The organism is Allobosea sp. BE125, assembly GCF_031456075.1.
Lineage (GTDB): Bacteria > Pseudomonadota > Alphaproteobacteria > Rhizobiales > Beijerinckiaceae > Allobosea.
This window is the reverse complement of sequence record NZ_JAVDTY010000002.1, coordinates 392,714-506,093: the sequence shown is the minus strand read 5'-3', so window position 1 is coordinate 506,093 and position 113,380 is coordinate 392,714. Positions and strand designations below refer to the sequence as shown.

General features: G+C 65.9%; 104 protein-coding genes and 3 tRNA genes (1 of these 107 only partly in view). 57 read left to right on the top strand and 50 right to left on the bottom strand.

Translation table 11 applies throughout. The features are described from left to right. Positions 1-184 carry the final stretch of an MFS transporter gene (locus J2Y55_RS07705; protein WP_310150148.1) on the top strand. The gene continues 1,256 nt to the left of window position 1, outside the view, so only the last 184 of its 1,440 coding nucleotides appear in the window; its start codon lies off the left edge, out of view; the stop codon is at positions 182-184. 41 nt (positions 185-225) lie between these two features. On the opposite strand, the gene J2Y55_RS07700 is transcribed toward J2Y55_RS07705, so the two are convergent. Together J2Y55_RS07700 and J2Y55_RS07695 are read right to left on the bottom strand one after the other, a co-directional pair. Then, complete coding sequence (locus J2Y55_RS07700; protein ID WP_310150145.1) at positions 226-1,140, bottom strand: DMT family transporter; 915 nt, start codon at positions 1,138-1,140, stop codon at positions 226-228. Positions 1,141-1,259: 119 nt separating this feature from the next. Continuing rightward, positions 1,260-1,991 carry a pyridoxamine 5'-phosphate oxidase family protein gene (locus J2Y55_RS07695; protein WP_310150142.1) on the bottom strand — a complete coding sequence of 244 codons (732 nt, stop codon included), beginning with the start codon at positions 1,989-1,991 and terminating at the stop codon, positions 1,260-1,262. 70 nt (positions 1,992-2,061) lie between these two features. Here J2Y55_RS07695 and pdxR point away from each other — a divergent pair, with 70 nt between their 5' ends. Next, the gene (pdxR, locus tag J2Y55_RS07690; protein WP_404978842.1) at positions 2,062-3,474 is read left to right on the top strand and encodes a MocR-like pyridoxine biosynthesis transcription factor PdxR; all 1,413 of its coding nucleotides are present in this window, start codon (positions 2,062-2,064) and stop codon (positions 3,472-3,474) included. A gap of 32 nt (positions 3,475-3,506) precedes the next feature. Here pdxR and J2Y55_RS07685 read toward each other — a convergent pair whose 3' ends face one another. From J2Y55_RS07685 to J2Y55_RS07675, 3 genes are read right to left on the bottom strand one after another with little or no spacing between them, the layout of a single operon-like run. Continuing rightward, complete coding sequence (locus J2Y55_RS07685) at positions 3,507-4,466, bottom strand: aminoglycoside phosphotransferase family protein (protein WP_310150136.1); 960 nt, start codon at positions 4,464-4,466, stop codon at positions 3,507-3,509. Position 4,467: 1 nt separating this feature from the next. Continuing rightward, positions 4,468-5,202 (bottom strand): RlmE family RNA methyltransferase, encoded by a 735-nt coding sequence (locus J2Y55_RS07680; RefSeq protein WP_310150134.1) that lies wholly within the window; start codon positions 5,200-5,202, stop codon positions 4,468-4,470. A 58-nt stretch (positions 5,203-5,260) separates the two neighbouring features. Then, the gene (locus tag J2Y55_RS07675; RefSeq protein ID WP_404978861.1) at positions 5,261-6,298 is read right to left on the bottom strand and encodes a Ppx/GppA phosphatase family protein; all 1,038 of its coding nucleotides are present in this window, start codon (positions 6,296-6,298) and stop codon (positions 5,261-5,263) included. Positions 6,299-6,634: 336 nt separating this feature from the next. On the opposite strand from J2Y55_RS07675, the gene glpK reads away from it, so the two are divergent. Then, positions 6,635-8,137, top strand: coding sequence for a glycerol kinase GlpK (glpK, locus tag J2Y55_RS07670; RefSeq protein WP_310150128.1), 1,503 nt, complete (start codon positions 6,635-6,637; stop codon positions 8,135-8,137). 9 nt (positions 8,138-8,146) lie between these two features. On the opposite strand, the gene J2Y55_RS07665 is transcribed toward glpK, so the two are convergent. After that, on the bottom strand, positions 8,147-8,818 hold the full coding sequence (locus J2Y55_RS07665) for a helix-turn-helix domain-containing protein (RefSeq protein ID WP_310150126.1): 672 nt from the start codon (positions 8,816-8,818) through the stop codon (positions 8,147-8,149). A gap of 962 nt (positions 8,819-9,780) precedes the next feature. Here J2Y55_RS07665 and J2Y55_RS07660 point away from each other — a divergent pair. Then, positions 9,781-10,674, top strand: a complete 894-nt coding sequence (locus J2Y55_RS07660) for an energy transducer TonB family protein (RefSeq protein WP_310150123.1) — start codon at positions 9,781-9,783, stop codon at positions 10,672-10,674. Positions 10,675-10,686: 12 nt separating this feature from the next. Here J2Y55_RS07660 and J2Y55_RS07655 read toward each other — a convergent pair whose 3' ends face one another. From J2Y55_RS07655 to J2Y55_RS07640, 4 genes are all read right to left on the bottom strand, one after another. Beyond that, entirely contained in the window at positions 10,687-11,646 is a 960-nt protein-coding gene (locus J2Y55_RS07655; RefSeq protein WP_310150119.1) for a DMT family transporter, read from the bottom strand. Further along, entirely contained in the window at positions 11,643-12,368 is a 726-nt protein-coding gene (locus J2Y55_RS07650; protein WP_310150116.1) for an alanyl-tRNA editing protein, read from the bottom strand. Before J2Y55_RS07650 ends, J2Y55_RS07655 begins: the two co-directional genes overlap by 4 nt. Positions 12,369-12,492: 124 nt before the next feature. Next, positions 12,493-13,323 carry an AraC family transcriptional regulator gene (locus J2Y55_RS07645; RefSeq protein ID WP_310150113.1) on the bottom strand — a complete coding sequence of 277 codons (831 nt, stop codon included), beginning with the start codon at positions 13,321-13,323 and terminating at the stop codon, positions 12,493-12,495. A gap of 70 nt (positions 13,324-13,393) precedes the next feature. After that, the gene (locus tag J2Y55_RS07640; protein WP_310150107.1) at positions 13,394-15,067 is read right to left on the bottom strand and encodes an acyl-CoA dehydrogenase family protein; all 1,674 of its coding nucleotides are present in this window, start codon (positions 15,065-15,067) and stop codon (positions 13,394-13,396) included. A 504-nt stretch (positions 15,068-15,571) separates the two neighbouring features. Here J2Y55_RS07640 and J2Y55_RS07635 point away from each other — a divergent pair. Further along, on the top strand, positions 15,572-15,814 hold the full coding sequence (locus tag J2Y55_RS07635; RefSeq protein WP_146055850.1) for a hypothetical protein: 243 nt from the start codon (positions 15,572-15,574) through the stop codon (positions 15,812-15,814). A 43-nt stretch (positions 15,815-15,857) separates the two neighbouring features. Here the strand turns inward: J2Y55_RS07635 and J2Y55_RS07630 are convergent, their stop codons facing one another. Further along, entirely contained in the window at positions 15,858-17,072 is a 1,215-nt protein-coding gene (locus tag J2Y55_RS07630) for a glycosyltransferase (protein ID WP_310150101.1), read from the bottom strand. Next, positions 17,021-17,542 (bottom strand): MarR family transcriptional regulator, encoded by a 522-nt coding sequence (locus J2Y55_RS07625; RefSeq protein WP_069691928.1) that lies wholly within the window; start codon positions 17,540-17,542, stop codon positions 17,021-17,023. The genes J2Y55_RS07630 and J2Y55_RS07625 overlap by 52 nt, the downstream gene beginning before the upstream one ends. A 426-nt stretch (positions 17,543-17,968) precedes the next feature. On the opposite strand from J2Y55_RS07625, the gene J2Y55_RS07620 reads away from it, so the two are divergent. The 13 genes from J2Y55_RS07620 (at position 17,969) to J2Y55_RS07560 (ending at position 36,021) form a co-directional block, all read left to right on the top strand. Beyond that, a complete protein-coding gene (locus J2Y55_RS07620; RefSeq protein ID WP_310150090.1) occupies positions 17,969-19,720 on the top strand; it encodes a type I secretion system permease/ATPase in 1,752 nt (583 codons plus the stop codon). Continuing rightward, positions 19,717-21,075: an HlyD family type I secretion periplasmic adaptor subunit gene (locus J2Y55_RS07615; RefSeq protein ID WP_310150087.1), complete on the top strand. Its 1,359-nt coding sequence runs from the start codon at positions 19,717-19,719 to the stop codon at positions 21,073-21,075. The genes J2Y55_RS07620 and J2Y55_RS07615 overlap by 4 nt, the downstream gene beginning before the upstream one ends. Positions 21,076-21,402: 327 nt before the next feature. Next, on the top strand, positions 21,403-22,224 hold the full coding sequence (locus tag J2Y55_RS07610; protein ID WP_310150083.1) for a calcium-binding protein: 822 nt from the start codon (positions 21,403-21,405) through the stop codon (positions 22,222-22,224). 61 nt (positions 22,225-22,285) lie between these two features. Next, entirely contained in the window at positions 22,286-24,568 is a 2,283-nt protein-coding gene (locus J2Y55_RS07605) for a glycosyltransferase (RefSeq protein WP_310150080.1), read from the top strand. Beyond that, positions 24,565-25,422: a class I SAM-dependent methyltransferase gene (locus J2Y55_RS07600; RefSeq protein WP_310150078.1), complete on the top strand. Its 858-nt coding sequence runs from the start codon at positions 24,565-24,567 to the stop codon at positions 25,420-25,422. The genes J2Y55_RS07605 and J2Y55_RS07600 overlap by 4 nt, the downstream gene beginning before the upstream one ends. Beyond that, on the top strand, positions 25,419-26,672 hold the full coding sequence (locus J2Y55_RS07595; RefSeq protein ID WP_310150076.1) for a glycosyltransferase family 4 protein: 1,254 nt from the start codon (positions 25,419-25,421) through the stop codon (positions 26,670-26,672). Before J2Y55_RS07600 ends, J2Y55_RS07595 begins: the two co-directional genes overlap by 4 nt. Continuing rightward, the gene (locus tag J2Y55_RS07590) at positions 26,669-27,421 is read left to right on the top strand and encodes a hypothetical protein (protein WP_310150074.1); all 753 of its coding nucleotides are present in this window, start codon (positions 26,669-26,671) and stop codon (positions 27,419-27,421) included. Before J2Y55_RS07595 ends, J2Y55_RS07590 begins: the two co-directional genes overlap by 4 nt. A 5-nt stretch (positions 27,422-27,426) precedes the next feature. Continuing rightward, complete coding sequence (locus tag J2Y55_RS07585; protein WP_310150071.1) at positions 27,427-29,610, top strand: glycosyltransferase family 2 protein; 2,184 nt, start codon at positions 27,427-27,429, stop codon at positions 29,608-29,610. Further along, positions 29,607-30,917, top strand: a complete 1,311-nt coding sequence (locus J2Y55_RS07580) for a glycosyltransferase family 4 protein (RefSeq protein ID WP_310150068.1) — start codon at positions 29,607-29,609, stop codon at positions 30,915-30,917. Before J2Y55_RS07585 ends, J2Y55_RS07580 begins: the two co-directional genes overlap by 4 nt. Before the next feature lie 32 nt (positions 30,918-30,949). Then, positions 30,950-32,137: a polysaccharide pyruvyl transferase family protein gene (locus J2Y55_RS07575; RefSeq protein WP_310150066.1), complete on the top strand. Its 1,188-nt coding sequence runs from the start codon at positions 30,950-30,952 to the stop codon at positions 32,135-32,137. Further along, entirely contained in the window at positions 32,134-33,321 is a 1,188-nt protein-coding gene (locus J2Y55_RS07570; RefSeq protein WP_310150063.1) for a hypothetical protein, read from the top strand. Before J2Y55_RS07575 ends, J2Y55_RS07570 begins: the two co-directional genes overlap by 4 nt. Then, the gene (locus tag J2Y55_RS07565) at positions 33,318-34,778 is read left to right on the top strand and encodes a polysaccharide pyruvyl transferase family protein (protein ID WP_310150059.1); all 1,461 of its coding nucleotides are present in this window, start codon (positions 33,318-33,320) and stop codon (positions 34,776-34,778) included. The genes J2Y55_RS07570 and J2Y55_RS07565 overlap by 4 nt, the downstream gene beginning before the upstream one ends. Before the next feature lie 205 nt (positions 34,779-34,983). Next, positions 34,984-36,021, top strand: coding sequence for a GSCFA domain-containing protein (locus J2Y55_RS07560; RefSeq protein ID WP_310150056.1), 1,038 nt, complete (start codon positions 34,984-34,986; stop codon positions 36,019-36,021). Positions 36,022-36,130: 109 nt separating this feature from the next. On the opposite strand, the gene J2Y55_RS07555 is transcribed toward J2Y55_RS07560, so the two are convergent. Further along, positions 36,131-36,526 (bottom strand): hypothetical protein, encoded by a 396-nt coding sequence (locus J2Y55_RS07555; protein WP_310150053.1) that lies wholly within the window; start codon positions 36,524-36,526, stop codon positions 36,131-36,133. A gap of 264 nt (positions 36,527-36,790) precedes the next feature. Between J2Y55_RS07555 and J2Y55_RS07550 the strand changes: the two genes are divergently transcribed. Together J2Y55_RS07550 and J2Y55_RS07545 are read left to right on the top strand one after the other, a co-directional pair. Then, positions 36,791-38,248, top strand: a complete 1,458-nt coding sequence (locus J2Y55_RS07550; protein ID WP_310150050.1) for a trypsin-like peptidase domain-containing protein — start codon at positions 36,791-36,793, stop codon at positions 38,246-38,248. Positions 38,249-38,333: 85 nt separating this feature from the next. After that, entirely contained in the window at positions 38,334-38,639 is a 306-nt protein-coding gene (locus J2Y55_RS07545) for a hypothetical protein (RefSeq protein WP_310150048.1), read from the top strand. A gap of 21 nt (positions 38,640-38,660) precedes the next feature. Here J2Y55_RS07545 and J2Y55_RS07540 read toward each other — a convergent pair whose 3' ends face one another. Together J2Y55_RS07540 and J2Y55_RS07535 are read right to left on the bottom strand one after the other, a co-directional pair. After that, on the bottom strand, positions 38,661-39,245 hold the full coding sequence (locus J2Y55_RS07540; RefSeq protein ID WP_310150046.1) for a hypothetical protein: 585 nt from the start codon (positions 39,243-39,245) through the stop codon (positions 38,661-38,663). Positions 39,246-39,396: 151 nt separating this feature from the next. Continuing rightward, positions 39,397-39,470, bottom strand: a tRNA-Gln gene (locus tag J2Y55_RS07535). A 623-nt stretch (positions 39,471-40,093) separates the two neighbouring features. Between J2Y55_RS07535 and J2Y55_RS07530 the strand changes: the two genes are divergently transcribed. The 5 genes from J2Y55_RS07530 (at position 40,094) to J2Y55_RS07510 (ending at position 46,844) form a co-directional block, all read left to right on the top strand. After that, complete coding sequence (locus J2Y55_RS07530) at positions 40,094-41,836, top strand: ABC transporter ATP-binding protein (RefSeq protein ID WP_310150045.1); 1,743 nt, start codon at positions 40,094-40,096, stop codon at positions 41,834-41,836. Between the two features lie 220 nt (positions 41,837-42,056). Beyond that, positions 42,057-43,274 carry an ABC transporter substrate-binding protein gene (locus J2Y55_RS07525; protein WP_404978840.1) on the top strand — a complete coding sequence of 406 codons (1,218 nt, stop codon included), beginning with the start codon at positions 42,057-42,059 and terminating at the stop codon, positions 43,272-43,274. A gap of 168 nt (positions 43,275-43,442) precedes the next feature. Then, positions 43,443-45,329 carry an ABC transporter permease gene (locus J2Y55_RS07520; protein WP_404978860.1) on the top strand — a complete coding sequence of 629 codons (1,887 nt, stop codon included), beginning with the start codon at positions 43,443-43,445 and terminating at the stop codon, positions 45,327-45,329. Beyond that, complete coding sequence (locus J2Y55_RS07515) at positions 45,326-46,132, top strand: ABC transporter ATP-binding protein (protein WP_310150039.1); 807 nt, start codon at positions 45,326-45,328, stop codon at positions 46,130-46,132. Before J2Y55_RS07520 ends, J2Y55_RS07515 begins: the two co-directional genes overlap by 4 nt. Before the next feature lies 1 nt (position 46,133). Beyond that, positions 46,134-46,844, top strand: coding sequence for an ABC transporter ATP-binding protein (locus tag J2Y55_RS07510; protein WP_310150036.1), 711 nt, complete (start codon positions 46,134-46,136; stop codon positions 46,842-46,844). 213 nt (positions 46,845-47,057) lie between these two features. On the opposite strand, the gene J2Y55_RS07505 is transcribed toward J2Y55_RS07510, so the two are convergent. The 7 genes from J2Y55_RS07505 to J2Y55_RS07475 form a co-directional block, all read right to left on the bottom strand. After that, a complete protein-coding gene (locus tag J2Y55_RS07505) occupies positions 47,058-47,981 on the bottom strand; it encodes a UPF0280 family protein (RefSeq protein ID WP_310150032.1) in 924 nt (307 codons plus the stop codon). A 194-nt stretch (positions 47,982-48,175) separates the two neighbouring features. Next, complete coding sequence (locus J2Y55_RS07500; RefSeq protein ID WP_310150029.1) at positions 48,176-49,708, bottom strand: 6-hydroxynicotinate reductase; 1,533 nt, start codon at positions 49,706-49,708, stop codon at positions 48,176-48,178. After that, positions 49,705-52,521: a molybdopterin-dependent oxidoreductase gene (locus J2Y55_RS07495; RefSeq protein ID WP_310150026.1), complete on the bottom strand. Its 2,817-nt coding sequence runs from the start codon at positions 52,519-52,521 to the stop codon at positions 49,705-49,707. Before J2Y55_RS07495 ends, J2Y55_RS07500 begins: the two co-directional genes overlap by 4 nt. After that, entirely contained in the window at positions 52,518-53,393 is an 876-nt protein-coding gene (locus J2Y55_RS07490) for an FAD binding domain-containing protein (protein ID WP_310150023.1), read from the bottom strand. Before J2Y55_RS07490 ends, J2Y55_RS07495 begins: the two co-directional genes overlap by 4 nt. Before the next feature lie 29 nt (positions 53,394-53,422). Then, entirely contained in the window at positions 53,423-53,737 is a 315-nt protein-coding gene (locus J2Y55_RS07485; RefSeq protein WP_310150020.1) for a 2Fe-2S iron-sulfur cluster-binding protein, read from the bottom strand. Then, complete coding sequence (locus tag J2Y55_RS07480) at positions 53,737-54,780, bottom strand: NAD(P)/FAD-dependent oxidoreductase (RefSeq protein WP_310150679.1); 1,044 nt, start codon at positions 54,778-54,780, stop codon at positions 53,737-53,739. Before J2Y55_RS07480 ends, J2Y55_RS07485 begins: the two co-directional genes overlap by 1 nt. Before the next feature lie 171 nt (positions 54,781-54,951). Next, on the bottom strand, positions 54,952-55,452 hold the full coding sequence (locus tag J2Y55_RS07475) for a MarR family winged helix-turn-helix transcriptional regulator (protein ID WP_310150016.1): 501 nt from the start codon (positions 55,450-55,452) through the stop codon (positions 54,952-54,954). 157 nt (positions 55,453-55,609) lie between these two features. Here J2Y55_RS07475 and J2Y55_RS07470 point away from each other — a divergent pair, with 157 nt between their 5' ends. The 3 genes from J2Y55_RS07470 (at position 55,610) to J2Y55_RS07460 (ending at position 58,199) form a co-directional block, all read left to right on the top strand. Next, on the top strand, positions 55,610-56,806 hold the full coding sequence (locus J2Y55_RS07470; RefSeq protein ID WP_310150013.1) for an amidohydrolase family protein: 1,197 nt from the start codon (positions 55,610-55,612) through the stop codon (positions 56,804-56,806). An 8-nt stretch (positions 56,807-56,814) separates the two neighbouring features. Continuing rightward, entirely contained in the window at positions 56,815-57,402 is a 588-nt protein-coding gene (locus J2Y55_RS07465; protein WP_310150010.1) for an amino acid synthesis family protein, read from the top strand. Between the two features lie 212 nt (positions 57,403-57,614). Next, positions 57,615-58,199, top strand: coding sequence for an amino acid synthesis family protein (locus J2Y55_RS07460; protein ID WP_310150007.1), 585 nt, complete (start codon positions 57,615-57,617; stop codon positions 58,197-58,199). A 246-nt stretch (positions 58,200-58,445) separates the two neighbouring features. Here J2Y55_RS07460 and J2Y55_RS07455 read toward each other — a convergent pair whose 3' ends face one another. The 4 genes from J2Y55_RS07455 to J2Y55_RS07440 form a co-directional block, all read right to left on the bottom strand. After that, positions 58,446-59,741 carry an NAD(P)/FAD-dependent oxidoreductase gene (locus tag J2Y55_RS07455; RefSeq protein WP_310150003.1) on the bottom strand — a complete coding sequence of 432 codons (1,296 nt, stop codon included), beginning with the start codon at positions 59,739-59,741 and terminating at the stop codon, positions 58,446-58,448. Between the two features lie 11 nt (positions 59,742-59,752). Further along, positions 59,753-60,484: an amino acid ABC transporter ATP-binding protein gene (locus J2Y55_RS07450; protein WP_310150676.1), complete on the bottom strand. Its 732-nt coding sequence runs from the start codon at positions 60,482-60,484 to the stop codon at positions 59,753-59,755. Positions 60,485-60,492: 8 nt separating this feature from the next. Beyond that, entirely contained in the window at positions 60,493-61,155 is a 663-nt protein-coding gene (locus J2Y55_RS07445) for an amino acid ABC transporter permease (RefSeq protein WP_310149999.1), read from the bottom strand. Between the two features lie 266 nt (positions 61,156-61,421). Further along, positions 61,422-62,168: an ABC transporter substrate-binding protein gene (locus tag J2Y55_RS07440; RefSeq protein WP_404978859.1), complete on the bottom strand. Its 747-nt coding sequence runs from the start codon at positions 62,166-62,168 to the stop codon at positions 61,422-61,424. A gap of 161 nt (positions 62,169-62,329) precedes the next feature. On the opposite strand from J2Y55_RS07440, the gene J2Y55_RS07435 reads away from it, so the two are divergent. Both J2Y55_RS07435 and J2Y55_RS07430 read left to right on the top strand, forming a co-directional pair. Next, positions 62,330-62,917, top strand: coding sequence for a helix-turn-helix domain-containing protein (locus J2Y55_RS07435; protein ID WP_310149996.1), 588 nt, complete (start codon positions 62,330-62,332; stop codon positions 62,915-62,917). Positions 62,918-62,987: 70 nt separating this feature from the next. After that, a complete protein-coding gene (locus J2Y55_RS07430) occupies positions 62,988-63,188 on the top strand; it encodes a hypothetical protein (RefSeq protein WP_310149993.1) in 201 nt (66 codons plus the stop codon). A gap of 268 nt (positions 63,189-63,456) precedes the next feature. On the opposite strand, the gene J2Y55_RS07425 is transcribed toward J2Y55_RS07430, so the two are convergent. The 4 genes from J2Y55_RS07425 to J2Y55_RS07410 all read right to left on the bottom strand — a co-directional run bounded on the left by J2Y55_RS07425 (position 63,457) and on the right by J2Y55_RS07410 (position 67,386). Then, entirely contained in the window at positions 63,457-64,878 is a 1,422-nt protein-coding gene (locus J2Y55_RS07425) for a M20 family metallopeptidase (RefSeq protein ID WP_310149991.1), read from the bottom strand. A 224-nt stretch (positions 64,879-65,102) separates the two neighbouring features. Then, complete coding sequence (locus J2Y55_RS07420) at positions 65,103-65,636, bottom strand: cupin domain-containing protein (RefSeq protein WP_310149988.1); 534 nt, start codon at positions 65,634-65,636, stop codon at positions 65,103-65,105. 4 nt (positions 65,637-65,640) lie between these two features. Then, positions 65,641-66,498, bottom strand: coding sequence for a 3-mercaptopyruvate sulfurtransferase (gene sseA / locus J2Y55_RS07415; protein WP_310149985.1), 858 nt, complete (start codon positions 66,496-66,498; stop codon positions 65,641-65,643). Positions 66,499-66,657: 159 nt separating this feature from the next. Beyond that, a complete protein-coding gene (locus J2Y55_RS07410; RefSeq protein WP_310149980.1) occupies positions 66,658-67,386 on the bottom strand; it encodes an alanyl-tRNA editing protein in 729 nt (242 codons plus the stop codon). A 380-nt stretch (positions 67,387-67,766) separates the two neighbouring features. On the opposite strand from J2Y55_RS07410, the gene J2Y55_RS07405 reads away from it, so the two are divergent. Together J2Y55_RS07405 and J2Y55_RS07400 are read left to right on the top strand one after the other, a co-directional pair. Then, complete coding sequence (locus J2Y55_RS07405; protein ID WP_310149975.1) at positions 67,767-68,573, top strand: SDR family NAD(P)-dependent oxidoreductase; 807 nt, start codon at positions 67,767-67,769, stop codon at positions 68,571-68,573. 167 nt (positions 68,574-68,740) lie between these two features. Beyond that, the gene (locus J2Y55_RS07400; protein ID WP_310149972.1) at positions 68,741-70,114 is read left to right on the top strand and encodes a methyl-accepting chemotaxis protein; all 1,374 of its coding nucleotides are present in this window, start codon (positions 68,741-68,743) and stop codon (positions 70,112-70,114) included. Positions 70,115-70,222: 108 nt separating this feature from the next. On the opposite strand, the gene J2Y55_RS07395 is transcribed toward J2Y55_RS07400, so the two are convergent. The 3 genes from J2Y55_RS07395 to J2Y55_RS07385 form a co-directional block, all read right to left on the bottom strand. Further along, a complete protein-coding gene (locus tag J2Y55_RS07395) occupies positions 70,223-70,504 on the bottom strand; it encodes a hypothetical protein (RefSeq protein WP_310149970.1) in 282 nt (93 codons plus the stop codon). A 350-nt stretch (positions 70,505-70,854) separates the two neighbouring features. Then, a complete protein-coding gene (locus tag J2Y55_RS07390) occupies positions 70,855-71,211 on the bottom strand; it encodes a hypothetical protein (RefSeq protein ID WP_310149967.1) in 357 nt (118 codons plus the stop codon). Between the two features lie 224 nt (positions 71,212-71,435). Then, positions 71,436-71,510 (bottom strand) — tRNA-Asn (locus J2Y55_RS07385). A gap of 187 nt (positions 71,511-71,697) precedes the next feature. Here J2Y55_RS07385 and J2Y55_RS07380 point away from each other — a divergent pair. The 4 genes from J2Y55_RS07380 to J2Y55_RS07365 all read left to right on the top strand — a co-directional run bounded on the left by J2Y55_RS07380 (position 71,698) and on the right by J2Y55_RS07365 (position 75,033). Next, positions 71,698-71,771: transfer RNA gene (locus J2Y55_RS07380), tRNA-Cys, on the top strand. A gap of 273 nt (positions 71,772-72,044) precedes the next feature. Next, on the top strand, positions 72,045-72,686 hold the full coding sequence (locus tag J2Y55_RS07375; protein WP_310149964.1) for a protein-L-isoaspartate O-methyltransferase family protein: 642 nt from the start codon (positions 72,045-72,047) through the stop codon (positions 72,684-72,686). A 162-nt stretch (positions 72,687-72,848) separates the two neighbouring features. After that, positions 72,849-74,270, top strand: coding sequence for a TolC family outer membrane protein (locus J2Y55_RS07370; RefSeq protein WP_310149961.1), 1,422 nt, complete (start codon positions 72,849-72,851; stop codon positions 74,268-74,270). Positions 74,271-74,409: 139 nt separating this feature from the next. After that, positions 74,410-75,033, top strand: coding sequence for a PopZ family protein (locus J2Y55_RS07365; protein WP_310149959.1), 624 nt, complete (start codon positions 74,410-74,412; stop codon positions 75,031-75,033). A gap of 369 nt (positions 75,034-75,402) precedes the next feature. Here J2Y55_RS07365 and J2Y55_RS07360 read toward each other — a convergent pair whose 3' ends face one another. Next, complete coding sequence (locus J2Y55_RS07360) at positions 75,403-75,630, bottom strand: hypothetical protein (protein ID WP_310149956.1); 228 nt, start codon at positions 75,628-75,630, stop codon at positions 75,403-75,405. Positions 75,631-75,666: 36 nt separating this feature from the next. Further along, complete coding sequence (locus J2Y55_RS07355) at positions 75,667-76,152, bottom strand: pyridoxamine 5'-phosphate oxidase family protein (RefSeq protein WP_310149951.1); 486 nt, start codon at positions 76,150-76,152, stop codon at positions 75,667-75,669. A gap of 222 nt (positions 76,153-76,374) precedes the next feature. Here J2Y55_RS07355 and dps point away from each other — a divergent pair, with 222 nt between their 5' ends. The 7 genes from dps to J2Y55_RS07320 all read left to right on the top strand — a co-directional run bounded on the left by dps (position 76,375) and on the right by J2Y55_RS07320 (position 85,691). Then, positions 76,375-76,857, top strand: coding sequence for a DNA starvation/stationary phase protection protein Dps (gene dps, locus J2Y55_RS07350; RefSeq protein WP_310149948.1), 483 nt, complete (start codon positions 76,375-76,377; stop codon positions 76,855-76,857). Between the two features lie 149 nt (positions 76,858-77,006). Next, the gene (locus J2Y55_RS07345; protein WP_310149944.1) at positions 77,007-79,826 is read left to right on the top strand and encodes a valine--tRNA ligase; all 2,820 of its coding nucleotides are present in this window, start codon (positions 77,007-77,009) and stop codon (positions 79,824-79,826) included. Between the two features lie 51 nt (positions 79,827-79,877). Then, positions 79,878-81,509 carry an alkaline phosphatase D family protein gene (locus J2Y55_RS07340; RefSeq protein ID WP_310149942.1) on the top strand — a complete coding sequence of 544 codons (1,632 nt, stop codon included), beginning with the start codon at positions 79,878-79,880 and terminating at the stop codon, positions 81,507-81,509. A 161-nt stretch (positions 81,510-81,670) separates the two neighbouring features. Then, complete coding sequence (locus tag J2Y55_RS07335) at positions 81,671-82,252, top strand: YqaA family protein (protein ID WP_310149938.1); 582 nt, start codon at positions 81,671-81,673, stop codon at positions 82,250-82,252. Positions 82,253-82,590: 338 nt separating this feature from the next. Beyond that, positions 82,591-84,321: a dihydroxy-acid dehydratase gene (ilvD, locus tag J2Y55_RS07330; protein ID WP_310149936.1), complete on the top strand. Its 1,731-nt coding sequence runs from the start codon at positions 82,591-82,593 to the stop codon at positions 84,319-84,321. Continuing rightward, entirely contained in the window at positions 84,308-85,261 is a 954-nt protein-coding gene (locus tag J2Y55_RS07325; protein ID WP_310149934.1) for a tetratricopeptide repeat protein, read from the top strand. Before ilvD ends, J2Y55_RS07325 begins: the two co-directional genes overlap by 14 nt. Positions 85,262-85,328: 67 nt before the next feature. Beyond that, positions 85,329-85,691, top strand: coding sequence for a hypothetical protein (locus J2Y55_RS07320; protein ID WP_310149931.1), 363 nt, complete (start codon positions 85,329-85,331; stop codon positions 85,689-85,691). A gap of 63 nt (positions 85,692-85,754) precedes the next feature. Here J2Y55_RS07320 and xth read toward each other — a convergent pair whose 3' ends face one another. The 3 genes from xth to J2Y55_RS07305 form a co-directional block, all read right to left on the bottom strand. Continuing rightward, positions 85,755-86,534: an exodeoxyribonuclease III gene (gene xth, locus J2Y55_RS07315; RefSeq protein WP_310149928.1), complete on the bottom strand. Its 780-nt coding sequence runs from the start codon at positions 86,532-86,534 to the stop codon at positions 85,755-85,757. 91 nt (positions 86,535-86,625) lie between these two features. Beyond that, positions 86,626-87,060: a hypothetical protein gene (locus J2Y55_RS07310; protein WP_310149925.1), complete on the bottom strand. Its 435-nt coding sequence runs from the start codon at positions 87,058-87,060 to the stop codon at positions 86,626-86,628. 64 nt (positions 87,061-87,124) lie between these two features. After that, positions 87,125-87,589, bottom strand: coding sequence for a BA14K family protein (locus J2Y55_RS07305; RefSeq protein WP_310149920.1), 465 nt, complete (start codon positions 87,587-87,589; stop codon positions 87,125-87,127). 254 nt (positions 87,590-87,843) lie between these two features. Between J2Y55_RS07305 and J2Y55_RS07300 the strand changes: the two genes are divergently transcribed. Then, entirely contained in the window at positions 87,844-88,407 is a 564-nt protein-coding gene (locus tag J2Y55_RS07300; RefSeq protein WP_310149916.1) for a TIGR00645 family protein, read from the top strand. 149 nt (positions 88,408-88,556) lie between these two features. Here J2Y55_RS07300 and J2Y55_RS07295 read toward each other — a convergent pair whose 3' ends face one another. The 3 genes from J2Y55_RS07295 to J2Y55_RS07285 all read right to left on the bottom strand — a co-directional run bounded on the left by J2Y55_RS07295 (position 88,557) and on the right by J2Y55_RS07285 (position 91,779). Further along, positions 88,557-90,068 carry a helicase HerA domain-containing protein gene (locus tag J2Y55_RS07295; RefSeq protein WP_310149913.1) on the bottom strand — a complete coding sequence of 504 codons (1,512 nt, stop codon included), beginning with the start codon at positions 90,066-90,068 and terminating at the stop codon, positions 88,557-88,559. A 114-nt stretch (positions 90,069-90,182) separates the two neighbouring features. Continuing rightward, complete coding sequence (locus J2Y55_RS07290; protein ID WP_404978838.1) at positions 90,183-90,464, bottom strand: YARHG domain-containing protein; 282 nt, start codon at positions 90,462-90,464, stop codon at positions 90,183-90,185. 16 nt (positions 90,465-90,480) lie between these two features. Beyond that, entirely contained in the window at positions 90,481-91,779 is a 1,299-nt protein-coding gene (locus J2Y55_RS07285; RefSeq protein WP_310149910.1) for a GGDEF domain-containing protein, read from the bottom strand. Positions 91,780-92,000: 221 nt separating this feature from the next. Here J2Y55_RS07285 and J2Y55_RS07280 point away from each other — a divergent pair, with 221 nt between their 5' ends. Next, on the top strand, positions 92,001-92,642 hold the full coding sequence (locus J2Y55_RS07280) for a ceramidase domain-containing protein (RefSeq protein ID WP_310149908.1): 642 nt from the start codon (positions 92,001-92,003) through the stop codon (positions 92,640-92,642). Positions 92,643-92,712: 70 nt separating this feature from the next. Here the strand turns inward: J2Y55_RS07280 and J2Y55_RS07275 are convergent, their stop codons facing one another. The 4 genes from J2Y55_RS07275 to J2Y55_RS07260 form a co-directional block, all read right to left on the bottom strand. Beyond that, positions 92,713-93,015 carry a hypothetical protein gene (locus J2Y55_RS07275; RefSeq protein ID WP_310149905.1) on the bottom strand — a complete coding sequence of 101 codons (303 nt, stop codon included), beginning with the start codon at positions 93,013-93,015 and terminating at the stop codon, positions 92,713-92,715. 205 nt (positions 93,016-93,220) lie between these two features. Further along, positions 93,221-94,297, bottom strand: coding sequence for an OmpA family protein (locus J2Y55_RS07270; protein ID WP_310149902.1), 1,077 nt, complete (start codon positions 94,295-94,297; stop codon positions 93,221-93,223). Between the two features lie 157 nt (positions 94,298-94,454). Next, on the bottom strand, positions 94,455-95,426 hold the full coding sequence (locus J2Y55_RS07265) for a Gfo/Idh/MocA family protein (RefSeq protein WP_310149898.1): 972 nt from the start codon (positions 95,424-95,426) through the stop codon (positions 94,455-94,457). A gap of 60 nt (positions 95,427-95,486) precedes the next feature. Further along, positions 95,487-95,996, bottom strand: a complete 510-nt coding sequence (locus tag J2Y55_RS07260; RefSeq protein WP_310149895.1) for a MarR family winged helix-turn-helix transcriptional regulator — start codon at positions 95,994-95,996, stop codon at positions 95,487-95,489. Between the two features lie 44 nt (positions 95,997-96,040). Here J2Y55_RS07260 and J2Y55_RS07255 point away from each other — a divergent pair, with 44 nt between their 5' ends. Continuing rightward, positions 96,041-97,561 (top strand): FAD-dependent oxidoreductase, encoded by a 1,521-nt coding sequence (locus J2Y55_RS07255; protein ID WP_310149892.1) that lies wholly within the window; start codon positions 96,041-96,043, stop codon positions 97,559-97,561. On the opposite strand, the gene J2Y55_RS07250 is transcribed toward J2Y55_RS07255, so the two are convergent. The 4 genes from J2Y55_RS07250 to J2Y55_RS07235 all read right to left on the bottom strand — a co-directional run bounded on the left by J2Y55_RS07250 (position 97,558) and on the right by J2Y55_RS07235 (position 101,109). After that, positions 97,558-98,619, bottom strand: a complete 1,062-nt coding sequence (locus J2Y55_RS07250; RefSeq protein ID WP_310149889.1) for a LacI family DNA-binding transcriptional regulator — start codon at positions 98,617-98,619, stop codon at positions 97,558-97,560. The two genes, J2Y55_RS07255 and J2Y55_RS07250, sit on opposite strands and share 4 nt — an antisense overlap. 68 nt (positions 98,620-98,687) lie before the next feature. Continuing rightward, positions 98,688-99,851, bottom strand: a complete 1,164-nt coding sequence (locus J2Y55_RS07245) for a dihydrodipicolinate synthase family protein (RefSeq protein WP_310149886.1) — start codon at positions 99,849-99,851, stop codon at positions 98,688-98,690. Beyond that, positions 99,851-100,330, bottom strand: coding sequence for a MaoC family dehydratase (locus J2Y55_RS07240; protein ID WP_310149883.1), 480 nt, complete (start codon positions 100,328-100,330; stop codon positions 99,851-99,853). The genes J2Y55_RS07245 and J2Y55_RS07240 overlap by 1 nt, the downstream gene beginning before the upstream one ends. A gap of 5 nt (positions 100,331-100,335) precedes the next feature. Beyond that, complete coding sequence (locus tag J2Y55_RS07235) at positions 100,336-101,109, bottom strand: 3-ketoacyl-ACP reductase (protein ID WP_310149878.1); 774 nt, start codon at positions 101,107-101,109, stop codon at positions 100,336-100,338. A 210-nt stretch (positions 101,110-101,319) separates the two neighbouring features. On the opposite strand from J2Y55_RS07235, the gene J2Y55_RS07230 reads away from it, so the two are divergent. The 11 genes from J2Y55_RS07230 to J2Y55_RS07180 all read left to right on the top strand — a co-directional run bounded on the left by J2Y55_RS07230 (position 101,320) and on the right by J2Y55_RS07180 (position 111,704). Beyond that, positions 101,320-102,942, top strand: a complete 1,623-nt coding sequence (locus tag J2Y55_RS07230; RefSeq protein ID WP_310149876.1) for an acyl CoA:acetate/3-ketoacid CoA transferase — start codon at positions 101,320-101,322, stop codon at positions 102,940-102,942. 10 nt (positions 102,943-102,952) lie between these two features. Beyond that, the gene (locus J2Y55_RS07225; protein WP_310149873.1) at positions 102,953-103,738 is read left to right on the top strand and encodes an enoyl-CoA hydratase/isomerase family protein; all 786 of its coding nucleotides are present in this window, start codon (positions 102,953-102,955) and stop codon (positions 103,736-103,738) included. A 271-nt stretch (positions 103,739-104,009) separates the two neighbouring features. Then, positions 104,010-104,843, top strand: coding sequence for a sugar phosphate isomerase/epimerase family protein (locus J2Y55_RS07220; protein ID WP_310150668.1), 834 nt, complete (start codon positions 104,010-104,012; stop codon positions 104,841-104,843). Positions 104,844-104,923: 80 nt separating this feature from the next. Further along, positions 104,924-105,283 carry a TfoX/Sxy family protein gene (locus J2Y55_RS07215; RefSeq protein WP_310149870.1) on the top strand — a complete coding sequence of 120 codons (360 nt, stop codon included), beginning with the start codon at positions 104,924-104,926 and terminating at the stop codon, positions 105,281-105,283. Positions 105,284-105,470: 187 nt separating this feature from the next. Then, complete coding sequence (locus tag J2Y55_RS07210) at positions 105,471-106,688, top strand: MFS transporter (RefSeq protein WP_310149867.1); 1,218 nt, start codon at positions 105,471-105,473, stop codon at positions 106,686-106,688. Between the two features lie 191 nt (positions 106,689-106,879). Next, entirely contained in the window at positions 106,880-107,599 is a 720-nt protein-coding gene (locus J2Y55_RS07205; RefSeq protein WP_310149864.1) for an amino acid ABC transporter permease, read from the top strand. Next, positions 107,596-108,252, top strand: a complete 657-nt coding sequence (locus tag J2Y55_RS07200; protein ID WP_310149861.1) for an amino acid ABC transporter permease — start codon at positions 107,596-107,598, stop codon at positions 108,250-108,252. The genes J2Y55_RS07205 and J2Y55_RS07200 overlap by 4 nt, the downstream gene beginning before the upstream one ends. Next, complete coding sequence (locus tag J2Y55_RS07195) at positions 108,249-108,977, top strand: amino acid ABC transporter ATP-binding protein (RefSeq protein WP_310149857.1); 729 nt, start codon at positions 108,249-108,251, stop codon at positions 108,975-108,977. Before J2Y55_RS07200 ends, J2Y55_RS07195 begins: the two co-directional genes overlap by 4 nt. A 10-nt stretch (positions 108,978-108,987) precedes the next feature. After that, positions 108,988-109,581: a helix-turn-helix domain-containing protein gene (locus tag J2Y55_RS07190; protein WP_310149853.1), complete on the top strand. Its 594-nt coding sequence runs from the start codon at positions 108,988-108,990 to the stop codon at positions 109,579-109,581. 121 nt (positions 109,582-109,702) lie between these two features. Continuing rightward, complete coding sequence (locus J2Y55_RS07185; RefSeq protein WP_310149850.1) at positions 109,703-110,773, top strand: NAD/NADP octopine/nopaline dehydrogenase family protein; 1,071 nt, start codon at positions 109,703-109,705, stop codon at positions 110,771-110,773. A gap of 61 nt (positions 110,774-110,834) precedes the next feature. Next, the gene (locus J2Y55_RS07180; RefSeq protein ID WP_310149848.1) at positions 110,835-111,704 is read left to right on the top strand and encodes an amino acid ABC transporter substrate-binding protein; all 870 of its coding nucleotides are present in this window, start codon (positions 110,835-110,837) and stop codon (positions 111,702-111,704) included. Positions 111,705-111,935: 231 nt separating this feature from the next. Here the strand turns inward: J2Y55_RS07180 and J2Y55_RS07175 are convergent, their stop codons facing one another. Continuing rightward, positions 111,936-113,171, bottom strand: a complete 1,236-nt coding sequence (locus J2Y55_RS07175) for an MFS transporter (protein WP_310149845.1) — start codon at positions 113,169-113,171, stop codon at positions 111,936-111,938. Between the last annotated feature and the right edge of the window lie 209 nt (positions 113,172-113,380).

Genomic DNA, 113,380 nt, shown 5'->3' with positions numbered 1-113,380 from the left:
CAAAGCGCTGGGAGCGGGCGATTTCTGGCCGGCCTTCGCGCTGGTCGGGCTAGTCTCCGCCTCGTCGGTGTTCTGGATGGTGCGGCTCGCGCCCGACGCCGGTGCGGAGGTCTCGGGCCACGCCCCGTTCAGCGCACGCAGGGCGACGGCGGAGGCGATCGCGGATCAGAAGCCGCTGGAGTGAGCGGTTTTAAAAGGCCGGTGCTGCTGTCCAAGCCGGGCGGATCACTGCGAAAGCCGTGGTGAGGGAAGCGCCTGTTCGCCATCTCGAGCAGGATCCCGCTTTCGCGTCGATTTGACGAGAACATCGACGATGACGGCGGCCATGACGATGCTGCCCCCGATCCAGGCGGACAAGGACGGCCGCTCGCTGAAGGCCAGCCAAACCCATAGCGGTGCGAGCGGGTTTTCCATGCTGCCGATCAGTGCGGACCGTGTTGCTGAAATCAGGCGCGTGCCGGTCGTCATGAGCAGCAGGCCCAAGCCGAATTGGACGGTGCCGAACAAGAACAGGTCGAACAGGCTTGTCGCCGTGACGTGAGCGGGACTTGCGAAGGGCAAGGCGACCAATGTGCAGAGGAAGGCCGACAGGCAGGCCGCCGGCAGCATGGAGACATGCCGGTTCTTACGGATGACCACCATCACCGCGGCGTATGACAGCGCCATCCCCATCGCGAAGGCGTAGCCCGTGAGATGACCGGCCGATGCCTGAGGGTTCACGATGATCGCAACCCCGGCAAGCGCTGCAATGCTCGCCGCCCACGTCGTCCAATCCTCCTTCTCGCCGGCGATGACGAGTGCAAGAACGGCTGTCATGAAGGGGATCGCGGCGTGGATCGTCATGACATCGGCAACTGGAGTCAGCCGCAGAGCATTGATGAAGCAGATCGTGGCGGTGGCCGACAGGAGCATGACCCACAGCCCGGGCCATCCCATCGCACGGACGGAACCCAGCAAATCACGCCGGTGACGCCATGCGATATAGGCGCCCAAGAACACGCCGCCGAAGATTCCGCGCCAGAACAATATGGTCCAGACATTGTGTTCGACCAGGCGCGTGAAATAGCCCGACAAGCTGTAGGCGATCGCCGAAGCCACGATCAGCAGCGTGCCGAGCCATTTATCCTTGTCCTGATGCATCGCCTTCCCCCTGCCTGGGAAAGTTCTAGCAGGCTCCTGGCGCCGTTCTGTCAGGGGGGTTCGAGGCGGCGAACACTGCGTCGCGCCGACTGCATGCCTCAGGAAATTACAGCCATACGCTAATGCTCGGGTTCGCGCTCATAGAGACGCTGGGTCTCCCTGAGCGCTTCATCCAGCCGCGCGCCTTCGCGGTAGGCTGACAGGCTCTCCGGCCGCGCGAGGCCCGGCAGCAATCGCGGGCAGGGCTCTTCGGCGCCGATGACTGTTTTGACCGGGATCACGCCTGCCCAGACGGGGTGACCATAGTCCTCCTCATCGTCGCCGACGCCCTTGGCTCGGGCCTTGGCGGAGGCCTCCTCGATCCGCATCCCGATGACCATCGTGGCCTTGGTCTCCTGCGTGCTGGTCTGACGCAACGTCTCGGCCCGGTCGGGATAGAAGCGATTGACGACGCCCAGGAGCGCGTGCGCCTTCTCCTCGGGGTCGTCGATGATCCGGGCCGTGCCGAAGCAGATCGCCGAGCGGTAATTGGCGGAATGATTGAAGCCCGAGCGGGCCAGCACGAGTCCGTCGAGATGAGAGACGGTCAGGCAGGCCGGCGTTCCCGCGCGCAGATGGCGCAGCATGCGGCTGGCCGAGGAGCCATGCCAGTAGAGGACATCGTCCTCGCGCCAGTGAATCGTCGGCGTGCAATAGGGCTGGCCGTCGAGCACATAGGCGACGTGACACAGAAGCCCGGCATCGAGGATCGCGAAGACGGCGCTCCGGTCGTAGCTGCCGCGTTCATGCAGGCGCTTCACCCGGTTGCGGCCGGTGATGGGGAAGGCTTCGTCGATCTGAGCGTCGGTCACCGCAGTTGCATCCTTCTGTCGTGCCTGTGCAATCTGCGGCATGATATTGGCTCACAAAAGAACCAATCCCGTGTTGAAAATGACAACCAATTTGCCTGATTGGTCGGCGCTCATGCCCGTGCTGCCAGGTGAGGGGCCCCGCACCAGGGAGCTCTACGCGGCCATCAGGCGATTGATCGAAGCCGGAGTCGTGCCGGCCGGAGCCAAGCTGCCGACGACGCGTGACCTCGCCCGGCGTTTTGGCCTCTCGCGCGCTTCGGCGGTCGCGGCCTTCGAGATGCTGACGGCCGATGGTTTCGCCGAGGCCAGGGTCGGCGCTGGAACCTTCGTCGCAGCGCAAGTCCCGCATCTGCCGTTGACAACCAGCAAGGAGCGCGCACCGGGGCTGCCATTTGCGCCGTCTTTGCCTTGCGCGCTCGGAGTGGCGACGCCCGATGCCCGGACGCTGCGGGTGTTCCGGAGCCTGCTTGCCAGGAGTCTGGCGCGGCCAGGCCCGGAGCATTTCCACTATGGCGATCCGCGCGGCGGGCTCGCGCTTCGCCAAGCCATTGCCGCTTATCTCCGCTTGGCGCGGGGCGTCCGCTGCGATGCGGAGCAGATCATCGTGACCTCGGGCTCCCAGCAGGGGCTCGATCTGCTGATCCGCGCCGCGATCCGCCCGGGCGATGCGGTCTGGATCGAGGATCCCTGTTATCCGATGGCGCATGCGGCGCTGGCCAATTCCGGCGGCCATGTCGTCGGCGTACCCGTCGATTCCGAGGGGCTGGACCCCGTTCTCGGTGAGGCGCTGTGCCCAGGGGCGCGGGCCGTCTACGTCACGCCCTCGCATCAGTTTCCGCTTGGCATCACGATGACGATGCGCCGCCGCCTGGCCCTGATCGACTGGGCGCGGCGCAACGAGGCCTGGATCATCGAGGACGATTACGACAGCGAGTTCCGCTATGCCGGGCCGCCGCTCACCGCCTTGCAAGGCATGGATGCCGCAGGCCGCGTCGCCTATCTCGGCACCTTCTCGAAAGTGCTGTTTCCAGGGTTGCGGGTCGGCTACGCCGTCGTACCGGAGCCGCTGCTCGATGCCGTGCTCGAGTTGCGCGCTCGCACGGACAGGCATCCCCCCAGCCTGGCCGAGGGCGCGCTGGCGGATTTGCTGAACGAGGGCCATTTCGCCGCGCATCTGCGGCGCAGCCGCAGGCGGGTCCATGCGGCACGCGATGCGCTGGTAGCGGGACTTCGGGCTTGCCGCGCGGGCGTTCTGGATGTGACCGTGCCGGAGCAGGGGCTGCATCTGGTGGCGAAGCTCACATCCACGCGCTCCGACGTCGAGATCGTCGCGGCCGCCAAGGCTGCAAGCGTGGGCGCGCGGGCGCTGTCGTCGATGTTCGTGACGGCTCAACCGCAGCAGGGGCTGGTCCTGGGATTTTCAGGATTTGCGGATGGCGAATTGCGCGCTGCGGCGGCCAGGCTCAATGCGCTCCTCAGGTGACGTGGCCTTGGCTGGAAACATCGGGCGCGCGGCTAGATCGCGTCGAGCGGCCACAGCATGTGTTCGAGCTCGGCCAGCGTCGCCGCCTTTTCGTGCCAGCCGGGAATGGCGATCTTGCTCATGGGATCGCTGGCGCGATGCAGGAAGGTCAGCGTCAATAATCGCCGCGTCAGGGCCGGGTCGATTTCGGTCGGCGCATAGCCAAAACCCTGCAGCAGGCTGCGCACGCGGCCTGGTCGTCCCTCGGTCATGAAGGCGCTTGGGCCCAGAAGATCATATTCGCGCCAGCCGGCGAGGACATCGCCGAAATCGAAGAGGCCGGCGAGCCGCCAGCCATCACCGTCGGGCTCGAGCAGGAAATTCTCGGGGATATATTCGCCGGTCAGGATGACGGGGACAGCACTCATCGGGATCAGGGCCGGGGCGGCGGCTATCAATGCGTCGAGCTCGTCCCAGTATTTCTCCGGCAATCCCAAGCGAATCTGGCGCGCCCGGCAGCCGGCGATCTGCCTAGACATGAACTCGGCCCAGCCGGGTTCGAGGAGAGCGAGCTCGCCGATCGGCGCTCGCTGGACCTGAGCGATCGTCTCCCCGATCTGACGGAGAACGATCTCCTTCCAGCTTTCCGTCAAAAGTGGCCAGACTTCCGAGCCAAGCGTGCCACTGAGGCGGGTCATTACGAGATAAGGCCACTGATCCCGCTCGCCTTCGAGGACGATCTCGGGCGTGGGGATATCGAGCCGCCCGCGCAATTGTTTCAGCGTGACGCGCTCGGAGACGAACTGGCTCCTGAGGGCCGGGGGAAAGATCTTCAGGACCAGATCCGGGCCAAGACCCAGGACGAGATTGGTGCCGGTGGCAAAGATATGAGGATTGTCCGCAGGCAAGCCATGGCTGCGCGCGATGTCGAGCGCTGCCGGCAACCAGCGTGCCGTGTCCGTACGCCAGGCCGCGAAAGCCTGGCCGGTCTCCAACAAGGGCAGGCCCGTCATCTCAGCCGGTCGGCGCTGCGTCGCTGGGCTCGGACTTGCGCCGAAATCCCGTCGCCAGCACGTAAAGCTCCGAGGAGTCCGGACGGCTCGCCGCTGGCTTGACGTTGCGCACCAATGTGAAATCGCGCTTGAGCTGCTTGAGCAATTCGGCGCTGTCGCCGCCCTGGAAGAGTTTCGCCAGGAAGAAGCCGCCCGGCGCCAGGATGCCGTTGGCGAATTCGAGCGCGGCCTCGGCCAGCGCGATGATCTTGAGATGGTCGGTCTTCTTGTGGCCGGTGGTGTTGGCCGCCATGTCGGACATCACGCCGTCGGCGCGCCCGCCAAGGCGTTCGGTCAGGAGGGCGGGGGCTTCCTCCGCCATGAAGTCCATCTCGATCAGATCGACGCCGGGGATCGGATCGACATGGAGCAGATCGATGCCGACGATGCGGCCCTTGCCCTGTTCGAGGCCGATGCGCCTGGCTGCGATCTGGCACCAGCCGCCGGGCGCGCAGCCGAGGTCGATCAGCTTCTGTCCCGTCTTGAGGAACTTGTAGCGGTCGTCCATCTCCTCGATCTTGAAGGCGGCGCGCGAGCGATGGCCGAGCTCGCGGGCCCGCTTGACATAGGGGTCGTTGAGCTGGCGCTCGAGCCAGAGCTGCGAGGAATGCTTGAGCTTCCCCGCCTTCTTGACCTTGACCCGCAGATCGCGGGCTCCGGCGACATTCGATTTGCCGCCCAGTTTGCCGACACTCATGGCTGTTCGCCCATATCCTTTTGCCGGCGCTCAGCCAGCTCTCATCGTCGTGCCGGCCTCATGCCTGCCTGCGCCGCCACCAGGCGCGATCCTCGTGCATCATCCTGAGCAGGATGCCCTCGCGCAGGCCGCGATCGGCGATGCGGACACGGTCGCTCGGAAAGGCCCGACGGATCGCCTCGAAGATGGCGCAGCCCGCGAGCACCAGATCGGCGCGTTCACGGCCGATGCAGGCATTCGCCGCCCGAGCGGCATAGTCCATCTCGACCAATTGGTCGATGACCGTCAGGATATCTTCCTGCCGCATCCATAAACCATCGACGACGCGACGATCATAACGGGCTAAGCCGAGATGGATGCCGGCGACGGTGGTCACGGTGCCCGAGGTGCCGAGCAGGTGGAAGCTCTTGGCGCAGCGCACGGCCGAGGCCTTCTTCGCGAAGGGCTCCAGCGCCTGCGTGCAATCCTCGACCATGCGCTCAAAGAGGGCGCGATCGACATCGACACCGCCATAGCGCTCCGCGACTGTGACGACGCCGATCGGCAGCGAAGCCCATTCGCGGATGCGCGCGGCTGGATCACGCGCCTCGTTGCGCCCGCCCATCCAGACGATCTCGGTGGAGCCGCCGCCGATGTCGAAGACGATGACGCCTTCGGCGGCGGGGTCGGCGAGCGCGGCGCAGCCCGAGACTGCGAGCGAGGCCTCGGTCCGCTGGTCGACGATCTCGAGCTCGAGCTCGGCCTCGTGAGCGACGCGGCGGACGAATTCTAGTCCGTTGGTCGCGGCGCGGCAGGCTTCCGTCGTCACCAACCGGGCGCGGGTGACGCCGCGATTCGTCATCTTGGTCTGGCAGACCTTCAACGCCTCGACGGCGCGGTCCATCGCCGCCTCGCCAAGCTTGCCGCTCGCGGCCAGGCCCTCGCCGAGCCGGACGATGCGCGAAAAGGCGTCGACGACGCGAAAGCCGTGCTGCGCGGGCCTGGCGATCAGCAGGCGGCAGTTGTTGGTGCCGAGGTCGAGCGCGGCATAGGTGGCGGCGGGCGGGCGCTGTGCATAGGCGTGCACGGGCGAAGGAGCGACCGCGTCATGGGGCATTGCGCCGATCATGAGCGAATCGACGCTATGGGCCTGCACCGGCGCCATGGTTGCGACGCCTTGCTCCTGCCGGTCCTCCACCGCCACAGCTTCTAATCCCCTGGCCGCCTGCAGGCGCTTTCACGCTGCGACGGGAGCCGGACAATACGCCCGGCCGCTTGCTTCGGAAGCGAGCGTAACAACAGCACGATGGCAGTGCCAAGCGGAACCTTTCGCCGCAGTCGACGGTGGTCCTCAAGCTCTTGCCACATGCTCTTGCCGCGCGCTGCCGGTTTCGGCCAGTCTGCGGGCAGGTCGCAGCAAGCCGATCGTCAATTGGGCAGGGACGGAAGCCTCATGGGCGCAGCACGCCATATCCTCGCGATCGACCAGGGAACGACCTCCTCGCGCGCGATTTTGTTCGACGAGGGATTGCGCGCCGTCGCCAGCGCCCAGCAGGAATTCACGCAACATTTCCCTGCCTCGGGGTGGGTCGAGCACGAGCCTGAAGACCTATGGGAGAGCGTGCTGGCGACCTGCCGTGCGGCGCTCGCAAAGGCCGGTCTCGGTGCGGACGGCGTCGCTGCGATCGGAATCACCAATCAGCGCGAGACCACGCTGATCTGGGACCGCCACACCGGCCGCGCGATCCATCGCGCCATCGTCTGGCAGGACCGGCGCACGGCGGAGGTTTGCGCGAAGCTGGTCGAGGCAGGGCATGAGGCTCTCGTCGCCGAGCGGACGGGATTGCGAATCGACCCCTATTTCTCCGCGACCAAGATCGCCTGGCTGCTCGACAATGTGCCAGGCGCCCGCCGCCGGGCCGAGGCCGGGGAACTCGCCTTCGGGACGGTCGATTCATTTCTGCTCTGGCGGCTGACCGGCGGGGCGGTGCATGCGACCGACGCGACCAATGCAGCGCGCACCATGCTGTTCGACATCAGGCGCGGCGTCTGGGATGCGGAGTTGCTGGCACTGTTTGGGGTCCCAGTCGCGCTCCTGCCCGAGGTCAAGGATTGCGCCGCGCTGTTTGGCGAGAGCGCGCCGGAGCATTTCGGCAAGCCGATCCCGGTGCGCGGCATCGCCGGGGATCAGCAGGCGGCGACGATCGGGCAGGCCTGCTTCTCGCCTGGCATGGTGAAGTCGACCTATGGCACGGGCTGCTTCGCCTTGCTCAATACGGGGGCTGTGCCGGTCGTCTCGAAGCACCGGCTGCTCAGCACCATCGCCTACCAGTTCGGCGGTGAACGAACCTATGCGCTGGAGGGCTCGATCTTCATCGCGGGAGCAGCTGTGCAATGGCTGCGTGACGGGCTCGGCATCATCGAAAAGGCGAGCGAGACCGGTCCTTTGGCGCAAGCGGCCGATCCGGCGCAGGAGGTTTATCTGGTGCCGGCTTTCGTGGGGCTCGGCGCGCCGCATTGGGATGCGCAGGCGCGTGGCGCGATGTTCGGCTTGACGCGCAACAGCGGTCCGCGCGAATTCGCCCGGGCTGCGCTCGAAAGCGTCTGCTACCAGACGCTCGACCTGATCGAGGCGATGCGGGCCGACTGGCCGGAGGCGGGGCAGGGCCAGGCGGTGCTGCGGGTCGATGGCGGCATGGTGGCTTCGGACTGGACGATGCAGCGGCTGGCCGACATTCTCGACCTCGCCGTCGACCGCCCCTCGGTGCTGGAGACCACCGCGCTGGGCGCGGCCTATCTCGCCGGGCTGGATGCGGGGTTGCTGCCGGAGCCCGATCGTTTTGCCGATCTCTGGCGGCTCGACCGGCGCTTCTCGCCGGCGATGGCCGGGAGCGAGCGGGAAAGCAAGGTCGCGGGCTGGCGCGACAGCGTGCGCCGGACCTTGAGTGGAGCGTGAGCTCCACTCTCAGCCTTGAGCCAATGCCTCGAGCTTTTTGAGGTCGGTGATGGTCATGATCTTGCCGTCGACCGCGATGCCGTGCTCGCGCAGGACATTGAACAGCCGCGACAGATTGGCCGGCGACATGCCGAGTTCATAAGCCAAAGCACGTTTCGAGAAGACGATCTCGACCGTCGCGGAGCGACCGCTCGGGTCCATCTTGGCCAGAATCCATTGCGAGAGCCGCTGTTCCGCCGTCCGCAGCTTCTGGTCGAGAAGCCGGTGCGTCATCGCCAGATAGGTCCCTGAAACATGAACCAGCGCGGCGTTGCAGACGGCCTGATCGTCGCGCACTGCCTTCAGGAAAGCCGTCGTTTCGATGGCGATGGCTTCGCAAGCCTCGCGCGAGACGATCGACAATGCGGCGGGTTGATTTCGCATGGTCGCGGCCACCTCGAACACCATCGGCGCCGTCGTCGTGGCGAGGATGGTTTCGGCATCGTTCAACCGGGCCCAGGCTTCGGTGGAGCCGGAGCGCAGGCAGTAGATGTAGCGCGGAACCTGGCCGACGCGATTGATCTCGATGCCGGCCGAGAAGGACTGGAAGATGCAGCTCGGCGCGAGTTCGCGCAGCGTGCTTTCCTGTGCGTCGGAGAACAGCGCGAATGTCCTCAGCGCCGATATGGCGATGTCAGGCATCATCATGCTCGCGACGTTCTGCTTGGCCGACCTTCATGCGATCCGGCGAGACGCTGATCCAGACCGCAGGCTGTGACGAGCCGCAATGATGCTGCGGCAGCCAGCGCGGCCGATTTGTCAGATCAGTAGTCGGAAATTGGTTATACAGAGAAGACATCTTCACTTTTCGAAGATTTCGAGCGTGTTGGGGAAGCCCGCGATTCATTTATGCAGGTATAATACCAATCCTGCGTTGCGCTACCTCATCACGGTTGCAGCATCGCGTTTAGAGCGTTTTCGAGCGAAGTGGATACCGGTTCGCGTGAAGAAAACGCGTTAAAATAAAGGACTGGAGCTGTTGAACGGCCCAATTGGGTCGTTCAACAGCTCCAGTCATGCGTTGCAGCATTGGGCGCAGGCCAATTTTGCAGGGATGACGGCAGGCTCCTTCCGGAGCGCTCCATGGCTTGCCTGTCCGCCCCATCCTGCCCAGGAGGCGACTTGCCAGGGGGCATTGCTGGTGGCCTCGCAGGGGCGCACGACCGTTCCCTGCATTGAGCGGATGCGGGGCTGCGTTGGGCGCAGGCCCGCGCAGTATCCGGTTCGAGATTTCGGGCTTCCCTAGAATTGATATAAACTACTGTAGTTGCAGAAGAAATTTCGATTTGCTATGGCACGTCGGGCTCCGACGAGTTGCCGTGACCACGCAGATTGCGCGCGGTTCGGCAATGTCCGAGCTTTCACAGCCAGCCCGTTTTGGGGTGAGCCAGCCGTTTCTTGGATATGCGCCCTCCGCTCGGCCGTGTCGGATTTAAGCCGCGACGGGACCGTAGGGACCCAGGGCGCCGACGATTGGGACCAGACTCCGCGATGGATCGCAGGAATCGTATCATCCGCCTGGAAGCGAACCGGCAGCGCAAGACCGGCCGTTGCGAGCAGGCGCGTTGCGATCTCGGTTGCGGCGCAGCGTCGATGCGGCGGCCATGAGCTCGGGTCGCGATATGAGAGTCTCGCGCTTCTGGCCGGGCGCCCTGCGCTGGAGCGTGGCGGCGCTCGTCGTTGCCGGCGCCCATGCCGGGGCCGGTTGGGCGATCCTGAACTGGCAGCAGGCCGAGGCCGCGGTGGGTGAGCCGCCAGCGGCCGTGATGATCGAACTCGCGCCGATCGCGGTTGCACCGGAAGCGCCGCCGCAGGAGGTTGCTCCCGGTCCCGAAATGGTCGAGGCCCAGCCGGAGCCTGCGCCTGAACAGGTCGTCGAGAAGCCGCCTGAGGAGACGCCGCGTGAGCCCGAGCCGGTGGTGAAGCCGGTCGAGCCGACGCCGGAGGTTCCGCTGCCGGTGGTGCATCCCGAGCCCGAGATCAAGCTGCCCGACATGCCGCAGATTGCCGATGCACCGGTGGTACTGCCGCCGCCTCCGCCGCCGTCACGCCCGGTGGTGCAGCGCAAGCCGCCTCCGCCGAAGCCGCGCGTGGCCGAGAGGCGCAAGCCGATCGAGCCCGACCGCCCGCAGATGCGCCAGACATCCGCGCCGCCGAGCGCACAGGCCCAGACGGCGCCCAGCATGGCGGCGCCCTCGGCCGGGGCTGCTTCCGTGCCGTCGGTGTCGCCGGCGAGCTGGCGCGGCACGCTGATCGCCCACCTCAACCGCTACAAGCGCTTCCCCGGCGGGGCGAGCCCCGGCACGGTACAGGTCGCCTTCAGCATCGATCGCGGCGGGCGCGTGCTCTCGGCGCGTCTGGCGGGTTCCTCGGGCGATGCGATCCTCGACGAGGAGGCCGTGGCGATGGTCCGGCGGGCAAGCCCGGTGCCGGCTCCGCCGCAGGGTGTCGGCGGCGGGACGATCGCTCTGGCTGTGCCGGTCAGGTTCTCGCGCTGAGCTTGTTGAGAGTCAGGGCGGGGAGGGCCTGTCGGCCTGGTCGAGCCGAGGGGCTGGCGCTTGCCTGCTGGCGGTGGCGACGGCAAAGCCCGCCAGAATCAGCGCGATCCCGATGAGATGGAACGAGCGGACGGGCTCGCCCAGCAGCAGGAAGGCGAGCGTTGCCGTGAACAGCGCGACGAGGTGGAAGGACGCGCCGGTAACGGTCGCTCCCAGCATGGCGACGCAACGGTTCCAGAGCACGAAGGCCAGGAGCGAGGCGAAGACGCCGATATAGAGCACGGCGGCGATCGAGCCTGCGTCAAGCGGGATCGTCGCGCCGCGGGCAAGCTCGGTCACCCAGAACGGCATCAGCACGAGCAGGCCTGTCACCATGGTTGCGGCGAGGAAGACGAGCGGATCCAGTGCGGCTGGCTTGCGTCGGATCAGGACCGAGTAGAGCGCGTAGTTGGCGACCGCGATCAGGACGAGGATCTCGCCGCCGCCGAGCGAGAGATGCCCCAGATTGCCGAGATCGCCGCGCGACACGATCCAGGTGACTCCCAGGAAGGAGAGCGCGATACCGAACAGGGTTTTGGGCCGCACCGGCTCGACCCCAAGCGTGAAGGCGGCGAGCGGCACCATCAGCGGCAAGGTCGAGTTCAGGAAGGCAACGCTGGCCGCCGGCACGGTCTGGAGGGCGAGGTAGCCCAGTGCGTTGTAGCCGGCGACGCCGAAGGCTCCGCAGGCGAGGATCAGGAGAGCGTGCTGACGCAGGAGCTGCCGCTGCTCATAGGCGCGCCGCGCCACAAAAGGAGCGAGCACGACGAACGCCACGAGCCAGCGCCCGACGGCGAGCGAGACCGGCGGGAAGGTCGGCCCGAGCGCCCGGCCGAGCACGAGGTTGCCGGCCCAGAACAAGGGCGGCAGCCAGAGCAGAAGCGCAGGGCGCGCCCAGAGGCGCGCGGCGAGCCCCGGGACGGGATGTGTCATGCCGCACCATCGAGGCCGATGCGCAGGCGGCGGTTGTGGCGGCCCTTGTTGTCGATCTTGAGGATGCGGATCGGGCGTGACGCCCCGGTCGCGGCGAGATGCGTCCCGCCGCAGGCCTGGCGGTCGAGCCCGACGATCTCGACGATGCGGATCGTACCGTCGGGGGCTGGAGGTGGCGCAACCGAGCGCGAGCGGATCAGGCCCGGCTCGTCGAAGGCCGCGCTTTCGGTGACGTAGGCATCGCGGACGGGCAGGTTTTGCCTGATGACGTCGTTGATCGCCGGCTCCAGTGCGCGCAGGCGGTCATTGTCGGCTTCCGGCAGGTCGAAATCGATCCGGGCGCTGCCGTCCTCGTTCATCTGGACGCCGGTGACGAGCGCGCCGTTGAAGGACTGGTAGACCAGCGCATTGACGATATGGAGGCCGGTATGGAGCTCGCGCATGACTTGCCGGAAGACCGGGTCCACGACGGCCTCGACCGGACCCGGGGGCAGTTCGACCGGCTCCGCCAGGACATGCCAGAGCTTGCCTCCCTGCGCCTCGAAGCCGACGATGCGGCTCTCGCCGCCGGCCCAGCGCAGGAGGCCGCGATCGGGCAACTGCCCGCCGCCGCCCGGGTAGAACGGGCTCTCATCGAGGAGCAAACGCCCGGGCGCTGTTTCCGTCACAGCGGTGGCGAGCGTGAGCGTGTCCGGGTTGTCGAGGCAGTAATGGCGGGCCATGCCGGTGATATCCTGAGGCTTGAGCCGGTGGCCACCGCTTCATAGCGGCAGCCGGCGGCCCGGTGTTCAGGACAGCCTGGCAGAATCGCGGCGGGCGCTATTGGCTGGAATTGCGCGGCGGCGTTCAGCCCCGCGCTGCGCGCAGCCATTGCAGCGGCGTGATGCCGAAGCAGCGCTTGAAGTGCTTGTTGAGCGCGCTCTGGTCGCAGAAGCCGGCGGCGAGGGCGGCTTCGACGATCGGCGTGCCGGCCTTGAGCTCGCGGAAAGCGGCCTTGAGCCGGACCTGCGTCAGATAGGCGTGGGGCGTCAGGCCCGTCGCGCGCTTGAACAACCCGATGAGCTGGAACGGCGTCAGGCCGACGACCGCCCCCATGTCGTCGAGCGTGAGCTCTTCAGTGTAGCGCTCGTTCATCAGCGCCTGGACCAGGCCGGCGAGCTCCCGGTCGCGCGGCGCGGCGGGAATGGGCTCGCCGCCGCTGCCATGGCGGCGGAACAGCACGCCGAAGCTGCTCACGAGCAGTTCATGCTCCTCCAGCGCGTCGCGGCCGTCGTCGAGCGCTTGGTGCAGGGCCAGGAAGGAGGTGACCAGGGCCCCATCCCTGAAGGCATTGGCGGTGAAATAGGGCGTCGCCGCGATGCCGAGCGAACGGCCCACCGCTTCAATGGCGGGCTTGCTCAGATAGAGCCCGCGATAGCGCCAGCGCTTGCTCCAGCCCATGCGGCCCGAATGAGGCTCGGCCGGATTGAACACCAGAAGCGTGGCAGCGCTTGCCTCCTCGGTCGAACCCCGGCTCTTGAATTCCGAGCCGCCGGCCTCGGTGACCGCGACGACGAAGGCGTCATGGCTATGCGGCGCGTATTCGTGGCTGGTGAAATCGGCCGCAAGGCAGCTCAGGCCGGGAACATGGGGATCCCGCCAGTAGCGCGAACTGTTGCGCGTATCGATCCGAGCCAAACCGCCAATCTCCGCGAGATACTGCAGCATAACCAAAGCCGGCCGCCGCCGCGACCTTTCGTTCCGCGGCCTATTGCAGCCGGGACCGCGCAATGATCGCCGAAGCATCAACTCCGCGCGGCAGGCTGCCAAAAGCCCGGTTCGACAAGCCATCCAGCCGCGAGGCGAGATAGGCGTCGGCGACGGCGGGGATCGAGTGGCGCACCAATAGAGAGGCCTCCATGACGGTTGCGATCATCGCCGTGAGCTGGCGTGCGCGGTGCTCCAGCTCGAGCGGGTCTGAGAGCTCCACTTCCAGGGCGTCGATCGCGGTGTCGAGACGATGGTCGACGCCCCGCGCCAAGGCGAGCTCGTCGAGCAGTGCCGCGACCGAGTCGGGCTCGCGCTGCAGGGCGCGCAGGACGTCGAGGCAGATGACATTGCCCGTACCCTCCCAGATCCCGTTCAGGGGCGCTTCGCGATAGAGCCGCGCCATCGGCTGCTCCTCGATGAAGCCATTGCCGCCATGGCATTCCAGGGCTTCCGCGATGAAAGCCGGCACGCGCTTGCAGTTCCAGAATTTCGCGACCGGGGTGAGGATGCGCTCCAGGAGGCGGGCCTGTTCCGAGCCGGCCGCGCTCTCGTCCACGGCGCGGGCGAGGCGGAAGGCGATCACGGTCGCAGCCTCGGACTCCAGGCAGAGATCGGCCAGCACATTGCGCATCAAGGGCTGGTCAGCGAGCACGCGCTGAAAGACGCGGCGGCCATGCGTGTGGTGCAGCGTCAGGTTCAAGGCCCAGCGCATCAGCCCGGCCGAGCCGATGGCGAAGTCGAGCCGGGTCAGATGGGCCATTTCTATCGCGGCCCGGACGCCGCGCCCTTCCTCGTCCAGCAGGACGGCATAGGTGTCGTCATATTCGATCTCGCTCGAAGCGTTGGAGCGGTTGCCGCATTTGTCCTTGAGCCGCTGGATGAAGAAGCGGTTGCGCGTTCCATCCGGCAATGAGCGCGGCACGAAGAAGCAGGATGGCCCCTTCTCGGTTTGGGCGAGCGTCAGGAAGGCGTCGCTCATCGGCGCCGAGCAGAACCATTTATGGCCCGTCAGCCGGTATTCGCCGCCGGTTCCACCGCCATTGACTGGCACGGCGCTTGTCGTATTGGCCCGCAGGTCCGAGCCGCCCTGCTTCTCGGTCAGGGCCATTCCGATCGTGACTGCGGCCTTGTCCGCTGCCGAAATGGCGCGCGGATCATAGGCTTCCGCGAGAGCCTTGCCTTCCCATAGCGTGCGAATGGCGGGCACGAGGCGCAGGCTTGGTATCGCCGAATAGGCCATCCCGGTGGGGCAGCCGACGCCATTCTCGATTTCGTTCCAGAGATAGCTGAGCGCGGCCCTGGCGGCATGGGCGCCGGGCCGGTTCGCGGTCCAGGCGAGGGAATGCACACCCGACCCGAAGGCGAGCCCCATCAAGGCGTGGTAGCTCGGGTGAAACTCGACGGCATCGATCCGGTGCCCGAAGCGGTCATGGCTCTTCAGCGCGGGGCCGTGCTTGTTGGCGAGATGGGCATGGTCCTGAATCTCCGGGTCGCCGGCGGCGGCGCCGAGCCTTGAGGCACGGTCTGCGACCCATCCCGCTCCTTCGCGATCGACCGCCTCGCGCAAGATCTGGTCCATATCGAAGAGATTGACGCCGGTCAGAGCGCCGGACTGGTTCGTGACTTCATGTGTCGTCGCCGGATAAATCCGCGCATCGATCGTCGACGGCATGCCCAATCCTCCGCTTCGTTATGGATCGGGGGAGTGTAGGCCCGTGCGAGCACGGTTATTGGCTAAATTTGTAGGAGGGCCGCTCTTGCGGGGCCTGCGCGGTCTCCGGGCAGGCGCTTTCCGGGAGATCGCAAAGACCTATTTTCCCGGAATGTCGATGAATTCGAATAAAATCCGAATTAATTCAGGACTATCATCGCCGCATTAACCGGCAATATATGAACAATCGCCGGCGATCCATGATGTGGATCGCCGGCCGGTCAAGCTGTCGGACAATATGAGAACCGGCCGTTGGTGTTGTATTCGGTTTCGTGTTCTGTAACCTAATCTAGCGATGGCGATGGCTTCCCGCTTTGCATCCCGCCTCAGCACCAATTAGTATTGCCTCCAGGGTAGGACGCCAGCGGGCGGGGCTGGCACGGTTAGGGGTCTGTATTGATGTTGAGAGGAACTGAACCTCTCCAGATTTGGGAAATCATATCGTCCCCCGCCGGGAATGCTGCGTTGCAATACGCAGCGGAAGGGGGCGCTCCTCCACTTGAGCCTTTGATCGGATTGATTGAAGAGTGGTGGGGCCAATGGCTGGACGATGATCGTGAAGATCATCTGCGGCGGCTGCATGAGATGGTGGCGCGCCTCATGGCCGCCAATGGCTGGGAAGAGGCCGGTTTCAGGCCGGTGCGCAGCGGGCGCTTCATCACTGAGGCGATGACGTTCCGTCGGGCGGGGTTCGGTCGGCTGCAGTAGCTCGATAAGAGGGCCAGGTAGCCCGTCAGGCCAAGGGTAGCCGTCAGGCCAGGAGCAGGTCGTCCTGCGCGGCGAGGCGCCCGATCAGGCCGCGCTGCCGGTCGAGGCAGGCCTGGAGATCGTATTTCGCCACAACCGAGTTACGAGCCGCCTGGCGCAACTCCGCGAAGGAGGCCGGCTTTTCCAGCGCCTCATTGATGGTCCCAGCCAGCGCTGCTTCATCGAAGAACGGCACCAGCAGGCCGTTGACCCGATCCGTGATCACCTCCTGGACCGGTGGCGTGCGCGAGCCGACGACGAGGCTGCCGCAAGCCATTGCCTCCAGCACCGACCAGGACAGCACGAAGGGCGTGCTCAGATAGACATGGGCGGCCGAGACCTGGAACAGCCGGATCAGCGCCTCATAGGCGAGCCAGGGGATATGGACGATCTGTGCGCCCAGCCCCGTCTCATTCAGCATGGCTTCGCGCCAAGGTCGCCCATCCGGACGCGGCCGGCCGTAGCCGGGCCCGTCACCGCCAACCGCAACGAAGATCGTGTCGGGCCGCCTGCGCGCGACGAGCGCTGCCGCGCGCATGAACTGCGGATAACCGCGATAGGGGTCGAGATCGCGCGCCGCGAAGGTCACCACCGGATCGCCGCGCCGCAGCCTGCGCCCGTCGGGCAAGGTGAAGCTGGCGTCCGGATTGGGATGGCATGCCGCCATGTCGATGCCGTCATGGCAGATCGCGATGCGCGAACGCAGGCTGCGGGGGTATTGCAGTTGTTGCCAGCGCGTCGGCGCATAGGCGGCGTCGAGCGTCTCCAACGTGACGAGCTGGGCCGCGTTGCGCATGCGGATGCGTCGGCGCTCCGCATCGGAGACCGGCGAGGATGGATCGAAATCGAGATCCGAGCCGGCTCCGTTATAGTAATATTCGCAATAACCGATCAGCGGCACGCCCGGCATCGCATCCTTCGCGAAGAGCAGGCCGCCCCAGCCGATATGGCCGATGACGACGTCAGGCGGATCGTGGCGCCGCAGCCGCGCGAGTTCGGCCGCCACGGCCTCTCCGGTCCGGACATGGTAGTCTGTTGCCGCCAGGGTGGCATGGGCCGTCGACGGCTCGCCGACGGAATAGGTCACCTGCCTGAGGCCCGGCCGCTCCTGCTCGGCCCGTTCGGTGATGAGCGTGACCTCGGCGCCTTCTGCGACGAGGCGCGCGATCAGGTGAGCAAATTGACCTGATCCTGAACGATGAACGAATAAGACGTGCATGAGGCGAGAAGGACCCCTCCATAGCGCAACGCATCGCTCCACCATTGTTCCAGGCGGCGCAGCGTGTCGTGGGTGGTCTGAAGATCGGTTTCGATGTCGATCTCCGGATTCTGGCCGAACTGGCTGGTCTCGTCGAGCAGGCGCAGCCGCTCGCAGAGAAGCTGCCCCTTGGGCGAGAGCGAGATTCGGGCAAGGCGCCGGTCGCGCGGCGAGGCGCCGCGATCGAGATAACCGCTCTCGACCAGCTGCTTGAGATTATAGGACGCGTTCGAGCCGACATAGTGGCCTCGATCGAGCAGATCGCGCACGGCGATCTCGCCCGCACCGATCGTCAGCAGCACCATCACCTGTGACGGCGAGATGTCGTCGACCCCGAGCTTGGTCAATTCAAGCCGCAAATAGTCGAGGAAGCGCCGGCTGACCCGCTCGATCATGCGAGCGAGGTCGAGCTGGGAGACGAAGCCGCGCATCGGATTAGTGTCTGCGTCGCTTCGTCTGGTCGGACTCCTGTGATCGTCGGTGAAAGCCCTGCCTAGGAATTGATCGCCGCTGTGCGGTTTGGAATGCATTCCCTACTCCGCCTGATTTCAAAATGTGCAATCCGTCCCCCGAAGAATCCCATCCCCCCATCGAATAGCCTACACGCAAAGCACATGCCACCCAAGATGTCGCGGGGGTAAGATTTTGATGACCTGTGGATAGATATGAACTGTTTCGAAATTCAAACTATCGCAACTTTTTGACTTAATTGTCGGCTTTGTTCAATTGTTATGACAACCTATTCTGTCATACTCTCGACACGAGTTGAAGGGCATGCTGTTAATTGTGCATGCACACTGTCGCTTCGGTCCCAGGGCTCGCGTCCGGCCGTCGCAGATTTTCATCCGGAGACGTGAATGAAGGCTGCAACCCAGGCGCCCGACGCCTTGATTCGAGATTTGCAGCGCTCCTTTGCGGGGGGCTTGGCCTATGCCGGCTTCCTGAGCTTCTGCGTCAATATCCTGCTGCTGACCGTTCCGCTGTTCATGATCCAGGTGCAGGAACGCGTCGTGGTCAGCCGCAGCCTGGACACGCTGACCATGCTCCTGGTGATCGCGGTGGGGGCGCTCGCGCTCTATGGCACGATCGAGTTCATCCGCTCCCTGACCTTCCAGGCGATGGCGAGCATCTTCGCGCGCCGGCTCAACCTGCCGGCGCTGCAGGCGGCGGTCTCGGCCTCGCTCGAGCAGGGCTCCGGCCAGTCCACGCAGGCGATCCGCGATCTCAACGACATCCGCTATTTCATTGCGAGCTCGGCGATCGCGACGCCGCTGGAGGCGGCCTGGTCGCCGATCTTCCTGGCGGTGCTGTTCATCTTCCACCCGATCTACGGGCTCGTCGGCGCCGTATCGCTCCTGATCCTGCTCATCCTCGGTGTGCTCTCCGACCTGCTGACGCGGCGCATCCTGAAGGAGGCCAACGAGGCGGGTGTCGCCAGCATCAACGAGGTCGGCGCCAGCCTGCGGCACGCCGAGACGATTGAGGCTATGGGCATGCTGCCGGCCTTGTCCCGGCGCTGGCGCGGTCAGCAATTGGCCATGATCGAGCATCTCGACCTCGGCACAAGGCGCGGCAAGTTCATCGCCGCGCTGACGCGCTCCTCGCGCATGACGATGCAGCTGGCGATCTACGCCACCGGAGCCGTGCTGATCATCCGCAACGAGGTCTCGGCAGGTACGCTGATGGCGGCGAGCATCCTGCTCGGCCGGCTGCTTGCGCCCTTCGATTCGATGATCGGGGACTGGCGGCAATGGGTGCTGGCGGCTTCCGCCTGGAAGCGGGTGCGCGATCTGGTGCAGTCGCGCGTCTCGCAGCGCCAGACCGTGCCGACGCCGCGGACGCAGGGCGATCTCGTCATCGACCGCGTCGTCTTCGCGCCGCAGGGCTCCGAGCAGACCGTGATCAAGAGCGTCTCCTTCACGCTCGAGCCGGGCGAGGTCCTGGGCATCGTCGGGCCGTCGGGCGCCGGCAAGTCGACCCTGGCGCGATTGCTCGTCGGCGTGCTCAAGCCGAATGTCGGCGGCGTCTATCTCGACGGCCACAATGTCTTTCTCTGGGAGCGCGGCTCCTTTGGCGACATGGTCGGCTATCTCCCGCAATCGGTCTCGCTGCTGAACGGCACCATCGCCGAGAACATAGCGCGCATGCGCAATCCCGATCCCCACGCCATCCTGGAGGCGGCGCGCATCGCCGGCGTGCACGAACTGATCGGCCGCATGCCGCTGGGCTACGACACCAATGTCAATGACGGCGATTTCAAGCTTTCCGGCGGCCAGCGCCAGCGCATCGGGCTGGCGCGCGCGCTCTACGGCTCGCCGCGGCTGATCGTGCTCGACGAGCCCAACGCCAATCTCGACGCCGAGGGCGAGCAAAGCCTGATCCGCGCGGTCAACGCGGCGCGCGAGAGCGGTGCGATCGTGGTTCTGATCGCGCACCGGCCCTCGATCATGCAGGTGGTCGACAAGATCCTGGTGTTGCGCGAGGGCCGCATCAACCAGTTCGGCCCGCGTTCCGCGATCGCCGGCATGATCACACCTGGCGGCCTGGTCGAGATGGAGCCGGGCAAGCAAGCCGAGCAGCCCAAGCCAGTGCGCGAGGTGACGGCATGAGTGGGCTTCCGATGCTGAAAGAGCCTGGCCGGTCGCTCGTCCCGTACTCGCAAGCCGCGGAGCCGGACGATGAGCGCGTGCCGACGCTGCGCAGCCTCATCCTGGCCGGCGTCACGGCGATCGCGGTCGGCTTCGGCGGTTTTGGCGCCTGGGCGCTGACCGCCCATCTCGACAACGCAGCGGTCGCGGCCGGCACCGTCATCGTCGACAGCAAGCGCAAGACGGTGAGCCATCTCGAGGGCGGTGTCCTCAAGATGCTGCTCAAGGGCGAAGGCGATCGCGTTGTCCAGGGCGAGCCGCTGCTGCGTCTGGAGGATGCTCGCGCCAAGGCCGAGCTGCAGCAGCTCCAGGGCAAGCGGGTCGGTTTCGAGGCCAAGCTCGCCCGGCTCAAGGCGGAACAGACCGCCTCTGCCGAAATCGATTTTCCCGACGATATCGACAGGGCGCAGACGCCGATCGCGCGCGAGGTCATGGTGGCGGAGCGCACGCTGTTTCGCGCTCGCGCGCAGGTCTATGACGGAAAGATCCGCATCCAGCAGCGCGTCATCGAGCAATATCAGGCCGAGTCCGAGGCGCTTCAGGCTCAGATCGATGCGACGCGCTATCAGCGCACCCTGATTGATGAAGAGACGCGCGTCGTCGGCGAGCTCTATGAGAAGCGCTACGCCAAGCGCACCCAACTCGTCGATCTCCAGACCAAGCAGAGCGAGTTGACCGGGCGCGCCGGCGAGATGGCGGCACGCAAGGCCAAGGCCGAGCAGGCGGTGGCTGGCGCCAATCTCGAGATTCTCTCGATCGGGCTCGATCGTCAGAGCGAGATCGCCAAGGATCTGCAGGATACGCAATTGTCGCTGTCGGAAGTGGTCGAGCGGATCATCCAGGCCGAGGATATCCTGCGGCGTCTCGTCGTCCTCTCGCCGCAGGAGGGCATCGTCGCCAATATCCGGATGCGCACCGCCGGCAGCGCCATCGCCGCGGGCGAGGCCATCCTCGACATCGTGCCCGAGCATGAGCCGCTGATCGTCGAGGCCAAGGTCGATCCGCGCGATATCGATGTCGTGCGGATGGGGGCCGAAACCCGCATCCGGCTCACGGCCTTCAACGCCCGGCTGCTGCCGCCCTTGCAGGCGACAGTCAACTATGTCGCCGCCGATCAGCTCGTCGACGACAAGACCGGCGCGGCCTATTTCATCGTGCGGGCCGAGATCAAGCCCGAGAGCCTCGCCGAAAATAAAATATCGCTGCAGGCCGGCATGGCGGCCGAGGTGCTGATCGTCAACGGCTCGCGCCGCGCGGTGGATTATCTGCTTTCGCCCATCACGGACAGCTTCCATCGAGCCTTCCGCGAAGATTGATTTCGGTAGGGAAATCAAGCGGTTGGGCGCGAATTCTTGGATACTGAATCAATTTTAGAAGATTGCTCTGGATTTTTCGTTTCGAATTTCGAGATTATTTTGGAGCGTTTTCCAGATTAAACCGCGATATTTAAAGTATAAATCTTGCTGCATCGCAAAATGGTCACAATAAAAGGCTTGCTGCGCTGCACATATTGGCTAATCTTTGGCGTGTCGAGCGATGGCGTGCTTCTTTAGCGTCATCGGAACGGCACCGAAATCCAGGGGGCGCTGCGGCTCGGTTCCGTAGACCTGGCGGTGCTTTCAGATCGCCTAGGAGGTGACTATATGGCCACGATAGAGGGAAGTGCATTCGACGACTTTTTGATCGGCAGCCGATTCAGCGACGTCATTCATGGCGCCGCAGGGCATGACGTCATTCACGGTGGTGGCGGAGATGATTTTCTCTTCGGCGACAGCGGCAATGACGTGGTCTTCGGTGATGCCGGCGATGATGCCATCTTCGGAGGCAGCGGCGACGATGTCCTTTTCGGGGGGCACGGCAACGACTTCCTGACCGGCGATGCGGGTAATGACGCATTGTTTGGCGATGACGGTTCCGATTTCCTGACCGGCGGAGCCGGCAACGACGTCCTGGACGGTGGTGCCGGGGACGACATTCTGCAGGGCGGCGCCGGCAATGACATCCTGCTCGGCGGTGCCGGGGACGATATCCTGCAAGGCGGCGCCGGCAACGACATCCTGCAAGGTGGTGCAGGCAACGACCTTCTGCAGGGCGGTGCGGGCAATGACGTGCTCATTGGCGGCGCCGGCAATGACATCCTGCAAGGTGGAGCGGGTGATGACCTGCTGTTCGGCGGCGCGGGCGACGACTTCCTTTCGGGTGGCGCTGGCCATGACGTCTTCGTCTTCGCCGGTGGCGGCGGCAACGATGTCGTACTCGATTTCCAGGCCGGCTCGGACATGCTGCAGATCGCCTCGGACATCAACGGCACGGGCGTTCACTCCGCCGAGGATGTGGCGGCGCGCGCGACGACGGTTGGCGGCAACGCCATCATCGATCTCGGCCATGGCGATACGCTGACCCTCGTCGGTGTCACGGCCGAAGACATCCAGAGCGATCCGCACTCCTACTTCTCGGTCGCCTGATGAAACTGCGACGCCGGCCTCTCCGGCCGGCGTCGCTCCCTGCTCAGCCGGATGTCGCCTCATGCTTACACTTGCGCCCGCCCAAGCGGTGGACACTGGATCAACGCATCTCGACCTGTTCCGGCTCAGCGGATCGGTCTTCCTGTTGTCGTGGACGCTTGATGCGCCGTCTTTCGGCCGTCCCGGCGTCTCACTGGTCGGTGGCGGCAGGCGCCTGGCCTCGGCTGCGGTCACGCTCGGCTTGAGTGACGGCCGCGAGCGCGTCGTCGTCGCTTTCCGCCATGGCGGGCATGACGGCATCGTAGCGACGCTCTCCGATCAAGGTACGGCCGGGGACATCACGGCGCGGTTCGATCCGGCCCTGGTCCACGGCATGACCGAGCCTGCGGAGATTCTGCGCGACTTGACGCCGAAGGCGAGGCTGGCCCTTGCAAGCGCGCTTGTCGGCCCCTGGCCGTCATTGTTCGGCCTGTCTGCGACGGCAAGCTATCTCTCGTTCCTGCGCCAGTTCCTGCTCTGCCTTGCGCCCAAGCCCGCGCCGGCCTTGCCCGTGGCCGCGCTGGTTGAGGGCAAGGTCCTTGTCGAAACCTCGGTGCAAGGCGGGCTCAGTCCGATCAAATCCATCCACCGGCTCGACAGTGCGGGCCTCAGCCGCCTCGACACCCGGCCACGCCTGGGCGCGGTCGACCGCGCCGGGCAGCGTGCCTTGCATTTCATCCTGGATGAGGGACCGGCGCGCAGTGCTGGTCTGCTCCTGCTCCAGGGCGAGACCGGTTTCGTCATTCGTGCCTTGCCGGCGCGCCAGGCGGCGCCGTCGCTCGGCCGCTGGTGGGCCGGTAAGTCCAGCACGCGCGACGGGTTGCGCAACTGGATCGTCGAACAGCTCTCCGGGCTATCGGAGCAGGGCAGGCTGCTTGCTATCGAGATGCAGCGGCGCGCGCCGCTCGCGGTGCAGAATGTCCGCCGCAGCGACGACCTGCCTTCAGCGGAGCTCGATATCGCGCTGTGCAATGCGGGCGGCCTGCTGCTGGGCGGCTGGTTGCGCGATCCGGACGGCCTGCTTGATCAGATGCTGCTTCATCGCGGCGAGGGGGCTGCGACCCCGATCCTTGACCGCCTGGAGCGCTTTCCGGCGCTGCTGCCGGGAGGTCCCGGCAATGAGCCTCGTTCCGCGACGGGGTTTGCCGCGCTTGTTCCCGGCTATGCGGCCGGCGCTCCGGTTCTGCAACCACGCTGCGAATTGAAGCTGAAATCCGGCACGTCTTTGTTCCTGCGCCCGGCCCTCCAGCCGGCCGATGCGGTTTCCGTCCGCGCCCGGGCGCTCGCCGCGATCCCGCCTCAGCATCTGACGGCCGAGATCATGGAGAGGACACTGGCCCCGATGCTCGCCGCCTGCCAGGCGCAGCTGCGCGAGGACCGGCCGGAGCCGCGCATCAAGCGTTTCGGCAAGACGCCGGCGCGCCCGGCCGCCTCGGTCGTGATTCCGCTCTATCGCGCCTACGAGTTCCTGCGCGTCCAGATTCCGGCCTTCGCCGGCGATTCCTGGTTCGCCGACAAGGCCGAGCTTATCTATGTGCTCGACTCGCCCGAGCATGAAGCCGAGGTCGCCCATCTCCTGGGCGGGCTTCACCTGGCTTATGGCCTGCCGATGCAGCTCGTCGTGATGGGCCGCAATGGCGGCTTCTCGGCTGCCTGCAATGCAGGCGCGAACCTGGCGCGCGGCGAGGCGCTGGCGCTGGTCAATTCCGATGTGATCCCGGCCAGCGATGGCTGGCTGCCGGCACTCATTCGCAAGCTTGACCGGCGCAATCGCGTCGGCGCCGTGGGGCCCAAACTGCTCTATGACGACGGCTCGCTGCAGCATGCGGGGCTCTACTTCAAACGCGACAGCAAAGGCTGCTGGCTCAACCATCATTACTTCAAGGGCATGCCGGGCCATTACGCTCCGGCGAATGTCGAGCGGCCGGTGCCGGGCGTCACCGGTGCCTGCATCGTCATGTCCCGGGCGCTGTTCACCGAGATCGGCGGCTTCGACGACGCCTATGTCATTGGCGACTACGAGGACAGCGATCTGTGCCTGAAGATCAGGCGCGCCGGCTTCGCCATCGTCTATGCGCCCGGCGTGGCGCTCTACCATCTCGAGCGGCAGTCGATCTCGAAGAGCCTCGACTACACGCGCGGCGTCGCCTCGCAGCATAATTCCTGGCTGCAGACCCGGCGCTGGGACGCGCAGATCGAATTGCTGATGAGCGAGATCGACGCTCCCGCATCAGTGCGCAAGCCATCCCTGCGCGAGCCCGACATCCTTCCCCGCGCCAATCTCAGGAGAGCGACAGCAGCATGACGGCGACACTGGCCTTGAGACCCATTGCGCCCGAACCGGCGCTTCCCAGCTGCCCGGTCGGGCCGGAGTTCGACTGGTTGCTGGCCTCGGTCCAGACCAACCGCTTCCTGCCGCATCCGCCGCCGGACAGCATTTTTGTCGGCGATGGCGATTATCGCGCGATCGGCTCGGAATTCCTCGGTCATTTCGTCCGTCTGGGCCGGTTGTCGCCGACGGAACGCGTGTTCGACATCGGCTGCGGCATCGGCCGCATGGCGGTGCCGCTGACGCAATATCTCGATCCCGAGCGCGGCAGCTATGACGGTGTCGACCCCGTCATGGACGGCATCCTGTGGTGTGCGCAGACGATCACGCCGGCCTATCCGCGCTTCCGCTTCCAGCGGCTCGACATCGCCCATCCGCTCTATAATCCGCAAGGCTCGCTGCCGGGCACCGAGGTGCAGTTCGGCTTCGCCAATGGCAGCTTCGATTTCATCACGATGGTGTCGGTCGCTACCCATCTGCCGCCCGACGAGCTCACGGTCTATGTCAACGAGGCCTCGCGCCTGCTGGCTCCTGGTGGCCGGCTCTTCCTGACCGCCTTCGCGCTCGACGGCCAGAGCACGGGGCAAGAGCGCCTGAAGTTCAAGCGCTGGCAGGATGGGCCGGGCTGGTACGCGATCGAGGAGGCGCCGCTGGCGGCGGCCGGCATCGACGCGGGCTTCCTGCTCGAGACCACGCAGAATGCCGGCCTGTCCGTCTCCAGCCTGAGCCGCGGCCATTGGCGGGGGATCAGCGCGGCGCATTACCAGGACCTGCTGATCGCCATCAAGCCGGAGCGCGGCCCGGAGCGTGGCCCGGAGCACAACCTATGACGCGCCGCATCCTCGTCGTCGCGCATAATCACCCGGACCTGCATCCCGGCGGGACCGAGATCTTCGCCCATGACCTGGCCCAGGGCTATCGCGAGCAGGGCTGCGAGGTGCTGTTCCTGGGCGCCACCAACAGCATCCACCGGCAGCCCCATCCCGGCACCGCCCTCCAGGCGACCGGCGAGAACGGCGACGTGCTGCTCTGGAGCGGCCATTTCGACCGCTTCCACCTCAGCCAGATCGATCATTACGGCACGCTGCAGGACCTCGCGACGCTGCTGCAGGAGTTCCGGCCGGACGTCATCCACATCCATCACCTCGTCCTGATCGGCGCGGAATTCCTGCCGCTGGCGCGCCGGCTGCTGCCGAACGCGGCGATCGTGATGACGCTGCACGACTATTATCCGATCTGCCACCATGACGGGCTGATGGTGCGGCCGACCGACAAGCAGCGCTGTTCCGGCGCCTCGCCGACGGCCTGCCATGGCTGCTTCCCCGAGATCGGTTCGGATCGCTTCCTGCTGCGCGAGCGCTTCCTGAAGACGCATCTGGCCGCGGTCGATCGTTTCGTCGCGCCGAGCCACTTCCTGCGCCAGCGCTATCTCGACTGGGGACTGTCCGGCGAGAAGATCGAGGTCATCGCCAATGCCCGGCCGGCGCAGGACGCCGTCGCGCACCGCCCGACCGAGGGACGCAGGACGAGCTTCGGCTATTTCGGCAACATCAACCCCTGGAAGGGGGCCTTGCCCCTGCTGCAGGCGGCGAAGCAGATGAAGGCTGCCGGTGAAACCGGCTTCGAGCTGCGCATCCATGGCGGCGCGCCGTTCCAGACTGAAGCCTTCACCACCGCTTTCGGCCAGGCCCTCGCCGCGGCCGGCGGCGTGGTGACCCATTGCGGCCCCTATCGCCGCGAGGACGTGCCGGCCCTGATGAGCGAGATCGACTGGGTGGTGATGCCCTCGATCTGGTGGGAGAACGCGCCGCTCGTCATCCAGGAGGCGTTCCAGCATCGCCGCCCGGTGATCACCAGCGGCATCGGCGGCATGGCCGAGATGGTGCGCGACGGCGTCGACGGCCTGCATGCACGGCCGGGCGATCCGGCCCATCTTGCCCGTGTCTTGCGCCGTGCGATCGAGGAAGACGGGCTCTGGCAGCGCCTCGTCGACGGCATCGCGCCGCAGTCCGGCATGGCCGATTGCACGGTGACGCATCTTGGTCTGTTCGACAGGCTCAAGCTCCAGGTGGCGGCATGACGATGGCGCAGAACCAGGACGACACGATCCGCATGCCCAACGTCACGCCGGCCCGCCTGAACGGCCGCGTCGATGCGCTCGACGGCAGCCGGCTGCATGGCTGGATCTGGGACGAGGCGCGCCCCGAGGAGCGCCTGACGGTCAAATTGCTGCGCGATGGCGCGCCGGTCCAGGAGGCGAAGGCCGATCAGAACAGGATCGATCTACGCCGCAACGGCATCGGTGACGGCAAGCACGCCTTCGCCATGGAACTCGACGATGCCGTCGCCGCGGCGCGCGACCACCTGACCATTATCGGTGTCTCCCCGAGCACGGGCGCGGAGCTCGAACTCAGGCTGCCGCCGCCGGCGGAGCTTGCGGCGGAGGCGGCGATCGCCGTGCCGCTGGCCCGTTTCTTCGACCGCGTCGAGGCATTGATCGCGCTGAACCGGCGTACGCAGATCGCGCAGAAGGAGCTTGGCGAAAAGCTCGACCAGATTGCGCTGCGCCTGAACGAGGACCGCGCCCCGGCGCGGGATACTGAGGTGGAGGCGGCGCGGGAGGATCATATCAGCCGGCGTCTCGCCGAGCTCGACATCTTCCAGCTGCGCTTCGACGCAACCTTGGCGAGCTTCGATGAGCGGCTGGTCACCATCCGCAAGGAGGCGCGTGCTCCGCTGCGGCAGGTCACCGTCATTCTCGGCTTTCTGTCGGGGCTTGCCGCCCTCCTGTCCTTTGTCACGCTCGCCGTGACGCTGGTTGATCGGTGATGTCCATGAGCGAAGTCATCGTTCCCGAACGAACCCGCCTCAGTCCCGCGCCAACCGTCGCCTGGACGCCGCTGGGTGAGAACGCGATCCTGATCATGAGCGCCTGCGACGCTATACCGGGCAAGGTTCCGGTCGCGGTCGACGGCAATCCGCGCAACAAGGTCGAGACCATGGCGCTGACCTGGCGCCGGCCTCAGGCTGATCCGACCATGGCGGTGGGCTTCCTGTGCCTGGCGCCCGCGCCATCCGCCGACCGCGCCGAACCGGGCGCCATCCTGCTTGGGCGTCCGGGCCGGCCGCTGCGCCTGATCCTGTCGCCGAAGCCGCTGCCGCTGCAGGCCTTCCTGGCTGCGCTGGCGGAGGAGGCGGGCCAGTCCTTCCCGACCGTGGTCGACGGCTTGCTGGAGATCCTGCTGGCTGGCAAATCCAACCCGCGCCGTCTGCGTGCGGTCGGGATGCTGCTGCAATCGGTCGCCAAGCCCGGCGGTTTCGTCGAAGTGATGGGTGCACTCGAAGAGGGCGTCTTCCTGCAAGGCTGGAGTTCGAACTTCGCTGCCGGACGCACCAAGCTGCTGATCGCCAATGGCGGCCTCACGCCGGCGGCGCTGGAGGCCGGCACCTTCGAGCGCGACGATCTCGGCGAGGGCGCGCGCGGCTTCTTCGGCATGCTGGAGGATTGCGCCATCCGCCATCCCAGCGAGATCGAGCGCCTGTTCTTCCGCGGCACCGATGGCTGGCGCGCGCTTGAAGTCTATGAGCGCTATGTCCTGCTCGAGCCGATCACCGTTCCCGGCCATCTGCGCGATGGCCTGCAGCGCGGCACGGCCCCGCAGGCGACGACCGACAAATTGCGCCGTGCTTCGCAGCGCTTCGACGGCCGCGACACGGTCTGCCTGCTGGACGTACCCGTGCGCGCGGGCATCGACAACGCCACCATCATCGAGAGCGCCGGCGTCTTGATCATCGGCTGGCTGTTCGATCCGGAACGCAAGGTCAGTGCCGTCACCTTGCGCAGCGGCGCGCAATCCTGCGTCATCGACCGGCTCTGGACGCGCGTGACGCGGCCCGACGTCTCGGCGGCCTTCATGGAGGATCCGCGTTTCGGTCCTGCTCTCGCCGCGCGCCGCAGCAGCCACGGCTTCATCGTCTTTGCGCCGAAACTGATACCCGAGCCCGGACAGCCGCTCTATCTGGAGTTCGAGATCGAAGGTTCCGGTCCGGCCTTCCTGCCGCTGGAGCCAGGCCGCGGCCAGGCGCGCCCGACGCTGGAGCGCATCTTCGGCCTGCTCGACCCGCGCTCCTCGACGGCGAACCTCGTGGTCGAGCGTCAGGTCGCCCCGGCCTTGCAGGCGGCCGAGATCGCGCCGCCGCGCGTGGTCGAGACCTTCGATGTCGGCGCCTTCGACCCGGAGGCGCCGCTTGGCCTGGTGATCGGGCTCGATCATCGTCATCGCGAGCTGTCCGCTTTGTTCGCGCTGCTCGCGATCGATCCCGAGGTCCGCCCCATCCCGATCGTGCTGGCGGCGCCGGGCGAGAGTTTTGACAAGATCGGCGCGGAGGCGCGGCGTCTGGCGCGGTTCTATGGGCTTTCCGTCAGGCTCGTCCTGGTCGAGGGCGTCGAGGACGCCTGCGACGCGCTGGAGGCCGGCGTGCGTGCCTGCCGTTTCCAGACCGTGGCTCTGCTTTCGGGCGCCGCGCAGATCAGGATGCCGGGCTGGCTCGGCCGGCTCGAGCGGGCCTTCCGCGGGCGAGGGGGCCAATGCGTCGCCAGCCCGACCCTGCTGTTCGAGGATAATTCGATCCGCTGGGCCGGAGCCTGGCTCGATGGCGAGGGGGCGAACCGGCGCGTCTCAAACCGCTATGTCGGCTATCCCCTGGAGGCCATCGGCAATCTCGGGCCGATGGAGGTCGCAGCCGGGGCGACCGAATGCTGCGTCATGGCGCGCGCCGCCTTCATCGAAGCCGGCGGCTTTGCGCGGAACTACTTCACCACCGGCGAGAAGGGGCTCGATCTCTGCCTCAAGCTCAGGATGGGCGGCGCACCCTCGCTCTGGGTCCCCGAGGTCGAGGTCTATGTCGTCGACGACGGCGAGATGGCGCGGCCTCATATCGGGGCGCTGGCGCAGCTCGCGGACCGGACCAGTTTCGACCGCCGCTGGGCGCTCGCAATCTCGAACATGAGAGGATGAAGATGCGGGTTCTTGTTGTGTCCCATGCGCATCCGTCGTTTTCGCTCGGCGGCGCTGAGATCGCGTCCTACAACCTGCATAAGGGCCTGCAGGCCCATGAGGGCGTCGATACAAATTATCTCGCCCGCGTCGGCGCGCCCACGCCGCGCCATGCCGGGACTGCGCTGATGAGCCTGCGCCAGCAAGGTGGCGAACTGCTCTATTATGCCGAGGATTACGACCACTTCCTGATCTCGAACCGCGCCACGGAGGAGATCGAGCGCGACTTCATCCGGGCCCTGCGCGACCTCAAGCCCGATGTGGTGCATTTCCACCATTTCATCGGGCTCGGGCTCGAATGCATCTTCGCCGTGCGCGACACGCTGCCCGATGCGCTGATCGTGGTGACGTTCCACGAATATCTCTCGATCTGCCACCATCACGGCCAGATGGTGAAGACCGGCGCCTTCAAGCTCTGCTACCGGGCCTCGCCGACGGATTGCAACGCCTGTTTCCCCGATATCTCGCCGGCCCGCTTCCTGGCGCGCGAGACCTTCATCAAGGGCGTGCTCGGCCTTGCCGACCATTACATCTCGCCGAGCCACTTCCTGGCCGAGCGCTACCAGGCCTGGGGCCTGCCGAAAGAGCGCTTCTCGGTGATCGAGAACGGGATCGACGTGCCCGAGGTCGCGCCGCCGCGCCCGCTGCCGGAGCCGACGGCGCGGCGCTCGCGCTTTGCCTATTTCGGACAGCTCACCCCCTATAAGGGCGCCGATGTGCTGATCGACGCCGTGACGCGCATTCCCGATGCGGTCTGGGGCGAGGATTCGATCCTGCTGGTCTATGGCGGCAATCTCGAGCGCCAGCCGCAGGCCTATCAGGACAAGTTCGCCAAGCTCGTCGAGAGCGCCGGCCGGCGCGTGCGCTTCTGCGGCGCGTTCCAGAACCATGAGATGCCGAACCTGATGCGCTCGGTCGATTGGGTGGTGATGCCCTCGATCTGGTGGGAGAATTCGCCGATCGTCATCCAGGAAGCCTTCTTCCACGGCCGGCCGATCCTCTCCAGCAATCTCGGCGGCATGGCCGAGAAGATCACCGATGAGGTCAGCGGCCTGCATTTCCGCTCCGGCAGCCCGGAGGATCTCGTCGACTGCATGACCCGGGCGCTGACCGAGCCGGATCTGTGGTCACGGCTGCGTGGCGGCATCACCCCGCCGCTCAACCATGTCGAATGCGCCGCGACCCATGTCTCGCTCTACCAGCGCCTGATCGCTGAGCGAGGCATGCCGATGCCAGCAAGCCGCACGGCGACGCCAATGATCGCCTGATGCCAAGCGGACATAAAAAGGGAAAAGCAAATATGGCCCGCATCCTCGTTATCAGCCCATCCGGGGAGGTCTACGACCACGATAATGTGCGCTGGTACGACCACAGCCAGCTCGCCAGCCACATCAACCACTATCACAACATCGGCGACGCCTTCGTCTTCGATTCCTCGCTCAAGCTCTTGAACTTCGAGCAGCTCGACGCGCTGCCGATCAGCCATGTCGACCCGGCGGCGATCGATCGCCTGAATGCCGAATACGACTACGTGTTCCTGCGCGGCTCCAACTACGTCCATGCCGAAATGGACTGGGAACGGACGGTCGATGTCCTGCGCCGGCTCAAGATCCCGGTGATCGCCTTCGGCATCGGCGCGCAGGCGCCCGTCAGCGGCAAGCTCGAATTGAGCCAGGATACCAAGACCGTGCTGCGCTTGATCGCGGAGTCCACCGCTTCGCTTGGCGTGCGCGGCACCTATTCCGCCGAGGTGCTCAACGAACTCGGCATCAAGAATGTCCGCATCATCGGCTGCCCGACGGCGTTCCGCGCCAACAACCCCAATCTCGCGATCCGCCTGCCGGCGCTCGACCAGGTCAAGACGGTCGGGGTGACGATGCGGCGCGAGGTCTCCAGGGACTATGCCCAGGACATCCAGCGCTACCTGACCTTCCATCGCGATCTGGTGAAGACGATGGCGGGCCGCTTCGACGTGACCCTGATGGCGCAGGGCGAGGTCGAGGAAAAGAAGCTCGCGCTCGGCACGCCCGAGCAGAAGGAGGAGGCCATTGCCGCCCTGCGCGAGAATGGCTGGGCGAATGAGTGGTTCCTCGATGAGGAGATGGAGCGGCTCTACCGCAGCCGGATGTTCTATTCCGACGTGGTCGCCGAGTATCAGCAGCTCGTGCGCGGGCTCGACCTCGTGCTCGGCTATCGCCTGCACGGCAACCTGATGGCGCTCGCCAATGGTACGCCGTCGATCTACTTCACCTATGACAGCCGCACCGTCGAATTCGCGGAAACCTTCAAGATCCCGAGTTTCGACGTCTTCTCCGGGCAGGAGTTCCGCCTGGAGGAGTATTGGGAGCAGGCGCGCTTCGACCGCTTCAACGCCAACTATACCCAGGTCTATGGCGCGATGCGCGACTTCCTGGTCGAGAACCGCGTCGACAACAAGATGCTCGGGCAGGCGGCAGCGGCCGCCGAGCCGGAGCGCAAGGTCGCATGATGAAGCGATGTCGCGCCGAGCTTGCGGGTCCGCTGGCGGCGCTCATGCTGCTGGCAGTGCCCTCTGCCTTGTCCGCGCAGGCGCCCGGCTACCGCGTCGAGATCGCGCCCGGTGCGCAGGAGGAGGTCGTCTTCGACTGGGCCCGGCAGCGCTGCGAGCAATGGGATATCCCCGACGCGCCGCTGCGGGCCTATCGCGACGACCGCGGCGAGGTCGTCGCCTTTGCGAGCCACCACCGCAGTCGCGCCATGATCGGCCGCGGGCTCGATCGGGTCGCCTCGTCCTGCGCCATCTCCTTCCAGGCCAAGCGCAGCGCCAATCCCAGCGATTTCAGCGATTTTAGCTGGATCGGCGCGACCTGGACTGGCAATGGCCGCGACGTCTTCGCGCTGATGCATGACGAGTATCACGCCAACGAGCATCCTGGCGCCTGCCGTTTCAAGGAGGCGATGAGCTGCTGGTACAATGTCGTGACCGCGGCGCGCTCGCGCGATGGCGGGCGCAGCTTCACTCCCGATCAGCCGCCGACGGTGGTTGCAGCCCCGACCTTTCGCCAGGATGTCGGGCAGGGGCGCCATCGCGGCTTCTTCAACCCCTCCAACATCGTCCAGCGTGACGGCGCCTGGTATGCGCTGATCGCGACGACGGGCGGCGAGGGGCAAAAGCCCGGCGTCTGCCTGTTCAAGACGACGAATATCGAGGATGCGACCAGTTGGCGGGCTTATGACGGCGCGGATTTCACCCTGCGCGCGGTCGATCCCTATCGCGGGGACCTGTCGCAGGCGAAACCCTGCCAGCCCTTGAAGGAATTGCCGACGACGGTCGGCTCGGTGACGCGGCACGAGGCAAGCGGGCGCTGGCTCGCGATCTTCCATCTCGGCCCCGACCCGTCCAAGGGCGTCGTCGGCGGGCGCGTCGCCTATAGCTGGTCGAGCGACCTGCTGAATTGGACGCCGCTGCAGACGCTCGTCACCCATCCGACGCTATGGAGCAAGGATTGTAGCGACCAGCAGCGCTACGCCTATGGCGCGATCGCCGACCCGGCCTCGCCCTCACGCAATTTCGAAACGACCGGCGACGAGGCCTTCCTGTTCATGACGAAGCTACATGTCTCCGGCTGCAAGATCGGCCCGGAGCGGGACCTCGTCCGGATCAAGGTCCGGATCGTGAAGGAGACACCATGAACGCGCCCGTCCTCAACCTCACTGCTGCCAGCTCGACAGGGCAGGCCATGAAAATCCTGCGCGCAACGACGAGCGAGATCGTCGTCTCGGCCGCCCGCCGGCCGGAGGGCAGCTGGCCGGACCTGCGCCTTCTGCTCGATGGGCAGGACTACGCCACGATTCATCCAGGCTCCCTGGTCCCCGGCGATGCGACCGTCGCCGAGCTCACCATACCGCTGCCGCGCCTGCCCGACGGGCGCCCGCATTCCGTCGCGGTCATGGATGCGGCGACGGGCGCGCTCGCCCCGGGCTCGTATCTGAGGCCTGTCGCGACCACGAAGGCGCTGAGAGCGCTGGTGATCTACCCGGCCGGCGAGGTCTATGACCACGACAAGGTGCGCTGGTACCGCGCGCCGATGGAGAAGCTGCTCTCCGACTATTTCAACATCGGCGACATGATCGTCTACGATTCGACGCTGAAGCTCCTGCGCTATGCGCATCTCGAGCCGATGAAGATCATGAACCCGACCGAGGCCGATATCGAGCGCTACGCCAGCGAGTTCGACTATGTCTTCGTGCGCGGCTCGAACTTCATCCATGAGAAGATGGAGTGGTTCCGCGCCGTCGAGGTGCTGGAGCGCGTCAAGCTGCCGGTCTACGCCATCGGCGTCGGTGCGCAGGCGAGCCTGAACCGCGCGATCGAGCTCTCCGAGGGCTCGAAGCGGTTCTGGAGCATCGTCGGGGATCGCTGCGCCGCCATCGGCGTGCGCGGCGCCTTCAGCGCCGAGACCCTGCGGCACAACGGCGTCAAGAATGTCGAGGTCGTCGGCTGCCCCTCGATCTTCCGCACCCGCAACCGCGACCTCGCCATCAAGATTCCCGACCAGCGCGAGATACGTAAAGTGGCCTTCAGCCTGCGCCGCGAATTCGACAGCAGCTACACGGCCAATCCCGAGACCTATATCCGCAACCAGCGCCAGGCCCTGCTCAAGGTCGACAGCCAGAGCGACATGGTGATGTCCTCGCATGGCGAGCAGGAGGAGAAGGCCTTCTTCCTGCGCGACGATGCCGCCAAGGCCAAGGCCGTCGCCGAGTTCGTCCATTCCGGCTGGTGGGATGGGCCCGACGATGCGCGCATGCGCGAGATCTACGAGAAGAAGCTGTTCAGCTTCTTCGATGTCGAGCGCTACGACGAATTCGCGGCTGGCCTCGACCTCGCGGTCGGCTACCGCGTCCATGGCGTCTTGCCGGCGGTGGCGCATGGCGTGCCTGGCGTGCTCGTCGCCTATGACACGCGCAGCCAGGAACTGGCCGAGACGCTGAAGATCCCGGTCGTGCCGGAAGCGGCGCTGGCGGAGGGCGGCTGGCGCGCCGTCTACCAGGAGGCGGCGCTGAACGCGCTCTCGAAATCCTACGCCCAGTCCTATGACCGCATGCGGAATTTCCTGGTGGCGAACGGCGTGCCGCACCGGATGTGAAGAGGCCGGGCCGCCGGCTCGCGCCGGCGGCTCCTGCGATCGATTGTCTAGAGCGGTTTCCGATCCAATTGGATCGTTCATCCGCTCTAGCACTTTGTTTTGACGCGTTTTCTTCACGCGAACCGGCGTCCACTTCGCTGGAAAACGCTTTTTGAGGGGGTCCGCGGCGGCGACGCCGGCGGCCAGTAGCGGCAGGAGCATACCGATGAAGATCGAATACGACGCAGGCACCGCGCTCTCGATCATGCGCGGCAATTCCGCCCGCGGCTGGACCTCGGGCAAGGCCGAGCGGATGGCGAAAACCCGGCTGACCACCGGCGATTTCGTCCAGATCGAGCACAAGCCGAAATTCCAGATCGATCCGTCCTGGCCGATCTTCACCATGGGCTCCTGCTTCGCGCGCGAGGTCGAGAATGTCCTGATGATGCGCGGCCTGTCGCTGGTCACCAGGGGCCATGGCGTGCCGGCCGAGCATTTCGAGACCTGGGACGCCACGACCGGGCGCGGCGGCGGGGCCGCGGGCGGCGAGTTGAGCCGGGGCGCGCTGAACAAATATTCGGTGCGCTCGATGACGCATGAACTGAAGCGCGTGCTGCTCGACGAGAGCTACCCGCATGACGGGCTGATCGAGCTCGCGCCGGACCAGTGGTTCGATCCGCATGCCAGCGGCCTGCGCCTGCTCGACCGCGAGACCGCCTTCGCCAACCGCAAGCGCCTGACCGCCGCGACCGCGACGATCAAGCAGGCGCGCATCTGCTTCTTCACCCTGGGCCTGACCGAGACCTGGCTCGATGCGGAGACCGGGCTTGCGATGAACGCCCATCCCGGCCCCGCCTGGCTCGCGCGCATGCCGGAGCGCTTCCGCTTCGTCGACTACGGCTATGAGGCGACGCTTGCCGACATGCTGCAGATCATTGCGATGATCCGCGAGCATTGCCACCCGGAGATGCGCTTCGTCGTCACCGTCTCGCCGGTGCCGCTGGGCGCGACCTTCAAGGACGCCGACGTCATCGTCGCCAATAGCGGCTCGAAATCGGTGCTGCGGGCGGTCGCCGAGGAGCTCTTCCGGCGCTTCGACTTCGTCGACTACTTCCCGAGCTACGAAATCGTGCTCAACTCGCCGCGCGCGCTGGCCTTCCAGGAAGACCAGCTCCACGTCGCGCGCGACATGGTCTCCTGCGTGATGAGCCATTTCGAGCGCAGCTATCTCAGCGGCGAAGCGGCACGCTCGGAAGCGGCTTAGTCGATCGACGAAGATATCGTGCTGCGCGGAATCGACTGCGCGCAGCACGATAGCGCGGAGGTCCTAATGGACCACCGCGCCCCAGCAGGATGCACTCGCTATAACCCCATCATGGGCGCGTATCGCCGAAGGCTTGGCGCACTAGCCCGATCAGTGGGTGGTCATCTGTCACCCACTCGACAGCGATCCTGCGGATGAAAGCCTCGCCATCTATGGGCCATCCGAGATCGGTCAAAAGGGTGCTGGAAGCGGACAGTAAGGACGCCAGCGCCGGCTGGTCGAATACGTAGACTGCGCCTCCCTTGATGCAGCAATCCTCAGGTCCAAGCACTCGCACTTGACGACTGCCGTTCGCGTAATCTTGCTCGACGGCTGGTATCGTGAGGCGGAGGACTTTCATCACCGTCGGGAGCGGGAGATAACCCACCGGCTTTGCAGGTCCCACGAGCGCGAGGCTTTCCAAAATATCGGCCCGCTGTTGCGTCGTCGGTACAAAGGTCGCCATGGCGCTAAAATCTATGCGTCTCAGGAAGACTGCAAGCCTGCCAAGGTCTGTCCATGCATCGGCCTTTCCCGAAAATGGGCCTGTGTGCCCCCGATCCGTAGATTCAAGAGGCGCCTTCACGTGCCTCAGGGCGCTCTAATTGCACAGGGGCGCCGGGCGCCGCGCTAACTCTACCGAGATCATCTCGTTGACTTCCCCCTGCCTCTCCTTAACCTATTGTTAAGGTTGTTGAGTGGCGGGGACGATATGCGTACGCGAGTGGTCATGTTGATGGCGCTGGCCCTTGCCGGCTCACCGGCCGCTGCTCAGGCCCCAGACCCATACTTTCGGTCTGCCCAGGAGACCTTCAACGGCCTTCAGGTCGATACGCGCCTCTGGTTCCAGATCGTCCTGACCAGCGCGGGCTTCTGGCCAGCCGTGCCCAACGTGACCTATTCGCGCCGGCTCTACGACGCGACCCAGCAGTTCCAGCGAGCTCGTGGCGAGGAACCTACCGGTATCCTGACGAAGGCCCAGGTTGGGCAGATGCTCCAGTCCGCGTCGTCGGTCCTTAACGGCTGGGGGCTGCGTTGGGTGCCCCATCCGACCCGAGGGCGACAGCTGTGGGTCCCGATCGGACTGGACCTCCAAGCCACCCGCACGGACCTCGGGGTGGAGATGCGGGAGCCCAGGAACAGGTTCAAGCTGAAGTTCAATGCAATCCCAGCGGCCTCCGTGGGGGCGGCCTACGAGGCCACGCTCCGCGAGATGGTCGGCAGTGGCGACAGCATCAACTTCAAGGTCCTGAAAGGGGACTTCTTCGCGATCGCCGTCAATCAGGGGCGCTACAAGCGGTACGTCAGATACCACACGGACGGCGACGGCATCCTCGGCTTCGACATGTCTTGGTCTGAGGATGATGCACCGATCTACGGCAACCGCCTAGTGACGATCATCTCGGGTTCCCTGTGGGCCTCCATGACGGGCTCACCTTTCCCGACCACGCAGCGGGGCACTTACCCATGGGAAAAGCCGGACAAGCCCCCAGAGCCAGAGGTGGCCAGCCAGCAGCGTCCTGCTCCACCGCCTTCACCGCCACCGGCCCAGGAACCCGCGAAGGTGAAGTTCTCGACCGGGTCGGGCTTCTTCGTCTCCAAGGCAGGGCACATCCTGACGAATGCCCATGTCGTCAAGGATTGCACGACCATCACCGCCCGGCCTGACGGGGCCACACCGGTGCCCGTCCAGCTAGTCGCCAGGGACGCCACGAACGACCTCGCGGTCCTGAAGGTCTTGGGGCAGGCGGAGCGTACCCTCCCGATCCGCGCAAGCGTCCGGCTGGGTGAAGGCATCGCTGCCTTTGGGTTCCCCCACAGCGACATTCTGGCGACCACCGGGAACTTCACCTTGGGCAACGTCACGGCGCTGGCAGGGCTCCGGGATGATAGCAGGTACCTTCAGGTGTCCGCCCCGGTTCAGTCGGGAAACTCCGGGGGGCCGCTGGTGGACGCATCGGGCAACGTGGTGGGGATCGTCACGGCCAAGTTGGACGCGATCAAAATGGCCGAGAATCAGGGGGACCTGCCGCAGAACGTCAACTTCGCCGTGAAGGCGTCCCTGGCCACGAGCTTCTTGGACGCCAACCAGATCAGCTTTGATGTGGGCGTGCCGGGGGAAAAGCTGGACCCCGCCGACCTTGCCGAGAGGGCGAAGAAGGCGAGCGTGCTCATCACCTGCCGATGATCGACAGGTCCGTTCCGACCCGTTGCGGAAGTTGCGGGAACCCAGCGCCACCAGCATGATTGCCGACAAGTTGGGAGGGCACGGGATGTTCGACGCTGGACGGGTTCGGGAGCGCATAGAGCAAGCAGCTTTGGCAGAGATGGACTTGCCGCCCGAGGTCGCGCGGGATGTCGCCTTTCACATGACCGACTGGCTCGATGACCTGCGACGCTACGTTGCGTTTTGCGAGAACCCGGAAAGTTTTGAGGCGAAAGAGATCGACAATTTACTGCTGGCGTTCCTGGGGCACGTCCCAAATCATATCGCCGCTGCTGCGAAGCTGTATGCGGATTTCCCCGTGGCCGATATCTTCGGAGTAGGTGCGACCAGTCCCATCGCGACCTCAGACTAGATGCCGGACCGACGTGTCCCTTCAGCGGCCACCACGACGCAACCAAGTTGCTCCCGGCAAAGGCTCTCCGTGTCCCGCCCAGGCGCGCATTCCACCACCCTTGCCGTCCCGCACGTACTTTGCATCGCTCGGAAAATCTGCCGCCACCAGTCTCATCACCCGGACGAAGGTGGCGATTTCCACTTGGATTAGGCCCTTGGCTCGGTCTTGATCCGACGTGACCATGAACGCGTCGTACGTCTCAGCCTGCCCCAGGACCTCGACAAACACGAGGCTATGGACCAGCAGGTTCAAGAGGCGCCGGCATGGCAGACCCATGGCCTCCGGTGAGCCGAGATCAAAGTGGGTATCGAACTTGTGGTTGTTGAACTGAGTGAAGCCGGGCGCGGTCGGCGGAAATCGCACTACTGCGATGTCTGCTGCCAGGAGATCGGTAGATATCTTCACGGCGTCGTCCAGCTTCCTCATGGCGTAGGCGGCAAGGAACACCTTCCGTTCCACCAGGAATGATCGACGCTCCGATTGCTGGGGCCTGGACGCCCACCGCTCGATCACGTCCGCATCTAGCTGAAGGTGGCGCTTCCAGGGCGCACTCTCGTGGATCACCGCAGTGCTCCCGTGTTGGTTGGAAGTTTGGTCTCACAGTGACGTTGCGAGCCCCGTTGGGTACCATTTTGGGTCCCCTGTTGGGTGCCGGGGTAATTTTGGCACCCGGTAAATATTTGATTGGTTTCGATTTTTTGGCGCCACCGGTAAGTGGCTGGGGGACTAGGATTCGAACCTAGACAACCAGAGTCAGAGTCTGGGGTCCTACCGTTAGACGATCCCCCAACGGCGCGGTGCGTTCGCGTTGGTGAGCCGGGGTCTAATCAAACCGAGCCCGGATGGCAAGTGCAGAATGCGAGCTTGTGGATGATCCGTCGCGAGCACACTGTGTCGTTGGGATTGTCGTGGCCTTCGCGCAGCCGAGCGCGCTGCGCGTAGCCCCAAAAGAAAAAGGGCTACGCCGAAGCGCAGCCCGAAGTCTAGGGAGGAAACGCCCAAGGAGGGCGACACAGCATCTCTGCTGCGGTGCACAAGAGATAGGGCTTCCTTTGGCCCTGCACAAGAGGAAAGGGACAGCATGGCTGTCCCTATTTTAATCTTCCTGCCCATAAAAGCGCCGTTTTGTCATATTTGGCAGGAGTGAGCGCTAAAGAGGCAGTTTGAGCGGGCAAGAAGATCGTTTCGAAACTCCAGCCCTCATCCTGAGGAGCCGCGAAGCGGCCTCTCGAAGGATGCTCCAGATGATTCCGGAGCCTCCTGGAACATCCTTCGAGACGCGCTCCTGCGGAGCGCTCCTCAGGATGAGGGCTCGGGAGTTCTCAAAGCAGCCTTGGAGATGCGCGTTCCGGCATGCCGGCCCGGCAGGAAAAACCGGGCACAAGCCGGGCGCAAACTGCTATGAGAGCGCCATGTTACGCGCCTTCCTGACCTATTATCGCCCGCACCGGACGCTGTTCCTCGTCGATTTCGGCTGCGCCGTGATCTCCGGCCTGCTTGAACTGTGCTTTCCGCTGGCGGTGAGGGGATTCGTCGACATCCTGCTGCCGCGCGGCGACTGGCCCTTGATTCTTATGGCGGGGGCGGGGCTCCTGCTGATCTACACGGTCAATTCCGGGCTGATGGCGATCGTGACCTATTGGGGGCACCGGCTCGGCATCAATATCGAGACCGAGATGCGCCGGCAGGCCTTCGACCATCTGCAGAAACTCTCTTTCCGCTTCTATGACGAGCAGAAGACCGGCCATCTCGTCGCCCGCGTCACCAAGGATCTGGAGGAGATCGGCGAGGTCGCCCATCACGGGCCGGAAGACCTGTTCATCGCGGTGATGACCTTCCTCGGCGCCTTCGTGCTGATGACCTATATCCATGTCGAGCTGGCCATGATGACGGCGCTGGTGGTGCCGCTCGCCGGCTTCATCGTGGCGCGCTATGGCGGGCGCATGACCCGCAACTGGCAGGCGCAATATGGCCGCGTCGGCGCGTTCAATGCCCGGCTGGAGGAGAATATCGGCGGCATCCGCGTGGTGCAGGCCTTCGCCAACGAGGCGCATGAACGCGCGCTCTTCGCCGGCGACAACCAGCTCTACCGCGCCACCAAGCTCGACGCCTATCGCATCATGGCGGCGAGCCAGGCGCTGAACTATCTCGGCATGCGGCTGGTGCAGCTCGCGGTGATGCTGGCGGGCACCTGGTATGTCGTGCAGGGCTCGCTGACGATCGGCGGCTTCGTCGGCTTCCTGCTGCTGGTCGGCGTGTTCTACCGCCCGCTCGACAAGATCGCCGCCGTGATCGAGACCTATCCCAAGGGCATCGCCGGTTTCCGGCGCTATCAGGAGCTGCTCGCGACGCAGCCCGATATCGCGGACAAGCCGGGCGCGATCGTGCCCGTGGCGCTCGAAGGCGATATCCGCTTCAGCGGCGTCAGCTTCGGCTATGCCAAGGGCCGGCCCGTGCTGGCGGGCGTCGATCTTGCCATCGCTCCCGGCGAGACGGTCGCCTTCGTCGGCCCGTCCGGCGCCGGCAAGACGACCTTGCTCTCGCTCTTGCCGCGCTTCTACGAGGTCGATTCCGGAGCCATCAGCATTGACGGCATCGACATCCGCGACATGACCCTGGCCGGCCTGCGCAGGCAGATCGGCATCGTGCAGCAGGATGTCTTCCTGTTCGCGGGTACGATCCGCGAAAACATCGCCTATGGCCGGCTCGACGCCACCGAGGCCGAGATCACCGAGGCTGCGCGCCGCGCCAGGCTCGACGCCATGATCGCCGATCTGCCCGCCGGGCTCGACACCGTGGTCGGCGAGCGCGGCGTCAAGCTCTCGGGCGGGCAGAAGCAGCGCCTCGCCATCGCCCGCATTTTCCTCAAGAACCCGCCGATCCTGATCCTGGACGAGGCGACCTCGGCGCTCGACACCGAGACCGAACAGGCGATCCAGGCCTCGCTCAGCGAGCTCGCGCGCGGCCGCACGACCTTGGTCATCGCGCATCGGCTCGCCACCATCCGCCATGCCCACCGCATCGTGGTGGTGACGGAGGAGGGCATCGCCGAACAGGGCAGGCATGAGGACCTCGTGCACGCCGGCGGCCCCTACCAGACCCTGCACGAGGCGCAGGTCTCGCCGCTGCGCCTGTCGCTCGGGGCGGCCGAGTGAGGCTCAGCCGGAGCGGCTGTCCGGAGCGTGAAACAGGCTCTGAAACCTGCCTCCGGCTTGCGCAGAGGCTGACGTTTTTTAGGCGTTGACAAGCGATTTAGGGCTCTTCAAATTCATAGGTACACAAATGATTATGCCGGCTGACGCAGAGGCGTCGGCATGCGACATCTGTCAATTAGCATCGGGGCGTTTCGCCACCGGGCCAGAACGGGGAACAGCGATGACGATCGACCGTCGGTCACTTCTAGCCGGCGCCTCCGCCGGCGCTGCCTTGATCGCTGCGCCGGCCCTGGTGCGGGCACAAGGGGCAGGGCCCATCAAGGTGGGCGAGATCAACAGCTACACGGCGCAACCCGCCTTCCTGAAGCCCTATCGCCAGGGCTGGGAACTGGCGCTGGAGCAGATCAATGCGGCGGGCGGCGCTCTCGGGCGCAAGATCGAGACGGTCTTCCGCGACGATGGCGGCAAGCCTGAAGACGCGGTGCGCCATGCCGGCGACCTGATCAACGCCGAGAAGGTCGATCTGCTCTCGGGCGGCTTCCTCTCCAATGTCGGGCTCGCGATCGCCGACTTCGCCGCCCAGAACAAGCGGCTCTATGTCGCCTCCGAGCCGCTCTCGGACGCGGTCGTCTGGGCCAAGGGCAACCGCTACACCTTCCGCCTGCGCCCCTCGACCTACATGCAGGCGGCGATGCTGGTCGAGGAAGCCGCCAAGCTCCCGGCCAAGAAATGGGCGCTGGTCGCGCCCAACTACGAATATGGCCAGTCCGGCGTGAAGTGGTTCAAGGAGCTGCTCAAGAAGGCCAAGCCCGATGTCGAATTCGTCGCCGAGCAGTTCCCGGCGCTCGGCCGCATCGATGCGGGTGCGACCGTGCAGGCGCTGGAGGCCTCCAAGCCCGACGCGATTTTCAACGTCACCTTCGGCGCGGATCTTTCGAACTTCGTCCGCCAGGGCAATACGCGCGGATTGTTCGAGGGCAGGGCGGTCGTCTCGATGCTGACCGGCGAGCCTGAATATCTCGATCCGCTCGGCGCGGAAGCGCCTGTCGGCTGGATCGTCACCGGCTATCCCCATGCCGACATCCAGACGCCGGAACACGTCAAGTTCCGCGACGCCTACAAGGCCAAGTTCAACGACTATCCGCGCCTCGGTTCGGTCGTCGGCTTCGACACGATGAACTCGATCGCGGCCGGGCTCGCCAAGGCCGGCTCGACCGACACGGAGAAGCTGGTCGATGCGCTGAAAGGCCTGAAATTCCCCTCCGCCTTCGGCCAGGCCGAATATCGCGCCATCGACCACCAGTCGACGCTGGGCGCCTTTGTCGGCAAGACCGCGGTCAAGGACGGCAAGGGTGTGATGGTCGATTGGCGCTATGCCGACGGCGCGAAATACCTACCGAGCGACGCCGAGGTGAAGACGCTGCGCCCGGCGGGGTAGTCGCTCCCTATTGCCGTATAACGTCCGTCATCCCGGACAAGCGGCGAAGCCGCGCCGATCCGGGATCCATGCCGGAACGATCGTCGTCAATGTTCAGGCATGGATCCCGGGTCTCCCTTCGGTCGCCCGGGATGACGGCCCCGTTTTGTCTTGAGGTTCAGCTTCATGATCGACCTCATCCTCACCCAGACGCTGAACGGGCTGGCCTCGGCCTCCTCGCTCTTCCTCGTTGCGTCGGGGCTGTCGATCATCTTCGGCGTCACGCGCATCGTGAATTTCGCGCATGGCTCGCTCTATATGCTGGGCGCCTATCTTGCCTGGACGCTCGTAAGCTATTTCGGCGCGGCGGAGCCATTCGGCTTCTGGGGCAGCGTGCTGCTCGCGGCGCTGCTCGTCGGGCTCCTCGGCGTCGTGATCGAGGTCTTGGTTCTGCGCCGGATTTACCAGGCGCCGGAATTGTTCCAATTGCTCGCGACCTTCGGCGTCGTGCTGATGCTGCAGGATCTGACGCTTGCGACCTGGGGGCCGGAAGACAAGCTCGGACCGCGCGCGCCGGGCCTCAAGAGCTTCGTCATCCTGTTCGACAATCGCTTCCCGACTTATGAACTCTTCCTGATCGCGGTTGGGCCACTCGTGCTGCTCATCCTCTGGCTTCTGTTCCAGAAGACGCGCTGGGGCACGCTGGTGCGGGCTGCGACGCAGGACCGCGAGATGGTCGGCGCGCTCGGCGTCAACCAGCGCCTGCTCTTCACCTCGGTCTTTGCCTTCGGCTCGATGCTGGCAGGCCTTGGCGGTGCGCTGCAGCTGCCGCGCGAGGCGGTCAACCTGCATATGGACCTGTCGATGATCTCGGAGGTTTTCGTGGTCGTGGTCGTCGGCGGCCTGGGCAGCGTGACGGGGGCCTATCTCGCCGCCGTGCTGATCGGCATCCTGCACGCCTTCGGCATCCTGATCTTCCCCAAGATCACGCTGGTGCTGGTCTTCCTGGTGATGGCGGTGGTCCTGGTGGTCAAGCCCTATGGCTTGATGGGCAAGGCGCCGATCGGCGGGGCGCGCGGCCATGGCCCGGCTGAGCCGCTGCTGCTGCCGGCCGACAAGCCGACCAGGCTCGCCGGCCTGATCGCGCTCCTGCTGCTCGTGCTCGCGCCATTGGTCGCGCCAGACCATATCCTGATGACGCTGACCGAACTCGTGATCTTCGCGCTCTTCGCCGCCTCGCTTCATTTCATGATGGGACCCGGCGGCATGGCCTCCTTCGGCCACGCCGCCTATTTCGGGCTCGGCGCCTATGGCGCGGCGCTGGCGGTGAAATGGTTGGGCGCCTCGATGGAGCCGGCCCTGATCTTCGCGCCCTTCCTGGCGGGCATCGCCGGCGTCGTCTTCGGCTGGTTCTGCGTGCGCCTGTCGGGCGTCTATCTCGCCATGCTGACGCTCGCCTTCGCGCAGATCGCCTGGGCGACCGCCTTCCAATGGGTCGAGCTGACCGGTGGCGACAACGGCATTCTCGGCGTCTGGCCCTCGGCCTGGGCCGTCTCGAAAACCGGCTTCTACTATCTCACGCTCGGCGTCTGCGTGCTCTCGATCCTCGCCTTGCGCCTGACGATCTTCTCGCCGCTCGGCTATGCCTTGCGGGCCGGGCGCGACAACCCGCTGCGGGCCGAGGCGATCGGCCTCGACGTGATGCGCATCCAATGGGTCGCTTTCGCGGTCGCGGCCTTTGCAGCGGGCATTGCGGGCGCGCTCTTCGCCTTCTTCAAGGGCTCGGTCTTCCCGACCTATATGGCGATCCCGCGCTCGGTCGATGCGCTGCTGATGGTGCTGCTCGGTGGCGTGCAGACGGTGGCGGGCCCGGTCATCGGCGCCTTCGCCTATGCGGGCCTCAGCGAACAATTGATGAAGGCGACTATGTATTGGCGCTTCGGGCTCGGGCTTTCGATCGTGCTGCTCGTCATCCTGTTTCCGCGCGGGCTGGTCGGCGCGTCGCTGCTGCTGCGCGAGCGCTGGACGAGGCGGCCTGAGCCCGCGGCCCGGCTGGCAGTGGAGGGCGGGCGATGAACGCGGTCCCGCAGCTGCAGGGGGCGATCCCCGCCGTGACGCCAGACCCGGTCCTGGTCGTGCGCGATCTGCAGAAATCCTTCGGCGGCGTTCGCGCGGTCGACGGCGTCTCCTTCTCCGTCCAGGCCGGCACGATGCTGGCGCTGATCGGCCCCAATGGCGCGGGCAAGACGACCTGCTTCAACATGCTCAACGGCCAGCTCAGGCCAGATGGCGGCGAGGTTCTGCTGGCCGGACGAGCGATCACCGGCATGAAGCCGCGCGCGGTCTGGCGCATGGGTGTCGGCCGCACCTTTCAGATCACCGCGACCTTCACCTCGATGACCGTGCGCGAGAACGTCCAGATGGCGCTGATCTCCCATGCCGGCGGGATCTGGAGCCCGTTCGGGCGCGCCCGCGGCCGCCATGCCGAGGCCGCCGATGCGCTGCTCGCCCAGGTCGGCATGCTGGAACAAGCGGAACGTGCCTGCGGCGTGCTCGCCTATGGCGATCTCAAGCGCGTCGAGCTCGCGGTTGCGCTGGCCAACCAGCCGAAACTCCTGCTGATGGATGAGCCCACCGCCGGCATGGCGCCGCGCGAGCGCATCGCATTGATGGCGCTGACCGCCGAGATCGCTGCCGCCAAGGGCATCGCAGTGCTTTTCACCGAGCACGACATGGATGTCGTCTTCACCCATTCCGACAGCGTCATCGTGCTCGATCGCGGCCGGCTGATCGCCCATGGCACGGCCGAGGAGGTGCGGCGCGATCCCAATGTCCGCGCCGTCTATCTCGGCTCCGGCGCGACTTCGGGAGGGCATTGAGATGAGTGCGATGTTGGAGATCGCCGGTCTCGACGCCTATTACGGCCGTGCTCATATCCTGCAGGGCCTCGGCTTCACGATGAACCGCGGCGAGGTGCTGGCGCTGATGGGCCGCAACGGCGCCGGCAAATCGACCACGATGAAGGCGATCATGGGCCTGGTGCCCCCGGCCGGCGGGACTGTGACCTTCGAGGGGCGGGCCGTTCAGGGACGCGAGCCCTTCGAGATCGCGCGCCTCGGCATCGGCTATGTGCCGGAGGACCGGCGCGTCTTCTCCGAACTCAGCGTGATGGAGAACCTTTCGGTCGCGCAGCGTCCGGCGCGCTCTGACGCGCCGCACTGGACGCCCGAGCGGCTGTTTGCGCTCTTCCCCAATCTTGGCCGCATGCGCGACCGGCCTGGCGGGGCGATGTCGGGCGGCGAGCAGCAGATGCTGACGATCGCGCGGACCCTGATGGGCAACCCCAAGCTCGTGCTGCTGGACGAACCGTCCGAGGGGCTGGCGCCGGTCATCGTCGAGGAGATGGCCAAGACCATTCTGGCCTTGAAGGCCGAGGGGCTTTCCGTGCTGATCTCGGAGCAGAACCTGCATTTCGCCGGCAATGTCGCCGACCGCGCCGCGATCATCGAAAAAGGCATGATCCGCTTCACCGGCTCGATGGATGAATTGAAGGGTAACGAGGCGGTCAGGACGCAGTATCTTTCGGTGTGAGTGCGGGCGTCATTCTCGGGCGAAGCCCTCGGGTCCGGCCTTTGGCCGGCCCAAGGACAGGCTCCGCGCAGACACAGGGATCCATGCCGGAGCGTTTCCCACAGGCTGCGACGGCCTCTTCCCTTCTCCCGGATGGGAGAAGGTGGCGCGGAGCGCCGGATGAGGGTGTGCCCTTTCAATAGAAGGCGCTGCGGCGCAGTTGCGCCCTAACAATCAGCGGCGGGCCCTCACCCCTGCCCCTCTCCCATCCGGGAGAGGGGTTCCCCGCGCCCGTCCATGACGGGGGAGGATCGCCCCACCCACGCTGCGCCACTCATCCGCCAGCGCCAGCAGCGCGCCCTCGATCAGCCCTTCGCGCAGCAGCGTCTCAGCAACCCTGACGCCGTTCCCCAATGCCGTCGCCACGGCTGTGGGTGTCTGCGGCCCCACTTCAACCGTCACCAACAACTCCCTGAGATCGCTGTCGGGATCGAGTTCCCGTGCGGGACGCCGGAGGATCGCCGCGTCCTTCACATCGACTGCATTGGCGATGATGGTCGCGGCTGCATCGGCCTCGGCCGCCGAGCGCGCCAGCACGGTGACGGCGTCGGCGATGCCGAGCGAGAAGGAGCGCCCGCGCCAGCCGCTGGTCGCGACGCCCCGGGTGTGGCTGGCCGCATCGAGCCGCAGGAAACCCTCCGGCCGAGCGCGGGCGAGCGAGGGCACGACGCCGATGTCGAGCGGGTGGCCGGGCGTGACATGCAGCGCGATATCGCCGCCATTATTGACATAGGCGCGCTCGAGCCGGGGTTCAGCGGCAAGCATCGCGGTGAGGACCGTGTCCGCCACCGCGCCGGCGACAGCGGCCATCGGCGTGATGTATTGCGACCGGAAGCCCCAGCAGGCGCGCGCCATGCGCTGCGCTGTCGCGCCTCTCAGGGAGGGTGGCTGGTGGTCGAGCGGCTGGCGCAGCAGGCGCAATTCGCCAGCGAGTTCGGTCAAAAGCCCATCGAAGCGCGCTTCGGCCGCGGCATAGGCCCGTTCAATCCGCGGCTTGGGACCAAAGGCCGCGATGACGAGATCGCTCGGCCCCTCCTGCAGATGCAGCCGGTTGCCGGGTAGGCGGGCGATGCGATGGGTTTTCAATGGCGAACGCATGGTGACTTCATATGGAAACACCATGTCATTCCGGACAAGCGGTGAAGCCGCGCCGACCCGGAATCCATGCTGGAGCGCGTCATGGTCGGGCTTGACCCGACCATCTCGTAAACCAGAGCGCTCTGGTCATGAGATTCTTGGGGCGCAAGCCCGAGAATGGCGCTCTATATGACGCTGTGTGGGCGATCGAGCCGCTACCCCACATCCCGCCGTAGCGGCCAGGGATTCTCCGCCGCGGCACTCTCGATCCGGGCCTGCCCGCCATGGGCGCGCAAGATCTCTTCCATCGAGACGATCTCGTCGGCATGCCCGCCCGAGGCCAGATAGAGTTCGCGCGGCAGAGTGAACTCTATCGGCGCGACGATCGCCGGCGTCGGCACATAGCCGAAGGCGTTTTTGGGCATGCGCAGGACATCGACCATCACGGTGATGCCGCCGCCGGGCCAGACATAGACCGGCGCGCCGCCCATCGTGACCCGCGTCGTGCCGGATTGGACCGAGCGCGTCAGCAGCACAGGGTTCTCTGTTACGCCCGCCCGCAAGCTGCCGCCGGCGCCGGCCATGAAGGTGACCGTGCAGAGCGAGGGCTCGCAATTCTCACCAATGCGCTCGACGACCTGCCGCACGGCCAACGGCATCTCGGCTTCGACGGGAGTAAGGTTCTCGTCGAGCACGCAATAGAGCGAATCCTCGCCGGTGGTCGATGTCATCAAGAGGCGCATACCGGGCCAGGCGAGGCCTGCATCGATCTTCTGGATGATCGAGAGCGGCTCGGTGATGTCGGTGCCGCCCCAGCCGAGGCCGGGCTGGGCGACCTGGAAATAGCGGCCGGGCGTCGATTTGCGCCCGCGCACGCGAATGCCCGCGGGTTTCATGTCGAGCACGCGGCCGGCCTGATGCTCGGTCAGCACGCCGGTGATGTGGTCGTCGACGACGATGACCTCGTCGACATGGCCCTGCCACTGCTTGGCGAAGATGCCGATAGTCGCCGAGCCGCAGCCGACGCGCATGCGCGTCTCCGGTTTGCCGTCGACGATCGGAGCGTGGCCGGCCTGCACGATCACGCCATGGCCGCCATCGATGGTCAGTTCGACGGCCTCGCCATTGCTGAGCTTCAGCATCGCCTCGCAGGTAGCGTTGCCTTCCTTCTTCGAGCCGCCGGTGAGGTGGCGCACGCCGCCGAGCGAGAGCATCTGCGAGCCGTATTCGGCCGTGGTGACATGGCCGACCTGCTCGCCATTGGCGCGCACGGCGGCCGTCTCCGGGCCGAGATGGCGGTCGGTGTCGATCTTCACCTTGACGCCGCAATACGAGAAGATGCCCTCGGTCACGACCGTGACGGTGTCGACGCCGTCATGCTGCGAGGAGACGATGAAGGGGGCGGGCTTGTAGTCGGGATAGGTCGTGCCCGAGCCGATGCCGGTGACGAAAGTGCGGTTCGCCGGCAGGATCTTGCCGTCCCAATCCTCGGCATTTTCGGCAAAGGGCACGACAGGGCCGCCGACCTCGACGGCCTCGGCCAGCAGCACGACCGGATCGGTGCGGATCAGAAGCCCGTTGTCATTGGCATAGCGCGAGCAGGCGCCGGAGCGGCCGGGGCGAATGCGGCACAGGACCGGGCAGGCGTCGCAGCGGACGATGCCTTCGTCGCCCTCTGACGCGCCGAATTTGCGCGAGCGCTCGGCGAGCGCCGCATCGGCTGTCGGAACGGGGTTGAGTTCGTTCATGGCTGAGTCTCCTCGCCCATATCCATGTCGCCCATATCCTTGGCCCGCAGCAATTCCCACAAGCGGTGCGGCAGCACCGGCACCTGCCGGGGCGTCACGCCGGTGGCGTGGCGGATTGCGCCGAGGATCGCCGGCGCAGTCGGCACCAAAGCCGGCTCGCCGATGCCCTTGGCGCCGGAGGGGCCGAGCGGCTCGGCATCCTCGACCAGGATGATGTCGATCGGCGGCACGTCGCCGGCGGTCGGGATCAGGTAATCGTGCAAATTCTCGGTGCGGCCGGGCAGGTATTCCTCCAGCAGCGCGAGCCCAATGCCCTGGGCGATGCCGCCATGGATCTGGCCCTCGACCAGCATCGGGTTGATCGCGCGGCCGACATCATGGGCCGCGACGATGCGGTTGAGCTTGAGCGTGCCGAGATCGAGATCGACGTCGAGCGAGGCGATCTGCGCCGCAAAACCATAGGTGGCGTAGGGGATGCCCTGGCCTTTTTCGTCCAAGGGCACGGTCGGCGGGTCAAAGCTCCCGATGCCCTCCAGAACGATGCCATCGGCCTTGGCGGGGAGGGCGGCGAGGTCGATGCGCGCTGCGACGCCGTTCTCCTCGACCAGCAGCTGCGTGCCCGCGAGCTTCAGGGTCGCGGTCGGGCTCGCATTGGTCAGGCGCAGGATCTCGGCGCGCAGCGCGGTGGCGGCAGCCTCCGAGGCGCGACCGGAGACGAAGGTCTGGCGTGAGGCCGAGGTCTTGCCGGCGTCGAAGGTTTTGAAGGTGTCGCCGATGACCAGCGTGAAGGCCTCGACCGGCAGGCCAAGCGCGTCGGCCGCGATCTGGGTCAGCACCGTGGTCGAGCCCTGGCCGATATCGACCGCGCCGTTCCAGAAGGTGAGCCGGCCCGTCCTGTCGAGGGTGATGCGCATGGTCGAGGGGTTCGACATGCCGGTGTTGCCGATGCCGTACCACATGCAGCCGATGCCGACGCCACGGCGCGTGCGGCCTTCGCCGGCATTGAAAGCCGCCGCATCCGAGAGCAGGGCCTGCCAGTGGGGTTTGAGCTTCTCCAGGCATTCGGCCAGGCCGGCGCTGGCCTGCAAGACCTGGCCGGTCGGTGTCGTATCGCCGGCACGGATCGCGTTGATCAGGCGGAACTCCAGCCGGTCGAGGCCGGCAGCAGTCGCGAGATCGTCGAACAGGCTCTCCTGCGCGATTGCTGCCTGGGGTACGCCGAAGCCACGAAAGGCGCCCGAGGGCGGGCCGTTGGTGTAGACCGCGCGCGACAGGTTGCAGACATTGGGCACCTTGTAGGGGCCGGTCGCATGCACAGGCACGCGGCCTGCCACTGTCGGGCCCCAGGAGGAATAGGCGCCGGTGTCGAAATCGCCCTCCATGGCGAAGGCGACGAGGCGGCCTTGGGCGTCGCAGGCAGCCTTGGCCTCGATCGAGGAGGGGTGGCGCTTGGTCGAGGAGACCATCGATTCGATGCGGCCGAAGATGCAACGCACGGGCCGGTCGAGCACCCAGGCCGCGACCGCCAGCATCGGCTGCAGCGAGACGTCGAGCTTGCCGCCGAAGCCGCCGCCGCAAGCCGACGGCATGATGCGGACATCCTCGAGCCTCAGGCCGAGCACGCGGGCGACCTCGTCGCGGTCCATATAGGGCGCCTGGGTGCAGGCAAAAACCTCGATCGTGTCGCCGACGCGCCGGGCATAGCCGGCCTCGGGTTCGATATAGGCATGCTCGACGAAGCCGGTCTCGAAGCTGCCGGTGGCGACATGAGCGGCCTGCGCGAAGCCGGCCGCGACATCGCCGCGCTCGACGCGGCCGCGCGTCAGCACATTATCGGGCGCGAAATCATGCAAGGTGAAAGCGCTCTCGCCCAGCGCCGCCTTGACGCCGACCATCGGCGGCAGCGCCTCCCAGGCAATCGGGAACTCGTCCAGCCGGATCGCCTCGACCGCATCCTTCTCGCCGACGATGGCGAGCACGCATTCGCCGCGATAGCGCGTTTCGCCGGTGGAGAAGACCGGCTGGTCCTTGAGATGCGGGTAGATGCCGAAGGAGTTCTCGCCCGGCACGTCCTTCGCGGTGAAGATGCGTACCAGGCCCGGATGGCTTGCGACGAAGGCGTCGAGGTCGCCCAGGGTGAAACGGGCGCGGGGATGGGGGCTGCGCACGGCGCGCAGCCAGAGCGCGTCGGCCGGCGCGGCATCGGCGCCGTAGATCTCCGTGCCGGCAACCTTCGGCTCGCCGTCGAGGCGGGTCATGCGCGCGCCGACGGACGCACTGCTCGCGGCAGGCGCGATCGGAGCGGGCTCGATGAAAAGATGCGCGTCGCGCACGGCCTCGACGATCTTGAGATAGCCGGTGCAGCGGCAGAGCACGCCGCCGAGCGCATCCTGCGTCTCGGCCTCATTGGGCTGCGGGTTGCGCTTGAGCAGATCATAGCCCGCCATCAGCATGCCGGGCGTGCAGATGCCGCATTGGGCCGCGCCATGCGCATGGAACGCCTTCTGCAGGGCTGAGCCGAGCGCGTCCTTCGCCAGGCCTTCGACGGTGATGATCTCGCGGCCCTCCACTTGTCCGATCGGCGTCAGGCAGGCGCAGGCCTGTGCGCCGTCGATCAGGATCGTGCAGGCGCCGCAATCGCCGGCGTCGCAGCCTATCTTGGTGCCGGTGGCGCTGAGGCTCCCGCGCAACGCCTCGCTCAACCGGGTGTCGGGCGCGTCACCCAGATGGACGTTCGCACCGTTGAGCCGAAAGGCGATGCCGTCGGTGGCCGGAGCCGAGGAGCTGAGGGTGGAGCGATCATGGACGTTCAAGCGGCGACCTCCAGCGGCGAAGACAGCAAACCGGCGAGCGCGCGCCGCACCAGGATGAGCGCGGCGTCGCGGCGATAGGCGGCGCTGGCGCGGACATCGTCGATCGGCGACAGGGCTGCGAGATCGGAGGCACGGAGGCTCTCAGCCAGCGCAGGCGAGGGGACCTGGCCGAGCAGTCGCGCTTCGAGCGTGGTCAATCGCTGCGGCGCGGCCGCGCAGGCCCCGACGGCGATACGAAGCGAAGCGATGCGCCCTTGCGCATCCAAGGCGAGATTGATGGCGACGGAGGCGATCGAGATCACCAGATAGGCGCGCGCGCCGAGTTTTTTGAAAGTCGAGCGCGTTTGCGCCGGCTGTGCCGGCACATGGATGGCGACCAGCAATTCATCGGGCGCGAGTGCGGTCTTGCGGTTCCCAAGCACGAATGAAGCGAGCGGCAATCGCCGGCTTCCGCCGGGGCCGGCGAGTTCGACCTCGGCCTCCAATGCGAGCAGCGGCGGCACCCCGTCAGCGGCCGGCGAGGCGTTGCAGAGATTGCCGCCGATCGTAGCCCGGTTCTGGATCTGGACGCCGCCGACCTGCCAGCTTGCCTGTTTCAAGGCGTCGAAGGCAGGCGGGACATCGGCCTGGGCGATCGCGCTCCACGTCGCCATCGCGCCGATGCGGATGCCGTCTGGGCCGTGATCGATGCCGGCGAGCTCCGGGATGAGGCTGAGGTCGAGCAGATCGCGATTATGGGGCTCGAACCAGGCGGCGCGCTGGGTGCGGACGGGGTAGACGTCGGTGCCGCCCGCCAGGACGGTCAGCGGGCCGTCGCCGGCTCTGAGCGCCAGAGCCTCAGCGAGTGTCCGGGGGCGAAGATAGCGCGTCATGACCGTCTGCTCCTCGTCAGCGTGCTCTCTCAACCCAGTTCCGGCGCCAGCACGACCGTCAGCCCGTCGAGCTCGGGCGAGAACAGGATCTGGCAGGCAAGGCGCGAGTTCGGGCGCACGTCGAAGGCCTCGTCGAGGCGCTCCAGTTCGTCCTCGCGCGGCGGATGCAATTTATCGACCCAGTCCGCCGCGACATAGATATGGCAGGTGGCGCAGGCGCAGGCTCCGCCGCATTCGGCTTTGATCGGCAGGCCCCAGTCGCGGATGATTTCCATCAATCGCCAGCCTTCGAGTGCCTCGAGTTCGCGCTGCTCGCCGTCGCGATCGGTGACACGGACATGCATCACGCGACTCCGAGCTTTTTCTGGAGGGATGTCGAGGAGGTCGTGTACTGGAAGGTCAGTCGCTTGTCGGGATAGACGTAGCGATGGACTTTTTGGGCGGCGAGCGCGGCCTCGTGGAAGCCTGACAGGATCAGCTTGAGCTTGCCGGGATAGGTGTTGATGTCGCCGATGGCGAAGATGCCGGGTGTGCTCGTCTCGAACTTCTCGGTGTCGGCCGGGATCAGGTTCTCGTTGAGATTGAGGCCCCAATCGGCGATCGGGCCAAGCTTCATGGTCAGGCCGAAGAAGGGCAGGAGCGTATCGCAGGCGATCTCGAAGGTCTGGCCTTCGCTGTCGCGGCAGATCGCAGCCTGGAGCGCCGAGCCCTCGCCCTTGAGCCCGGTGACCTGGCCGAGCTTCATGTCCATCTGGCCGGATGCGACGAGCGCGCGCATCTGCTCGACCGAATGGGGGGCGGCGCGGAAATCGTCGCGGCGATGCATCAGCGTGACGCGTTTGGCGATGGGCTGCAGGTTGAGCGTCCAGTCGAGCGCGGAATCGCCGCCGCCGACGATCAGGATGTCGCGGCCGCGGAAAGCCTCCATCTTGCGCACGGCGTAGAACACCGAGTTGCCCTCATAGGCCTCGATGCCGGGGATCGGCGGCTTCTTGGGCTGGAACGAGCCGCCCCCGGCAGCGACGATGACGGTCTTGGTCTCGAACACCGTGCCGGCATCGGTGGTGACGCGGAAGCGCGGGGCCTCCGCCGTGCCGATCGGCTCCAGCGCCTCGATCATCTGGTTCAAGTGGAAGGTCGGGCCAAACGGCTTGATCTGCTCGACCAGGTTGTCGACCAGGCCCTGGCCGGTGACGATCGGGAAGCCCGGAATGTCGTAGATCGGCTTCTCCGGATAGAGCTCGGCGCATTGCCCGCCAACCTTGGGCAGGATGTCGACCAGATGCGCCTTGATGTCGAGCAACCCCAGCTCGAACACCGCAAACAACCCGCACGGGCCCGCGCCGACTATCACGACATCCGTGGTGATGGTGTTGTCATTGGTCATCGCCGACATGCCTTCCATCGCGCCGCGCCCAAGCGCCGGTGAGCTGGCGCGGGGCATCATCAAATCCAACCTCAATTATTGTTAGTATACAAATGAATTTGCGCAAGCGGATTTTGCAGGCAGACCTTGCTCATTTGCAGGCAGGTGTTGCTCATTGCAGGCAGGCTTGGCTCAATCGAGGCGCGCCAGCAGCGCGAGCAGGCGCTCGGCCTCTTCACGCGAGAGGGGCGCCAGGGTCGCGGCGGTGATCGCCTTCGCCTTCTCGAGCAGGCCCGGAATCGCCTCGCGCCCCTTGGCGCTGAGCCGGACGCGGACGCGGCGCTGATCGTCGGGGTCGGGCAGGCGCTCGACCAGCCCGCGCTCTTCCAGCCGCGCGATCACGCCCTTGATGGTGGCAGGGTCCATCGCCGTCATGCGGCCAAGCAAATTCTGCGAAATCTCCTCGCCGGCGCTCAGTTTCGACATGGCGGCGAATTGCGTCGGCGTCGGGCCGTTATCGCCCATGATGCGCTGGAAGATCGCGATATGGCGCTGCTGGGCGCGGCGCATCAGGAAGCCGACCTGCTCGTCGAGGACATAGTCCATTGGTGCGGCAGTGCTGGCCGAGGACGGCTTGTGCTGCCTTGCGGTCGGCTTGGTGACTGTATCCGCCACGCTGTCCTGCCTGCTCATCCTCATCCCCTGATCGCCGCCGCGCGGACTGCGCCTCCGGTCCCGTCGCATCGCCTCTTGCCAGCCACCGAAACGCTGTCCATGATTGTTATTACACATTCAAACATCGCCTGTCTCGCAGGCATGATTGCGCTACGTGTTCCGAGCGGAGGACCAGATGGCTCACGACGTCGCGGCAGGCCCGGCCAAGGGCAAGCTCGTCATCCGCAATCTCGGCCTGGTGCTCTCGGGCGATCTCAACCAGCCGATCCTCGACGCCGATACGATCATCGCGGTCGATGGCCGCATCACGGCCATCGGCAAGGCCGCCGATCTCGATTGCGAGCGCGCCGACAGCATCATCGATGCGCAGGGCTCGCCCGTCGCGCCGGGGCTGATCGACAGCCATTGCCACCCGGTCTTCGGCGACTGGACGCCGCGGCAGGGGCAGATGGGCTGGATCGATTCCTGCGTCAATGGCGGCGTCACCACCTTCGTCTCGGCCGGCGAGGTGCATCTGCCCGGCCGGCCGAAGGACCCGATCGGCGTCAAGGCGCTCGCCATCACGGCGCAACGCACCTTTGCGAATTTCCGGCCGACGGGGGCGAAGATCCATGCCGGCGCGCCGATCGCCGAGACCAGCATGGTCGAGGAGGATTATGCCGAGATGGCTCGCGCCGGCGTCAAGATGATCGGCGAGATCGGGCTTGGCACCGTCAATACCGGCCCCGAGGCGAAGAAGCATGTCGATTGGGCCCGCAAATACGGAATGGAGACGATCATCCATACCGGCGGTCCGTCGATCGCGGGGTCGAGCCTGATCAGCGAGGATATCGTGCTGGAGGCCCAGCCCGATGTGATCAGCCACATCAATGGCGGCCATACCTCGATCCGCTTCTCCGGCATCTGCCGGCTCTGCGAGCAGGCGAGGGGCGCGATCGAGATCGTCCATAACGGCAATGAGCGCGCCGCGCTCGAAGCCATCAAGACCGCCACCGAACTCAACCTGACCTACAAGGTCATCCTCGGCACGGACGCGCCGGCAGGTTCCGGCGTGCAGCCGCTCGGCATCCTCAGGATGATCGCCTTCCTGTCGAGCCTCGGTGACGTGCCGCCCGAGGTCGCCTTCTGCATGGCGACCGGCAACACGGCGCGGGTGCGCAAGCTCGACGCCGGCTTCATCGCGGTCGGCATGCCGGCGGATCTCGTCTTCCTCGACAAGCCGCAGCATTCGGCCGGAAGGCATCTGCTCGATGCCGTCTCGCTCGGCGACATCCCCGGCATCGGCATGGTGGTGATCGACGGTATCATCCGCACCGGCCGCTCGCGCAACACGCCGCCATCGCACACCGCGCCCGTTCTGGTCGGGCATTGAGGCGCATCATGACCGATCTCATCGATATCCGTCGGGTCCAGACCAGCGTGGAGGAGATCTTCCACGAGTTCGGCCCGCGCCCCGGCCGCAGCGAGCGCATCGCTTGCGTCTGCGCCGTGCTGACCAACCCTTACGCCGGGCGCTACGAGCCCGACATCCTGCCGATGATGGAGGCGCTGAAGGCTGCGGGCCTCGACATGGCGACGCGTTGCCTCAACGCGCTCGGCGGCGATCCCGGGACCGTCGAGGGCTATGGCAAGGGCGCAATCGTCGGCTCCGCCGGTGAACTGGAGCATGGCGCGCTCTGGCATGTGCCGGGCGGCTACGCGATGCGCGAGATCCTCGGCAATGCGAAAGCGATCGTGCCCTCGACCAAGAAGGTAGCGGGGCCGGGCGCGCGCATCGACATTCCCGTTACCCATATCAACGCCTCATATGTCCGCAGCCATTTCGGCGCGGTCGAGATCGGCGTGCCGGGCTCGCCGCAAGCGGATGAACTCGTCTTCGTCCTGGTGATGACGACGGGCGCGCGCATCCATGAGCGCGTCGGCGGCCTGCGCGCCGACCAGATCAGCGTTGGCGACGGGCAGCGGTGATGGGCCGCTCTCCCATTCCTACCAAAAGAGGCGCGGGGAACCCCTCTCCCGAGTGGGAGAGGGGCAGGGGTGAGGGCAGGCCAGAAAACCAGATTGGCACGCCTATCTTCAGCCCGCGCCTTCCTTGTCGAACGGCCTACACCTCACCCCTGCCCCTCTCCTTACAGGAGAGGGGTTCCCCGCGCCTGACTTGACGCTGGAGCCCTTCCGTCATGCCCGCAGACATCCGCAAGATTCTCACGCAAGTCGATGAAATCCATCTCGAAATGGGTAAGGCGATCAGTCCGCCGACGCGGCGCGCCGTGGCCTGCGCCGTGATCTCCAACCCGTTCGCCGGGCGCTATCAGGAAGACCTATCGGAGCTCACCGAGATCGGCGTCGAGCTCGGCGATCTCCTGACCAAGCGCTGCCTTGCGGCGCTGAACATCGCGCCCGATCAGGCCGAGAGTTTCGGCAAGGCGGCGATCGTCGGCGAGGGCGGCGAGCTGGAGCATGCAGCCGCGATCCTCCATCCCAAGCTGGGCACGCCGGTGCGTACGGCGCTCGGCAAGGGGCCGGCGTTGATCCCCTCGGCCAAGAAGCGCGGCGGGCTCGGCACGCCGATCGACGTGCCGCTCGGCCACAAGGACGCAGCCTTCGTGCGCTCGCATTTCGATGCGGTCGAGGTCCGGATCACCGACGCGCCGCGCGCCGGCGAGATTCTGGTCGCGATCGCGATCACCGATTCCGGCCGCCCGCTGCCGCGCATCGGCGGTTTGCAGAAGCACGAGATCAAGGGCGAGGACGGGCTGCGCTAGGGGAAACCCACCCGCGCCGTCATTCCGGGCGCAGCGAAGCGGAGACCCGGAATCCATGCCGGAGCGCTGCCTGGTTAGGTTCAGGCATGGATCCCGGATCGGCGCGGCTTCGCCGCTTGTCCGGGATGACAGCGTGTTTCCCTGCTAACACAGTATCACCAAGAGGCTCCGGAACCATCTGGAGCATCCTTCGAGACGCCGCTTACGCGGCTCCTCAGGATGAGGGCTGGCGTTTTCAAACAGCCGCTAAGCGGCTTTCATCCCGCCATCGGTCAACCGGTACCAGCTGATGATCGCCGAGACGTAGAGCTCGTTCAGCGCGTGCAGCGGCAGCGGCTTGATCGGGACGACCGGGAAGGGCAGGCGGCTCTTGTCGCCGCTGGCGAGATACTCCGCCATCGCCTTGCCCATCGCGCTCTGCAGACCGACGCCGCGACCCATGCAGCCGATATCGACCAAGAGCCCGGGCTCGGGCTCGTGCAGATGCGGCAGGAAATCGCGCGTCAGCGCCACCCGGCCGCACCAGCGGTAGTCGAAGCCGATGCCCTTGGCCTGCGGGTACATCTTGCCGATGACGCGTTCGAGATGGGCCCAGTCGGAGGCGTCCTTCGGCTCGCGGAAGGGGCCGCGTCCGCCCATCAGGAGGCGATTGGTGTGGTCCTTGCGGAAGTAGAGCAGCAATTGCCGCGTATCCGAGGTGACCTGGCCCTCGGGCAGGATCGTGCCGGCGATATTGTCGGAGAGCGGCTCGGTCGCGACGATGAAGGTGTTCGGCCGGATCACGGTCTGGCGCAGTTTCGGGATCAGGTCGCCGGTATAGCCGTTGGTCGCGACGACGACGCGCGGGGCGGTGACGCTCGCGCCCTGGGCGGTACGGACGATCCAGGTCTCGCTTTGGCGCTTCAGCGAGACGACGGGGCTCTTGCCATGGATCGTGGCGCCGGCCTTGAGCGCGGCTTTGGCTAGCCCGCGCGCATAGGCGAGCGGCTGCACGCCGCCGGCGCGCCGGTCGATCCAGCCGCCGAGATAGCGCTCCGTGCCGAGCAGGCGCGCGACACTGTCGCTGTCGAGATACTCCGCATCGACGCCGCGCGCCTGCCATTCGCCGGCGCGGCGCTTCACCGTCTCGAGCATGGCTGGCGTATGCGCGCCCTGGATCCAGCCGGTGCGCCTGTGCGGCACGTCCATGCCGTGCCTGGCGATCAGATCGAAGACGAGATCGGCGGTCGAAGCGACGAAGCGCGTCAGCGCTTCGCCCGCGACGGGGCCGAATTTCGCAGCGATCTCGCTGGGGTCATATTTGATGCCGGGAATGACCTGCCCGCCATTGCGGCCCGAGCCGCCCCAACCCGGCTCATGCGCCTCCAGCACGATGACGGAGACGCCGGCCTCGGCAAGATGGAGCGCGGTCGAGAGCCCGGCATAGCCGGCGCCGATCACGCAGACATCGGCGCTGGCATCAGTGGCAAGCGGCGGCGTCGGCGCGGCCGCGGGCGCCGTCGCGTGCCAGAGCGAGGGGGCGAGCGGGAACGGTTCGGCCATGACGGCCTCCTTCAGATTGGCTTGAGCACACGCCGCAGGAAGTCCTGGGTGCGCGGATGGCTCGGCGCGCCCAGCACATCGCGGGCAGGTCCCTGCTCGACGATGACGCCGCCATCGAGGAAGAGCACGCGGTTGGCGACCTCGCGGGCAAAGCCCATCTCATGGGTGACGACGAGCATCGTCATGCCGTCCTCGGCGAGGCTCTTCATCACCTGCAGAACCTCGCCGACGAGTTCGGGATCGAGCGCCGAGGTCGGCTCGTCGAACAGGATCGCCTTGGGCTGCATGGCGAGTGCGCGCGCAATGGCGACACGCTGCATCTGGCCGCCCGAGAGCTGGCCGGGATAGGCGTCGACCTTGTCGGCAAGGCCGACGCGGGCGAGCAATTCGCGGCCCCGCGCCATCGCCTGGGCCGGCGGCTCCTTTTTCACGAAAATCGGGCCCTCGACCACGTTTTCCAGCGCCGTGCGGTGCGGGAACAGGTTGAAGCGCTGGAACACCATCGCCATTGCGGTGCGGATGCCGATAATCGAGGGCTTGTCGCGCTCGACCCGGGCGCCGTCGATGCTGATCGTGCCGCCATCATAGGATTCGAGCCCGTTGATGCAGCGCAGGATGGTCGATTTGCCAGAGCCCGACGGCCCGATCAGGCAGACGACTTCGCCTTTGTCGACGCTGGCCGTGATGCCCTTGAGCACCGGGAAGGCGCCGAAGCTCTTGGTGACGCCAGTGATCTCGATCATCGGAGCGCTCATCGCCGCGTCCCCTTGCCGAAGCGTCGTTCAAGCCAGCTGACGAAGCCCATCAGTGGCAGGCACATGGCCAGATAGAGCAGGGCGACGAGCGAATAGACGGTCATGTTCTTGAAGGTCGAGGAGGCAATCAAAGTGCCCTGCAAGGTCAGTTCGGCGACCGTGATGGTCGAGGCTTGCGAGGAATCCTTCAGCATCATCACCATGATGTTGCCGTAGGGCGGCAGGACGAGCCGGATCGCTTGCGGCAGGATCACGCGGCGCATGGTCAGGCCCCAGCCCATGCCGATCGATTGCGCCGCCTCGACCTGGCCATGGTCGATAGCCTCGATGCCGGCGCGGAAATTCTCGGATTGATAGGCCGAGTACGCAATGCCGAGGCCGATGATCGAGGCCTGCAAGGCCGAGAGCGCGATGCCGAATTCGGGCAGGACGAAGTAGATGTAGAAGAGCTGCACCAGGATGGGGATGCCGCGCAGCGTGTTGACGATCACCTTCGCGATGGTCCCGAGCCAACCGATGCCTGACACCCGCATCAAGGCCCAGACGAGGCCGAGCACCGTCGAGAGCGCAAGCGAGCCCAGCGCCACGATCAGCGTGAATTTCACGCCCTGGAGCAGGAGAGGCAGGAACTGGGCGGCATCCCGCAGGAAGGTCTGCATGGGGTTCTGATGGTCGGAGTGAATCTGGAAGGGGCTTGGCGATCTCGGGCTGTCCGGGATCCATCTGGAGCGTCATTCTCGGGCTTGTGCCCTGAGAATCTCATGACCAGAGTGCTCTGGTTTACGAGATGGTCGGGTCAGGCCCGACCATGACGCGCCTCAGAACCCGGTTCTGCGTGGAGTTTATCCTTGGGCCGATCGAAGATCGGACCCGAGGGCCGCGCCCGGAATGACGGCGTAGTTCCATTGCAAAACGGCGAGGCCGCTCAGGCTAGGCCCCATTTCGCCAAAATCTTGTCGACGGTGCCGTCGGCCTTGAGCTTGGCGAGGCCGGTGTTGATCTTCTTGAGCAATTCACCGTCGCTCTTGCGCACGCCGATGCCGACAGAACCGGAGATCACCGGCTTGTAGGATTTGACGATCCGGACCTTGGGGAACTGCCCTTGCGACAGGTTGTAGGCGATGATCGGCAGGTCGAAGACGGCGGCCTGGACGCGTGCCGCGTTCACGTCGGCGAGGATGTCGGGCAGGGTCTTGTAGAGCTTGACCTCGGAGAACAGCCCGGATTTCTGCAGCACATCGACATAGGCCGTGCCGATCTGCACGCCGATCGTGATGCCCTTCAGATCCTCGAGGGTGACGTAGTCCTTGGTGTCGCTGGCCGGTACGATCAGGCCTTCGCCATAGGTGTAGATCGGGTCGGAGAAGTCGATGACTTCCTTGCGCACCGGGGTGATGTACATCGCGGCGGCGACGATATCGACCTTATTGCTGGTCAGCGAAGCGATCAGCGTCGAGAACTGCATGCCCTCGACCTCGACCTTGAAATCGGAGACCGCGGCGATCGCCTTGACCAGGTCGACCATCACGCCCTCGATGGTGTTGGTCTTGGTGTCGAGGAAGGTGAAGGGGCTGCCTGTCGGGGTCGAGCCGACCTTGAGCACGGATTGCGCCCGGGCGGGCAGGATTCCGGAGGGCAGGATGCCCGCAGCCATGGCGCTGCCGGCCAGCATGGACAGGAAGGTCCGACGTTCCATCGCGATATCCCCTCGCTTACGGCGCGCTGGCTAGCGCGTCCGGCCATGATTTTCATGTGCGTGAAGATACGAGCATAGGACAAACTTGCCCGCAAGCGATTTCATGTGCATGAAATAGAGGCGGAGATGGAGAGTTCATGAGCGCCCCTGCCGCCAGCGGAGCCAGCCAGCCGGTCGACCACGAGATCGGCGCGGGCTTACGCAGATTGCGGCGTGCGCGCGGGCTTTCGCTGGTCGATCTTGCCGCCCGCACCAATCTGTCGATCGGGTTCCTCAGCCAGATCGAGCGCGGCCTGTCCTCGCCGACCCTGCGCGTGCTCGTCGGCATGGCGGATGCGTTCGGCGTCGGGCTTGCCGATCTCTTTCCCAATGGCGCGCCGCCGCAGGACCAGCCCGCGACCATCGTCCGCGGCGCCGACAGGAGCGAATTGCAGCTCTGGCGCTCGGGCATCCGCAAGCATTTGCTGACCCCGCTTTCGGAGAGCTCGAAGCTCAACCTCTATATGGTCGAGCTGGAGCCGGGCGCGAGCACCGGCGACGAGCTCTATACGCATCAGGGCGAGGAGGCCGGCCTCGTCATGCAAGGCGCCATGCTGCTCAAGGTCGAAAGCGAGAGCTGGACCTTGCTGGAGGGCGACAGCTTCCGCTTCCTGTCCTCGCGCCCGCACTGCTTCGCCAATGCAGCGGAGGGCGAAACGCGGGTGCTCTGGGTCACCAGCCTGTAAAGGCGGCTGCGCTCAACGGGAAACGAGACGCTGGTCGGGGATCGGCAAGCAACGGTCGGAGCTGAAACCCATGGCGAAAAGCGCGATCCTGCCGCTGATCCTGATCCTGCTCGGTGTCCTCACGGGGCTGGCCAAGCCGTTGACCACGCTGGGCGATTCCTACGGCCCCGGCTGGGCCGACCTGCTCAATGGCGCGCTGGGCTTCGTCTTCATCATCGCGGCGGCGATCGCGGCCATCGCTGGGCGCTCAAAGGGGCGACCGCAAGGCTGAGAGCCCGTTTGGAAACTCCGCGAGCCCTCATCCTGAGGAGCCATTTCCTCGGAAATGGCGTCTCGAAGGATGTTCCAGGAGGCTCCCGAACCATCTGGAGCATCCTTCGAGACGCCGCGTACCGCGGCTCCTCAGGATGAGGGCTCACGTTTCCAAACAGGCTCTGAGCCCGAACAGACCCAACCGGCCCAGCACCTTGTTTCGCCGGTCATCCCGGATGCCGTGAGGCGGAGATCCGGGATGACGTCACGGTTGGAGAGGGTGGCGCTCAGCCGCCGAGCGACATCTTCAGCGGCGGCTTGACCTCGGCCGGCAGCGGCGAGGTGTAGCCTTCCTTGCCCAGGCGCTTCTTGTGGTCGGCCTTGGCGGCCGCCATCAGCGCCGGGTCGGAGAGCACGGCCGCACCCGTCGCCGCCATCGCCTTGGCGACATGGATCATGGCCTTGTGGGCAGCGGGCTGCTTGCCCTGCGAGACCACCTGCCAGGTGTGGAACGGCGTGCCGACAGCGACGGTGGGCGCATGCGCCTGCACGGTCGGCACGGCCCAGCTGACATCGCCGACATCGGTCGAGCCGATGGCGGGGTTGCGCTTGGCGTCCATCGGAACGAGGAAATCGGCCAGCGGCGCGCCCGAATCGTCCATGCCGATGGTGCGCCAGATCGAGGCGATCTCCTGTGGCGACAGCGTCTTGCGGATCTCCTCGGCGAAGGCCTTGTCGGCGTCGTCGAAATGCGGCGGGCCGAGCTCTTCCATGATCCCGTGCAGCGCCTGTTCGAGCGGCGGGTTGGCGAGCAGATCGGAGACGGCGCTGATGATGCGCATCTCCATCTTGGTTTCCGTCATCAGCGCCGCGCCTTCGGCGATCTTCTTCACACGCTGGACGAGTTCGAGCATGCCGCGCAGATCGCGCGCGCGGATCGAATAGCGCACGCGGGCATGGGCCTGGACGACGTTCGGCGCGATGCCGCCGGTGTCGAGCAGGGCGTAATGCACGCGCGCATCGCTGGGCATGTGCTCGCGCATGTAGTTGACGCCGACATTCATCAACTCGACGGCGTCGAGCGCGCTGCGGCCGAGATGGGGCGAGGCGGCGGCATGCGCCGCGCGGCCGGTGAAGATGAAATCGGCGCGGGTGTTGGCGAGCGCCAGCGGCGGGGCGACCTCCCACCAGCTCGACGGATGCCAGGTGATCGCGACATCGGCGTCGTCAAAGGCGCCGGCGCGGACCATGAAGGCTTTCGCAGCGCCGCCTTCCTCGGCCGGGCAGCCATAATAGCGCACGCGGCCGGGGATTTTGTTCTCGGCGAGCCAGTTCTTCATCGCGGTCGCGGCGAGCAGCGCCGCCGAGCCGAGCAGGTTGTGGCCGCAGCCATGGCCATGGCCGGCGGCCTCGACCTCGCGATGCTCGGCGAGGCCGGCTTCCTGGCTCAGCCCGGGCAGGGCGTCATATTCGCCCAGGAACGCGATCACGGGGCCGCCTTCGCCGGCCTCGCCCATCACCGCGGTCGGGATCTCGGCGATATTCTCGGTGATCTTGAAGCCCTGGTGCTTCAGCTCGGCGACATGCTCGGCGACCGAGCGCTGTTCGGTGTAGCAGACCTCGGGCATGCCCCAGACGCGGTCACTGAGTTCGATGAAGCGCTGCTTGCTCGCATCCACATGCCGCCAGAGATCGTTTCGGTTGTCCATGATCGTTTTCGCCTTGATGAGGTCGCGATATATGAGCCGGGTGGCGGCCGCCCGTCCAGTTGCTGAAAGCATGGCCGATGCCAGCCGACGCAACGTCAATGCGTAGGGATCGGGTTTGGTGCGTCATGGTCGGGCTTGACCCGACCATCTCCGATTTCAGCCAGCTGGTCATGAGATTCTCGGGTCGAGCCCGAGAATGACGCTCTACGAAGGCCGGTGGATCGTCACGGGTGCTTGTGAATCGGGTCGACCCAGTAGACCGCCTCCGGCGCCTCGACCGGATCGACATCGGTGATGTTGACGACAACGGCTTCGTTGTCCGAGCGCACCAGCACGCATTCCAGCGGCTCGTCGGGATTGGCGTTGATCTCCTGATGCGGCACGAAGGGCGGCACATAGATGAAGTCGCCCGGGCCGGCCTCGGCGACGAATTCGAGCCGCTCGCCCCAACGCATGCGGGCTTTGCCGCGCACGACATAGATCACGCTCTCCAGCTCGCCATGGTGATGCACGCCGGTCTTGGCGTTGGGCTGGATCGAGACCGTGCCGGCCCAGATCTTCTGGGCGCCGACGCGGGCGTGGTTGATCGCCGCCTGCCGGAACATGCCCGGCGTCTGCGCCGTGTTCGGGTCGAGCTTGTCACCGGTGATGACGCGCACGCCGTCATGCTTCCAGCGCGGCTCGTCATGGGAATGCAGCTCGTCATGGGAATGGTCGTGCGGATGGTCGTGATCGTGGGAATGGTCGTGTCCGGACATGATCTCAGCCCTTCCTGGCCGGGCCGGTGGCGATCGGGCGCTCGCTCGAGCCCCATTCAGCCCAGGAACCGTCATAGATGGCGCGCGCCGGCTTGCCGATCGTCTCCAGCGCAGCCGAGAGGATCGCCGCCGAGACGCCCGAGCCGCAGCTCGTGATCAGGGGCTTGTCGAGATCGACGCCGGCCTCCGCGAAGGCGGCCGCGATCGCCTCGGGCGATTTCAGCCTGCCGTCCTGCATGATGGCGGGGAAGGGCAGGTTGAGCGCGCCCGGCATATGGCCCGAGCGCACACCGGCGCGCGGCTCGGGCGCCTCGCCGCGGAAGCGGTCGGCGGGACGGGCATCGAGGACCTGGATGGCGCCGCTGCCGAGCGCACGCTCGACGTCGTCGGCGTCGGCGATGGCGGAATGGTCGAGACGTGCGGTGAAGGTCCGGGCCGAGCGCGAGCGCGGCGGGCCTTCCTCGACCGGGCGGCCTTCCGCCTGCCATTTCGGGAAGCCGCCTTCGAGGATGACCACGTCCTTGGCGCCGAAGGTCTTGAAGGTCCAGCGCACGCGCGGGGCCGAGAACAGGCCGAGCCCGTCATAGACGACGATGCGCATGCCGTCGCCGATGCCGATCGCGCCGACGGCCGCCGCGAAGGCCTCCGGCCGCGGCAGCATATGGGGCAGGTCGGAGCTGGTATCCTTGACGGTGTCGATGTCGAAGCGCAGCGCGCCGGGGATGCGGCGCTGCGCATATTCGGCATGCGGGTCGCGGCCATGGACGGGCAGGTACCAGGAGCCGTCGACCACGACGACATCGGGCGCGTTCAAGCGCTCGGCAAGCCATTCCGTGGAGACGAAGACGTTATCGCTGGCCATGATCGGCATTTCCTTGATGTTGCGGCCGCTTATCGGCGGCTGGATCTGGCTTCAGAGCAATGCTCTCAACTTCTAGATCTTTGTTTTATCGCATTTTCTCCGCGCAAACGCTTCGCGTTTGTCGCGAGCGAACCGGTGTCCACTTCGCTCGAAAATGCTCTAGGCGAGCGCGATACGGACACGCCGGTTCTGCTTGCCCTTCTTCTCGATATCCGTGACCGCGACAAGGCCGATCTCGGCGGTGTTGCGGACATGGGTGCCGCCGCAGGGCTGCAGATCGATGTCGCCGATGGCGACCAAGCGGACACGGCCCGAGCCGCGCGGCGGCTTCACCGACATCGTCTTGACCAGGCCCGGATTGGCGTCGAGCTCCTCATCCGTGATCCAACTCTCGGTGACATCGGCGTTGCGGGCGATCAGCGCGTTGAGCGTCTCGGCGATCTCGGCCTTGTCGAGTCCGCCTTCGGGAATGTCGAAATCGAGCCGCCCGTCGCCTTCGCCGATCGCCCCGCCTGTCACCGGATAGGACAAGACGACGCTGAGCAGATGCAGCGCGGTGTGGATGCGCATGCGCTTCAGCCGGCGCTCCCAGTCGAGCACGACTGCTACGGTCTCGCCGGGCTGCGGGGCGGCCTGTTCTTCAAGCTGTCCTGCAAGCGGAACGTGGATCACGCGGCTCTTGTCCTCGGGATCGTAGATCGCCGTGCCGATCGCGATCTCGCTGCCGTCGGCGCGAACGAGCTTGCCGGCGTCGCCGGGCTGCCCGCCGCCGGTCGCGTAGAACACCGTCTTGTCGAGGATGACACCGCCGCGCTCATTCACGGCCTCAACGCGCGCTGACGTCTCCCTCAGATAGGCGTCCTGGCGAAACAGCAATTCGGTCGGCATGGTCTGGTCGTCCCTGGGGCGCGCCTCGTCGGCGCGGGGTGCGGAGATTGCACGGATTGGGCTGGCCGCGCCAGAATGCTTTCTCTGGGGATAAAGCGGCTTTCCTGGGGGTAGCGCGCCGCCGTTCCGCCTGGCCCTTCCGTCGCAGGACGGCAGGGACTAGAGGTTGTCGGAGGCTGTTTGGAAATCTCCCGAGCCCTCATCCTGAGGAGCGGGCGTAGCCCGCGTCTCGAAGGATGCTCCAGATGCTTCGAGAGCCTCCTGGGCCATCCTTCGTGACGCCGCTGCGCGGCTCCTCAGGATGAGGGCTCACGTCTCCAAACGGTCGCTAACTATCTCTAGATAGCGCGATGATCCGTCGGTTGCGCCAGGGAGCCTCGATGTCATTGCCGCGCATGCAGCCGAAGGACGGCGTCGCCTGGGTCACGGGCGCGAGTTCGGGCATCGGCGAGGCGGTTTCGCTCGAGCTGGCGCGGCGGGGCTGGACCGTCGCGATCACCGCGCGCCGGCTCGACCTGCTCGAGGATATCGCCCGCCGCGCGGAAGGACTGCCCGGCCGCATCGTTGCCCATGCCGGCGACGTGACCGAGACCGCCGCGATGCAGGCGGTGGTGGATGGAATCGAGAGCGTGCATGGCCCGATCGCGCTCGCCTTCCTCAATGCCGGCATTGCCCCTCACGTCCGTTCCGGCGCGTTCGATCTTGTGGCCCTTGAGCAGGCTTTCCCCGTCAACCTGTTCGGTGTGGCCAAGGGGCTGGCGGCCGTGCTGGAGCGCATGACGCCGCGCGGCCGGGGGCAGATCGCCGTCAACGCCTCGATCGCGGGTTATGGCGGCATGCCGCGCGGAGCAGCCTATGGCGCGTCCAAGGCAGCAGTGATCCATCTCTGCGAGGCGCTGAAATTCGATTGCGACAGGCTCGGCATCCGGCTGCAACTGGTCAATCCGGGCTTTGTCGACACGCCGCTGACCCGTGGGAACGGCTACCCGATGCCCTTGCTGATGCCTCTCGCGGAGGCGGCCCGGCGCATCGTCGACGGTTTTGCGCGCGGCGGTTTCGAGATCGCCTTCCCGCGGCGCCTGGCCTGGTTCGCCAAGGCGGTGAATTGTCTGCCCTATCCCGCCTATTTCTGGCTCGTGGCGCGGTTGACGCCCCGGGGCAAGTCAACGAGGCGCGCGAGAAACTGACTCCTTGGCCTGAGCATTTGCGGGATCAGCTTGAATCCGCTGCCGGCATGGCTGCGGAACGCCGTGTGCCGGCTCGTGATTTCATCGCATTTTAACCAGCGTAACGCTGATATGGCGCGCTTTGAACGCTCGTTTTTTCTCCCGCTCTCTGGAGAGACCTGCACTGAATGCGCCTCGATTCGCGTAACATCCAGATTCCGACTGTCGATGAAATCGAGCCGCGCCTGCGGCTTTACGGAATCGACGAAGAGTGTCGTGACCTGGCGCGGCAGCTCGCGCCTGAAGTTGGCCGCATCATCGAGCGCATTATCCGGCACAATATCAGCATCACCAGGGACCATCTGAAATCGAGCCGGGCTTCGCTCGATATCCATGGCGAGGCGCTGACGCGCGCGGTCGTGTCGCATTTCAACGTGTTGTTCCAGGCGCGTTTCGACGAGAGCTATCTGGTCTCCCTCGAACAGATGCTGAAGGTCGAGTTCGATTCGATGATAGGCGCCAGGGCGCGACTGCAAGTCGGCCAGAAACTGGTGCTTCCGCTGCTGCAGGCGCGCGCCGGGCGCGGCATGCGGCGCCTGCTCGGACAGGTCGTGTCGCCGCGCGATGTCGACCTGCTGATGCGGCTTCTCTATTTCGACCTGGTCTGCGCCATCGCCGTCGAGCAGCATGAGACGCGCCGCGCCGTCGTCGAGCGGCATGTCTCCCTCGATGGCGCGCTCAGGGCCTTCAGCCAGCGGACGGAGGTGCTCGGCACGACATTCGAAAGCAGCGCCCGCGAATTGACCGCGGCGGCGCGGCAGATGCTGGAGAAGGCGCAAGCGACGCTGGAGCAGTCGAGCGAGGCCGAGGTCGCGTCGACCAGGGCCTACCGCCTGGCAGCCGAAAGCGCCGATACGACCAGCCAATTGCACCAGCTCACCAGCGATATGGGCGCGCGCCTGTCCGGCGCGGCCGAGGCGACGGCGACCAGCGTGGCGCATGCCTCCGACATCAAGGATTCGATGGCCGATCTCGCCGGGGTCATCGAACAGGTCGGCTCGATCGTGGCCGTCATCAAGCAGATCTCGGACCAGACCAATCTGCTGGCGCTGAACGCCACGATCGAGGCCGCGCGCGCCGGGGATGCCGGCAGGGGCTTTGCGGTCGTCGCCCATGAGGTCAAGAACCTGGCCGCGCAGACCGGGACCGCGACCCAGGCCGTCGCCGGGCAGATCGAGAAGATCGAGACCGCGACGCGGCGCTGCGTCGGCAGCGTCGACGCCATCACCGACAGCGTCGAGACGATTTCGCGTCTCAGCAACGAGGCCGTCGTTACCTTCGCCTCGCAATTCGGCCTGGCCGGCCGGATTTCGGAGGCCGCGCGCCTGATTTCGGCGCAGTCCTCCGATGTGGTCAGCGGCGCGCGGCGCTCGAGCCAGGCCATGACGGAAACCATCGCGGCGATCGACCGGGTGGAGACGACGGCTCTCGGTCTCGCCAGAAGCGCGGAGACCTTGCGCGCCCTGGTCGGCGAGCTCGGCGCGACAGTCGCCGCCGCCTGATCCGTCTCTCATCCTGCTTTTGCCAGCAAAAAACCGCGCCGCAGCATGGTGCTGCGGCGCGGCCTGGCTTGGACGATCGCTGATCTGGACGATCGGTAACTTGGGCGATCAGCGGTAATAGGGTCGGTCGTAATAGCGGCGGTGGTGGTGACGCGCATAATAGGGCGGCGGGCCGCCATAACGACGTCCATAGGCCCGAGGGCCGTAGCGGCGCGGGCGATCATAGCGCCAGTCGCGATACTGGACCTGCTGGATGTCGCCGGTCGGAGCTTTGCCTGCTGGAACTTGGACCTCCGGGCTCGAGGCGAAGGCCGGCGCGGCCTCGGCGATGGCGGGCAGGAACGCCGCTGCAGCAAGCGCCAGGCTCGCGGCGAGGATCAATTTACGCATTGAAGTCTCCTTCCGATGGAACGGTATGGCTCCGATCTATCCGGGCGCCACGGAACTGCCGATGAACGGAAAAGTTCAGCTGCGTTCAGGGAGGGGAGAGGATGCAGACCTCCCGAGCCCTCATCCTGAGGAGCGGGCGTAGCCCGCGTCTCGAAGGATGCTCCAGGAGGCTCCGGAACCATCTGGAGCATCCTTCGAGACGCCGCTTCGCGGCTCCTCAGGATGAGGGCTGGGTTTTCCAAACGAGGATTCTCAGGACGATCGGACGGTGCCCCCGGACGCTTGCTCACGGGCGGAGCGCCAGGGAATCACAAGCCCGGCGCAAGCGAGCGCCGGGCTGTCCGCAGGACTCAGCCTGCCTTCTTGGTGACGATCGTGAGCAGCCCGTTCTCGCTCATCTGCGCGAACAGGACATGGGTCGAGGATAGTCCCTTGGCTTCCAGGGCCGATTTGATGGTTGGCGTGGAGTCGACCGAACTCCGGAGCTTTTGCAGCTCGCCGTCGCCACGCTGGGCGACGATCTCAGTGACCTGCGATTGAGTCGTCGCCGGCAATTCACTGATGTCGACCACGTTGACCGTTTGAATCGTCGGTGGAGCCGATGGGGCTTGCGGTGCAGATGTCGATGGGCGGCTGGGCTTGGGCGGGTCCGAGGGGGTCTGTGCATTGGCGGCCATGGACAATGCGAGCGCGGCTCCGGTGGCCAAGGTTGTGATCATGCGCATGGACGTTCCTCCATCAGTTGCGGATGAACGGCCTAACTCACACCGCAAATGCGGTCGGAGGCTGAATGGCGGCTGACCATTTCGTGACGATGTCGTGGCGAAGGCATCACATTGATGGCACAGCTGCCTGCTTGTGGCTGTGCATCCATGGTGCGATGCGACAGCAAAAAGGGCCTGGGCGATTTCGCCCAAGCCCTCGAAATTGGTGGCTCCCGGAGCAGGATTCGAACCTGCGACCAATCGATTAACAGTCGATTGCTCTACCGCTGAGCTATCCGGGATCAGTGGCCGCCGTATACCCATGCCACCGGGACCGCGCAAGCCCTTTGCGACGAAGTTGGCGGGAAAACGTCGGCTCAGCAATTTGTCCAGGGACATGCCGCGCGGCTTGGCGAGGATGGGTTGCGGCCTGGCCCGGCATGTGGTTATACGCCGTGCAAGATGTCCCGCCAGCGCGGACATCGGGATGGCCTCGTGGCGGAGTGGTTACGCAGAGGACTGCAAATCCTTGCACCCCGGTTCGATTCCGGGCGAGGCCTCCAATTTTCCAGACCATGTCCGCGACGAGATTTCGGACCCGCTCCGGCGGCCGCCACGTCCTCGTCGCGTAAAGCCCTCGTCGCGTCATGCTCTGATGGCGTCGTATCCTCCTTGCGTCTTCCTCGTCGTGTCTTGCCTTTTGACGCGGCCTCGAACAAAAGCTGTCGGATCGGTCGATAGGCTTGGCCCCGCTGCGGGCCATGGCGCATCGGCCCGCTTTCGATGGCGCCGGCCGCGGGTTGCCGGCACGGTGTCGCAGACGGAGATTTCGGGACATGGACAGTTTCGCCGCGCTGCGCCGCATGATGGTCGATTGCCAATTGCGCACCTATGACATCACCGACCGGTCCGTCCTGGCGGCCGCCGATACGGTGCCGCGCGAGGCCTTCCTGCCCGATACGCTGTCCCATCTGGCCTATCTCGACCAGTCCGTGCCGTTGCCCGGCACGGGGAGGGCGCTGATGACGCCGATGGTCGTGATCCGCATGATCCAGACGCTCGCCTTGCAGCCCGGCGAGAGCGCGCTCGAATATGGCGGCGGCACAGGCTATGGCGCAGCCGTGATGGCGAGCATGGGCGCGATTGCGACGCTCTGGGAGCCGGATGCAGAGGCCGCCGCCCTGGCTGACCCGGCCCTGAAGCGGGCCGACGCCGGCACTGTTGCGCTGGCGGGCAAGCGCCCCGCCGACCACAGTTTCGACGTGATTCTGGTCGGCGGCGCCTGCGAGACCGGGCCCGACGAACTTTTCTCTTTGTTGCGCGAGGGTGGCCGGCTCATCGCGGTCGAGGGGCTCGGGCGCGCCGCACGGGTGAAACTCTATCAGAAATCAGGGAAAACCGTCTCGGGACGGCCGGTTTTTGACGCTGCGGCGCCGATTTTGGCGGAATTCCGCAAGGCGCCGGCTTTTGTTTTCTGAACGACAGGTGTCGCATTTTTGCGGCAGTGCGAAGTGGAAACCCGCTCTGCAACCAAGCCGACATTGGCGCGTGCGCCGGTTCCGGGTATGTAGGATTCTTAAATTTATGCCGAGGCTGGGGCGATGCCTGGGCGTGACAGCAGTCCGCACATGAGGCGTCCGGTGACGAGACAGAAGTTCGATAAGAAGTCGGTTGAGTTCGGTGCTGCGGCATTGATCGCCGTTGCGCTGCTGTTTGGGGGCACTGCCGCCGCCAGCGCTCAGACCATGGACGCGGCGTTGTCGCGGGCCTATTCGGGCAATCCGACGCTGAATTCGCAGCGTGCTTCGCTGCGGGCGACGAACGAGAACGTGCCGCAGGCGCTCTCCGGCTACCGGCCGAGGATCACGGCCTCGGCCGATATCGGCGCGAGCATTACCGAGAGCGACATTCCCGCCAAGAACACGACGAGCGGCATTCACAACAACACGCTCAGCCGGCTCGGTCCGCGTGGCGGCGGCGTGCAGATCGACCAGAACATCTTCGACAGCGGCAAGACGCGCAGCTCCGTCAGCCAGGCAGAATCGCTGGTGCTCGGCGCCCGCGCGACGCTGCGCAACACCGAGCAGAACGTCCTGCTCGATGCCGCGACCTCCTATATGAACGTGCTGCGCGACACCGCGATCCTGAATCTCAACCGCAACAACGTCGAGGTTCTGGAAGAGCAGCTGCGCCAGACCCGTGACCGCTTTCAGGTCGGCGAGGTGACGCGTACCGACGTGGCGCAGGCCGAGGCGCGCCTGTCGGCGTCGCAGTCGCAGGCGATTCTCGCCGAATCGAACCTCAAGACCTCGATCGCGCGCTTCCGCCAGAATGTCGGCATCGAGCCCAAGCAGCTTGCACCGGGACGGCCGATCGAGAATCTGCTGCCGAAGACGCTACCCGCCGCGCTCAACGTCGCGCTGACCGGGCATCCCTCGATCATCGCCTCGCTGCATGGCGTCGACGCCGCCGAATTGCAGGTCAAGGTCACGGAAGCGGACCTCTACCCGACCTTCGGCGTGCGCGGCGTCGTCCAGCAGCGCTATGATTCGACCTATTTCGGCGACAACCGGACCAGCGCCAGCGTCGTCGGCACGCTGACCGTCCCGATCTATGAGGGCGGCCAGGTCTATTCGCGGACACGGCAGGCCAAGGAGACGGCCGGCCAGCGCCGGATCGACGTCGACACGCAGCGCGATACGGTGCGCGCGGCGGTGGTTTCGGCCTGGGGCGGCCTCGAAGCAGCCAAGGCGCAGATCATCGCGGCCCAGGCGCAGGTGCAGGCGGCAGAGACCGCGTTGTCCGGCGTGCGCGAGGAGGCCAAGGTTGGCCAGCGCACCACGCTCGACGTGCTCAATGCGCAGCAAGAACTCGTCAGCGCGCGCTCGACCCTGGTCACGGCGCAGCGCGACCGTGTCGTTGCCTCCTACTCGGTGCTTTCCGCGGTCGGCCGGCTTTCGTCCGAAACGCTGAAGCTCAAGACCGAGACCTATGATGCGCGCAAGCATTATGAGCAGGTCAAGGGCTTGCTCTGGGGCACCCAGACGCCTGACGGGCGCTGAGTCAGAATAACAACAGCGGGCATTTCTCTTGTGGGCGGCTGAAAAGCCGCCTTGCTCGGGCTGCTCTCCGTGAAATACTCAGGGCTGGAGCAGCGTTGATTCTATCGACGCGCCTGGTGTCGAGTGGTCCGGACCCAAGATGAGCGCGCAACCGAAGCCCAGCGAACCGTCGATGGAGGAAATCCTTGCCTCCATTCGTCGGATCATCTCGGATGACGAGGCCAAGCCTGCCGAAGCAACGCCTCCTGCCGTAACGGACGGGGACGACGAGTTGAAGGCGCTGCTCGCCGGCGCGAGCGCGGTGTCGGCCGCCGATGACGACGTGCTCGATCTCGGGGCCGAAGCCAGCCTGATCGCCGCGCCTGAACCGGAGCCGCCTGCCGAGGCCCAGGCCCAGGCCCAGGCGGAATCCAGCGATATCGACTTCCTTGAGGCCCCGGAACCGGCCGCGACAGCCGAGCCGGAACCCGTCTCGCCGCAGGCTTTCGTGCCGGCTCCGGCTCCTGCTCCGCCGCCTGTGGCTTCGACGCCGTCCTTCGACATGGCCCAGCTTCTCTCCGACCAGACGAGTTCGGCGGTCACCAGCGCCTTCGGTCAGCTTGCCCATACGGTTTTGTCCAACAACGCCCGCACGTTGGAGGATCTGGTGAAGGATATGCTGAAGCCGATGCTGAAGAGCTGGCTCGACGACAACCTGCCGACCATGGTCGAGCGGCTGGTACGCGCCGAGATCGAACGCGTGGCGCGCGGCGGCCGCAACTGAGCCCATTTGGGAATTCCGCGAGCCCTCATCCCGAGAGGCTGGCCCGAAACGAACCCAAAGATTTCACTGGCTCTGTCCCGACCACCTACGCGCCGTCATTCCGGGCGTAGCCTCGGGTCCGATCTTCGATCGGCTCAAGGATAAACTCCGTGGAGACCCGGAATCCGAAGCGCGTCATGGTCGGGCTTGACCCGACCATCTCGTAAACCAGAGCGCTCTGGTCATGAGAGTCTCGGGGCAAGCCCGAGAATGACGCTCTAGGATGGATTCCAGATCAGCGCCGCTTGCGCGGCTTGGCCGGAATGACGGCGCGAGACGCCGCCCCGCGACTCCTCAGGATGAGGGCTGGAATGTCCAACTGGAGGGCTCTCAGCCCCGCGCGGTGCGGGGCCTCCTGGCGGGCACGGTCTGCAGCCGCTCAAAAGCGCCTTCCGAGCGCAGTTTCTTATAGATCAGGCTGCCGAGCATCAGGGCCAGCGTCGGCGTGCCCAACCGCGCGACCAGCATTGCGATGCCGATGGTGACGGGGCGGGAATAGCGGCCTGACGCCGCTCCGGCCGCGAACCAGGCGCCGAGCGCGTGGACTAAAAATTTCATGGCAATAATTCCCTTTGCGTTCCCTAGCGGCAATGGTCACAGGACCACTTTGCGATTGTCGCCGAGATGGGGCTTGGAGCCCGTGATCGCGGCTGCCGCCATCTTCACCGTCGTGACGATCTTGCCGGGACTGTCCCAGAACTCGGCCATTGCGGGCCTGACGCGCAGGACGCGGATGTTGGGATCGTCCTTGCTTTCCCAGAACGCCCTCGCAGCGGTTGACCAGAGTTCGCCGATCTTGCGGCGGTCGTCGAGAATGTTGGCTGTGCCGGTCACGGAGACATAGCGATAGGCGCCATTGTCGGCAAAGGTCAGGCAGACATTGTCGTTGATCTCGACCTCGTCGTCCTTGTGATTGCGCGCGTCGGTCAGGAAGTAGATCGCGTCCTCGTCGCGAGCGGCATGGGCGCTCATCGGCCGGGAGCGCAACTCGTCGCTCGAACCGTCATGCGTCACCAGCATGCACAGCCCGATATCGTCGATCAGCGTCCAGACGCGATCCTGGTCAGTGTGATGGGTCATTGGCATTTCTCCTGTCGTTCACGTTCTCAACGGGTGGACGCTGCAACAGTTCCTTGCGCCCCTGTTCGCGACGCCGGGCCGTCTCCATCCTGGGAACGAGAAGCTGGGGAACGCGAAGTGCCCTCGCGCGTATCTTGAGCCAAGGCCCGACCAGATCCTTTCCTCTGGCAGACCTTTTCCTCTGGCAGACCTGCCGCAAATGACCGCATCGAGGATATCGCCATGAAGAAGCCCGTCTCCAAGATCGACCTGACATCGAACACCAAGACCGAGGTGATCAGCCTGCTGAACGAGCGTCTCGCCGATGGAATCGACCTCGCGCTGGTGACGAAGCAGGCGCATTGGAACCTGAAAGGGCCGGGCTTCATCGGCATCCACCTGATGCTCGACGGCTTCCGCAAGGATCTCGACGAACATGTCGACACCGTCGCCGAGCGCATCGCCCAGCTCGGCGGCATCGCGCTCGGCACCACGCAGGCGACCGCCTCGGCCACGACGCTGAAAGCGTACCCGACCGACATCATCGCGGTGAGTGACCATCTCGCCGCGCTGATCGAGCGCTATGCCGCGACCGCCAATCTGGTGCGCGCGGCGATCGACAAGACCGATGAGGCGGGCGACGCCGGCACCGCCGACCTGCTGACCGCCTATTCGCGCATGCTCGACAAGGCTTTATGGTTCCTGCAGTCCAATGCCGCGGCCTGATGCGGCATCGTGATCGTTCGAAGAGATTGACGCGCCGGCCTTGCTTGACGCGTAGGCCCTGCTTGGGCTCTTAAGTCCTTCGACCTTTTTGGCCTTTGATTTTCACGGCCGGGGCGTGCTCCCCGGCCTTTTTGCGTTCGAGCGAAGCGATGATGGACAAGACATTCGAGCCGGCGACCGTCGAGGCGCGCGTCAGCGCGGCATGGGAGAAGGCCGAGGCCTTCAAGGCGGGACGCGGTGCTGCGCCCGGCGCCGAGCCCTATTGCATCGTGATCCCGCCGCCCAATGTCACCGGCTCCTTGCATATGGGCCATGCGCTCAACAACACGCTGCAGGATGCGCTCTGCCGTTTCGAGCGCATGCGCGGCAAGGATGTGCTCTGGCAGCCGGGCACCGACCATGCCGGCATCGCCACGCAGATGGTGGTCGAGCGCAAGCTGTCGGCCGAGCGCAACATCTCCCGCCGCGACATGAGCCGGGAGGATTTCCTGAAGGAGGTCTGGGCCTGGAAGGCCGAATCCGGCGGCACGATCGTCAACCAGCTGAAGCGCCTGGGCGCCTCCTGCGACTGGTCGCGCGAGCGCTTCACCATGGATGAGGGCCTGAGCCAGGCCGTGCTCAAGGTCTTCGTCGCCTTGCACAAGCAGGGCCTGATCTATCGCGCCAAGCGCCTGGTGAACTGGGATCCGAAGTTCCAGACCGCCATCTCCGATCTCGAGGTCGTCCAGGTCGAGAAATCCGGCTCGTTCAAATGGGAGCGGGGCGGCGAGGAGGCCTTCGATTCCGCCAAGCTTGAGAAGCTGCTGAACCGCGATCCGGGCGGGCATCTCTACTACTTCAACTACCCGCTCGAAGGCGTGACCTATGACGCCGACGACGCCTCGACCTTCATCACGGTGGCGACGACGCGGCCCGAGACCATGCTGGGCGATACCGGCGTGGCGGTTCATCCCGAAAACGAAAAGCTCGGCCATCTCATCGGCAGGAATGTGGTGCTGCCGCTGGTTGGACGCGTCATCCCGATCTTCGGTGACGACTATGCCGATCCGGAGAAGGGCACGGGCGCGGTCAAGATCACCCCGGCGCATGACTTCAACGATTTCGAGGTCGGCAAGCGCCACAAGCTCGACGTCGTCAACATCCTCGACGGCGAGGCCAGGATCCTGCTCGCCGACAATGCCGATTTCCTCGCCGGCTCAGTGCCGGAGAGCGAGACGCTGGCGCTGCACGGCCTCGACCGCTTCGCCGCGCGCAAGCGCGTCGTCGCGCTGATGGCCGAGCGCGGCTTCCTCGCCAAAATCGAGCCGCATGGCCACACCGTGCCGCATGGCGACCGCTCGGATGTCGTGATCGAGCCCTGGCTGACCGACCAATGGTATGTCGACGTCAAGCCGCTGGCGCAGCGCTCGCTGAAGGCAGTCCGCGACGGGCGCACCAAGTTCACGCCGGAAAGCTGGACCAAGGTCTATTACGACTGGCTGGAGAACATCGAGCCCTGGTGCGTCTCGCGCCAGCTCTGGTGGGGCCATCAGATCCCGGTCTGGTATGGGCCTGACGGCGAGGTGTTCGTGGCGGAATCGGAGGTCGAGGCGCAAGCGTTGGCGCTTGGCCATTACGGCGGCACGGTCGAGCTCACCCGCGACGAGGATGTGCTCGACACCTGGTTCTCCTCGGCGCTGTGGCCGTTCTCGACCCTGGGCTGGCCCGAGGACACCGCCGAGCTCAAGCGCTACTACCCGACCGCGACGCTCGTCACCGCCTTCGACATCATCTTCTTCTGGGTCGCTCGGATGATGATGATGGGCCTCAACTTCATGGATGAGGTGCCGTTCAAGGACGTCTACATCCACGCCATCGTTCGCGACGAGAAGGGCGCGAAGATGTCGAAGTCGAAGGGCAACGTCATCGACCCGCTGACGATCGTCGATCAGTACGGCGCCGATGCCTTGCGCTTCACGCTCGCCGCGATGGCGGCGCAGGGGCGCGACATCAAGCTCTCGACCGCGCGCGTCGAGGGCTACCGCAACTTCGCGACGAAGATCTGGAACGCGGCGCGCTTCGCCGAATTGAACGGCTGCGCCCGGGCGGAAGGCTTCGACCCGGCCAAGGTGAAGCAGCCGCTCAATCGCTGGATCCTGAGCGAGGCGGCGCGTGCGGCCGAGGAGATCGCAGCCGGTATCCCGAGCTTCAAGTTCAACGAGGCGGCGGCTGCGGCCTATCGCTTCACCTGGGGCCAGTTCTGCGACTGGTATCTCGAGCTCGCCAAGCCCGTGCTGCAGGGCGAGGGTGTCGATCCCGCCGAGAAGGCCGAGACGCAAGCCACCGTCGCGCATGTCATCGACCTGATCTGCCAGTTGCTGCACCCCTTCATGCCCTTCCTCACCGAGGAGCTCTGGGCGCAGAAGGCGGGCGAGGGCGCTCCACGCAAACTCGCTTCGGGTGACGACGCGCTGGTCTGCCTGACGCATTGGCCCGATCTCGCGGCGCTGCGCGATGCGGCGGCCGAGGCCGAGATCGGCTTCGTCGTCGACCTGATCTCGGACATCCGCTCGGTGCGCTCGGAGGTCAATGTGCCGGCAGGCACGCAGGCGCCGCTCGTGCTGGTCAAGGCCTCGGCCGCGACGCGAGCGACGATCGAGAGCTGGCGGCCGATGATCGAGCGGCTGGCGCGCGTCTCCGAGATCGCCTTCGCGGAGACCGCGCCGGCGCAATCGGCGCAGATCATCGTGCGTGGCGAGGTCGCGGCGTTGCCGCTGGCCGGCATCATCGATCTCGACGTCGAGCGAGTGCGCCTGAGCAAGGAGATGGCCAAGCTCGACCAGGACATCGCGGTGGTCGACAAGAAGCTCGGCAATCCCGACTTCATGGCCCGCGCGCCCGAAGAGGTCGTCGAGGAGAATCGCGATCGCAAGGCCGCCGCTGAAGCGCGCAAGATCAAGATCGCCGAGGCGCTGACGCGGCTGTCATAGCCTTGCCGCGAAGGGACAAGTAGTCTCCGGAGCGATCCTCCGGGGGCAGCCATGTTTCGCTTCGATTCCTTCGGTCGGCTCGACCCGGACGACTTCGTCACGGCCGCCGGCACGCCCTCGCGCCGGCTGCTGCTGAAGGGGTTGGCGGCGTCCGGGCTGTTGCTGGCGAGCGAACCCGCGCTTGCGCAGCGCCTCTGGACCAATCCTGTCTTCAAGGCCGATCCGTTCTCGCTCGGCATCGCGTCAGGCGATCCCGCTGCCGACGGTTTCGTGATCTGGACCAGGCTCGCGCCCGAACCGTTGGCCGAGCATGGCGGCATGCCGATGCGCGCCGTCGAGGTGGCCTGGGAGGTTGCCGCCGACGAGACCTTCGCACAGATCATTCAGCACGGCACAGGCTTGGCGCGGCCGGAACTCGGCCATGCCGTCCATGTCGAGGTCGCGGGGCTCGCGCCGGACAGGCCTTATTTCTACCGCTTCAGCTGTGGCGGTGTGCGAAGCGCGGTCGGACGCGGCCGGACCTTTCCTGCTGTGGGCTCTGCCGTGGCGCGCGTGGATTTCGGCGTGCTCGGTTGCCAGCGCTACGAGGACGGCTTCTTCACCGCCTTTCGCCATGCCGCGGCGGAGCGCTTCGACTTCATCTGCCACTACGGCGACTATATCTACGAATATCGGACCATCCGCCCGGGCGCCCGCCAACTGCCCGTGGCGCGCGTGATGCCCGGCGAGCCCGATGAGATCTACGCGCTCGGTGACTACCGCCGCCGCTATGCACTCTACAAGCTCGACGCCGACCTCCAGGCGGCGCATGCCTCGGCGCCCTGGCTCGTCTCCTTCGACGACCATGAGGTCGACAATAACTGGGCCGGCCTGGTCTCCGAGGAGCAGGGCGTGCCGCCCGAGATCTTCGCCTTGCGCCGCGCAGCCGCCTTCCAGGCCTGGTATGAGCACATGCCGCTGCGCCGCTCGGCCATTCCCAATGGGCCCAATATCCAGGCTTATCGCCGCTTCCGCTATGGCGACCTCGCCCAGATCGAGGTGCTCGACACCCGCCAGTTCCGCTCCGACCAGCCCTGTGGCGATGGCTGGCAGAGCCATTGCGCGGATGCACTGAGGCCCGAGAACACGATGCTGGGCGCTGCGCAGGAGGCCTGGCTGGATGAAGGCCTGCGAGCCTCCCGCGCCCGCTGGAACGTGCTGGCGCAGCAGGTCATGATGATGCGTCTCGATCGCGAGGCGGATCCCGGCGCCTCAAGCGTCCACATGGACAAATGGGATGGTGCGGCAGCGGCCCGCCAGCGGCTGTTCGACAGCCTGAGCGAAGCCCGCATCGCCAATGCCGTGGTGCTGACCGGCGACATCCACCAGAACTGGGCTGGTGAGCTCAAGGCGAATTTCGACGATCCGGCTTCGAAAGCGGTCGGCGTCGAATTCGTCGCGACCTCGATCAGCTCGGGCGGCGACGGCGCGACCATGACAAAGGGCGGCGAGACCAGGCTCAGGAAGAACCCGCATCTGCGCTATTTCAACGACCAGCGCGGCTATATGCGCCATTCCGTCACGAACGAGCGCTGGCAGGCCGATTACCGTGTGGTCGACAGGGTGACGACTGCCGGCGCGCCTGTCACGACGGCGGCGAGCTTCGTTGTCGAGGCGGGAAGGCCCGGGCTGAAGCCGGCGTGAGAGCGACAGCCGCCGCCGCGCGGTCACGAAGCCGTCTTCAAATTGACGTTACCGTAAGACAACTCTGGCAATCTTCCGCTGAGAGGCTTAGATGCGCGTCGGGCGCAAGCCCGCCATGCGCTCGATGCCTTCATTAACCCAGGACCGGTTGCTCTTACGCCATGCTCAAACGAGCCTATGACTGGTGCGTTTCCTATGCGTCCCACCCTGCCGCCCCCTGGCTCCTATTCGCGCTGACTTTCGTCGAAAGTTCCGTCAGCCCGCTGCCGCCGATCCCGCTCTTGCTGCCGATGTGCATCGCCCGGCCCGACCGCGCCTGGTTCTATGCCGGTGTCTGTTCGCTCGGCGCGGTGCTGGGCGGCTATCTCGGCTACGCCATCGGCGCGCTGCTCTACGATTCCGTCGGTTCCTGGCTGATCGGCATCTACGGCCTGCAGGACAAGGCCGCGCAGTTGATCTCGACCTCGCAGGACTACTGGTTCTGGGTTCTGGTCACCAAGGGGCTGACGCCGATCCCATTCAAGATCGTCACGATCATGTCGGGCTTCCTGCATTTCGACATCTGGAAGTTCACAATCGGCATGGTGGTCTCGCGCGTCACCTTCTTCATGATGATCGCGCTGGCGTTGCGCTTCTATGGCGACGACATCCGCATCTTCATCGAGAAGCATCTGCCGCTGGTGGCGGTCGGACTGCTCGTCATCGTGGTCGGCGGCTTCTTCGTCCTGCCGCTGGTGCTCTGAGGCGGTGGGGCTGGCCCGCCAGGCATGAATCGCGACAGCACAAAAGGTTCCCGCCTTCGAGAGTTGGCCGTGAATTTGTGGCGTCGCTGCAACACTGCTCCCGCATCGCGTGATGACGGCCCCGGACTGGCCCAATTGCCGCGAAGCCGCCACAAAGCGCGCTCAGCAGAGGGCGTCGATAAGTTACTGAGATATAGAAGAATTAGAGTGTGAGTTGCGCCGCTCGGAGAGGGTTTCGCCCTTACGGTCGGCAGGCGGGATAACGTTGCGTCCGGCTCAAGCTGCGTGGCACATCTGCCACGCGCCTCAAGCGCAGGGTGGAACGAGGAAAAAAGACCATGGACGTGCGTGTGTTCGATAAATCGAAACTCCCCAGCCGCCACGTCAGCGTCGGGCCGGCTCGCGCGCCGCATCGCTCCTATTACTACGCCATGGGCATGACGGCCCGCCAGATTGCCCAGCCTTTCGTCGGCGTCGCCTCCTGCTGGAACGAGGCCGCACCCTGCAACATCTCGCTGATGCGTCAGGCCCAGGCCGTCAAGAAGGGCGTTGCCTCGGCCAATGGCACGCCGCGCGAGTTCTGCACCATCAGCGTCACCGACGGCATCGCCATGGGTCACCAGGGCATGAAGTCCTCGCTCGCCTCGCGCGAATGCATCGCCGACTCGGTCGAATTGACCATGCGCGGCCATTGCTATGACGCGCTCGTCGGCCTGGCCGGTTGCGACAAGTCGCTGCCGGGCATGATGATGGCGATGGTGCGCCTGAACGTGCCCTCGATCTTCATTTATGGCGGCTCGATCATGCCCGGCGTCTTCAAGGGCAAGCCGGTCACGGTGCAGGACGTGTTCGAGGCCGTCGGCAAGCATTCCGTCGGTGCGATGTCCGATGAGGATCTGAAGGAGCTGGAGGAGGTCGCCTGTCCGTCCTCGGGCTCCTGCGGCGCGCAGTTCACCGCCAACACCATGGCGACCGTCGCAGAGGCGATCGGCCTGGCGCTGCCCTATTCCTGCGGCGCGCCGGCGCCCTACGATATGCGCGACAGCTTCTGCTACACCGCCGGCGAAATGGTGATGGAGCTGATCGCCCGCAACATCCGCCCGCGCGACATCGTCACCCGCAAGGCGCTGGAGAACGCCGCGACCGTCGTTGCGGCCTCGGGCGGTTCGACCAATGGTGCGCTCCACCTGCCGGCGATCGCGCATGAATGCGGCATCGATTTCGATCTCTTCGCCGTGGCCGAGATCTTCAAGAAGACGCCCTATATCGCCGATCTGAAGCCCGGCGGAAAATACGTCGCGAAAGATATGTTCGAGGTCGGCGGCATCCCGCTCCTGATGAAGACCTTGCTCGACCATGGCTATCTGCATGGCGACTGCATGACCGTGACCGGCCGCACCATCGCCGAGAACCTCGCCTCGGTGAAATGGAATGACGAGCAGGACGTCGTGCGCGCCGCGGACAAGCCGCTTTCGCCCAATGGCGGCGTCGTCGGCCTCCAAGGCAACCTCGCTCCCGAGGGCGCGATCGTGAAGATCGCCGGCATGACGACCGAGCAACTGACCTTCACCGGCCCGGCGCGCTGCTTCGACCGCGAGGAAGACGCCTTCGCCGCCGTCACCAACCGCGACTACAAGGTCGGCGACGTGCTGGTCATCCGCTATGAGGGGCCCAAGGGCGGCCCCGGCATGCGCGAGATGCTGGCGACTACGGCGGCGCTCTATGGCCAGGGCATGGGCGACAAGGTCGCGCTGATCACGGATGGCCGTTTCTCCGGCGCGACGCGCGGTTTCTGCGTCGGCCATGTCGGTCCGGAGGCGGCTGTCGGCGGCCCGATCGCGCTCATCCGCGACGGCGATATCATCGAGCTCGACGCAGTCACAGGAAAGCTCGCTTGCCGCCTTTCTGATGCCGAACTTGAAGAGCGTCTTAAGGCTTGGACACCGCGCAAGACCGACTACGCATCGGGCGCGCTGTGGAAATACGCCCAGACGGTCGGCTCTGCGAAGGGTGGGGCCGTCACCCACCCGGGAGGGGCGGCCGAGACCCATTGCTATGCGGATATTTGACGCGACATTTGCAGCATTGTTCCTGATCCTGGGCGGCCAACAGGCCGCCTGGGCGCAGGACAGCGTGCCTATGCGCGGGCCGGTTCCGCCGCGTCCGATTCCGGGCGTGATGCTGCCCGAACCCGATCTTGCTCCGCCCGCACCGCCTGCTCCCAGCGTGCGGCCGATCGCGCCCGCGCCGAGCGGCCCGGCCGCGCATACGGCCTTGCCGATCGCCCCCTTCAGCAATGCCCGCGACGCGATCCGGGCCTGGATGCGCGACTCGACCGCCGGCGACCAGGTCGGCGCCGTGCGCGCGCTCGAATACGCCGCCTCCCAGGGCCATCTCACGGCGCAGTTCAAGCTCGGCCGGATGTATGCCGGCGGCGATGGCGTGCCGGCCAATGATCTCAAGGCGTTCGAGTATTTCTCGAAGATCGCGGACGAGAATGCGGATGCTACTCCCGGCACGGCAGACGGCCGCATCGTCAGCGGCGCTTTTGTGGCGCTCGGCGGCTATTTCGTCGACGGCATCAAGGGCAGCTATGTGAAGCCCAATGCCGACCGGGCTTTCGACATGTTCCACTATGCCGCCTCTTATTTCGGCGACCCGGAAGGCCAGTACAACCTCGCCCGGCTCTACATGAACGGGCAGGGCACCAATCGCGATGCGCGCCAGGCTGCGCGCTGGATGAAGCTCGCCGCCGAGAAGGGCCACGCCCCGGCCCGCGCCGTCTTCGGCGACATGCTGATCCGTGGCGGCGACGGCGTGCCGCGTGCGCCGGTGGTGGGATTGATGTGGCTCTCGCTTGCGCGCGACAGCGCCGATGCGGCGCGCGAGGCCTGGATCATCGAGCGCTGCGAGGCTGCTTTTGCCGCCGCTTCGCCGGCGGATCGCAGTGCGGCGCTCGCCATGGTCGAGCGCCAGCAATTCGCCAGCCGCGGCACGCCGCAGCGCTGAGCCCGGCGACTGCATCCGACATAACGATCCGAGCGTAATTGGAGCAGACCCATCGGGAGCCTGCGCCATGCGTCATGCCGTGCCTTTCAGCCTCATCGCCATCATGTTCACAGCCGCTGGCGTTGCCGCGCAGGATGATTTCGAGCGCTGGGCTCCGCTCAAGGACCCGTTCCCGAGCACGGGCGGCGGCGGCATCATGATCCATGACTACGACCCGGTCGTCGCGAACGGCAAATGCACCACGAATTTCCGGGCGATCGAGCCCAATGGCACGGTCTATCGCAATGCGATCACCTTCCAGGCGGTCGAGACGCAAGGCGGCGTGCTCTGCACCAATGGCAGTTGGCGCTCGCTTGATGGCAGCGCCACCGGCACGACGCCGTTTCGGGTGTTCATCAAGGACGGCGTGAAGCGAGGCTCGGCGGATTAATCTTCAAGTCTGCCCGGTCAGAACCAGGCGCGGGAGAAGGGAAGAGGCGTCGAGCCTCGCCGCTCAGTTCAATTCCAGCATCACCGGCACGTGATCCGACGGCTTCTCCCAGCCGCGGACATGTTTGACGATCTGGACGCCCGCGAGCCGGTCGGCCGCCTGCGGCGAGAGCAGGAGATGGTCGATGCGGATGCCATTGTTTCGCTGCCAGGCGCCGGCCTGATAGTCCCAGAAGGTGTAGAGGCCCGGCGCATCCGTGGTCGCGCGCAGCGCCTCGGTCAGGCCGAGATTGACCAGGCCGCGAAAGGCGGTGCGCGTCGGCGGCAGGAAGAGCGCGTCATTGACCCAGGCCGCGGGCTCGCGGGCGTCGCGCGGCTCGGGGATGACGTTGTAGTCGCCGGCGAAGACCAGCGGCTCTTCCTGCTCCAGCAGCATCCGGGCATGGTTGGTGAGGCGCTTCATCCAGTCGAGCTTGTAGGGGTATTTCTCGGTGTTGGGAGGGTTGCCGTTGGGCAGGTAGATGGTGGCCAGGCGCACCACGCCACTGCCCATGGGCAGGACGCCTTCGAGATAGCGCGCCTGCTCGTCGCTCGCGTCGCCCGGCAGGCCGCGCCGGACATCCTCGAGCTTGCTGCGGCTGATGATGGCGACACCGTTGAAGGTCTTCTGGCCATGGGTCTCGACCTGCCAGCCGGCCTCCTCGATCTCGGCGCGCGGAAAATCGGCGTCGATGCATTTGATTTCCTGCAGGCAGAGCGCGTCAGGCTGCGCCTCCCTTAGGAAGTCGAGCAGATGGCCCAGCCGCTGGCGGACCGAATTGACGTTCCAGGTGGCGATGCGCAAGGGGCAGGCTCCGAGTCGAAGGAGGGCAGAATAAGAGGCAGCCGGCCCGTCAATGCAAGTCAGGAGCGTGGCAAGTCAGGAGCTGGGCAAGTCAGGGGGCGGGGCGGAACGGCTTTGCCAGGCTCTCCGGCCCCATGCAGCCGACGAGATAGAAAACAGCGCCGCCGAGAAGCCCGAGGAGGAAGGCGGGCAGCACCGCCGCGAGGAGATAGCCGCCGAGATTTGCGTTCGAGGTAACGCTGAATGGAATCAGCAGAAGCCACTGAAAGCTGGCGATAATGCCGCCGATGAGCATCGCCCGGCGCAGCGTCGGCGCGACTTCGCCGCGCAGCAATATGAGCGTCGGCAACCCGAGCAGCAACGCGGCCGGATAGGCTCCAATGCCTGCGATCAACCGGAAATGCGAAAAATAGCTCGCCTGCGACGGCGTATCGAACCAGATCCATGCCGCATAAAGTGCGGCAGGAACTGCCGGCGCGACGATCAGCGCCGGGATCAGGCGCCACAGGGGTGGGTGCGCACTCACCGCGCGGGCTCCGCAGGGTAGCGAGCCGCGCGCTCAGGGCGCGCGGCCGCTCTCTCATTGATGCTTACGGGCAGGAGCGGACGACGCCGCCCGCGCCGATATAGGTGCCGGTCTCGGGGTCGTAGCTGCGGAAGCGACGCGAGCAATAGGCGACCGCGTCGGGACCTGCGCCCGCGTAAACCGGGGCGCCGTAAACCGGGCCGCCATAGATCGGAGCCGGCTCGGCATAGACCGGACCGGGCGCAAGGAGGGCGCCGGCGGCCAGTGCGCCGATGGCGCCCGCCGCGATGCCGGCGCCGACAGCCGCGCCGCGTCCACCGCGATAATAACCACCGCGGTAGCCATAACGTCCGCCGTAACCGCGGCCATAGCCGTAACGGCGATACTGCACGGTCTCGACGAGGCCCTTGCCGCTATCGGCGAGCGTCAGGGCCGAGCCCGCGGTTGCGCTGAGCGGAGCGGCGGAAGCCGGGGCGGCGATGAGGGCGCCTCCAACGAGCGCGGCCGCGATGGTCAAGGTCTTGATCATGAGAAAACTCCTTTCCTCTCCAACGCGAGAGGAACGTCATCTGTTCCCCCGATTGTCGCTAAACTTAGTCCCTGACGTGTCGTCATGGAAGCGCCGATCGCAAGGAAGCCCAAATTTCCATCGATCGGACTGCTTGCGGGAACTTTTGCCGTGGCCCGGCGAGGGCCGCTTGCACGGTCGATGCTCTTGCACCATCTAGCGGCAGCACCCTTTTGCATTGCAACATCCGTTCGAGAAAGCCTGGAAACTCCTTCATGTCGCATTCTGGCGTACCCCCGCGCGTCCCCGTGGCCGTGAAGCTCTTGCCAACAATCATCTTCAGCTCGCGCTGGCTGCAGCTGCCGCTTTATCTCGGTTTGATCGTGGCGCAGTGCGTCTACGTCTTCCTGTTCCTGAAGGAGCTCTGGCACCTCGTCACCCATGCGACCGAGTTCGGCGAGCAGCAGATCATGCTGGTGGTGCTGGGCCTGATCGATGTGGTGATGATCTCGAACCTGCTGATCATGGTCATCGTCGGCGGCTACGAGACCTTCGTCTCGCGCCTGGGCCTGCAGGACCATCCCGACCAGCCGGAATGGCTGAGCCACGTCAACGCCAGCGTGCTCAAGATCAAGCTCGCCATGGCGATCATCGGCATCTCGTCGATCCATCTGCTGCGGACCTTCATCGAGGCCGGCAATATCGGCAGCGCGACCGCGACGAGCTACACCGCGACCGGCGTCATCCTGCAGACGGCGATCCACACCGTCTTCATCCTGTCGGCGATCGGCATCGCCTGGGTCGACAGGATGACGATGCCCGTCGGCAAGGAGCATTGAGAGCCCATTCGAAACTCTACTCCGGCGGCTGTCTGGCGCGGCTTTCTGCGCTTCCGGTGCTCACGGACCAAAGTCCGCTGCGCCGGTTCTCGAAAGCCGCGCCAGCCGACTTACCGGAGTAGAGTTTCGAAAAGGCCTCTCCGCCGTTTCTAGCTCCGCGCTCCGCGCGGCAGGCCCGCGGTGCGTGGCTGGGCGAGGCCCGGCGCGGTCTCCAGTCCGAGCGTCGGCAAAGCGAGCGTACGCTGGCCGCGGAAATCGACATGGCAGACCAGGAGCCCACGCTCCTCGATATAGCCGATCAGGCGGCGCGCCCGGCTCGGCGAATGGCTGCCATAGACGGCGGCGAGCTCTGCATCGGTGGGGCAGGGCGTGCGCTCGATGCCGGCCCGCGCGATGAACAGGAACAGGCTCTGGAGATCATCGGGCAGCGCGGCCGAGGCCTCGATCGCGGCCTGCCAGGGCTCGGAAGCCGTGACCTCCTCGCTCGCGCCGGCGCGCGCCACGGCGAGCCTGCGGCGGAAATCGTCGAGGCTCAGGCTCTGGCGGCCGAGCCGGCGCATGCGGCAGCGCACGGTGAAATCCTGGTAGAGCACCGCGATCTGGCGCGTGCGCGTCTCGGGATCGACCATCAATTCACGCAGGATCTCGGACATGATCGCCTCGCGCTCTTCCGGCTCCATCGGGATCTCGGGCTCGGGCTCCGGTGCGGGCGAGGGCCGGTAGGTTTCGATCTGGCGCAGCACGTCATTGGCGGGTGGGCGCGGCCTTGGTGCCGGGCGCGGCGGCCAGTTCGTCAACGGTATTTCGTCAGCGCCGGCGGTGAAGATCAGCTTTCCTGCTTCCTCGGGCCCTTGTTCGGGCAACGGCATCAAGCCAGGCGCGCCACCGCGATCGAGCGAGGTCGCCGGCCCGATCCGCAGCGGCAGCGGGCGCTTCGACAAAGCGGGGCCGAGCGCGACGAACTGGCCGCGTTCGAGATCGCGGAACATTTCGGCCTGCTTGCGGTCCATGCCGAGGAGGTCGGCGGCGCGGGCCATGTCGATGTCGAGGAAGGTCCGGCCCATCAGGAAGTTCGAGGCTTCCGCCGCGACGTTCTTGGCGAGTTTTGCGAGGCGCTGGGTCGCGATGACGCCGGCCAGCCCGCGCTTGCGGCCCCGGCACATCAGGTTGGTCATGGCGCCGAGCGAGAGCCGGCGCGCCTCGTCGGAGGCTTCGCCCGCCATCACCGGTGCGAAGAGCTGCGCCTCATCGACGACGATCAGCATCGGGAACCAGAGGCTGCGGTCGACGTCGAACAGGCCGCCGAGGAAGGCGGCGACCGCGCGCAACTGCTCGTCGGCCTCGAGATTCTCCAGGTTCAGCACCACCGAGACGCGATGCTGCCGGACCCTGAGCGCGACGCGCTGGAGTTCGGCCTCGCCGCATTGCGCATCGACCACGACATGGCCGAACTGGTCGGCGAGCGAGACGAAATCGCCCTCGGGATCGATCACCGCCTGCTGGACGAGCGGCGCACTCTGCTCAAGCAGGCGGCGCAGCAGATGCGATTTGCCCGAACCGGAATTGCCCTGGACAAGCAGACGCGTCGCCAGCAATTCGGCGAGATCGAGCAAGGCTGGCTCGCCGCTCCGGGCGGTCCCCATGTCGATGGCCGTCGTCATGCCGTGGTTGCGTCGCCTTGATCTGCCTGTCGGACCGGCGCTTCTAGCACGGTCGGACGCTGCTCTCGCCGCAGCGCAGCACGCCTTCCACAGCAAAGGTGGTTCATCGATCGCTCAACGCGGGCAGCGCCGGGTCCGCTCCTCGCGGGCGATATCGGCGATGGTGCGGCGCTGGCTGTTTGAGAGCGGCACGTCCTCGACGGCGTCGTATTGGCAGCCGGCATTGCCGAAGGCGCTAATGCCGCGCGCGGTGCGGAAGCAATAGCCCTGCGCCTTGTAGATCTCGTTGCGGGCATACCAGAGATCGTCGCAGGTTTCGGCGCGGGCGGGAGCGGTGGAGGCGGCCATGAGGCCAAAGCCAAGCAGGCCCAGCATCGTCAGCATCTGGCGCGGCATCGCCCGTTCCCCTGATTCATTTGCGACGCCGAGTTTGCGGCCTGCGGCTGGCCAGGGCAACCACTGATCTCGGCCAGTCCAACCCGGCCCGGTTCCGGCCGCCGGTCTTGCTTTCATACAAAACCGCGTCGGCCCGCCGGTAGAGGCTCTCCAGCGTCTCGCGCCCGTCGAAGCAGGCCGCGCCGATGCTGACGGTGAGATGCGGCGCCGTGGCCGAGGCGTCATGGGGAATGGCAAGCTCGACGACGGCGGCGACGATGCTGTCGAGCAGGACCTGGGCCTGCTCCGGCCCGGTTCCGTAGAGCAGCAGGCCGAATTCTTCTCCGCCGAGCCGGGCAGCAAGGTCCATCGGCCGGCGCAGGCCACTCCTGAGGCTGCGCGCGACCAGGCTGAGCGCAAGATCTCCGGTCTGATGGCCGTAGCGGTCGTTGAACTTCTTGAAATGATCGACATCGAGGATGGCGAGCACCACGCCCGCCCCTTCGCGCTGCGCCTGCAGCAAGGCGGTCGCGGCGTGCTGCTCGAAGAAGCGGCGATTGCCGATGCCGGTCAGCGCGTCGAACATGGCGTAGTGATGCAGCAGGCGGCGCAGCAGGAACTGGTCGCGCTGGGCGTATTCGCGCAGATAGGCCCCGACGGCGCCGACGAAGACGGCGAAGAACACCAGGGTCGAGAGCCGGATATGCTCGCGCATATGGCTGGGATCGAGCATCACGCCGCCGAGCAGCGCGGTTGCGACGGCGATCAGCGTCGCAGCGCCAAGGCTTTGGCGAAAGGTCATCCCAACCGGCAGGAAGACTGCGATGATGATGACGAACTGCGCCATGTCGGCATGAGCGAGGTCGCGCAGCTTCATGACATTGGCGCTGATGGCGCTGGAGGTTCCGATCAGGACCAGAGCCAGGAACGATAGCCAGGGATAACTGGGCGATGGAGGTTTGCCCTCATTGCGGCCCCGGCTCGCCAGGCGCTGGATCAGCAACAGCAGGACCGCCAGCACGACCAGGCGCAGACACACTGTGATCCAGACATCGTAATGCCGCCCGGCGAGCTCGCGGGGCAGGTCGAGCCGCCAGAGATCGAGCGCCATGAAGGCGAGCCAGATCGCCAGCGCGGTGGCCGAGCAGATCAGCGCGCTGACGCGCTGATCCTGGCGCATATGCCGGCGGTATTCGCGCTCCAGCGCCAGCGAGAAGCGCAGCCGTCCGAAGCCCTTCCTCCGCTGCTCGGCATAGAGGCCAGCCTGCGCCGGAGTCGGCGCAGCTGTTGCGGCGACGTCGATGACCGGTCCCGGGGCGTGCATGGGCGTGACCATGCCGCCTACTATCTAAAACTCCGTTTGGACATGCGGTGGATTTGTCGGCTTTGGTTTAAGGTTTCCTCATGATAGTCGCCAAATCCGGCGTGATCGGACCTGTACAGGGCGGCCGGGGGGAAGGCTTGCTGCCAAGCCATCGCGCGGCGCAACACCGATGTCGTAGAGCACTGGCAAGAGGGCTGTTCGGGAGGCAAGAGGACCTTCAGGAGAATCGAACGGTGCTGAGCTACGGCTATTGCGAGCGGCTGAGCGGCGCATTCTGGGCCGAGCCCTGGAATGCTCTGACGAACGGAGCCTTCCTGCTGGCGGCTGTCGCGGCTTTTCAGCTCTGGCGGCGCAGCGGCGGTTCGGACCGACCGGCCCTGGCGCTCACGCTGCTGGTCTTTGCGATCGGCCTCGGCTCCTTCCTCTACCACACCATGCCGCAGGGCTGGACGCTGGCCGCCGATGTCGTGCCGATCCAGCTCTTCGCCTTCTGCTATTTCGGCTTGGCGCTGACGCGCTTCTTCGGCTTGTCCTTGCGGGCTGCAGCGCTGGGGACGCTCGCCTTCTTCGCCTTCGCGCTGCTGCTCTCCGGCGGGCTTGGTCCCTTGCTGCCGCAGCCGGCGCGCGGCTCGGCCGGCTATGCCGCCTTCCTGCTGGGGCTTGCCGGTGTCGCTGGCGCGCTGCTGCGCCGGCCGGACGGCCGGGATACGGCGCGGCTGGTCGGTTTGGCGGGGTTGGTGTTTGCCCTATCGCTGGCCTTTCGCAGGCTGGATGGAGCGCTGTGCGGTGGCTGGTTCATGGGCACGCACTGGCTCGGGCACCTGCTCAATGCAGGCGTGCTCTATCTGCTGCTGAGGGCGGCGATCCTGCGCTAGAGCATCGGCCCCGTGGGAACCGGTTTTCGGGAGAAGCCGATGCGGGGAGGCGCGTGCCCGGCGGGCAGTTTCACTTATGCGCGGCCATCTCCAGGCAGGTCAGCACCTGGACATAGCTCGGCGGGCCGCCCAGCCCCGCACCCTCGACGCAGGTGGCGCGCTGGACGGGCGGATATTTCGCCCATTGCTGCTGCAGATCGGCCGCCGCCTTGCTCTCGTCGTCGCGGCAGGCCTGGTTGGGGCGGCCAACGCCGGTGACGGGCTCGCCGGCATGGCGGCAGGCCTGTTCGATGCTGAAGCGGGGCGGGCTGTCGGCGACCGGCAGCACCATGCCAGAGGACAGCGAGATTGCGACGAGACCGGCGATCACCATGGCATGAACCTCCGCAAAACCACGCCCCGCGCATGGAACGCGCGGCGCGCCGGCGTCGTTCCATGCTCTGCGCGAAGGGCTGCCTTGCGGCGCAAGACTACAGCAATGTCCGATCCAGTTCGATCGGACATTGCTGTAGCCCATTGTAGCAACACGTCTTCTTCACGCGAACGGATGTCCGCTTCGCTCGAAAACGCTGTGGATTTCAGTTCAGCTTCACCAGCTCGACGCGGCGGTTCTGGCTGCGGCCTTCCTCGGCGTCGTTGCTGGCGACGGGAGCGACCATGCCGACGCCCGCTGCGCGGAAGCGCTTGGCGTCGAGCTTGTAGTCGGCGGCGAGCGCCTTGATCACGGCGTCGGCGCGGCGACGCGAGAGATCGACATTGTAGTCGTAGCCGCCCTGATTATCGGTGTGGCCGACGACGATGACGGCGAGCTTGGCGTCCGATTTCATCAACGCGGCGATCTCCTGCAGGGTCGCAGCCGATTCCGGCTTGATCTCGGTCTTGTTGGTGTCGAACAGGATGCCGTAGAGCGCGATCCTGCCGGTCGAACCCAGGGAGCGCGCCATTTCCTGCGCCTTCACCTCGGTCATCTTCTTCTCGCGTGATCTCGGCTCGACGATATGGACCACGGCGACCGTGCGGCCGGTCAGCGCCGTGCAGTAGCCGTTGTCGCCGAGCTGGTAGGTCTGGACGGTGACATGAGCCTCACCGCCGGGGCGCGGCAGCTTGGCTGCAAAGAAGCGTTGATCGCTGATCGTGCCGGTGACGGCGCAGGCGCCGTTCGAGAAGCTGCCATCCTTGATGTCGGCCTCGCGGAAGAAATACATCATCAGGCTGGATTCGCCGCCGCCGCCGCTTGAGGCGCGGGTGTGATCGCCGCCGCAGCCCTCGGTCTTGCAGCCAAACAGCACCGCGCCGCCGGCGGCCTCGATCTCGTCCTGGTAGTTGCGCAGCACTTCCAAAGGCGAGCGGTTGGCGGGCGCGACATAGACCAGGCGGGTGAAGGCGCCTTCGACCTCCTGCTCCTGCTTGGGCACGAACAGGATATTGTTCATCGGGTCGCGCCTGTCGGTCTGCTCCAGTTTGGAGAGCGGAACCTTGAAATCGGTGAAGGCCGAGCTCGCGCCGCTGACGATGAAGGAGCCCTCATAGCGCTTCAGCATGGGGTTATCCTTCACGCCGGCGATGTCCTTGGTCGGGATCGTCGCATCCGCATGGGCTGCGCCGGACAAGGCCATCAGGGCCATCGCAACACCAGCCAGTCGAGCCCAGGCCATCGCAGTTTCTCCCGTTCGGATCTTTGGGAGCGGGACGGTATCGACCTTTCCGGGGTGACTCAATGCCGGGTTCGCGTTGGGGAAGGTCGCTTTCTGTCTCCGCGACAGGACAGTATTGGGAGCCCGAAGTGCCGCAGGTGCGGCGAACCTGCGCTCACTAGCTCGCGAGGATAGCCTCGACGATCTCCTGGACGTTCAGCGCCTCGGGCAGCGTCGCCAGGTGATGCGGCTGGCCCTGGGTGAGGCGCACGACGCCCTCGAGCTGGCGCTTCAGGGCGAGCGGGCGGGCCTGCTCGTTCGACATCGCGCCCGGGGCGCGCTGCCAGCTGCCATCGGGCAGGCGGCGTTCGGCAATCGACCAGTCGCAGAGCCGGACCGCGCCCTTGTCGCCTTCCAGCATCCAGATGTTGTGATCGTCCTTCGCGGTCGTGCCGACGCCGCCCTTGAGCACGACCGGCAACTCACCGGCGAAAAGCCGGGCCTCGATCGCGCGCTCCGCCTTGCCGGTTTCCGGGAAGCTCACGCTGGCCGAAAGGCCATGCAGCGGGCCGAGCAGCCGGCGGCTGAGGAACAGGAAATGCGAGACGACCTCGCGGGTGAAGCCGCCCTGGGCCGGCTTGTCGAGCCAGGCTGCGGCGTCGGCCTGCCAGGAGCGCGGCCAGGTCGCAAAGGCGACCTCGATCTCGATGCGCGAGACCGTGCCGATCTCGCCCTGCGCGACCCAGTCCTGCAGTGTCGCGACCGCAAGCGAGGAGGCGAAGGGGAAGTTGACCGCGCCTCGCTCGCCAGCGCTGGCGACGAAGGCGCGCGCATCGGTGACATCGACCGCAAGCGGCTTCTCCGCGAAGACGCTTTTGCCGGCAGCCAGCGCGGCGCGGGCATGGTCGAGATGCGAGGCCGGCGGCGAGGCGATGTAGACGCAGTCGCTGGCCGCGATGACCGCGGCGGCGTCGGCCAATTGTGTGATGGCGGGGAAGGTCGCGGCGATGCGCGCCAAGGCGGCTGGCGCGGGGTCCCAGATGCCGCTGACCCGCAGGCTGTCGGGCGCCTGTTCGATGATCGCGCGCAGCAGGCGCTCGCCCATGATTCCGGCGCCGATGATCCCGATCGAGAGTGTGGCCTGCGGCATGGTGGTCAAGATCTCAAGCTGTGAGGGCAGGGGCGAGATAGCAGGATTCGTGGGGAGCGGTCACTCTCCGGCGCCTGGGCGCGCCGGATCACTGGGTGCGTCATCGTTCACGGCGTCGGCGAATTTGCGCATGAGCCGCACCAGCTCCGCGACATCGTGTTCGTCCCAGCTGGCAAAAATGGCGCGGCCGATCCGGTCGCGCGCCGTGTCCACGGCGTCGGTCATTGCCTTGCCCTTGGGCGTCACGATCGCTTCCCGAACACGACGGTCAGCGGTTCCGGCCTGGCGCGCGACGAGGCCGAGGCTTTCCAGTTTGGCGACCTGCCGGCTGACGGTGGTGTAGTCGCGCCCGACGCGGTCAGCGAGGTCGACGACCCCGATCGGGCCGCGCCGCTCGATCCCGACAAGCAAGGGGAACAGGGCGCGATCGAGCGAAATGCCGGCTTCCCGAACCATCATCTCGTCGCGCTGGGGGCGGTTCATGACGCTGACGATGTCGATCAGCGCCCCGTGCAGAATCCTGAGCTGCTCCGATATATGTGTATTTTGCACATTAATTCTTGACGACATGCCGGCCCTCCAATTATGTGCATATTACACATAAGGAGATGGCGATGACAGAGGATTTCACAGTCCAGGGGGCGATTTACCAGGAGTTGATGTGCGACGTGTTGATTTGCGGCGCAGGTGCGGCCGGTCTCACACTCGCGATCGAGCTTGCGCGTCGCGGTCTATCCTTCCGCCTGATCGAGAAGATGGACGGGCCTTTCCGTGGCTCGCGCGGCAAGGGCATCCAGCCGCGAACCCAGGAGGTCTTCGAGGATCTCGGCATTCTCGACCGGATCGTCGCGGCCGGAGGCCTCTATCCGCCGCAGCGGGAATATCGCGACGATGGCAGCTACACCGAATCCAATGTCACGGCGCATGAGGAGCCGACGCCTGCCGAGCCCTATCATCTCCCGCTCATGGTGCCGCAATTCCTGACCGAAAGCGTGATGCGCGAGCGCCTCGTCGAGTTCGGACATCGGCCGGAGTTCGGCTGCGAGCTGGTCGGATTGGAGCAGGACGAGGATGGCGTAACGGCGCGACTCGTCTCCGGAGCCGGCGAAGAGGTCGTGCGCGTGCGCTATCTCGTCGGCGCGGATGGCGGCCGCAGCTTCGTGCGCCACGCGCTCGGCATCGGCTTTCCCGGCAAGACGCTCGGCGTCCGCGCGGTTGTCGCCGATGTCGTCCTGACGGGCCTGGGCCGCGATGCCTGGCACCGCTTCAGCGAAGGTTCGATGGCGCGGCAGATGTCGCTATGTCCGCTCGCCGGGACCGAGCTGTTCCAGCTGCAGGCGCCGATCCCGCTTGAAGGCGAGGTCGACCTTTCCGCTGAGGGTCTCTCAGCAATGGTGGCCGAGCGGACCGGCCGCGACGATATTCGCATCCAATCTGTGTCCTGGGCATCGGCCTTCACCATGAATGCGCGGCTGGCCGATCACTACCGTGTCGGTCGCGTGTTCCTGGTCGGGGACGCCGCACATATTCATCCGCCGACGGGCGGCCAGGGGCTCAATACCAGCGTCCAGGACGCCCATAATCTTGGCTGGAAACTGGCGGCGGTCGCCGGGGGGGGCCCCGTTGCCTTGCTCGACAGCTACGAGGAAGAACGCCGACCGATCGCAGCGGACATGCTGGGGCTGGCCACCAGACTGCTCGATGCGGCCAGGCGTGGCGAGATGCGGCGTGGCCGCGAAGTCCATCAGCTCGACCTTGGTTACGCAGGGTCGTCGCTCGCGCTGGAAAAGCCGGAACGCGGCGGCGGCCTGCTCGCCGGAGACCGCGCGCCCGATGCACCGATCCGCGGCGCCGCGGGACAAGCGACGCGCCTTTTCGAACTGTTCAAGGGCGCGGACTGGACGCTGTTGGGCTATGAGGTCGAGCGCGATGCCGTGCCGTCGCGCCCCGGGCTCAGCATCCATACGCTCGGTCGGCGCGGCGATATCCTCGATGAGGGCAGCCATCTGCGCGACGCATATGGTTTGACACCTGGCGATTGGGTGCTCGTGCGTCCCGACGGCTATGTCGGGGCGATCGTCTCGTCCAGCGAGATCGGCGGGCTCGAGACCTATCTTCGGAGTATGGGCCTCTAGCGCAGCCTGACGGGCGGTGCGCCGGTCGTATCCCGGATCACCAGTTTGGTTGGCAGCAGGACGGTCTCGGTGGGCGCATCGAAAGCCTCGATCCGGCGCAGCAGCAACTGGGCGGCGGTCCTGCCCACGGTCTGCCGCGCCACGGCGACAGTGGTGAGGGCTGGGCGCCACAGCGTCGCTTCGGCGATGTCGTCGAACCCGATGACGGAGAAATCCCGCCCCGGCGTCAATTCGCGCGAGCGCAACCCGAGCATCGCGCCAAAGGCGACGACATCGTTGAAGCACACGACCGCCGTGGGCGGCTCGGGCAGATCGAGCAGAGCCAGCGCATGGGCCATGCCGGTGTCGCGCGTCGCCGGGCCGGAGAGCACGAGGCGGGCCTCGAGCGCGATCCCGGCATCGAACAGAGCCTGCCGGTAGCCCTCGAAGCGCTCGCGGCCGGTCGAGATGTTCTGGTTGAGGCCGATCATGCCGATCCGGCGATGGCCGAGCTCGATCAGGTGGTTTGTGGCCGCGATCATGCCGGCGCGGTGATCGGCCTGGACAAGATCGACGTCGGCTCCCGGAACCGAGCGCGAGACCATCACACAAGGCAAACGCCAGGACCGGAGCAGGTCGACGAAGGCGGCGTCCGTGCCCATGGCCGGCACGACGAGCAGGCCCGCGACATTGTATTCGCGCACTGCCGAGACGAAGGCGCTCTGGCGCGCGACGGATTCGGCGGTGTTCGACATCAAGACGATGCGGTTCTGCTCCGTCAGCGCATCTTCCATCGCCGCGACGATCTCGGCGAAATAAGGGTTGATCAGATCGTTGACCGCCATGGCGATCAGGCGGGATTCCGTCGAGCGCAGGCCGGCCGCGCCGCGGTTATAGACATAGCCGAGGCTCTTCGCCGCCTCGAGCACGCGCTCATGGGTGCGCTTGGGGATCGTCGGGCTGTTGCGCAGCACGAGCGAGACGGTGGCCTTCGAGACGCCGGTCGCATTCGCGATATCCACCAGAGTGGGCCGCGGATTCACCTGCGACTGCGCCTTGCGATGCTCGAAATCTGCCACGGATTCGTCTGTTTCTGCCTCTGGATGGATGATCTGATCGCGGTGGGGCGGCCCGTCAAGCCGCGGGCTCAGGCAATGCCGTGGAGGGCGAGGACATGCCGCATCCGCTGCGCTGCCCGGTCGGGATCCAAGAACAGGCCGAGCGTCGCGGCGTGACGGAAGACGCGGGCGAGATGCAGCACCGAGCGGGCGCCCTGCTGGGCGCCGAGCATGGTGAAATGCTCCTGATGGCCGCCGAGATAGGCGAGCAGGACGACGCCGGTCTTATAGTACTGCGTCGGCGCCTGGAACAATTCGCGCGACAGCGCCACGGTCGGTTCGAGGATGTCGCGGAAGGGCGCGACGCCGCCTTGCGTCAAGGCCTTGAGGGCAGCCGACGCGATGGGCGCGATCGGATCGAAGATGCCGAGCAAGGCGTGGCTGAAGCCCTTGCTGTCGCCGGCGATCAGTTCGGGGTAGTTGAAATCGTCGCCGGTATACATCGCGACGCCCTCGGGAAGGCGGCGGCGCATCGCGATCTCCAGCTCCTTGTCGAGGAGCGAGATCTTGATGCCGGCAATCCTGCCGGCATTGTCGGCGATCATGCCGAGGCAGGAATCCATCGCGGCGTCGATATTATTACCGCCCCAATAGCCGGCGAGCGCCGGATCGAACATCTCGCCGAGCCAGTGCAGGATCACCGGCTGGTCGGCCTCTGCGAGGACGCGGGCATAGACGCGCGCATAGTCGGCGGGGGATCGTGCCGCCCGGGCGAGAGCCCGGCTCGCCATCAGGATGACGCGCCCGCCGAGGCCCTGGACATAGGACAACTGCTCGAGATAGGCGGCGATGACGCTCTCGATCGTCGCGTCCTGCGGCGCGAGCTGCTCGGTCCCGACGCCTGAGAAGACGACCGCGCCGGGTCGCTGGCGGGCGCTGGCGAGGGTGTTGCGGATCAGGATTTTCGCGGAGGGCCAGTCGAGCCCCATGCCGCGCTGGGCGGTATCCATCGCCTCGGCGATGCCGAGGCCGAGATCCCAGAGATGCTCGCGAAAGCGCTGGGTCGCGTCGAAATCGATCGCGATCTCGCGCATCGGCGCGATATCGGCGAGCGGATCGGCAACGACATGGGCGGCCGAGAGAACGGCGCGCGCCAGCGTCTCGCCGGGACGGGTGGTGTCCCAATGGACGGGATCGGGCAGGGCGAAGCGTTCCAGCGAGCGGTCGCTGCGGGGCAGGGCGAGCGTGATCATCAGGGTATCTGCTCCAGGGCTTGAGGGCGCAGGCGGGTGAGGAGCGTGGTTTCGCCCTCCTGGGCGATCTCGCCGCCGCGTTTCACCACCTCGAAAGCCAGCGTGACGATGCCTTGCCCCTTGCTGGACAGGCGCTTGCCGGCGACGCGGATCTGCGCGCCGATGCGGTCGCCCGCGAAGATCGGGCCTTTGAAGCGCCAGTTCCAGCCGAGCGAGGCGATCGCCATGATGCGCACCGAGGCCCGGTTCTTCAGCCCGTCCGTCAGCGCCAGGCCGAGCAGGCCATGAGCGACCCGGGCCGGAAAACCCTGCGAGCGGGCGAAGTCGTCATCCATATGGATGTCGAAGAAATCGCCGGAGAGGCCGGCGAAGGAGACGATATGGGCCTCGGTCACGACCAGGAAACCGGTCTGGTAGCGGTCGCCCTCCTCAAGGTCCTCGAACCAGTATTCACCGGGGGCGAGCTCTCTGCCGCTCACGATCGTCACAGCCTGCGAACCGCCAGGCCGCCATCGACCCGTACCACCTCGCCGGTCGAATAGGGCAGGGAGCCGCAGGCCAGCATCGCGGCCGCCTTGCCGATGTCCTCGGGCTCGCCCCAGCGGGCGAGCGGGGTGAGGCCATCAGCGAAGAGGGCGTCGTAGCGCTCCTTCGCCACGGCGGTCATGTTGGTGCGGATGACGCCAGGCCGGATCTCGTAGACATTGATGCCGTCGCCGGCCAGGCGCGCGGCGAAGAGCTGCGACATCATCGCGAGCCCGGTCTTGGAAATGCAGTACTCGGCCCGGTCGGCCGAGGCGAACTCGACATTGATCGAGGAGATCGTGACGATGCTGCGGAAGCGGTCCGATGGGGCTTGCACCATCTTCCGGGCGACGGCTTGTGTCAGGAAGAACGGCCCCCGCAGATTGACCGCCATCAGGCGGTCGTAGCTCTCGGGCGTGACCTTCAGGATGTCGTCGCGCCTGGCGACCGAGATGCCGGCATTGTTGATGAGGCAGTGCAGCCCGCCGAAGGCGGCCCAGGCCTTATCGACCAAGGCTTGCTGGCTGGAGAGGTCGCTGATGTCACCTGGCAGCGCTAAGGCTTGGCCGCCGCGCGCCTCGATTGCGGCGATGGTGGCGGGCAGGTCGTCGGATGCGGCCAAGTCATTGGCAATGATATTGAATCCGGCCTCCGACAAGGCGAACGCGATGGCGCGGCCGATGCCGCGGCCTGCGCCCGTGACCAGGGCGTTTCCGAGCTGTGGTCGATCCATCCCAGCGTTTCCCGGCTTCAATTTTTCAGTTGCACGGCCATGTCGGGCCCGTTAGTAAATCGATCTAGTAGAACGATCAAGTCAGTTTTTAAGCTGCGCCCATGGGAGTGGAACGATGAGGCTCACGGTGAAGCGTCGCGCGCTCATCACCGCATGCGTGCAGCAGCGAAATGCGAACATCCCCGGCTCCGACCCGATGAGAACGCCATGATGAACAAGATCATTTCCGCGGCCGAGGCGGCGCGGTTCATTCCCGACGGGGCGGTGCTGGCGATCGGCTCATCGGCCGGGCTCAACTGCCCCGACCACATGCTGAAGGCGGTCGGCGAACGCTTCGCCGGGGAGGGGCATCCGCGGAATTTGACGGTGTTCTCGCCGATCGCGGCGGGCGACATGTATGGCGTCAAGGGTATCGACCATCTCGCGCGCAAGGGTCTGCTCGCCACCATCCTCGCCGGTTCCTTTCCGAGTGGGCCGTCCTCGCTGCCGTCGCCGGCGATCTGGGAGATGATCGAGCGCGACGAGGTCGCGGCCTATAATTTGCCGTCAGGCGTCATGTACGACATGGCCCGCGACGCCGCGGCCAAGCGCCCGGGCGTGCTGACCAAGGTCGGCCTCGACACCTTCGTCGATCCGCGCCTCAACGGCGGCAAGATGAACGCGGCCGCGGCGAAGCGCGGCGAGGTGGTGCAGGTCGTCGAGTTCGGCGGCGAAACCTGGCTGCATTTCCACAATCATTTTCCGCAGGTCGCGATCATTCGCGGGACGACGGCTGATGAGCGCGGCAACATCTCGATGGAGCAGGAGGGGGCCGTGCTCGGCATGGTCGACCTCGCGCTCGCCGCCCGCAATTCGGGCGGGATCGTCATTTGCCAGGTGAAGCGAACGACGGCTGCAGGGACGATTCCCGCCCACAAGGTCCATATCCCGTCGACATTGGTCGATTACGTCGTCGTCGACCCCGACCAGGTCCAGGCCACCGAGATCCTCTACGATCCCGCGATCAGCGGCGAGGTCCGCCGCCCGATCAGCAGCTTCAAGCCTGAGCCCTTCAGCGTCGACAAGGTGATCGCGCGCCGCGCCGCGATGGAGTTGATGGATGACGGGGCGGTCAATCTCGGCTTCGGGATCTCGGCGCTGGTGCCGCAGATCCTGATCGAGGAGGGCCAGGCCGAGGCGGTGACCTGGGTGATCGAGCAGGGCGCCGTCGGCGGCATTCCCTTGACCGGCTTCGCCTTTGGCTGCGCCGCCAATGCGCAGGCGATCTTCCCGACGCCGCAGCAATTTACCTATTTCCAGGGCGGCGGCTTCGACTGCTCGCTGCTCTCCTTCCTCGAGGTCGACGCCTTCGGCAGCGTGAACGTGTCGCGATTGCCGTCACGGCCTTATCTCACCGCCGGTTGCGGCGGCTTCGTCGACATCACGACGCGGGCGCGCAAGATCGTCTTCAGCGGCTATTTCACCGCGGGCGGCTTGCAGGTGGCCGCCGAGGATGGCGGTCTACGCATCCGGCAGGACGGCAAGATTTCCAAATTCGTGCCGGAGGTCGGCCATGTCACCTTCAGCGGTCGCAACGCGGTCGAGCGGGGGCAGGACATCACCTATGTTACCGAGCGTTGCGTCCTCAAGCTGCGCCGCGAGGGCTTGACCGTGGTGGAGATCGCGCCGGGCGTCGATCTCGAACGCGACGTCCTCGCCCGGGCGGGCACGCCGCTGCAGGTGGCGAGCGATCTCAAGCCGATGGATGCGCGCTTGTTCAGGCCCGAGCCGATCGGCCTCAGCCTGGCGCGCAAGCCGGCCCCGGCGATCCGTGCCGGCCTCCAGGCAGCGTGAGGGTCGAACGATGACTGAAAGCCTCCTGAAGAACGACGTTTTTGACGCTGTGCTGGCCGCGCCCGGCGTCGTGCTGATCCGAATCATCTCCAAGCCGCTCGGGGTGTTCACCATTGCCGCGCGGCGGGCGTTGGCCGCCTTTCTCGAGAGCGTGCAGCGCGACCACGGCGCCCGCTGCGTCGTGTTGATAGGCAGCGGGCAGGCTTTCTCCGTGGGCTCCAATATCCGCGAATTCGAGGCCACGGCGGAGTGGATCGAAGAGGCGCGGCTGGTGGAGACGAAGCTCAATGAGACTATCGAGCGCGGCCCGGTACCGGTGATTGCCGCCTGCAACGGGCATACGTTGGGTGGCGGCATGGTCCTGGCGCTGGCCTGCGATTTCCGCATCGCCGGCCGCAGCGCGAGCTTCGGCGTTCCCGAGGTCAAGCTGGGCGCGATGGCGACGGCGACGGGGACGCAGCGCCTGCCGATGCTGGTGGGGCGTGGCCAGGCGCTGCGCCTGATGCTGACGGGGCAGACGATCGGTGCGGAAGAGGCCTACCGGATCGGCCTGGTCGAGGAGCTCGTTGGGGATGATCAACTCGAAGCGCGGGCGCTCGAAGTGGCGGGGCTGATCGCCAGCCAGTCGCCCAAGGCGGTCGCGGCCTCAAGGCGAAGCGTTTCGGCCGGGCTGCGCAACGGTTATCAGGCCGGGCTTCTGATGGAGGAGGAGATCACCGTGCCTCTGGGCCTCTCCGACGACGCCATCGAAGGCAAGGCCGCCTTCGTCGAGAAGCGGCCGCCGCGCTTCGTTTAGGGCTGGGAAGGGTGAGATCTGGGGCGGCGCCAAGCACCTGTTTGGAAACCCCAGCCCTCATCCTGAGGAGCCGCGCAGCGGCGTCTCGAAGGATGCTCCAGATGGTTCGGGAGCCTCCTGGAGCATCCTTCGAGACGCGCTCCTGCGGAGCGCTCCTCAGGATGAGGGCTCTGGGAGGCAAGAAGTCTCTCGGATTGGCCGCTCCAGGATTGGCCACCGCCCCTCCATTTCCGATGATGGCAAGATGACGGAACGCCACGGCCTTGCACCCTTGTCCCTTGAGCGCTGCTCGATCAATACGGCGACGCTCGGGCATCGCCTGCCGATCGAGGAGGTCGTCGATCTCGTCGCGCGCTTCGGTTTCGGGGCGATCGCACCCTGGCGGCGTGATCTCGACGGGCGCAGCGTTGCCGCCATCGCCAGGCGCATCCGCGAGGCTGGCCTCACACTCAGCGGCTATTGCCGCAGCACCTATTTCCCGGCCGCGACGCAGGCGCAGTTCAAGGCAAATGTGGCGGATAATTTGCGCGCGCTGGGCGATGCGGCGCTGCTCGGAGCGCCTTGTTTCGTACTTGTGGTCGGCAGCCTTCCGCCCGGCGAGCGGGATCTCGATGCCGCTCGCGCGCAGGTCACCGAAGGGCTGGCGCTGCTTCTCGAACAGGCCCGCACCTGCGGCGTCACCCTGGCGCTCGAGCCGCTGCATCCGATGTATGCCGGCGACCGCTCCTGCGTGACCAGCCTGGGGGAAGCACTCGCCATCTGCGAGGCGCTCGATCCCGAGCAGCGCGGCGGTATCGGGGTCGCCATCGATGTCTATCATGTCTGGTGGGATGCGCTGCTGGCCGAGGGCATTCGCAAGGCCGGGGAGGCGGGCCGGATCTGCGCCTTCCATCTCTGCGACTGGCTGGTGCCGACGCGCGACCTGCTGCTCGATCGCGGCATGATGGGCGATGGCGTGATCGAAATTCCGAAGATCCGGGGGCTGGTCGAGCAGGCGGGGTATCGAGGCTTCATCGAGACGGAGATCTTTTCGCGGGACTGGTGGGGGCGTCCCGAGAGCGAGATCCTGGCCACTTGCGTGGAACGGTTGACGCGCTGCTGCTGACACAAGCAGGCGGGTGGGAGCATATCGTCCGCCCATCGGATCGTAATTGCGACGGGCAACGTGAATGGAAAACGCGCCAGATGGTCGCCAGCCAGGGCTTCGCCGAATTCCTGCGTGAGCAGCTTGCGCCGCTCGGCCGCGTCACGCTGCGGCGCATGTTCGGCAAGACCGGTGTGTTCTGCGACCAGCTGATGTTCGCGCTGGTGGCGGAGGACACGCTCTATTTCCGGGTCGACGATCACAACCGGGCGGAGTTCAAGGAAGCTGAAGCCTCTCCGCCGCTGAGCTATGAGAAGCAGGGGCAGGTCATAGACCTCTCCTTCTGGCGCGCGCCTGAGCGGCTGCTGGATGAGCCAGACGAGCTCGTCACCTGGGCGCGGTCGGCGCTGGCCGCGGCGCGCCGGGTCGCAGTGAAGCGTGTGTCGCCGCGCCGGGCGTGACCCTGGGTCGACTGCCGTCAAGCATCCTGCTGCTTGCGGGAGCTCCCGCGACAGGCTCGGCGCCGCGCGCTCCGCGCAGGTCGGTGCCGTGATTTTGCCGGCTTGTTTCATGGCGTGACATCCACCATGACGAACACGTCCGGGCCGTTGCGACAAAACGCCCCGGCAACGACATGAGAACACGGCGATGAATCTCAATAGTCCGGTCAGCGTCTCCCAGCGCGCCGCCATGCCCGTGCTGATCGCGCTCAGCACGACCCATCTGCTCAACGACATGATGCAGTCGCTGATCCCGGCGATCTACCCGATCATCAAGGCCGCCTATGCCCTTGATTTCGGGCAGATCGGGATGATCACCCTGACATTCCAGATCGCGGCGTCGCTGCTGCAGCCGCTCGTCGGATCCTATACCGACAAGCACCCGATGCCCTATTCGATGGTCGTCGGCATGGGCTTCACGCTCGCCGGGCTGATCGGGCTCGCCTATGCCGGTAGCTATCCGCTGCTCTTGCTGGCGGCGGCCTGCGTCGGCATCGGCTCCTCGATCTTCCATCCCGAGGCGACGCGGATGGCGCGCAGCGCGTCCGGCGGGCAGCATGGGCTGGCGCAGGGCATCTTCCAGCTCGGTGGGCAGACGGGCGGCGCGCTCGGGCCGCTGCTGGCGGCGTTCGTGATCGTACCGCGCGGCCAGACCAGCCTCGCCTGGTTCTCGGCCGCGGCGCTCCTCGCGATGATCCTGATGACCTGGACCGTGGGGCGCCATGCTCAATGGCGGAGCCAGCAGGCGGCCGCTCCGGCCGCGGTCAAGCTGGCCTCGGTGGCGGGGTCGCCGACCCGCCGCGTCGCGAGCGTTGTCCTGCCGATCGCGATCCTGGTCATCCTGCTGTTTTCCAAGAACGCCTATTCGCAGAGCTTCAGCTCGTTCTACACCTTCTATCTGATCGGGAAGTTCGGCGTTTCCGTGCAGACCTCCCAGGTGATGCTGTTCCTCTTCCTGGTAGCCTCGGCGGCAGGGGCGGTCGGAGGCGGCATGCTGGGCGACAAGATCGGCCGCAACAAGATCATCTGGTTCTCGATCCTGGGGGCGCTGCCCTTCACGCTGATGCTGCCTTTCGCCAACCTGTTCTGGACCGGCGTGCTGACGGTGGTGATCAACCTGATCATGTCGAGCGCCTTCGCGGCGATCCTGATCTACGCGATGGAGCTTCTGCCCGGCCGCGTCGGATTGATCGGCGGCCTGTTCTACGGCCTGTCCTTCGGTCTCGGCGGGGTCGCCGCCGCCATGCTGGGCGAACTTGCCGACTGGGTCGGCATCGAGACCGTCTACCGAATCTGCGCCTTCCTGCCGGCGATCGGCCTCCTCGCCTGGTTCCTGCCGAAGATGACGGAGCATCCGGCGCGATAAGCCCGCTCCCGCATCAGGATTGGCACTTGTCTGTGCGGCTGTGCCGGCAGGTGCGACCGAAACAGCAAAGCCAGTTGACAAACAGTCCCCGTAGTCGAACTATTCCACTATAGCGGAATTACGGGGGCCTTGATGGACATCCGAAACCGGCCCGGTGTTCCCGGGGCTCCACGCCACGCTGCTGCGGTGGCATGAACTACCGCTGGAACTGGTCCATCCTGCTGCAGGAGCCCTATACGGAATGGCTCTGGAGCGGCTTGCAATGGACCGTTGCGATCAGCCTCGTCAGCTGGGCTCTTGCGCTCTCGGTCGGCCTCGTCGTCGGCGTGGTCCGCAGCCTGCCGAGCGGCATTCTTCGGGTGATCGCCGGCATCTATATCGACGTCTTCCGCAACATCCCGCCGCTGGTCCAGCTCTTCCTGTGGTATTTCGTCCTGCCCGAGATCGTGCCGGAGACCATTGGACTCTGGATCAAGCGGGATCTGCCCTATCCTGAATTCGTCACTGCCGTGGTCGCGATCGGGCTGTTCGCGGGGTCGCGCGTCGCCGAGCAGGTCCGTGCCGGCATCGAGGCTGTCGGCAACCATCTGATGCCGGCCGCGCTGGCGACGGGCTTGCGTCCGATGCAGGCGTTCCGGCTGGTCGTGGTGCCGCTCGGCTTGCGCGCCATCGTCGGGCCGCTGACCTCGGAGTTCCTGGTCACGGTCAAGCTGTCGTCGCTGAGCCTGACGATCGGCGTGCTCGAACTGACGGCGCAGAGCCGCCATATCGAGAACTACACCTTCCAGGGCCTGGAAGCCTTCACCGTGGCCACCATCGGCTATCTCCTGATCGGCCTCTGCGTCACGGGGCTGATGCGCCTGATCGACGACAGGGTCGGCGGCGCGGCCCTGCGCAAGGCGGGCTCATGAGCGATTTCGACTGGGGCGTCATCGCAAGATCATGGAGCTTCCTGGCCGAGGGCATGGCGCTCAGCGCCTTGCTGGTCGCGGTCGCGACCATCGGCGGATTGGTCATCGGCTTTGGCCTTGCCTTGATGCGATTGTCGTCGAACCGGCTGATCGCGTCGCCGGCCGCGGCTTACGTCACGGTGATGCGCTCGCTGCCGCTCGTGCTGGTGCTGTTCTGGTTCTATTTCCTGGTGCCGCTGGCGATCGGCCGGCCGATCGGCTCGCTCGCCTCGGCGCTGATCGCCTTCGTGATGTTCGAGGCGGCGTTCTACTGCGAGATCATCCGCGCCGGCATCAACAATGTCCGCCAGGGCCAGACCGAGGCCGGACTGGCGACGGGCCTGCGGCGCTCGCAGGTGATGCGCCATATCGTCATGCCGCAGGCGCTGAAGGCGATGACGCCGCTGGTGCTGAACCAGATCATCATCGTCTTCCAGGACACCTCGCTCGTCTATGTCGTGGCGCTGCACGACTTCCTGACGACGGCGAGCATCGTGGCCGCACGCGATGGGCGGCCGACGGAAATGTATACGCTCGTCGCCGTGGTCTACCTGATCATCTGCCTGTCATCGACCAAGGCGCTGGAATTCTACCGGAAAGGCCGCGCGGGATGATCATTCTCGAGGATGTGCACAAATCCTATGGCAAGCAGAAGATCCTGCGCGGCTGCTCGGCTTCGGTGAAGCTCGGCGAGGTCGTGGTGGTCTGCGGCCCGTCGGGCTCCGGCAAGAGCACGCTGATCAAATGCGTCAACGGTCTCGTGCCGTTCGAGCAGGGCTCGATCACGGTCGATGGCGTCTCGGTCTCGGACAAGAAGACCGATCTGCCGATGCTGCGCGCGCGGATCGGCATGGTCTTCCAGAATTTCGAACTCTACCCGCATATGACTGCGCTCGAGAATGTCAGCCTGGCGCAGATCCATGTGCTGAAGCGCTCGCGCGCCGAAGCCGACGCCCGCTCCGAGAAGCTCCTGGCCCGGGTCGGGCTCGGCGGCAAGCTGGCGAGCCGCCCGAGACAGCTCTCGGGCGGCCAGCAGCAGCGCGTCTCGATCGCGCGCGCTCTGGCGATGGACCCCAAGGCGATGCTGTTCGACGAGCCGACCTCCGCGCTCGACCCCGAGATGATCAACGAGGTGCTGGAGGTGATGCAGGCGCTGGCTTTGGAAGGCATGACCATGATGGTGGTGACGCATGAGATGGGTTTCGCCCAGCGCGTCGCCGACCGCGTGCTGTTCATGGATGGCGGCGAGATCCTCGAGGACACGCCCAAGGCGCAGTTCTTCACCGACCCGGCGACGGAGCGCGCCAAGCAGTTCCTGACCAAGGTCCTGACCCACTAGAAACGATGTGATGACCGAGCTCAGCGCCCCGCAGATCGGCCCTATCATCCAGCGCCAGCGCAAGGCGCGCGGGCTGACGCTGCAGCAGCTTTCAGGCCTCTCGGGCGTGTCGAAGTCGATGCTGTCGCAGATCGAGCGCGGGCAGGCCAACCCGACCTTCGCCGTGCTGTGGGGCCTGACGCAGGGGCTGAAGATCGATTTCGCCGCGCTGCTGCAAGGCGGGCAGGCGGTGCCCAGCGATACCACGATCGAGATCGTCCCGTCCGAGCACACGCCGGAGATTCGCAGCAGCGACGGCTCCTGCCGGTTGCGGATTCTGAGCCCTCCAAGCCTGGCGGGCACGACCGAATGGTACGATGTCGAGATCGCCGGCGGCGGCAGGCTCGACAGCGCGCCGCATGCGGCGGGCGCCTGCGAGCACTTCACGGCGCTGTCGGGGCAGTTCCTGATCACGAGCGGCGCATCGACCTATCCGGTCAAGGCGGGCGAGACGGCGCGCTATCCCGTCGACGTTCCCCATTCCATCAGCAATGCCTCGCAGCGGCCGGCCCGCGGCTTGATGGTGCTGCTTTACGGTAAAACCGGGCAGGGCAGGCCAGCTTGACTCATTTCCGCTATAACGGATCATCTCTGCTCGCGGAGATGCCCGCGCTGCCCAAGGCATTCACGGCGCAGCTGCGTTGCGACCGTTCTTCCCCTCAGGATCGAGCAAAGGCATCTTTCCCATGCGCGTAAGCATTCTCGGCGCCGGCGGCGCGGCCTATGGCGCCGCCGCCCAGCTCTTCGTCGGCGGTCACGACCCCATGCTGTGGTCGCCGTCGGGCCAGAGCACCCGCGAACTGGCGGCGGGCGCTGCGCTACAGGCGACGACCGCGATCGAGACGAGCTTTCAGCCCCGGATCGCATCCAGCGCCAAGGAGGCGGTGACCGAGTCCGACGTGGTGATGCTGGTGATGCCGGGCAATGCCCATAAGATGGCGCTGGAAGCCACAGCGGCGCATCTGCGCGAGGGGCAGCCGGTCATCATCAGCTCGCACGCCTCGTTCGGCGCGCTCTATCTCGCGAAGCTGCTCGCTGCTCGCGGCGTGCGCGCGCCGATCATCGCCTGGGGCACGACGCTGACGACCGGCCGCAAGACCAGCCCGACCGTGGTCGGCGTCAACTCGTTGCGCTCCAAGATCGATATCGCGACGGTGCCCGAAGCGGGGCTCGATGAGGGCCATGCGCTTTGCACGGCCCTGTTTGGCGAGCGTTTCGTCAAGCGCGACGGGCTCCTGGCGATCGCGCTCAGCAACCTCAATCCGCAGAACCATCTTGCGATTGCGCTGTTCAACCTGACGCGGATGGAGCGCGGCGAGAGCTGGGGCCAGGCCGAGAACGTCACCCCGGCTGTCGGCCGCGTGATGGAGGCGCTCGACGTCGAGCGGCTGGCGATCGCCGAAGCCTTCGGGCTTTCGGTGCGAACGATCAAGGAGCACTATGCCTTCTCTTATCAATTGCCGGTCGCCAGCATCGCGGAGATGAACGCCAATCTTCATGGCCAGGGGCGCGGCGGCTTCGGCCCGACGACGCTGGAGAGCCGCTATGTGCTGGAGGACGCGCCCTTCGGCCTGTTGCCGACGGTTCTGCTCGGCCGGCTCGTGGGCCGTCCGGCGGTGCTGCACGAGGCGGGGTTGACCATGCTTTCGGGCGCCTATGGCCGTGATTTTGCTGATGACAACGACCTGCTGCCGTCTCTCGATTTCGCGCAGATGACGCGCGAGGAGCTGCAGGAACGGGCGCGCCTTGGATTTTGACGGCTCCCCGCCGGGCTGGTGGGGCGACGAAACGAACGATCACGGCAAACGGGAGAAGACCATGCGACTGAACCTTGTCACGCTCACAAGTGCGCTGTTGGCGCTCGGCATGGCGGCCTCCGCCCAGGCGCAGGAGGTCGATGCGATCGTCAAGAAGCTGCGCGACACCAAGACGATCACCATGGGCATCCGCGAGACGCTCTACCCTTACGGCTATCTCGACAATGACAAGAAGCCGGCCGGCTACGCGGTCGAGTTCTGCCAGCGCATCATCGAGGAGATCAAGGCCGAGCTGAAGCTGCCGGAGATCCAGGTCAAATACGTGCCGGTCAACATCCAGAACCGTCAGGCGCTGGTCGCCAACGGCACGGTCGATCTCGAATGCGGCGGCACGGTCAATACCTTCGGCCGCAACAAGCAGGTCGATTTCTCCTCCGTCTCCTATGTCTCGACGAGCCAGCTTCTGGTTCTCAAGGCCTCGGGCATCACCAAATACGAGGATCTGAACGGCAAGATCGTGGCCGTCGCCACCGGCGGCAGCAGCGAACCGGATCTCAAGAAGCTCATCGCCGACAAGAAGCTCAATATCCGCATCCAGAACGTCGACGATCATGCCGCGGCGCTGATCTCGGTCGAGACCCGGCGCGCGGACGCTTATTTCAGCGACAACGGGGCGTTCTACAGCCTGATCCGGCAGTCGAAGAATCCTGACGCCTTGACCATCGTCGGCGAGGAATACGGCTATGCGCCACAAGGCTTCATGGTGCCCAAGCTCAATCCGACGATCCTCTGGATCGTCAATCACGCCATGGCGAAGATGTTTAAATCCGGTGAGGCCGAAGCCCTGTTCGACAAATGGTTCGGGCCTTTCGGCGTCCATGTCGGGCCGAGGCTGCGGGCGGCCTGGGCGACGCAATCCTACGCTGAATGAGGACCGCGGACCGGCGGGAGTGGTGGCGTTCCAGCGTCCCTCCCGCCGGTCCGGGCATTGCCCGGGAGGAGCGGGAAGCTGCACTAGAACAAGCTGCTCTCCCGTGAAATCAGGAAGCGGGTCATCCCGGACAAGCCGCGTAAGCGGCGCTGATCCGGGATCCATTCCGGAGGCTTGCCGATCAGTGCTCCGGGATGACCGGGTCGTTTCAACATCACCGCGAGACGGCTGCTAGCGCTTGCCCAATTCGATGTCGGGCATGGTCGGCGGCGTGAGGCCGCGCTCGCTTTCAGGGATGAGGGGCGAGGGGTTGCGCGAGATGCGCAGGGCGAGATAGGCGGCCGTTGCGATCGACAGCGCGACAAGATAGGCCAGCAAACCTTGCGGGCCGAGAAACTGCATGAACAGCGTTGCCGCGAGCGGCCCGATGGCCGAGCCCACGCCCCAGAGAAAGAGCAGCCGGGCCGAAAGCCCGACCGCCTGCTCCTGCCCCAGGCGGAAATAGGCATGGGTGACGGCGACCGTGTAGAGGGGGATGCTGCAGCCGCCGATCAGCATGAACAGGCCGAAAAGCCAGAGCCGGTCATGCGCTGAACCGAGATATAGCAGCACCCCGAGCAGGGTCGCCGCCAGAGTGACCGCGCTTGCGGCTGCCAGCATGATGACACGGCTGGCGATGCGGTCCGCGAGCAGGCTCATCGGCCATTGCAGCAGGAGCGCGCCGATCTGGATCGCGGCGGTCAGCAGGATCGTCGCTCTCTGGTCGAGGCCGATCAGGATGCCGTAGGCAGGCGCGACATTGGTCAAGGGACCACCGACCAAGCCGACATAAAGGCAGCCGATGACAGCGGCCGGCGCGTGCCGCCACAAGGTCTTCAGCCTGACCGAGACGACCTCGCTCGATTCAGGGCCGCGCGCCCGGGTGAGCGCCACGGGGATCAACGCGAACGAGAACGCCATGCTGGCGTAGAGAAAGACGTCATGCGCCTGGATCGCGACATAGCCGACGCCGATCTGGGAGCCGATCAAAGCAAGGCGGTTGAGGATCTGGTAGATGCCGAAGATGCGGCCGCGATTGCTGCCCTTGGCCTGGCCGCTGATCCAGCTCTCGATGCAGATGCCATGGCCGGCGGCCGACAGGCCCATGACGAGCCGCGCCACGCCCCACAAGGCCTCGGGAATTATTGGAAAGCTCAAGGTCGAGGCGGCCTGAAGCGCGGCGAAGACGGCAAAGCCGCGAATATGGCCAATGCGGCGCACGAGCGAGGGAATCGCGAAGCAGCCGACGAGAAAGCCGATCGAATAGGCCGAGCCGACCAGACCGATCAGGAGCGGCGGCTGGCCTGCTATCGCCATCCGCAAAGGCACGACCGTGTTCACGATCGTGCCGGCCACCTGCAGGATCAACGCTCCCGCGACGATCGCGCCGAGCGCGGCGACCGAACCGCTATGGGCCTTTTCTGTCACGGCTCCAGATATCCAGGACGCTTCCTCAAGGAACCATCTGCCCGGCTTCCCCTGGAAAAGCCAGACGAAATATCCTCGCTTGTGAAGGCACGGCTATTCGCGAGACCGCACGAGAGCCGGCGCGGGGCGTGACGAGCCGCAAGGTGTGAGCGAGAAGCGCAGCGGCGAGCGCCGGGGGCAGGGCCGCACGGTGCGGCGAGCGCTGAGCC

Bases quoted from the DNA above. Each gene is read 5' to 3' on its own strand.
- J2Y55_RS07700 (WP_310150145.1), bottom strand. From the start codon at position 1,140: ATGCATCAGGACAAGGATAAATGGCTCGGCACGCTGCTGATCGTGGCT.
- J2Y55_RS07685 (WP_310150136.1), bottom strand. From the start codon at position 4,466: ATGACGGGCCTGCCCTTGTTGGAGACCGGCCAGGCTTTCGCGGCCTGG.
- J2Y55_RS07680 (WP_310150134.1), bottom strand. From the start codon at position 5,202: ATGAGTGTCGGCAAACTGGGCGGCAAATCGAATGTCGCCGGAGCCCGC.
- J2Y55_RS07675 (WP_404978861.1), bottom strand. From the start codon at position 6,298: ATGCCCCATGACGCGGTCGCTCCTTCGCCCGTGCACGCCTATGCACAG.
- glpK (WP_310150128.1), top strand. From the start codon at position 6,635: ATGGGCGCAGCACGCCATATCCTCGCGATCGACCAGGGAACGACCTCC.
- J2Y55_RS07665 (WP_310150126.1), bottom strand. From the start codon at position 8,818: ATGCCTGACATCGCCATATCGGCGCTGAGGACATTCGCGCTGTTCTCC.
- J2Y55_RS07660 (WP_310150123.1), top strand. From the start codon at position 9,781: ATGAGCTCGGGTCGCGATATGAGAGTCTCGCGCTTCTGGCCGGGCGCC.
- J2Y55_RS07655 (WP_310150119.1), bottom strand. From the start codon at position 11,646: ATGACACATCCCGTCCCGGGGCTCGCCGCGCGCCTCTGGGCGCGCCCT.
- J2Y55_RS07650 (WP_310150116.1), bottom strand. From the start codon at position 12,368: ATGGCCCGCCATTACTGCCTCGACAACCCGGACACGCTCACGCTCGCC.
- J2Y55_RS07640 (WP_310150107.1), bottom strand. From the start codon at position 15,067: ATGCCGTCGACGATCGATGCGCGGATTTATCCGGCGACGACACATGAA.
- J2Y55_RS07630 (WP_310150101.1), bottom strand. From the start codon at position 17,072: ATGCACGTCTTATTCGTTCATCGTTCAGGATCAGGTCAATTTGCTCAC.
- J2Y55_RS07625 (WP_069691928.1), bottom strand. From the start codon at position 17,542: ATGCGCGGCTTCGTCTCCCAGCTCGACCTCGCTCGCATGATCGAGCGG.
- J2Y55_RS07620 (WP_310150090.1), top strand. From the start codon at position 17,969: ATGAAGGCTGCAACCCAGGCGCCCGACGCCTTGATTCGAGATTTGCAG.
- J2Y55_RS07615 (WP_310150087.1), top strand. From the start codon at position 19,717: ATGAGTGGGCTTCCGATGCTGAAAGAGCCTGGCCGGTCGCTCGTCCCG.
- J2Y55_RS07610 (WP_310150083.1), top strand. From the start codon at position 21,403: ATGGCCACGATAGAGGGAAGTGCATTCGACGACTTTTTGATCGGCAGC.
- J2Y55_RS07605 (WP_310150080.1), top strand. From the start codon at position 22,286: ATGCTTACACTTGCGCCCGCCCAAGCGGTGGACACTGGATCAACGCAT.
- J2Y55_RS07600 (WP_310150078.1), top strand. From the start codon at position 24,565: ATGACGGCGACACTGGCCTTGAGACCCATTGCGCCCGAACCGGCGCTT.
- J2Y55_RS07595 (WP_310150076.1), top strand. From the start codon at position 25,419: ATGACGCGCCGCATCCTCGTCGTCGCGCATAATCACCCGGACCTGCAT.
- J2Y55_RS07590 (WP_310150074.1), top strand. From the start codon at position 26,669: ATGACGATGGCGCAGAACCAGGACGACACGATCCGCATGCCCAACGTC.
- J2Y55_RS07585 (WP_310150071.1), top strand. From the start codon at position 27,427: ATGAGCGAAGTCATCGTTCCCGAACGAACCCGCCTCAGTCCCGCGCCA.
- J2Y55_RS07580 (WP_310150068.1), top strand. From the start codon at position 29,607: ATGAAGATGCGGGTTCTTGTTGTGTCCCATGCGCATCCGTCGTTTTCG.
- J2Y55_RS07575 (WP_310150066.1), top strand. From the start codon at position 30,950: ATGGCCCGCATCCTCGTTATCAGCCCATCCGGGGAGGTCTACGACCAC.
- J2Y55_RS07570 (WP_310150063.1), top strand. From the start codon at position 32,134: ATGATGAAGCGATGTCGCGCCGAGCTTGCGGGTCCGCTGGCGGCGCTC.
- J2Y55_RS07565 (WP_310150059.1), top strand. From the start codon at position 33,318: ATGAACGCGCCCGTCCTCAACCTCACTGCTGCCAGCTCGACAGGGCAG.
- J2Y55_RS07560 (WP_310150056.1), top strand. From the start codon at position 34,984: ATGAAGATCGAATACGACGCAGGCACCGCGCTCTCGATCATGCGCGGC.
- J2Y55_RS07555 (WP_310150053.1), bottom strand. From the start codon at position 36,526: ATGGCGACCTTTGTACCGACGACGCAACAGCGGGCCGATATTTTGGAA.
- J2Y55_RS07550 (WP_310150050.1), top strand. From the start codon at position 36,791: ATGTTGATGGCGCTGGCCCTTGCCGGCTCACCGGCCGCTGCTCAGGCC.
- J2Y55_RS07545 (WP_310150048.1), top strand. From the start codon at position 38,334: ATGTTCGACGCTGGACGGGTTCGGGAGCGCATAGAGCAAGCAGCTTTG.
- J2Y55_RS07530 (WP_310150045.1), top strand. From the start codon at position 40,094: ATGTTACGCGCCTTCCTGACCTATTATCGCCCGCACCGGACGCTGTTC.
- J2Y55_RS07525 (WP_404978840.1), top strand. From the start codon at position 42,057: ATGACGATCGACCGTCGGTCACTTCTAGCCGGCGCCTCCGCCGGCGCT.
- J2Y55_RS07515 (WP_310150039.1), top strand. From the start codon at position 45,326: ATGAACGCGGTCCCGCAGCTGCAGGGGGCGATCCCCGCCGTGACGCCA.
- J2Y55_RS07510 (WP_310150036.1), top strand. From the start codon at position 46,134: ATGAGTGCGATGTTGGAGATCGCCGGTCTCGACGCCTATTACGGCCGT.
- J2Y55_RS07505 (WP_310150032.1), bottom strand. From the start codon at position 47,981: ATGCGTTCGCCATTGAAAACCCATCGCATCGCCCGCCTACCCGGCAAC.
- J2Y55_RS07500 (WP_310150029.1), bottom strand. From the start codon at position 49,708: ATGAACGAACTCAACCCCGTTCCGACAGCCGATGCGGCGCTCGCCGAG.
- J2Y55_RS07490 (WP_310150023.1), bottom strand. From the start codon at position 53,393: ATGACGCGCTATCTTCGCCCCCGGACACTCGCTGAGGCTCTGGCGCTC.
- J2Y55_RS07485 (WP_310150020.1), bottom strand. From the start codon at position 53,737: ATGCATGTCCGTGTCACCGATCGCGACGGCGAGCAGCGCGAACTCGAG.
- J2Y55_RS07480 (WP_310150679.1), bottom strand. From the start codon at position 54,780: ATGACCAATGACAACACCATCACCACGGATGTCGTGATAGTCGGCGCG.
- J2Y55_RS07475 (WP_310150016.1), bottom strand. From the start codon at position 55,452: ATGAGCAGGCAGGACAGCGTGGCGGATACAGTCACCAAGCCGACCGCA.
- J2Y55_RS07470 (WP_310150013.1), top strand. From the start codon at position 55,610: ATGGCTCACGACGTCGCGGCAGGCCCGGCCAAGGGCAAGCTCGTCATC.
- J2Y55_RS07465 (WP_310150010.1), top strand. From the start codon at position 56,815: ATGACCGATCTCATCGATATCCGTCGGGTCCAGACCAGCGTGGAGGAG.
- J2Y55_RS07460 (WP_310150007.1), top strand. From the start codon at position 57,615: ATGCCCGCAGACATCCGCAAGATTCTCACGCAAGTCGATGAAATCCAT.
- J2Y55_RS07455 (WP_310150003.1), bottom strand. From the start codon at position 59,741: ATGGCCGAACCGTTCCCGCTCGCCCCCTCGCTCTGGCACGCGACGGCG.
- J2Y55_RS07450 (WP_310150676.1), bottom strand. From the start codon at position 60,484: ATGATCGAGATCACTGGCGTCACCAAGAGCTTCGGCGCCTTCCCGGTG.
- J2Y55_RS07445 (WP_310149999.1), bottom strand. From the start codon at position 61,155: ATGCAGACCTTCCTGCGGGATGCCGCCCAGTTCCTGCCTCTCCTGCTC.
- J2Y55_RS07440 (WP_404978859.1), bottom strand. From the start codon at position 62,168: ATGCTGGCCGGCAGCGCCATGGCTGCGGGCATCCTGCCCTCCGGAATC.
- J2Y55_RS07435 (WP_310149996.1), top strand. From the start codon at position 62,330: ATGAGCGCCCCTGCCGCCAGCGGAGCCAGCCAGCCGGTCGACCACGAG.
- J2Y55_RS07430 (WP_310149993.1), top strand. From the start codon at position 62,988: ATGGCGAAAAGCGCGATCCTGCCGCTGATCCTGATCCTGCTCGGTGTC.
- J2Y55_RS07425 (WP_310149991.1), bottom strand. From the start codon at position 64,878: ATGGACAACCGAAACGATCTCTGGCGGCATGTGGATGCGAGCAAGCAG.
- J2Y55_RS07420 (WP_310149988.1), bottom strand. From the start codon at position 65,636: ATGTCCGGACACGACCATTCCCACGATCACGACCATCCGCACGACCAT.
- sseA (WP_310149985.1), bottom strand. From the start codon at position 66,498: ATGGCCAGCGATAACGTCTTCGTCTCCACGGAATGGCTTGCCGAGCGC.
- J2Y55_RS07410 (WP_310149980.1), bottom strand. From the start codon at position 67,386: ATGCCGACCGAATTGCTGTTTCGCCAGGACGCCTATCTGAGGGAGACG.
- J2Y55_RS07405 (WP_310149975.1), top strand. From the start codon at position 67,767: ATGTCATTGCCGCGCATGCAGCCGAAGGACGGCGTCGCCTGGGTCACG.
- J2Y55_RS07400 (WP_310149972.1), top strand. From the start codon at position 68,741: ATGCGCCTCGATTCGCGTAACATCCAGATTCCGACTGTCGATGAAATC.
- J2Y55_RS07395 (WP_310149970.1), bottom strand. From the start codon at position 70,504: ATGCGTAAATTGATCCTCGCCGCGAGCCTGGCGCTTGCTGCAGCGGCG.
- J2Y55_RS07375 (WP_310149964.1), top strand. From the start codon at position 72,045: ATGGACAGTTTCGCCGCGCTGCGCCGCATGATGGTCGATTGCCAATTG.
- J2Y55_RS07365 (WP_310149959.1), top strand. From the start codon at position 74,410: ATGAGCGCGCAACCGAAGCCCAGCGAACCGTCGATGGAGGAAATCCTT.
- J2Y55_RS07360 (WP_310149956.1), bottom strand. From the start codon at position 75,630: ATGAAATTTTTAGTCCACGCGCTCGGCGCCTGGTTCGCGGCCGGAGCG.
- J2Y55_RS07355 (WP_310149951.1), bottom strand. From the start codon at position 76,152: ATGACCCATCACACTGACCAGGATCGCGTCTGGACGCTGATCGACGAT.
- dps (WP_310149948.1), top strand. From the start codon at position 76,375: ATGAAGAAGCCCGTCTCCAAGATCGACCTGACATCGAACACCAAGACC.
- J2Y55_RS07345 (WP_310149944.1), top strand. From the start codon at position 77,007: ATGATGGACAAGACATTCGAGCCGGCGACCGTCGAGGCGCGCGTCAGC.
- J2Y55_RS07340 (WP_310149942.1), top strand. From the start codon at position 79,878: ATGTTTCGCTTCGATTCCTTCGGTCGGCTCGACCCGGACGACTTCGTC.
- J2Y55_RS07335 (WP_310149938.1), top strand. From the start codon at position 81,671: ATGCTCAAACGAGCCTATGACTGGTGCGTTTCCTATGCGTCCCACCCT.
- ilvD (WP_310149936.1), top strand. From the start codon at position 82,591: ATGGACGTGCGTGTGTTCGATAAATCGAAACTCCCCAGCCGCCACGTC.
- J2Y55_RS07325 (WP_310149934.1), top strand. From the start codon at position 84,308: ATGCGGATATTTGACGCGACATTTGCAGCATTGTTCCTGATCCTGGGC.
- J2Y55_RS07320 (WP_310149931.1), top strand. From the start codon at position 85,329: ATGCGTCATGCCGTGCCTTTCAGCCTCATCGCCATCATGTTCACAGCC.
- J2Y55_RS07305 (WP_310149920.1), bottom strand. From the start codon at position 87,589: ATGATCAAGACCTTGACCATCGCGGCCGCGCTCGTTGGAGGCGCCCTC.
- J2Y55_RS07300 (WP_310149916.1), top strand. From the start codon at position 87,844: ATGTCGCATTCTGGCGTACCCCCGCGCGTCCCCGTGGCCGTGAAGCTC.
- J2Y55_RS07295 (WP_310149913.1), bottom strand. From the start codon at position 90,068: ATGACGACGGCCATCGACATGGGGACCGCCCGGAGCGGCGAGCCAGCC.
- J2Y55_RS07290 (WP_404978838.1), bottom strand. From the start codon at position 90,464: ATGCCGCGCCAGATGCTGACGATGCTGGGCCTGCTTGGCTTTGGCCTC.
- J2Y55_RS07285 (WP_310149910.1), bottom strand. From the start codon at position 91,779: ATGGTCACGCCCATGCACGCCCCGGGACCGGTCATCGACGTCGCCGCA.
- J2Y55_RS07275 (WP_310149905.1), bottom strand. From the start codon at position 93,015: ATGGTGATCGCCGGTCTCGTCGCAATCTCGCTGTCCTCTGGCATGGTG.
- J2Y55_RS07270 (WP_310149902.1), bottom strand. From the start codon at position 94,297: ATGGCCTGGGCTCGACTGGCTGGTGTTGCGATGGCCCTGATGGCCTTG.
- J2Y55_RS07265 (WP_310149898.1), bottom strand. From the start codon at position 95,426: ATGCCGCAGGCCACACTCTCGATCGGGATCATCGGCGCCGGAATCATG.
- J2Y55_RS07260 (WP_310149895.1), bottom strand. From the start codon at position 95,996: ATGTCGTCAAGAATTAATGTGCAAAATACACATATATCGGAGCAGCTC.
- J2Y55_RS07255 (WP_310149892.1), top strand. From the start codon at position 96,041: ATGACAGAGGATTTCACAGTCCAGGGGGCGATTTACCAGGAGTTGATG.
- J2Y55_RS07245 (WP_310149886.1), bottom strand. From the start codon at position 99,851: ATGATCACGCTCGCCCTGCCCCGCAGCGACCGCTCGCTGGAACGCTTC.
- J2Y55_RS07235 (WP_310149878.1), bottom strand. From the start codon at position 101,109: ATGGATCGACCACAGCTCGGAAACGCCCTGGTCACGGGCGCAGGCCGC.
- J2Y55_RS07230 (WP_310149876.1), top strand. From the start codon at position 101,320: ATGAACAAGATCATTTCCGCGGCCGAGGCGGCGCGGTTCATTCCCGAC.
- J2Y55_RS07225 (WP_310149873.1), top strand. From the start codon at position 102,953: ATGACTGAAAGCCTCCTGAAGAACGACGTTTTTGACGCTGTGCTGGCC.
- J2Y55_RS07215 (WP_310149870.1), top strand. From the start codon at position 104,924: ATGGTCGCCAGCCAGGGCTTCGCCGAATTCCTGCGTGAGCAGCTTGCG.
- J2Y55_RS07210 (WP_310149867.1), top strand. From the start codon at position 105,471: ATGAATCTCAATAGTCCGGTCAGCGTCTCCCAGCGCGCCGCCATGCCC.
- J2Y55_RS07205 (WP_310149864.1), top strand. From the start codon at position 106,880: ATGAACTACCGCTGGAACTGGTCCATCCTGCTGCAGGAGCCCTATACG.
- J2Y55_RS07200 (WP_310149861.1), top strand. From the start codon at position 107,596: ATGAGCGATTTCGACTGGGGCGTCATCGCAAGATCATGGAGCTTCCTG.
- J2Y55_RS07195 (WP_310149857.1), top strand. From the start codon at position 108,249: ATGATCATTCTCGAGGATGTGCACAAATCCTATGGCAAGCAGAAGATC.
- J2Y55_RS07190 (WP_310149853.1), top strand. From the start codon at position 108,988: ATGACCGAGCTCAGCGCCCCGCAGATCGGCCCTATCATCCAGCGCCAG.
- J2Y55_RS07185 (WP_310149850.1), top strand. From the start codon at position 109,703: ATGCGCGTAAGCATTCTCGGCGCCGGCGGCGCGGCCTATGGCGCCGCC.
- J2Y55_RS07180 (WP_310149848.1), top strand. From the start codon at position 110,835: ATGCGACTGAACCTTGTCACGCTCACAAGTGCGCTGTTGGCGCTCGGC.